The 112,399-nt window shown below is 66.2% G+C and carries 107 protein-coding genes, 2 tRNA genes and 3 pseudogenes (1 of these 112 cut by a window edge); 46 read left to right on the forward strand and 66 right to left on the reverse strand.

Annotated features, from left to right (window positions below):
- Positions 1 to 211: 211 nt before the first annotated feature.
- On the reverse strand, positions 212 to 2,107 hold the full coding sequence (cysN, locus tag L2D00_06705; protein ID WBQ14495.1) for a sulfate adenylyltransferase subunit CysN: 1,896 nt from the start codon (positions 2,105 to 2,107) through the stop codon (positions 212 to 214).
- Between the two features lie 11 nt (positions 2,108 to 2,118).
- Positions 2,119 to 2,970, reverse strand: a complete 852-nt coding sequence (gene cysD / locus L2D00_06710) for a sulfate adenylyltransferase subunit CysD (protein ID WBQ14496.1) — start codon at positions 2,968 to 2,970, stop codon at positions 2,119 to 2,121.
- Between the two features lie 529 nt (positions 2,971 to 3,499).
- Here cysD and L2D00_06715 point away from each other — a divergent pair.
- On the forward strand, positions 3,500 to 5,353 hold the full coding sequence (locus L2D00_06715; GenBank protein ID WBQ14363.1) for an O-antigen ligase family protein: 1,854 nt from the start codon (positions 3,500 to 3,502) through the stop codon (positions 5,351 to 5,353).
- A gap of 200 nt (positions 5,354 to 5,553) precedes the next feature.
- Here L2D00_06715 and L2D00_06720 read toward each other — a convergent pair whose 3' ends face one another.
- From L2D00_06720 to L2D00_06730, 3 genes are all read right to left on the reverse strand, one after another.
- Positions 5,554 to 6,033: an ImmA/IrrE family metallo-endopeptidase gene (locus L2D00_06720; GenBank protein ID WBQ14364.1), complete on the reverse strand. Its 480-nt coding sequence runs from the start codon at positions 6,031 to 6,033 to the stop codon at positions 5,554 to 5,556.
- Between the two features lie 82 nt (positions 6,034 to 6,115).
- Positions 6,116 to 7,090, reverse strand: a complete 975-nt coding sequence (locus tag L2D00_06725; protein ID WBQ14365.1) for an NAD-dependent epimerase/dehydratase family protein — start codon at positions 7,088 to 7,090, stop codon at positions 6,116 to 6,118.
- An 84-nt stretch (positions 7,091 to 7,174) separates the two neighbouring features.
- The gene (locus L2D00_06730) at positions 7,175 to 8,341 is read right to left on the reverse strand and encodes a nucleotide sugar dehydrogenase (protein WBQ14366.1); all 1,167 of its coding nucleotides are present in this window, start codon (positions 8,339 to 8,341) and stop codon (positions 7,175 to 7,177) included.
- Between the two features lie 411 nt (positions 8,342 to 8,752).
- On the opposite strand from L2D00_06730, the gene L2D00_06735 reads away from it, so the two are divergent.
- The 4 genes from L2D00_06735 (at position 8,753) to L2D00_06750 (ending at position 10,957) form a co-directional block, all read left to right on the forward strand.
- On the forward strand, positions 8,753 to 9,307 hold the full coding sequence (locus L2D00_06735) for a MarR family transcriptional regulator (protein ID WBQ14367.1): 555 nt from the start codon (positions 8,753 to 8,755) through the stop codon (positions 9,305 to 9,307).
- A complete protein-coding gene (locus L2D00_06740; protein WBQ14368.1) occupies positions 9,304 to 9,609 on the forward strand; it encodes a DUF6522 family protein in 306 nt (101 codons plus the stop codon). The genes L2D00_06735 and L2D00_06740 overlap by 4 nt, the downstream gene beginning before the upstream one ends.
- Before the next feature lie 21 nt (positions 9,610 to 9,630).
- Positions 9,631 to 10,299: a thiaminase II gene (tenA, locus tag L2D00_06745; protein ID WBQ14369.1), complete on the forward strand. Its 669-nt coding sequence runs from the start codon at positions 9,631 to 9,633 to the stop codon at positions 10,297 to 10,299.
- A 136-nt stretch (positions 10,300 to 10,435) separates the two neighbouring features.
- The gene (locus L2D00_06750) at positions 10,436 to 10,957 is read left to right on the forward strand and encodes a CIA30 family protein (GenBank protein ID WBQ14370.1); all 522 of its coding nucleotides are present in this window, start codon (positions 10,436 to 10,438) and stop codon (positions 10,955 to 10,957) included.
- A 166-nt stretch (positions 10,958 to 11,123) separates the two neighbouring features.
- Here the strand turns inward: L2D00_06750 and L2D00_06755 are convergent.
- Positions 11,124 to 11,366 (reverse strand): annotated as a pseudogene (locus L2D00_06755) (transposase).
- Between the two features lie 293 nt (positions 11,367 to 11,659).
- Between L2D00_06755 and L2D00_06760 the strand changes: the two are divergent.
- The 4 genes and pseudogenes from L2D00_06760 to L2D00_06775 all read left to right on the forward strand — a co-directional run bounded on the left by L2D00_06760 (position 11,660) and on the right by L2D00_06775 (position 16,056).
- A pseudogene (locus tag L2D00_06760) lies at positions 11,660 to 12,082 on the forward strand (GAF domain-containing protein).
- A 101-nt stretch (positions 12,083 to 12,183) separates the two neighbouring features.
- A complete protein-coding gene (locus tag L2D00_06765) occupies positions 12,184 to 12,363 on the forward strand; it encodes a hypothetical protein (GenBank protein WBQ14371.1) in 180 nt (59 codons plus the stop codon).
- Positions 12,364 to 12,572: 209 nt separating this feature from the next.
- On the forward strand, positions 12,573 to 14,864 hold the full coding sequence (locus L2D00_06770; protein ID WBQ14372.1) for an EAL domain-containing protein: 2,292 nt from the start codon (positions 12,573 to 12,575) through the stop codon (positions 14,862 to 14,864).
- Between the two features lie 404 nt (positions 14,865 to 15,268).
- Positions 15,269 to 16,056, forward strand: a protein-coding gene (locus tag L2D00_06775) for an IS5 family transposase (GenBank protein ID WBQ14373.1) whose coding sequence is annotated in 2 segments (ribosomal slippage) — positions 15,269 to 15,602 and positions 15,602 to 16,056 — 789 coding nt in all. Because the reading frame shifts where the segments join, the coding sequence is not laid out codon by codon here.
- Here L2D00_06775 and L2D00_06780 read toward each other — a convergent pair.
- Together L2D00_06780 and L2D00_06785 are read right to left on the reverse strand one after the other, a co-directional pair.
- Positions 16,043 to 16,411 carry a type II toxin-antitoxin system VapC family toxin gene (locus L2D00_06780; GenBank protein ID WBQ14374.1) on the reverse strand — a complete coding sequence of 123 codons (369 nt, stop codon included), beginning with the start codon at positions 16,409 to 16,411 and terminating at the stop codon, positions 16,043 to 16,045. The two genes, L2D00_06775 and L2D00_06780, sit on opposite strands and share 14 nt — an antisense overlap.
- The gene (locus L2D00_06785; protein ID WBQ14375.1) at positions 16,408 to 16,665 is read right to left on the reverse strand and encodes a type II toxin-antitoxin system prevent-host-death family antitoxin; all 258 of its coding nucleotides are present in this window, start codon (positions 16,663 to 16,665) and stop codon (positions 16,408 to 16,410) included. The genes L2D00_06780 and L2D00_06785 overlap by 4 nt, the downstream gene beginning before the upstream one ends.
- A 411-nt stretch (positions 16,666 to 17,076) precedes the next feature.
- Between L2D00_06785 and L2D00_06790 the strand changes: the two genes are divergently transcribed.
- Positions 17,077 to 17,226: a hypothetical protein gene (locus tag L2D00_06790; GenBank protein ID WBQ14376.1), complete on the forward strand. Its 150-nt coding sequence runs from the start codon at positions 17,077 to 17,079 to the stop codon at positions 17,224 to 17,226.
- 120 nt (positions 17,227 to 17,346) lie between these two features.
- On the opposite strand, the gene L2D00_06795 is transcribed toward L2D00_06790, so the two are convergent.
- Together L2D00_06795 and L2D00_06800 are read right to left on the reverse strand one after the other, a co-directional pair.
- The gene (locus tag L2D00_06795; GenBank protein ID WBQ14377.1) at positions 17,347 to 19,209 is read right to left on the reverse strand and encodes an ABC transporter ATP-binding protein/permease; all 1,863 of its coding nucleotides are present in this window, start codon (positions 19,207 to 19,209) and stop codon (positions 17,347 to 17,349) included.
- 50 nt (positions 19,210 to 19,259) lie between these two features.
- Entirely contained in the window at positions 19,260 to 20,231 is a 972-nt protein-coding gene (locus L2D00_06800; GenBank protein ID WBQ14378.1) for an Ig-like domain-containing protein, read from the reverse strand.
- 137 nt (positions 20,232 to 20,368) lie between these two features.
- Between L2D00_06800 and L2D00_06805 the strand changes: the two genes are divergently transcribed.
- Positions 20,369 to 20,902 (forward strand): TIGR00730 family Rossman fold protein, encoded by a 534-nt coding sequence (locus tag L2D00_06805; protein WBQ14379.1) that lies wholly within the window; start codon positions 20,369 to 20,371, stop codon positions 20,900 to 20,902.
- 99 nt (positions 20,903 to 21,001) lie between these two features.
- Here the strand turns inward: L2D00_06805 and L2D00_06810 are convergent, their stop codons facing one another.
- From L2D00_06810 to queF, 6 genes are all read right to left on the reverse strand, one after another.
- Complete coding sequence (locus tag L2D00_06810) at positions 21,002 to 21,493, reverse strand: hypothetical protein (GenBank protein ID WBQ14380.1); 492 nt, start codon at positions 21,491 to 21,493, stop codon at positions 21,002 to 21,004.
- Positions 21,494 to 21,605: 112 nt separating this feature from the next.
- Positions 21,606 to 22,118 (reverse strand): curlin-associated protein, encoded by a 513-nt coding sequence (locus L2D00_06815; protein ID WBQ14381.1) that lies wholly within the window; start codon positions 22,116 to 22,118, stop codon positions 21,606 to 21,608.
- A 144-nt stretch (positions 22,119 to 22,262) separates the two neighbouring features.
- Positions 22,263 to 22,457 (reverse strand): helix-turn-helix transcriptional regulator, encoded by a 195-nt coding sequence (locus L2D00_06820; protein WBQ14382.1) that lies wholly within the window; start codon positions 22,455 to 22,457, stop codon positions 22,263 to 22,265.
- On the reverse strand, positions 22,454 to 22,840 hold the full coding sequence (locus L2D00_06825) for a hypothetical protein (GenBank protein ID WBQ14383.1): 387 nt from the start codon (positions 22,838 to 22,840) through the stop codon (positions 22,454 to 22,456). Before L2D00_06825 ends, L2D00_06820 begins: the two co-directional genes overlap by 4 nt.
- Positions 22,837 to 22,980 (reverse strand): hypothetical protein, encoded by a 144-nt coding sequence (locus L2D00_06830; GenBank protein ID WBQ14384.1) that lies wholly within the window; start codon positions 22,978 to 22,980, stop codon positions 22,837 to 22,839. Before L2D00_06830 ends, L2D00_06825 begins: the two co-directional genes overlap by 4 nt.
- Before the next feature lie 114 nt (positions 22,981 to 23,094).
- A complete protein-coding gene (gene queF, locus L2D00_06835; protein WBQ14385.1) occupies positions 23,095 to 23,559 on the reverse strand; it encodes a preQ(1) synthase in 465 nt (154 codons plus the stop codon).
- Between the two features lie 111 nt (positions 23,560 to 23,670).
- On the opposite strand from queF, the gene L2D00_06840 reads away from it, so the two are divergent.
- A complete protein-coding gene (locus L2D00_06840; GenBank protein ID WBQ14386.1) occupies positions 23,671 to 25,380 on the forward strand; it encodes a cation:proton antiporter in 1,710 nt (569 codons plus the stop codon).
- On the opposite strand, the gene radC is transcribed toward L2D00_06840, so the two are convergent.
- The gene (gene radC / locus L2D00_06845; protein ID WBQ14387.1) at positions 25,358 to 26,101 is read right to left on the reverse strand and encodes a DNA repair protein RadC; all 744 of its coding nucleotides are present in this window, start codon (positions 26,099 to 26,101) and stop codon (positions 25,358 to 25,360) included. The genes L2D00_06840 and radC overlap by 23 nt on opposite strands.
- 146 nt (positions 26,102 to 26,247) lie before the next feature.
- Here radC and L2D00_06850 point away from each other — a divergent pair.
- From L2D00_06850 to purB, 4 genes are all read left to right on the forward strand, one after another.
- Positions 26,248 to 26,336 (forward strand) — tRNA-Leu (locus L2D00_06850).
- Between the two features lie 234 nt (positions 26,337 to 26,570).
- Positions 26,571 to 27,911 carry a hypothetical protein gene (locus tag L2D00_06855; GenBank protein WBQ14388.1) on the forward strand — a complete coding sequence of 447 codons (1,341 nt, stop codon included), beginning with the start codon at positions 26,571 to 26,573 and terminating at the stop codon, positions 27,909 to 27,911.
- A 100-nt stretch (positions 27,912 to 28,011) separates the two neighbouring features.
- A complete protein-coding gene (locus L2D00_06860) occupies positions 28,012 to 29,304 on the forward strand; it encodes an MFS transporter (protein ID WBQ14389.1) in 1,293 nt (430 codons plus the stop codon).
- 95 nt (positions 29,305 to 29,399) lie between these two features.
- On the forward strand, positions 29,400 to 30,701 hold the full coding sequence (gene purB, locus L2D00_06865; GenBank protein ID WBQ14390.1) for an adenylosuccinate lyase: 1,302 nt from the start codon (positions 29,400 to 29,402) through the stop codon (positions 30,699 to 30,701).
- On the opposite strand, the gene L2D00_06870 is transcribed toward purB, so the two are convergent.
- The 3 genes from L2D00_06870 to serS form a co-directional block, all read right to left on the reverse strand.
- On the reverse strand, positions 30,698 to 31,345 hold the full coding sequence (locus L2D00_06870) for a protein-L-isoaspartate(D-aspartate) O-methyltransferase (protein ID WBQ14391.1): 648 nt from the start codon (positions 31,343 to 31,345) through the stop codon (positions 30,698 to 30,700). The two genes, purB and L2D00_06870, sit on opposite strands and share 4 nt — an antisense overlap.
- Positions 31,342 to 32,118 (reverse strand): 5'/3'-nucleotidase SurE, encoded by a 777-nt coding sequence (surE, locus tag L2D00_06875; GenBank protein WBQ14392.1) that lies wholly within the window; start codon positions 32,116 to 32,118, stop codon positions 31,342 to 31,344. The genes L2D00_06870 and surE overlap by 4 nt, the downstream gene beginning before the upstream one ends.
- Positions 32,119 to 32,449: 331 nt before the next feature.
- The gene (serS, locus tag L2D00_06880; GenBank protein WBQ14393.1) at positions 32,450 to 33,724 is read right to left on the reverse strand and encodes a serine--tRNA ligase; all 1,275 of its coding nucleotides are present in this window, start codon (positions 33,722 to 33,724) and stop codon (positions 32,450 to 32,452) included.
- A gap of 142 nt (positions 33,725 to 33,866) precedes the next feature.
- Here serS and L2D00_06885 point away from each other — a divergent pair, with 142 nt between their 5' ends.
- Both L2D00_06885 and arfB read left to right on the forward strand, forming a co-directional pair.
- The gene (locus L2D00_06885) at positions 33,867 to 35,189 is read left to right on the forward strand and encodes an MFS transporter (GenBank protein WBQ14394.1); all 1,323 of its coding nucleotides are present in this window, start codon (positions 33,867 to 33,869) and stop codon (positions 35,187 to 35,189) included.
- 4 nt (positions 35,190 to 35,193) lie between these two features.
- A complete protein-coding gene (arfB, locus tag L2D00_06890) occupies positions 35,194 to 35,607 on the forward strand; it encodes an aminoacyl-tRNA hydrolase (GenBank protein ID WBQ14395.1) in 414 nt (137 codons plus the stop codon).
- 6 nt (positions 35,608 to 35,613) lie between these two features.
- On the opposite strand, the gene L2D00_06895 is transcribed toward arfB, so the two are convergent.
- A complete protein-coding gene (locus tag L2D00_06895) occupies positions 35,614 to 36,633 on the reverse strand; it encodes a 2'-deoxycytidine 5'-triphosphate deaminase (protein ID WBQ14396.1) in 1,020 nt (339 codons plus the stop codon).
- 153 nt (positions 36,634 to 36,786) lie between these two features.
- On the opposite strand from L2D00_06895, the gene apaG reads away from it, so the two are divergent.
- The 3 genes from apaG to L2D00_06910 are packed head-to-tail and all read left to right on the forward strand — an operon-like array spanning position 36,787 to position 39,124.
- A complete protein-coding gene (gene apaG, locus L2D00_06900) occupies positions 36,787 to 37,179 on the forward strand; it encodes a Co2+/Mg2+ efflux protein ApaG (protein WBQ14397.1) in 393 nt (130 codons plus the stop codon).
- 34 nt (positions 37,180 to 37,213) lie between these two features.
- Positions 37,214 to 38,671, forward strand: a complete 1,458-nt coding sequence (locus L2D00_06905) for a TrkH family potassium uptake protein (GenBank protein WBQ14398.1) — start codon at positions 37,214 to 37,216, stop codon at positions 38,669 to 38,671.
- Positions 38,672 to 38,725: 54 nt separating this feature from the next.
- A complete protein-coding gene (locus L2D00_06910; protein ID WBQ14399.1) occupies positions 38,726 to 39,124 on the forward strand; it encodes a TIGR02301 family protein in 399 nt (132 codons plus the stop codon).
- On the opposite strand, the gene L2D00_06915 is transcribed toward L2D00_06910, so the two are convergent.
- Both L2D00_06915 and L2D00_06920 read right to left on the reverse strand, forming a co-directional pair.
- A complete protein-coding gene (locus L2D00_06915) occupies positions 39,121 to 40,089 on the reverse strand; it encodes a glycosyltransferase family 9 protein (protein WBQ14400.1) in 969 nt (322 codons plus the stop codon). The genes L2D00_06910 and L2D00_06915 overlap by 4 nt on opposite strands.
- Before the next feature lie 49 nt (positions 40,090 to 40,138).
- Positions 40,139 to 40,870, reverse strand: coding sequence for a hypothetical protein (locus L2D00_06920; protein WBQ14401.1), 732 nt, complete (start codon positions 40,868 to 40,870; stop codon positions 40,139 to 40,141).
- 72 nt (positions 40,871 to 40,942) lie between these two features.
- Here L2D00_06920 and L2D00_06925 point away from each other — a divergent pair, with 72 nt between their 5' ends.
- Entirely contained in the window at positions 40,943 to 41,764 is an 822-nt protein-coding gene (locus tag L2D00_06925) for a hypothetical protein (protein WBQ14402.1), read from the forward strand.
- A gap of 13 nt (positions 41,765 to 41,777) precedes the next feature.
- Here L2D00_06925 and L2D00_06930 read toward each other — a convergent pair whose 3' ends face one another.
- Complete coding sequence (locus L2D00_06930; GenBank protein WBQ14403.1) at positions 41,778 to 43,775, reverse strand: PhoX family phosphatase; 1,998 nt, start codon at positions 43,773 to 43,775, stop codon at positions 41,778 to 41,780.
- A 159-nt stretch (positions 43,776 to 43,934) separates the two neighbouring features.
- Between L2D00_06930 and L2D00_06935 the strand changes: the two genes are divergently transcribed.
- A complete protein-coding gene (locus L2D00_06935) occupies positions 43,935 to 44,900 on the forward strand; it encodes a threonylcarbamoyl-AMP synthase (GenBank protein WBQ14404.1) in 966 nt (321 codons plus the stop codon).
- A 43-nt stretch (positions 44,901 to 44,943) separates the two neighbouring features.
- Complete coding sequence (locus L2D00_06940; protein ID WBQ14405.1) at positions 44,944 to 45,267, forward strand: hypothetical protein; 324 nt, start codon at positions 44,944 to 44,946, stop codon at positions 45,265 to 45,267.
- A 666-nt stretch (positions 45,268 to 45,933) separates the two neighbouring features.
- Here L2D00_06940 and L2D00_06945 read toward each other — a convergent pair.
- The 4 genes and pseudogenes from L2D00_06945 to L2D00_06960 form a co-directional block, all read right to left on the reverse strand.
- A pseudogene (locus L2D00_06945) lies at positions 45,934 to 46,641 on the reverse strand (Ppx/GppA family phosphatase).
- A gap of 152 nt (positions 46,642 to 46,793) precedes the next feature.
- Positions 46,794 to 49,004 carry an RNA degradosome polyphosphate kinase gene (locus L2D00_06950; GenBank protein ID WBQ14406.1) on the reverse strand — a complete coding sequence of 737 codons (2,211 nt, stop codon included), beginning with the start codon at positions 49,002 to 49,004 and terminating at the stop codon, positions 46,794 to 46,796.
- 43 nt (positions 49,005 to 49,047) lie between these two features.
- Entirely contained in the window at positions 49,048 to 49,719 is a 672-nt protein-coding gene (locus L2D00_06955) for a chromosomal replication initiator DnaA (protein WBQ14407.1), read from the reverse strand.
- Entirely contained in the window at positions 49,716 to 50,801 is a 1,086-nt protein-coding gene (locus L2D00_06960; GenBank protein ID WBQ14408.1) for a DUF2066 domain-containing protein, read from the reverse strand. The genes L2D00_06955 and L2D00_06960 overlap by 4 nt, the downstream gene beginning before the upstream one ends.
- 153 nt (positions 50,802 to 50,954) lie before the next feature.
- On the opposite strand from L2D00_06960, the gene purM reads away from it, so the two are divergent.
- Both purM and purN read left to right on the forward strand, forming a co-directional pair.
- Positions 50,955 to 51,986: a phosphoribosylformylglycinamidine cyclo-ligase gene (purM, locus tag L2D00_06965; protein ID WBQ14409.1), complete on the forward strand. Its 1,032-nt coding sequence runs from the start codon at positions 50,955 to 50,957 to the stop codon at positions 51,984 to 51,986.
- 4 nt (positions 51,987 to 51,990) lie between these two features.
- A complete protein-coding gene (gene purN / locus L2D00_06970) occupies positions 51,991 to 52,647 on the forward strand; it encodes a phosphoribosylglycinamide formyltransferase (protein WBQ14410.1) in 657 nt (218 codons plus the stop codon).
- A gap of 16 nt (positions 52,648 to 52,663) precedes the next feature.
- Here the strand turns inward: purN and L2D00_06975 are convergent, their stop codons facing one another.
- The 3 genes from L2D00_06975 to L2D00_06985 form a co-directional block, all read right to left on the reverse strand.
- A complete protein-coding gene (locus tag L2D00_06975; GenBank protein ID WBQ14411.1) occupies positions 52,664 to 54,583 on the reverse strand; it encodes a BCCT family transporter in 1,920 nt (639 codons plus the stop codon).
- On the reverse strand, positions 54,580 to 56,613 hold the full coding sequence (locus L2D00_06980) for a sulfotransferase (GenBank protein WBQ14412.1): 2,034 nt from the start codon (positions 56,611 to 56,613) through the stop codon (positions 54,580 to 54,582). Before L2D00_06980 ends, L2D00_06975 begins: the two co-directional genes overlap by 4 nt.
- 100 nt (positions 56,614 to 56,713) lie before the next feature.
- On the reverse strand, positions 56,714 to 59,326 hold the full coding sequence (locus L2D00_06985; protein ID WBQ14413.1) for a TonB-dependent receptor: 2,613 nt from the start codon (positions 59,324 to 59,326) through the stop codon (positions 56,714 to 56,716).
- Between the two features lie 307 nt (positions 59,327 to 59,633).
- Between L2D00_06985 and L2D00_06990 the strand changes: the two genes are divergently transcribed.
- Complete coding sequence (locus L2D00_06990; GenBank protein WBQ14414.1) at positions 59,634 to 60,125, forward strand: MarR family transcriptional regulator; 492 nt, start codon at positions 59,634 to 59,636, stop codon at positions 60,123 to 60,125.
- Between the two features lie 40 nt (positions 60,126 to 60,165).
- Here L2D00_06990 and L2D00_06995 read toward each other — a convergent pair whose 3' ends face one another.
- The 9 genes from L2D00_06995 to L2D00_07035 form a co-directional block, all read right to left on the reverse strand.
- The gene (locus L2D00_06995; protein WBQ14415.1) at positions 60,166 to 60,564 is read right to left on the reverse strand and encodes a hypothetical protein; all 399 of its coding nucleotides are present in this window, start codon (positions 60,562 to 60,564) and stop codon (positions 60,166 to 60,168) included.
- A 155-nt stretch (positions 60,565 to 60,719) separates the two neighbouring features.
- Positions 60,720 to 60,796: transfer RNA gene (locus tag L2D00_07000), tRNA-Met, on the reverse strand.
- Between the two features lie 128 nt (positions 60,797 to 60,924).
- Positions 60,925 to 62,964 (reverse strand): methyl-accepting chemotaxis protein, encoded by a 2,040-nt coding sequence (locus L2D00_07005; GenBank protein ID WBQ14416.1) that lies wholly within the window; start codon positions 62,962 to 62,964, stop codon positions 60,925 to 60,927.
- Between the two features lie 79 nt (positions 62,965 to 63,043).
- A complete protein-coding gene (locus L2D00_07010; GenBank protein ID WBQ14417.1) occupies positions 63,044 to 63,376 on the reverse strand; it encodes an energy transducer TonB in 333 nt (110 codons plus the stop codon).
- 220 nt (positions 63,377 to 63,596) lie between these two features.
- Positions 63,597 to 65,024: a dihydrolipoyl dehydrogenase gene (gene lpdA / locus L2D00_07015; protein ID WBQ14418.1), complete on the reverse strand. Its 1,428-nt coding sequence runs from the start codon at positions 65,022 to 65,024 to the stop codon at positions 63,597 to 63,599.
- An 81-nt stretch (positions 65,025 to 65,105) separates the two neighbouring features.
- Positions 65,106 to 65,369 carry a hypothetical protein gene (locus L2D00_07020; GenBank protein WBQ14419.1) on the reverse strand — a complete coding sequence of 88 codons (264 nt, stop codon included), beginning with the start codon at positions 65,367 to 65,369 and terminating at the stop codon, positions 65,106 to 65,108.
- Between the two features lie 277 nt (positions 65,370 to 65,646).
- A complete protein-coding gene (locus tag L2D00_07025; protein WBQ14420.1) occupies positions 65,647 to 66,957 on the reverse strand; it encodes a 2-oxo acid dehydrogenase subunit E2 in 1,311 nt (436 codons plus the stop codon).
- 4 nt (positions 66,958 to 66,961) lie between these two features.
- Positions 66,962 to 67,975, reverse strand: coding sequence for an alpha-ketoacid dehydrogenase subunit beta (locus L2D00_07030; protein ID WBQ14421.1), 1,014 nt, complete (start codon positions 67,973 to 67,975; stop codon positions 66,962 to 66,964).
- Between the two features lie 2 nt (positions 67,976 to 67,977).
- Entirely contained in the window at positions 67,978 to 69,207 is a 1,230-nt protein-coding gene (locus L2D00_07035) for a 3-methyl-2-oxobutanoate dehydrogenase (2-methylpropanoyl-transferring) subunit alpha (protein ID WBQ14422.1), read from the reverse strand.
- A gap of 372 nt (positions 69,208 to 69,579) precedes the next feature.
- On the opposite strand from L2D00_07035, the gene recR reads away from it, so the two are divergent.
- Together recR and L2D00_07045 are read left to right on the forward strand one after the other, a co-directional pair.
- Positions 69,580 to 70,179 (forward strand): recombination mediator RecR, encoded by a 600-nt coding sequence (gene recR, locus L2D00_07040; protein WBQ14423.1) that lies wholly within the window; start codon positions 69,580 to 69,582, stop codon positions 70,177 to 70,179.
- A 10-nt stretch (positions 70,180 to 70,189) separates the two neighbouring features.
- A complete protein-coding gene (locus L2D00_07045; GenBank protein ID WBQ14424.1) occupies positions 70,190 to 71,197 on the forward strand; it encodes a hypothetical protein in 1,008 nt (335 codons plus the stop codon).
- Here the strand turns inward: L2D00_07045 and L2D00_07050 are convergent.
- Together L2D00_07050 and L2D00_07055 are read right to left on the reverse strand one after the other, a co-directional pair.
- On the reverse strand, positions 71,186 to 72,448 hold the full coding sequence (locus L2D00_07050; GenBank protein ID WBQ14425.1) for a hypothetical protein: 1,263 nt from the start codon (positions 72,446 to 72,448) through the stop codon (positions 71,186 to 71,188). The two genes, L2D00_07045 and L2D00_07050, sit on opposite strands and share 12 nt — an antisense overlap.
- A 213-nt stretch (positions 72,449 to 72,661) precedes the next feature.
- Complete coding sequence (locus tag L2D00_07055; protein ID WBQ14426.1) at positions 72,662 to 73,456, reverse strand: hypothetical protein; 795 nt, start codon at positions 73,454 to 73,456, stop codon at positions 72,662 to 72,664.
- On the opposite strand from L2D00_07055, the gene L2D00_07060 reads away from it, so the two are divergent.
- Positions 73,445 to 73,933: a hypothetical protein gene (locus L2D00_07060; GenBank protein WBQ14427.1), complete on the forward strand. Its 489-nt coding sequence runs from the start codon at positions 73,445 to 73,447 to the stop codon at positions 73,931 to 73,933. The genes L2D00_07055 and L2D00_07060 overlap by 12 nt on opposite strands.
- A gap of 200 nt (positions 73,934 to 74,133) precedes the next feature.
- Positions 74,134 to 74,961, forward strand: coding sequence for a hypothetical protein (locus L2D00_07065; protein WBQ14428.1), 828 nt, complete (start codon positions 74,134 to 74,136; stop codon positions 74,959 to 74,961).
- 21 nt (positions 74,962 to 74,982) lie between these two features.
- On the opposite strand, the gene tyrS is transcribed toward L2D00_07065, so the two are convergent.
- The gene (gene tyrS / locus L2D00_07070) at positions 74,983 to 76,266 is read right to left on the reverse strand and encodes a tyrosine--tRNA ligase (protein WBQ14429.1); all 1,284 of its coding nucleotides are present in this window, start codon (positions 76,264 to 76,266) and stop codon (positions 74,983 to 74,985) included.
- Between the two features lie 147 nt (positions 76,267 to 76,413).
- Here tyrS and L2D00_07075 point away from each other — a divergent pair, with 147 nt between their 5' ends.
- Together L2D00_07075 and L2D00_07080 are read left to right on the forward strand one after the other, a co-directional pair.
- Complete coding sequence (locus L2D00_07075; GenBank protein WBQ14430.1) at positions 76,414 to 77,670, forward strand: hypothetical protein; 1,257 nt, start codon at positions 76,414 to 76,416, stop codon at positions 77,668 to 77,670.
- Between the two features lie 123 nt (positions 77,671 to 77,793).
- On the forward strand, positions 77,794 to 79,287 hold the full coding sequence (locus tag L2D00_07080; protein ID WBQ14431.1) for a peptidase S10: 1,494 nt from the start codon (positions 77,794 to 77,796) through the stop codon (positions 79,285 to 79,287).
- 84 nt (positions 79,288 to 79,371) lie between these two features.
- On the opposite strand, the gene L2D00_07085 is transcribed toward L2D00_07080, so the two are convergent.
- From L2D00_07085 to L2D00_07100, 4 genes are all read right to left on the reverse strand, one after another.
- Positions 79,372 to 80,463 carry an isoaspartyl peptidase/L-asparaginase gene (locus L2D00_07085; protein WBQ14432.1) on the reverse strand — a complete coding sequence of 364 codons (1,092 nt, stop codon included), beginning with the start codon at positions 80,461 to 80,463 and terminating at the stop codon, positions 79,372 to 79,374.
- Positions 80,464 to 80,549: 86 nt separating this feature from the next.
- Positions 80,550 to 81,122: an isochorismatase family protein gene (locus L2D00_07090; GenBank protein ID WBQ14433.1), complete on the reverse strand. Its 573-nt coding sequence runs from the start codon at positions 81,120 to 81,122 to the stop codon at positions 80,550 to 80,552.
- Position 81,123: 1 nt separating this feature from the next.
- Positions 81,124 to 81,792 (reverse strand): GNAT family N-acetyltransferase, encoded by a 669-nt coding sequence (locus tag L2D00_07095; GenBank protein ID WBQ14434.1) that lies wholly within the window; start codon positions 81,790 to 81,792, stop codon positions 81,124 to 81,126.
- Between the two features lies 1 nt (position 81,793).
- Positions 81,794 to 82,366 (reverse strand): hypothetical protein, encoded by a 573-nt coding sequence (locus L2D00_07100; protein WBQ14435.1) that lies wholly within the window; start codon positions 82,364 to 82,366, stop codon positions 81,794 to 81,796.
- Between the two features lie 118 nt (positions 82,367 to 82,484).
- On the opposite strand from L2D00_07100, the gene L2D00_07105 reads away from it, so the two are divergent.
- Complete coding sequence (locus L2D00_07105; protein ID WBQ14436.1) at positions 82,485 to 83,471, forward strand: LysR family transcriptional regulator; 987 nt, start codon at positions 82,485 to 82,487, stop codon at positions 83,469 to 83,471.
- A gap of 27 nt (positions 83,472 to 83,498) precedes the next feature.
- Here the strand turns inward: L2D00_07105 and L2D00_07110 are convergent, their stop codons facing one another.
- Positions 83,499 to 84,473, reverse strand: a complete 975-nt coding sequence (locus tag L2D00_07110; GenBank protein ID WBQ14437.1) for an NADPH:quinone oxidoreductase family protein — start codon at positions 84,471 to 84,473, stop codon at positions 83,499 to 83,501.
- A gap of 148 nt (positions 84,474 to 84,621) precedes the next feature.
- A complete protein-coding gene (locus L2D00_07115; GenBank protein ID WBQ14438.1) occupies positions 84,622 to 85,413 on the reverse strand; it encodes an outer membrane beta-barrel protein in 792 nt (263 codons plus the stop codon).
- 246 nt (positions 85,414 to 85,659) lie between these two features.
- On the opposite strand from L2D00_07115, the gene L2D00_07120 reads away from it, so the two are divergent.
- Genes L2D00_07120 through L2D00_07130 form a run of 3 tightly spaced genes read left to right on the forward strand, consistent with a single transcriptional unit; the run spans position 85,660 to position 87,960 of the window.
- Entirely contained in the window at positions 85,660 to 86,286 is a 627-nt protein-coding gene (locus L2D00_07120; protein ID WBQ14439.1) for a TetR/AcrR family transcriptional regulator, read from the forward strand.
- 9 nt (positions 86,287 to 86,295) lie between these two features.
- Positions 86,296 to 87,606 (forward strand): aminotransferase class I/II-fold pyridoxal phosphate-dependent enzyme, encoded by a 1,311-nt coding sequence (locus tag L2D00_07125; protein WBQ14440.1) that lies wholly within the window; start codon positions 86,296 to 86,298, stop codon positions 87,604 to 87,606.
- A gap of 27 nt (positions 87,607 to 87,633) precedes the next feature.
- Entirely contained in the window at positions 87,634 to 87,960 is a 327-nt protein-coding gene (locus tag L2D00_07130; protein ID WBQ14441.1) for a hypothetical protein, read from the forward strand.
- A 10-nt stretch (positions 87,961 to 87,970) separates the two neighbouring features.
- Here L2D00_07130 and L2D00_07135 read toward each other — a convergent pair whose 3' ends face one another.
- The 5 genes from L2D00_07135 to egtB form a co-directional block, all read right to left on the reverse strand.
- Entirely contained in the window at positions 87,971 to 91,099 is a 3,129-nt protein-coding gene (locus tag L2D00_07135) for an efflux RND transporter permease subunit (protein WBQ14442.1), read from the reverse strand.
- Positions 91,096 to 92,217 (reverse strand): efflux RND transporter periplasmic adaptor subunit, encoded by a 1,122-nt coding sequence (locus tag L2D00_07140; protein ID WBQ14443.1) that lies wholly within the window; start codon positions 92,215 to 92,217, stop codon positions 91,096 to 91,098. The genes L2D00_07135 and L2D00_07140 overlap by 4 nt, the downstream gene beginning before the upstream one ends.
- An 87-nt stretch (positions 92,218 to 92,304) precedes the next feature.
- Entirely contained in the window at positions 92,305 to 93,075 is a 771-nt protein-coding gene (locus L2D00_07145; protein WBQ14444.1) for a hypothetical protein, read from the reverse strand.
- Between the two features lie 80 nt (positions 93,076 to 93,155).
- Positions 93,156 to 93,920, reverse strand: coding sequence for a class II aldolase/adducin family protein (locus tag L2D00_07150; GenBank protein WBQ14445.1), 765 nt, complete (start codon positions 93,918 to 93,920; stop codon positions 93,156 to 93,158).
- Positions 93,921 to 94,004: 84 nt separating this feature from the next.
- Positions 94,005 to 95,285, reverse strand: coding sequence for an ergothioneine biosynthesis protein EgtB (gene egtB / locus L2D00_07155; GenBank protein WBQ14446.1), 1,281 nt, complete (start codon positions 95,283 to 95,285; stop codon positions 94,005 to 94,007).
- 84 nt (positions 95,286 to 95,369) lie between these two features.
- Here egtB and L2D00_07160 point away from each other — a divergent pair, with 84 nt between their 5' ends.
- From L2D00_07160 to L2D00_07175, 4 genes are all read left to right on the forward strand, one after another.
- Positions 95,370 to 96,419, forward strand: a complete 1,050-nt coding sequence (locus L2D00_07160) for a DUF2336 domain-containing protein (protein ID WBQ14447.1) — start codon at positions 95,370 to 95,372, stop codon at positions 96,417 to 96,419.
- Positions 96,420 to 96,453: 34 nt separating this feature from the next.
- Entirely contained in the window at positions 96,454 to 97,215 is a 762-nt protein-coding gene (locus L2D00_07165; GenBank protein WBQ14448.1) for an NAD kinase, read from the forward strand.
- An 88-nt stretch (positions 97,216 to 97,303) separates the two neighbouring features.
- On the forward strand, positions 97,304 to 97,819 hold the full coding sequence (locus L2D00_07170) for a response regulator (GenBank protein ID WBQ14449.1): 516 nt from the start codon (positions 97,304 to 97,306) through the stop codon (positions 97,817 to 97,819).
- Positions 97,820 to 97,847: 28 nt separating this feature from the next.
- Complete coding sequence (locus L2D00_07175; GenBank protein ID WBQ14450.1) at positions 97,848 to 98,342, forward strand: Hpt domain-containing protein; 495 nt, start codon at positions 97,848 to 97,850, stop codon at positions 98,340 to 98,342.
- Between the two features lie 65 nt (positions 98,343 to 98,407).
- Here L2D00_07175 and L2D00_07180 read toward each other — a convergent pair whose 3' ends face one another.
- Both L2D00_07180 and L2D00_07185 read right to left on the reverse strand, forming a co-directional pair.
- Complete coding sequence (locus L2D00_07180) at positions 98,408 to 98,953, reverse strand: hypothetical protein (protein WBQ14451.1); 546 nt, start codon at positions 98,951 to 98,953, stop codon at positions 98,408 to 98,410.
- A 31-nt stretch (positions 98,954 to 98,984) separates the two neighbouring features.
- Positions 98,985 to 100,223, reverse strand: coding sequence for a hypothetical protein (locus L2D00_07185; protein ID WBQ14452.1), 1,239 nt, complete (start codon positions 100,221 to 100,223; stop codon positions 98,985 to 98,987).
- Between the two features lie 316 nt (positions 100,224 to 100,539).
- Here L2D00_07185 and L2D00_07190 point away from each other — a divergent pair, with 316 nt between their 5' ends.
- The 3 genes from L2D00_07190 to L2D00_07200 are packed head-to-tail and all read left to right on the forward strand — an operon-like array spanning position 100,540 to position 101,559.
- The gene (locus tag L2D00_07190) at positions 100,540 to 101,058 is read left to right on the forward strand and encodes a hypothetical protein (GenBank protein ID WBQ14453.1); all 519 of its coding nucleotides are present in this window, start codon (positions 100,540 to 100,542) and stop codon (positions 101,056 to 101,058) included.
- 40 nt (positions 101,059 to 101,098) lie between these two features.
- Positions 101,099 to 101,293, forward strand: coding sequence for a hypothetical protein (locus tag L2D00_07195; GenBank protein ID WBQ14454.1), 195 nt, complete (start codon positions 101,099 to 101,101; stop codon positions 101,291 to 101,293).
- Positions 101,281 to 101,559: a hypothetical protein gene (locus L2D00_07200; protein WBQ14455.1), complete on the forward strand. Its 279-nt coding sequence runs from the start codon at positions 101,281 to 101,283 to the stop codon at positions 101,557 to 101,559. Before L2D00_07195 ends, L2D00_07200 begins: the two co-directional genes overlap by 13 nt.
- Positions 101,560 to 101,602: 43 nt before the next feature.
- Here the strand turns inward: L2D00_07200 and L2D00_07205 are convergent, their stop codons facing one another.
- The 7 genes from L2D00_07205 to L2D00_07235 form a co-directional block, all read right to left on the reverse strand.
- Positions 101,603 to 102,526, reverse strand: coding sequence for a cupin-like domain-containing protein (locus L2D00_07205; protein ID WBQ14456.1), 924 nt, complete (start codon positions 102,524 to 102,526; stop codon positions 101,603 to 101,605).
- Between the two features lie 77 nt (positions 102,527 to 102,603).
- Entirely contained in the window at positions 102,604 to 104,211 is a 1,608-nt protein-coding gene (locus L2D00_07210; GenBank protein WBQ14457.1) for a methylcrotonoyl-CoA carboxylase, read from the reverse strand.
- Positions 104,212 to 104,294: 83 nt separating this feature from the next.
- Positions 104,295 to 105,074 carry an SMC-Scp complex subunit ScpB gene (gene scpB, locus L2D00_07215; protein ID WBQ14458.1) on the reverse strand — a complete coding sequence of 260 codons (780 nt, stop codon included), beginning with the start codon at positions 105,072 to 105,074 and terminating at the stop codon, positions 104,295 to 104,297.
- Positions 105,071 to 105,901: a segregation/condensation protein A gene (locus tag L2D00_07220; protein WBQ14459.1), complete on the reverse strand. Its 831-nt coding sequence runs from the start codon at positions 105,899 to 105,901 to the stop codon at positions 105,071 to 105,073. The genes scpB and L2D00_07220 overlap by 4 nt, the downstream gene beginning before the upstream one ends.
- Positions 105,898 to 106,929: a beta-N-acetylhexosaminidase gene (nagZ, locus tag L2D00_07225; GenBank protein ID WBQ14460.1), complete on the reverse strand. Its 1,032-nt coding sequence runs from the start codon at positions 106,927 to 106,929 to the stop codon at positions 105,898 to 105,900. The genes L2D00_07220 and nagZ overlap by 4 nt, the downstream gene beginning before the upstream one ends.
- Positions 106,926 to 107,753 (reverse strand): SPOR domain-containing protein, encoded by an 828-nt coding sequence (locus L2D00_07230; GenBank protein ID WBQ14461.1) that lies wholly within the window; start codon positions 107,751 to 107,753, stop codon positions 106,926 to 106,928. Before L2D00_07230 ends, nagZ begins: the two co-directional genes overlap by 4 nt.
- Before the next feature lie 126 nt (positions 107,754 to 107,879).
- On the reverse strand, positions 107,880 to 108,197 hold the full coding sequence (locus L2D00_07235; GenBank protein ID WBQ14462.1) for a DUF1476 domain-containing protein: 318 nt from the start codon (positions 108,195 to 108,197) through the stop codon (positions 107,880 to 107,882).
- A gap of 246 nt (positions 108,198 to 108,443) precedes the next feature.
- Here L2D00_07235 and L2D00_07240 point away from each other — a divergent pair, with 246 nt between their 5' ends.
- On the forward strand, positions 108,444 to 109,199 hold the full coding sequence (locus L2D00_07240) for a phosphoribosylaminoimidazolesuccinocarboxamide synthase (protein WBQ14463.1): 756 nt from the start codon (positions 108,444 to 108,446) through the stop codon (positions 109,197 to 109,199).
- A complete protein-coding gene (purS, locus tag L2D00_07245; GenBank protein ID WBQ14464.1) occupies positions 109,196 to 109,438 on the forward strand; it encodes a phosphoribosylformylglycinamidine synthase subunit PurS in 243 nt (80 codons plus the stop codon). Before L2D00_07240 ends, purS begins: the two co-directional genes overlap by 4 nt.
- A gap of 26 nt (positions 109,439 to 109,464) precedes the next feature.
- Here the strand turns inward: purS and L2D00_07250 are convergent, their stop codons facing one another.
- The 3 genes from L2D00_07250 to L2D00_07260 all read right to left on the reverse strand — a co-directional run.
- Positions 109,465 to 110,622 (reverse strand): DUF2336 domain-containing protein, encoded by a 1,158-nt coding sequence (locus L2D00_07250; protein WBQ14465.1) that lies wholly within the window; start codon positions 110,620 to 110,622, stop codon positions 109,465 to 109,467.
- Between the two features lie 82 nt (positions 110,623 to 110,704).
- The gene (locus tag L2D00_07255) at positions 110,705 to 111,562 is read right to left on the reverse strand and encodes a hypothetical protein (GenBank protein ID WBQ14466.1); all 858 of its coding nucleotides are present in this window, start codon (positions 111,560 to 111,562) and stop codon (positions 110,705 to 110,707) included.
- 114 nt (positions 111,563 to 111,676) lie between these two features.
- A protein-coding gene (locus tag L2D00_07260) for an FAD-dependent oxidoreductase (GenBank protein ID WBQ14467.1) crosses the window boundary here: on the reverse strand, positions 111,677 to 112,399 show its 3' portion. It continues 438 nt past the right edge of the window; the window shows 723 of its 1,161 coding nt (coding positions 439-1,161); its start codon lies beyond the right edge, outside the window; the stop codon is at positions 111,677 to 111,679.

Consider the following 112,399-nt stretch of genomic DNA (forward strand, 5'->3'; position numbering starts at 1 on the left):
SNCCCCCCCACGCACGATAACGCCAGCTGCATGGCGCAAGGCCCGCCGCAGCAGCACACGGGCGGCGCACTGGTGGCGTGCCGGCTCCAAAATGAAGACATTGCGCGCGCGGCCGTCAGGCCACGCCCATGGCGGTGCCCCGGCGCTCCAACCCGGCGCGCCTCGACGCCGGCGCGCTCACGCCCGATAGGGCCAGGCGTGCCGCTGCCTCCTACCCGATCATACCGCGCTTGATCAGCTGCTCGATAACCTCTTCGGCGGCAGCTTCAGCGGACAGATCAGCCGTTTTCAGGTGCAGCTCGGGCGTTTCGGGCGACTCATACGGACTGTCGAAGCCGGTGAAATTCTTGATCTCGCCCGCTTGAGCCTTGCGATAGAGGCCCTTGGGGTCGCGCTGGATGCACAGCTCCAGAGGTGCGTCCACGAACACCTCGATAAACTCGCCCGGCTCCATCAGCTCTCGCACCATCATGCGCTCGGCGCGGAAGGGCGAGATGAAAGAGCAGGTCACGATCAGCCCGGCATCGACAAACAGACGGGCCACCTCGCCAATGCGGCGGATGTTTTCCACCCGGTCCACATCGGTGAAGCCCAGATCGCGATTGAGACCATGGCGGATATTATCGCCGTCCAGCGAATAGGTGTGCCGTCCGATCGCGGCGAGCTTGTGCTCGACCAGATTGGCGATGGTCGACTTGCCCGCGCCCGACAGGCCGGTGAACCACAACACCGCCGGCCTCTGGCCCTTCAGCTCGGACCGGCGCGCCTTGGTCACGTCCATGGCGTAAGCATGCACGTTGCTTGCCCGGCGCAGCGAGAAGGCGATCATGCCTGCGCCAACGGTTTGCTGGGTGAAGCGGTCGATCAGGATGAACGCACCGGTTTCGCGAAGCTCGGCATAAGGGTCGAACGCGATGGCGCGTGCGGTGGACAGATTGCACACTCCAATCTCGTTGAGCTGCAGGCTCACGCCCGGCTCGCGCGCGAAGGTATTGACGTTGAGCTTGTGCTTCAGCGTGGTTACGCAGACCGGGGTGACCTGGCCGCCCGCCTTGAGAAGATAGGTGCGGCCGGGGATCATCTCCTCCTCGGCCATCCACAGGATTTCTGCCGCGAACTGGTCAGACACGTCGGGCCGGTCCCGGGCATCGGCAAGCATGTCGCCGCGCGCAATGTCGATCTCGCGATCGAGCACCAGTGTCACCGCCTGACCGGCTTCAGCGCTGTCAAGATCGCCATCGGCCGTCACGATACGCGCAACTTTCGCGGTCTTGCCGCTCTGGGCCGCCACAATCTCATCGCCCGGCGCCACATGCCCGGCCGCAATGGAGCCGGTGAAGCCGCGAAAATCGAGATTGGGCCGGTTGACCCACTGCACCGGCATGCGGAACGGGTGATCGGCTGCCTCGGCCGCGTCCGTCTCGACGCTGTCGAGATGCTCCATCAGGGTCGGCCCGTCATGCCAGGCCATGTTGGCCGAACGCGAGAAGATATTGTCGCCATACCGCGCCGAAATCGGAATCGGGGTGATGGTATCGAAGCCCAGCGCTTCGGCCACCCGCAGATAGTCGGATACGATCTCGTGGAAGCGCGCGCGCGAATAGCCCGCCAGATCCATTTTGTTGATGGCAACCACGGCGTGGCGGATGCCCATCATGTCGGCGATATAGGTGTGCCGGCGGGTCTGGGTCAGCACGCCGCGGCGTGCATCCACCAGGATGATCGCCAAATCGGCCGTCGACGCACCGGTGGCCATATTGCGCGTGTATTGCTCGTGGCCAGGCGTGTCGGCGACGATGAATTTGCGCTTCTGGGTGCTGAAGAAGCGATAGGCGACATCAATGGTGATGCCCTGCTCACGCTCGGCTTCAAGCCCGTCCAGCAGGAGGGCGAAATCGATCTCGTTCTCGCCGGTTGTGCCGTGTTTCCTGGAGTCCTTTTCAAGCGTCGCGATCTGATCTTCGAACAGGAGCTTGGAATCGTACAGGAGCCGGCCGATGAGCGTGGACTTGCCATCATCCACGGAGCCGCAGGTGATGAAGCGCAAAACTCCGCGCTCGCCCGCACGGGTGAGCCGGTCCAGCAAGGCAGCGCGTTCAGGGTTCATGGCGGACATGGTCAGAAATACCCCTCGCGCTTTTTCTTCTCCATGGAGCCGGCCTCGTCATGGTCGATCAGCCTGCCCGAGCGCTCCGAGGTGCGCGCGGTCAGCATTTCCAGAACGATAGCCTCCACCGTATCGGCGCCGGACTCGATAGCGCCTGTAAGGGGATAACAGCCCAGGGTGCGGAAGCGGATCTGGCGCATCTGCGCGGTCTCGCCGGGCTTGAATGCGAAGCGGTCATCATCAACCATCAGGATCTGGCCATCGCGCTCGATCACCGGACGTTCAGCGGCCAGGTAGAGCGGCACGATCGGGATGTCGTCCTCGAGGATGTATTGCCAGATATCCAGCTCGGTCCAGTTGGACAGCGGGAAGACCCGGATCGACTCGCCCTGGCGGATGCGCGTGTTGAAGGTGCGCCAAAGCTCCGGGCGCTGATTGCGCGGATCCCACCCGTGATGGGCGTCGCGGAAGGAGAAGATGCGCTCCTTGGCGCGGCTTTTCTCCTCATCGCGGCGCGCCCCGCCGAAGGCCGCGTCATACCGGTGGCGCGTCATGGCGGCGCGCAGCGCCTCGGTTTTCATAACCTGGGTGTGCAGGTTCGATCCCGATGCGAACGGATTGATCCCGCGCTTCAAGCCCTCTTCATTGATCTCCACACGCAATTCCAGCCCCAGCGCCTCGGCCAGAGCGTCGCGATAGGTGATCATGTCGCGGAACTTCCACGTGGTGTCCACGTGCTGCAGCGGGAAGGGCGGGCGCGAGGGATAGAAGGCTTTGAGCGCCAGATGCAGCATCACGGCAGAATCCTTGCCGATGGAATACAGCATCACCGGACGTTCGAACTCGGCGGCCACCTCGCGCATGATGTGGATGGATTCCGCCTCCAGCGCCGCCAGATGCGGCGACAGGGGGCGTACGCGCGGCCTCGGGCTCTTGAAGCGCGCGGCATACTCGTTGATGCGGCTGACGATGTTGTTCATGTCCCCCCCCCGGGCAAGCCGTGAGTTTGGATTGTTAGTTTCGCAGGCGCAGCAAGGGAAGCCCTGTTGTTGTGTTTTTACTCAGCCAGCACACAGTTTCTGATGCCCGGTGGCATGCGTGCCGATCTCCCCGGACAATTGAGTGACCGCACTGAGCACCGTGCAGCGGACCTGCACGCTCGGTGCCATTCCGGGTCAGGTCTTTTTCGAACTCTCAGGCCCCGGACCGGGATCATCATCGCCACAGCACCGCCCGCCAGCAGGCGGGCTTCCGATACTGCCCCTTTCACGCCTGAGAGAGCCGGGCCGTAGGCAAAGCAAGCAGTCATGCACCGCCGAAGTACCAGGATTTCTGACCACCCTTCCCATAAAGCGCGGGCGGGGCTATGCGTGGATCCTCGGGGAGTTAGGCATGCTGAAAACAGTCGCGGCCTCGGCCGGCCTTTTGATTATCGCCATTGCGCTGATGCTGTTTGGCGCGGACTCTCCGGCCGCCGCGCTCATTTTGTCAGCAGCGCTTTGCATCATCGCCCTTGTCACGGCGCTGGACCGCAGCTCCGGCGCAACGCCCGGCAGCGTACTGTTTCTGGCCCTCATCGGGGCCTGGCTGCTTTTCGGGCTGTTTCAGCCCGGCTGGGTCAGCTCGGGCGCTCATGAGTACGCCGCACTCGCCGGTGCTGTTGCAATCTGGTCAACGGCGCGCTCAGCAAGCCAGTCCACCAAAGTGGCCGAGTGGCTCTGGCGCGCCACGCTTGGCCTGGGACTGGCTTTCGCGTCTGTGGCGTTCATCAGCTTTCTGACCGATCCGAGCCTGTTGCTCTGGTCCGAGCATCCCTATGGCAGGACTTCCCGGCTCAGTGCGCCGTTCTTGTCAGCTAACACAGCGGCGACCTTCTATGCGCTGATCGCGGTGATGGCGACCGCGGAAATCCTGCGTGCCCTGCGCAGCGCCAAGCCGAACGCCAGCCGTATCAAACAGATCGAGACGCGCGTCCAGGCCAGCGCCTTCGGGCTCATCACCGCCCTGGTCTCACTGACCTGCGTCTTCCTGACCGCGTCGCGCGCCGGCGCCACCGTGTGTGCGCTCGCGATCGCCGGTCTCATCATCTGGCATGGCCTGTCGCGCTGGCGCAGCGGCGAAGCGCGCAGCCTTGCGGGCTGGATCGCACCGATCGTGCTGATCAGCATGCTCGCGGCTGCGTTCCTGTTGTCCGGCGCGCTATACTCTGACCGCCTGGCCGCGACCGTGTTTGACGAAAATACAGACCGGGCGATCCTGCTGTCCGCGTATTGGCAAGCCCTCGAAATCGCGCCGTGGTTCGGGCACGGACCGGGCGGGTTTGAATACATCAACGCCCTGATCGCCGACGCGCGCAACGCCGGCATGATCATGAATCAGGGTGCCGCGCACAATGTTGTCCAGCAATGGCTCCTGCAGGCCGGGCTGGTGGGAACGATTGTCGGTGCTGGTGTCTTGGCCGCGCTGATACGGCTTGTCGTCATGGGCCTCTGGCGTCGCCAGCAGCAGACCCTCTACCTCAAAGCTGTCATCATGATCGGCGTTCTCGTGTTCGCCCACGCGATGGTCGACTACGCCCTCGAAATTCCAGCCTTCATGTGGATGTTCGCGTGGGTGCTGGGCCTGGGCGCAGGGATCGCCTCTGGCGGCTCCAGGCCCCAGCGCTTGATCGGGCGGACCCAGACCATGGTCAAGATTAGCGCGGCCTATGCGCTCGCGCTCGCCGCCGGGCTCAGCTTTTACGCTGCCGAGGACCGGCTCAAGGCCCAGTCGGTGCGGACCATGGACGAAGCGCGCTTTGTTCAGAGAATCGAGCGCGACACGTTCAAGCTTCCGTCAGGATCGGCCTGGCTGATGGAGGCTTATGCCGACCGGGCGTTCCGGCTGGATGCCCCGAGCGCGCCGATCGCGCGCGCAGCGCTTCAACGCGCCATCGCCAGAGAGCCGCGCAGCGGTACGCTGTGGATGAAGCTGGCCTATGCCGAATATCTGGCAAGCCCCGGCTGGACGGACAGCGGTATCGAGGCGATGCGCCAGTCCTATCTGCATCTTCCCTATGCGCGCATTACCCGCAGCGAGCGGCAGATGCGCGCCGATAATCTGCGTGACTGGCGCCTGGCCTTCGTGGCGGTGGACTGGGCCCGCCTGCCGGAGGACGTGCAGGCCGCCGCGCGGCGCGAAGCCCGCCTGCTGCCCACCCGCCAGCGCCGGGCCTGGTATGAGCAGATCGGCGAGAGCGAAGGCTGAAATTCACCCTGTCTTGAATGCAGCCTGGAGACTTTGCACGCTTTGCATCAGATGGCCGCGCTGAGAATGGCCTAGCCGGCCTCCTCTGCTCCGTCGATGCTCAGCAGGGTCAGAGCGTGCCCGCCCCCCTGAATGAGCGTCTGACCAAAAAGCTCGGCCGATGACAGCGATGACAGCCAGGCTTCCACATCGAGCTGAGCCTATTGGGTCGGGGCACCCAGAGGCCAGGACCTATCCAGCTCCGGCAGGCGCTCGCGGATCCTCGGGCGCAGGAACGGGAAGCCCTCCCCGCGAACATAGGCGGTCATGCGGCCGTGCTGGCTGAACACCACAGCGAGCCTGTCAGCATGCAGCTCGACATAGCGCCTTGCTGCCGCGGCTTTGCTGATGTCGAGGCGCTCGCCGGCTGAGATGATCTGCGACAGACCGGGCTCGCACATCACGAACGGCTTCATGAGGCGCATGGGCGCAAGGAGCTCGATGGCGAACCGGTTGGCTTCAGCTTCCTGACGCAAATGCTGACTATGTTGCTTGCCCTCGACCATGTCCTTGCGGCTGCACTGGAAGCCGGCATCGCCAACCGGCTTGTGCCAGAGGCTCAGAAAATGTCCCAGCTCATGGGCCAGGCTGAAATTTCGCCGGCGCGGCGAGCTGTTGGCGTTCAGGGCAATGACGGGCAAAGTCTCTGTGGCCCAGACACGCGGGCGAGCCCGGCAGTGAGCGGCGCGTGATCGTGCTAAGGAGACGCATCAGGGGGGCGCGTCACACGCCCTCCCAGCCCCGCCACCAGTGCGCAAATCGCACCAGCCCTTCGGCCAGCATCACTTTCGGCTTGTAACCGATCAGGGCGTTCAGCTTGGAGACGTCGGCATAGGTCGCCGGCACGTCGCCCGGCTGCATGGGGCGCATGATTTTCTGCGCTGTCAGGCCCAGCGCGGTTTCGAGGGTCGAGATCATGTCCATCAGCCCGACCGGGTGGCTGTCGCCGATATTATAGATCTCATGGCTACGGCGGGACGGCTGGTGGTCGAGCACGCCGGTCACCCCGTCCACGATGTCGTCGATATAGGTGAAATCGCGCGCCATGCGGCCCTCGCCATAGACCTCGATGGGTTCACCGCGCGCCATGGCCTGCGCAAACTTGAAATAGGCCATGTCCGGCCGGCCCCAGGGTCCGTAAACCGTGAAGAAGCGCAGGCCCGACTGCGGGAAGCCGTACAGGCTCGCATAGCTGGCGCTCAAGAGCTCGCACGACCGCTTGGTCGCGGCATAGAGCGAGACCGGCGAGACGGTGGGATCATCCTCACGGAACCCCTCACCGCCCAGCGGACGGTGGCCATAGACTGAGCTGGACGAGGCATAGACCAGATGCTCCACGCCGTTATGGCGCGCCGCTTCCAGAACGGACAGATGCCCGGCGAGATTGGAGCGCTCGTAGGCGAATGGGTTTTCCAGCGAGTAGCGCACCCCCGCCTGCGCGGCCAAATGCACGATCCGGCGCACACCATTCGCGCGCACCAGCTCCATCATGGCGTCCGGGTCGGCGATATCACTACGCACCATCGTAAAGCCGGCACGCGCCGCCAGCCGGGCCGCACGCGCCTCCTTCAGGCGTGGATCGTAATAGGCGTTGAAATCATCGATACCGATGACGTGCTCACCGCGATCAAGCAGGCGTTCGGCCACGTGCATGCCGATAAAGCCGGCCGCACCCGTCACCAGGATCGGGTCACTCATCGTATTTTAGCCCTCCAGCGTCGCGCCTGAAGCGCGCTGCCATACGTCTATCCAACCGGCACCCGGGTGCCATATCCGTCCTTATCAATCGGACCCGAACACGTCGCGGGTGAACACCTTGTGTTCCACATCGCGTATCTCATCGGTGACGCGGTTGGCGATGATGATATCGCTATCGCGCTTGAGCCGTTCGAGATCACGCACCACCTGCGATCCGAAGAATGTAGCCTCGTTCAACACCGGCTCATACACGATCACCGGGATGCCCTTGGCCTTCACGCGCTTCATGATCCCCTGAATGGACGAGTCGCGGAAATTGTCGCTGCCGGCCTTCATCACCAGGCGATAGACGCCAACGACCTTGGGGGCGCGCGCAATGATCTGGTCCGCCAGAAAGTCCTTGCGCGTGCTGTTGGCGTCGATGATGGCGCGGATCAGATTCTGGGGCACGTCGCTGTAATTGGCCAGCAGCTGGCGTGTGTCCTTGGGCAGGCAGTAGCCGCCATAGCCAAACGACGGATTATTGTAGTGCGCGCCCACCCTCGGATCGAGGCAGACCCCGTCAATGATCTGGCGCGTATCCATGCCGCCCGACATGGCGTAGCTGTCGAGCTCGTTGAAAAACGCCACGCGCATGGCCAGGAAGGTGTTGGCGAACAGCTTGATTGCCTCGGCTTCACGCGCGCCGGTGAACAGGACGGGGATGTCCTCTTTCACCGCCCCCTCCACCAGCATGTTGGCAAACTGGTGCGCGCGGTCGCAATCAGCGCCGATCACGATGCGCGAAGGATGCAGATTGTCATAGAGCGCCCTGCCCTCACGCAGGAACTCGGGCGAGAAAAAGATCCCGTGCGTGTTCCAAGTCTCGCGCACACGATCGACAAAGCCCACCGGGATGGTGGACTTCACCACGATGGTGGCGTGCGGGTTGACCCCCATCACGTCTGCGATGACAGCTTCGACCGAGGACGTATCGAAGAAATTGGTCTTGGGGTCATAATTGGTGGGTGTGGCCACGATGACGAAATCGGCGTCTCGATAGGCGCTCGCCGCGTCGCGTGTCGCCGTCAGCGACAGATCGCGCTCGCCCAGGAACGCTTCGAGCTCCGCATCAACGATGGGGCTACGGCGCGCGTTGAGCAGCGCCACGCGCTCATCACTGATGTCGACCGCGATCACATCGTGGTTCTGGGCCAGGAGAACGGCGTTGGCCAGTCCCACATAGCCAATGCCTGCAACTGCGATTTTCAATGAACCGCCCCCCAAAACCCCAGCCCTTCAACGCGGGCGCACCATAATCGGCTTGGTGCCAAACTGCCAAACCAGATCGCATGTCACCAGGCACATGCGACGACCTCACCCTGAGCCAGGCGGGGGTGAGGTCTCGCTCATCAAAGCGATCGTCCACTTGCCTGCTGCGCAGTGCGTACCGCCAGGCCGAGGGTCGGCAGAGGGGTTGAACCGCCGCGATCAGGCGCGCCCGCACCGACCGGTCGCCGCGATGGCACCAGGCCTTGATAAGGACCAGCCCCTCGTGCCGGTCCAACGGGGCGATCATCGCCTACTCGCGCCAAACGATCTATCCCGTTTAGTTCCGAAACCATCTGGTAGCGCCGCTGGCGGGACTTGGCACGATAGTTTAGTTACGATACTTTTTTGGTCATGAAGTCCTCATCCCAGATCGCCGAACAGGTTATCCATCTGTCGCGCGCTGCGGGCGCGGCCGAGGCGCTGACGGCGGCCCAATGGGCCGCGCTGCGCTTTGCCGCCAGCGCCAATCGGCTCTCGGCCACGCCGGGCGCGTTCGCACGCTTTCACGGAGTGACCAAAGGGGCCGCCTCGCAGATTCTGGCCGGACTGACCCGGCGCGGCCTTCTGCAGGTGCGCGCAGCGCAGACCGACGCACGCCGCCGCCTGATCAGCCTGACACCTGCCGGGCGCGCCGCCCTCGCGCGCGATCCGGCGGCCCGGCTGAGCGCTGCCATCGCCGCCCTGGTGCCGACCGAGCGCGACGCGCTGGCGGCCGGGCTGACAGCCCTGTCGCGCCAGCTGGCTGCCCCGCCCTGTCAAATCGCGATATTCGGCCTGTGCGAGGATTGCGCGCACCGCGGGCCGGGCGCGCCGCCCGCCTGCCTCGCCCATGATCTGGTCCATCCGGCCAGCGACCGGGACGGGTTCTGCGGTGATTTCATGCCTGCAGGCCTGGTAGCGACATGACACAGGTTCTGCCCAAGGGCACCGTGAGCGTTCACGCGGACGGGCTGGAGCTGGATGTGCCCAGGCTGGCGCCGCTGATCGGTCTCAGCCCCGAGGGCTGGCGTGTACAGATGGCGCAGGGCCGCCTGTTGGCGCGCGCCGAACAGGGTCAGGGCGAGGACGAAGGACGCTGGCGCATCACGCTGCGCCATGAACGCACCCGTGTTGAGATCGTGCTGCACCCAGATGGCCGCGCAATCGCCCGGCGCCTCACCGGCCTGTCACGCGCTGTCACGGCGCCCTTTCCACCTGATGCCAACTGACAGATCGAGAGCTGCTTCAACATGACCAAGACTTTCAGCGCACGGGCCTGGGCTGCCAACGAGCCGCTTTACGAAACGATACTGTCCATGCCGTTCAACGCCGCTCTGGCCGATGGCACGCTGGAGCCGGCCCGGTTCCGCCACTACATGCTTCAGGATGCCTTGTATCTGGAGGGGTTCGCGCGCGCCCTCGCCCTGATCTCTGCCCGGGCACCGGGACCTGATGAGGTTCTCCATTTCAGCGAGGCCGCCCAGACCGCGATCATCGTCGAGCGTGCGCTGCATGCCGACTACTTCCAGCGCTTTGGCATCAGCGCTCAAGACGCCGCTGCCACCAGACCCACACCCGTCTGCGATCATTATGTGAGCTATCTGCTGCGGGTGGCAGCGCTGGAGCCTTATGAAACAGCGCTGGGAGCTGTGCTGCCCTGCTTCTGGATCTATCGCGAAGTGGGCAAACACATCCATGCCCGCAGCACGCCAGACAATCCCTGGCAGGCCTGGATAGACACCTATGCCGGCGCAGATTTCGACGCCGCCGTTGACGCGGTCATCGGGCGCACCGATGCTGCGGCTGAGCAGGCTGGCGCGTCGGCCCTGACGGCCATGCATGGAGCCTTCACCCGCGCCGCGCAGCTGGAATGGATGTTCTGGGACAGCGCCTGGCATCAGGCAGACTGGCCGGTCTGAGCCATCCCCCCGGCGGACCATCGGGCTCCTTTGGCCCGTAGTGCTTATACAAATCCTCGATGGCGTGTGCTTTTCAATGGTCGCAATCAGGTGGTCACATCACCGCACGGCGCGATCGCCAACCTGGAGCATGAGCTTGACCTTTGTAGACGCCATCATCGACGACCTCAGCCAGCCATGGCCGATGGCGAGCAATGGCGCGTCATGGGCGCTGATCGCCGATCAGGTGATGGGCGGGCGCTCAACTGGCGCGATGCGCCGCGAGATGATTGAGGGTCGCCAGGCGATCACGATGCAGGGCGAGGTTAGCCTTGAGAACAATGGCGGGTTTCTCCAGATCGCACTTGACCTGAAACCCGACGCGAGCGCGATGGATGCAAGCGGTTGGGCGGGGATCGAGATCGACGTGTACGGCAATGGTGAGAGTTATAATCTGCACCTTCGCACGGCAGACTTGACGCGCCCCTGGCAATCTTATCGTCAGAGCTTTGCCACCAGCTCACGCTGGCACACTGCCCCACTGGCATTTGCAGACTTTGAGGCGCACCGCACCAACACACCATTCAATCCCGGCGCGCTGCGGCGCATTGGCATCATAGCGATAGGGCGTTCGTTTCGAGCGGATATCTCGATCGGTGGCCTTCGCTTTTATGCCTGAGGAGCCTGCTTGATGAAGTGCACCGAAGTCAGGGCGAGGTAGCAGGCCCGGCCGCTCTGCCGTAAGCTGAGCAATTGTGCGTTCGTCAACGTCGAGGGCCGCTTCACAGCGCTTTTGCGTCCGCAACAAGCGAACCTGTTATTGCGCCGCTCGCGGCCACGCCAGCCCGCTCGGCTTTCAGCCGCGCGACCTCCCGTTTCAGCCGTCGAACCTCATCGTCGGCCGACGCCAGCTGCCCTTTGCCGGGAAACGCCGTATCAGGGCGGTCACGATATTGCTGAACCCAACGGCGAAGCACCGTCTGGTGCACATCAAGATCTCTCGCCGCCTGGGCATAGCTCACGCCCCGATCGACGACCAAATGTACTGCCTCTCGCTTGAACTCGCGGCTGAACTGTCTTCGTGTCATTCCTGACCTCCGATTCCAAAAACACCCTAACTCGGTGTCCTCAAAATCCGCAGCAGCTCAGACCTCCCCCGGGGTCATACTGCACCGTGCGTGATCGCCCACCTGTATAACCTCGATTAAAACTATTGTGCTTCACTCTGGCGACAACAGGCCAGAAAGGGACGCTTTAGATGATCCGCGAGCGAGACAGACTGCAAGCGCTCAGGCGTTACCGGCTTCTCGATACCGAGGCCCATCCCGCGTTCGACCGCGTTACAAAAGCCACGGCGGCGGCGCTGAAGGCACCCATCGCGTTGATCAGCCTGGTCGATGACGAGCGTCAGTGGTTCAAGTCATTTATCGGGCTGTCCGTGCAGGAGACGCCGCGGTGCTATTCTTTTTGCAGCCACGCGATCGAGGGCAGCGATGTCTTTGTGGTCGAGGATGCCAGCCAAGACAGTCGCTTTGCATCCAATCCGCTGGTAACCGGCGAGCCATTCATACGCTTTTACGCCGGAGCCCCGCTGATCGATGACGAGGGGTTTGCGCTTGGCACCTTGTGCGTCATTGCGCCCGAGCGCCGAACGCTTTCGCATGACGAGCAGGTGATCCTCGAAAGCCTGGCCGCCTGCGCCATGACGGCCATCGCCCTGCATCAGCAGAGCTTGACCCTCGCCAGGGCTGAACGCCTCCTCAAGAACCATTCATTGAGCGGTGCAAAATCGCGCGTGCATTAGATTATTAGAATCTATTATTGTAATCATATTTTCATATTACAAGATTTATCTAAATGCAGCGCATATTTTTATTATTGCAAGAAAACTAGTTTCACTGGACCATGGCGCAGGTACTGCGCTGGCGCTCACCGCAGGCGGCTTTGAATGGTCGGGCTCAGGCCGCGCCCAAGCGCGCACGGCCGGAGGGCGTGATGGGGGAGCTTGTGCGCAACGGTGGCGGCTTGCCGAGCTGGGCCGCCCGCTTGGGCGCGCAGGCACTGAACATGGAAATGATCAAGTGAGACCCTGGCAGTGCCAGTGCGCAGTGGCGTCGGTGATGCTTGCGGGGCGACACCAGACCTGCCCGGGCCATGTCTTGGTTAATACAATATTGTTCAAGTGATTGAACCGATCTGACCAAAATGGAAATTATCGTACATTTAATGCATACAGTATACCAAGGCCCAGAGCGCTCGTCTCAGATGCTCCATAAGCTACAGCGGAATGGATCATGGACAAATTCGCGGCAGCAGACAGAGCCGGCAAGCCTTTTGGGTGTGCGGACGACATGCAGGCGGCCTACGAGCGGCTGACCGCGATGCAGGCACTCGTGGCCGAGATACTCGGCTCCTTTGTCCAGCGCAGCAATGACGAGGTTGATGCCGGGATCGACGATGCTATCGCCCGCCTGGGCGCGTTCTGCGGCGTCGACCGCACGTATGTATTCCAGGATCGGCCGAACGGACTGACCGACAATACCCACGAATGGTGTGCTCCAGGCATTGCGCCCGAAATCGATAATCTTCAGAACCTGCCTCACGACGCGATAGAGGGCTGGGTCGAGCCGCTCGCAGCGGGACATCCGATCCATATTCCTTGTGTTGGCGAGCTCCCCGAGGACCGGGCAGACGAGCGTGCTTTCCTGCAGAGCCAGGGCATCCAGTCTGTGCTGGTCGTGCCGATGCTCAACTCAGGCAAAAGGCTGGGCATTGTTGGCTTTGACGCTGTGCATTCGAGCCGGATCTATACCCACGGCGAGATCAGCCTGCTGCGCTCGGTGACCGATGTGATCGCCTCCTCCCTGGTGCGCCGCAACGCATCCCATCAGGTCGAGCTGGCGCAGGCGCGTCTTGCCGCGATCACGCGTCACAGCAAGGATCTGGTCGTGGTGATTGACGCGGACGGTATTGTGCAGTGGGCAAGCCACGCCGCCACCCAGGCGCTGGGATGCCAGGTAGTCGGGAGCCTTTACTGGCGCCATGTCGAAGCCAAGACACGCGACAAGGTCTTGCGGGTCGTAAATGCTCTCGAGACCGACCAGGAGACTCCGGCCTGCACCGCAGACAGATCTCCTGAGGCAGCAGCCCTGCCCGATCATGTGCTGATGACCTGCCACGGTCCGCGCTGGGTCAGCGCACGCATCACCGATTTACGGCGTGATGACGCGGTGGGCGGGCTTGTGATCACCGCGCACGACATCACCGAGCGGCGCACCTCTCAGGACGCGCTTGCCCATCGCGCGACGCACGACATCCTGACAGGGCTCCCCAACCGCGCCTTGCTGATCGACCGCATCCGTCAGTCGGGCAGGCGGGCGCTGCGCAGCCGGCGCAGTGTCGGCATCGTGTTCCTCGATATTGATCATTTCAAACTGGTCAATGACGGCCATAGTCACAGTATCGGCGATCAGCTTCTCATTGCTGTCGCCAAACGCCTGCAGGAGGCTATCCGGCCCCAGGACACCGTGGCGCGATTTGGTGGAGACGAGTTCGTGGTCGTGGTCGACCAGGTTGAGAACGTCGCCATGCTGGAGACCCTCGCCGGCCAGCTGCTTGAGTGTCTGTATGCACCCATTATGATCGAGGGCCGCGAGTTCCAGATCAGCGCCAGCGTCGGGATCACCATTCACCAGGGTCAAGGCGTCGATCCGGAGGCGCTGATCCAGCAGGCCGATATGGCCATGTACACCGCAAAGGCTGCTGGGCGCGCACGCATCATTGCTTTCGACACGCGCATCCGCGAGGAAGTCGAGCGCCGCACGCTCATCGCACACCAGCTTTACCGGGCGGTGGAACAAGGACATGTTCAGCCGGCCTTCCAGCCGATTATTGATCTTCGCACCCGGCGCCTGAAAGGCTACGAGGCGCTTGCACGCTGGACCGACGACGTGCTCGGCCCGGTGTCGCCTGTTGAGTTCATACCTGTCGCCGAGGAATTGGGCATCATTCGCAGGCTTGGCGAGTGCATTCTTGAACGCGCGCTCGCCCATGTCAGCCAGCTTGGAGGCGATTGGCGTGTATCGGTAAACCTGTCACCCCTCCAATTTGAAGAACCCGATCTGATCAACAAGATCGACGCCGCGCTTGCAAACTCTGGCCTGGCACCAAACCGTCTGTGTCTCGAGATCACAGAGTCGGCCATCATCAAGCAGCCAGACAAGGCCATCCAGGTTATGGAAGAGCTGGGCGCGCTCGGCATCCGGCTCGCAATTGATGACTTTGGCACCGGCTATTCATCGCTGAGCATGCTTCGCAAATTGCCGGTCCATGTGCTCAAGATCGACCGGTCATTCATCAGCGAAATCACCCGCTCGCAAGCAGACCTCCAGCTCGTGCGAGCCATCATCGGTCTGGCAAATGATTTCGGTCTGGACGTGACCGCCGAGGGCATTGAAAGCGAAGAGCAGGCCGAGCTTCTGACCTCGCTTGGATGCACCAATGGCCAGGGCTACCTGTTTGGCCGCCCCGAATGCGCGCCCGATGCCTGGCAGGCTGCTGGCAGCCCGCGTTGGGCTGTCCGCTAGAGCGCAATCGGACAAGTGGGTGCGCGCTCGCAGCACTTAGGTCACGGGTCAGAGGGCATCGGGGCCGCGCCGAGTTTTTCGGGGCCGGCGCGAGGCACGTCCAGCACGACTAATAAACCCGTTAGCGCGCTGAAGGCCGCTAAGGCATCACTCCGTTTGAGGCGCTGGCCAAGCCCTGCGGTCTTTGAGAGCCCTTTTTCGGCCGGCTTCAGGTGAACGGTTAAGCGATGCGCAAGTGACATCGGCGCAGCTAAGAAGGCGCTCAAGCGGGGGCGCTGGCCGATGGCCTCCAGCGCCAATCCGCAAGGGCTGTTACAATGCAGAATGCAGATCCGTCCTAGGACCTGTTGACGAAGTGGATTCCCAACCCGCCCGAAGCGTGATTCAAGACTGGCTTTTGGGAGGTGGTCTTGGTTCGCGGTTTGATGACGGACGAGGAGTGGGCGTTCTTTGCGCCTTTCGTGGTGGCGACCGGAGGCAAGCGGGGCCGCCCGCCTTCTGATCATCGCCGCGTGCTGGACGGCGTGTTCTGGATCGCGCGCACCGGCGCGCCCTGGCGTGATCTTCACGACTATTTCGGTCCGTGGACGCGGGTCTACCGCCAGTTCCGCCGCTGGACGCTGTCAGGCGTGTGGGAGGTGATGTTGGAAGCGCTGGGCGAGAGCGGGGCCGTACCCGACAGTCTTCAAATGGTCGATTCCACTATCGTTCGCGCGCACCATCAGGCTGCGGGCGCTAAAGGGGGACTCAAAAACAGGGTTTTGGGCGCTCAAAAGGTGGCTTCACGACCAAAATACACCTTCGCACCAACGCTGAAGGGCTGCCCATAGCCGCTGAGATCACCGGCGGTGAAGTCTCCGACTACAAAGGTTATGAGGCGGTGATGGCCGCGCATGGCCCAGTCCCGCGCGTCCTGCTGGCCGACAAAGGCTATGACAGCGACAATATCCGAACATCGCTGGAAGCCGCCGGCGCCGTGCCGATGATCCCGGCGCGCCGAAACCGCAAGAACCCCGTCCAGATCGACGACTTCGTCTATGGGCTGAGAAACCGCATCGAGCGGTGCTTCAACAAGCTGCGCTGCTCACGCCGCCTCGCCACACGCTACGACAAGACCGCCGACAGCTATCTCGGCTTCATCCATCTCGCTTCAATCCGCCTGTGGTTCCGGTACTTTGTCAACAGCACCTAGGGAAATCGTCACCGACATAAAGCAAGGGCGAACCGCTGCCCTTTGCTGTGACATACGAAAAACAATCGCCAAAATTCAAGCCAGCGGGATGAACGCCTTTGCCCCATTGGGAGTAAGCCTTGGCAACAGCAAGCGCTCCTGTCGCACTAACGGTCTCAACTTCGACGGCAATGCCTTCAAGTAGTTGCGACATCTCCTGAGATAGCCCCCGTCGCCAAGCTACGATCAGCGCTTCGGCCAGTGTCCCTGCAGAGATCTTGAAACTCTCTTCGCTTTTCAACAGCACCGCAATTTCATTTGCCTCTGGTTCTCCCAAAAGCAGGGCCATCAGTGCGGATGTATCGAGAACAATCACCGCGGCAAACCTTCGTCGTCATAAAGAAAATCCTGGCTCTTTGCCGCACTCGGTCCAGCGGTAAGCTTCGCTGCAGCTTGGGCGCGAACAGCATCAATCAGCTTGGCCCGGTCTTTTGGAGAAACCTTGGCGTGGATGGCGACCAGGCGCACGACCGCATGCCCATGCCTGGTCAACACCACGTCTTCACCGGCCTCCGCCCGGCGGACAAGATCAGTCAAACGCGCCTTGGCGTCGGTGATAGCAAGCTGCATAGCTGTCTCCTTCGTTCAAATATGGACCACTCAATGGTCCAATTCAAGCGCCATGCAGTGCAGTGTGACGCGGGATCGAAATATGACCCTCACCGGCCCGGGTCAGAGGTTTCAATACACGAGGCTGCGGTGACCGGAATTGGCGCAAGCAGGGGACTCCGGGTCAACGACGCCATGGGGTGATGGCCTGCGAACAGGGAGGCGTCTTTCCCAGCAACTCGATTTGACGCTCCCTGTTTGATGGAAAAATTTCCCTGTTCCGCCTCACAGGGAATTCAATGCTAATCGATTGTATCTTCATACCTTTGGGAGCCCCACATCGGGCGATTTTCCTGAATTTATCGAATTTTGCCTGTTAAATCAGGCAAAACAGGGAATTTCGCGGCAGAGCACGCCTGCCGATCGCTCGCGGTGGCGATGCGCCTGGCCTTCGTGGCGGTGGACTGGGGCCGCCTGCCGGAGGACGTGCAGGCCGCCGCGCGGCGCGAAGCCCGCCTGCTCCCCACCCGCCCGCGCCGGGCCTGGTATGAGCAAATCGGCGAGAGCGAGAGCGAAAGCTGACACGCCACGGACCAGCTTCAGGCACAGGCTCGCCGGTCACCCCGGCCTCGGTCCGGGCAGCCATGTCTTTTTGCGGAAATGATGTGAGCGATCACCGGGGTGCTATGGCAGCCCCCGCCTTCAGCGCGCCGGCAAGACCGCCAGATCCGGAACCGCCTCGCCCGCCTCGATCTGAGCGGCCCACATGCTGGCGTAAAGCCCGCCCCGGGCCAGCAGCTCGGCATGGGTTCCCGTTTCAGCGACGCGTCCGGCGTCCAGGATGAATAACCGGTCGGCGCGCGCAATGGTGGACAGCCGGTGGGCAACGGCCAGTGTGGTGCGCCCGCGCGCGGCCTCGGCGATGGCGGCCTGCACCTCGCCTTCGGTGCGCGAATCCAGCGCTGACGTCGCTTCGTCGAGGATCAGGATCGGCGGGTCTTTCAGGATGGCGCGCGCCACGCCCACGCGCTGTTTTTCGCCGCCGGACAGTTTCAGCCCGCGCTCGCCGACCCGGGTGTCGAGACCCAGCGGAAGCGCGTCGATGAAATCCTTCAGCCGCGCGCGCGCCACGGCGTCCTGCAGGGCGGTGTCGCCGGCGTCAGGGCGGCCATAGAGAATGTTCTGGCGCAAGGTGGTGTTGAACAGCACCACGTCCTGCGGGACCAGGCCCAGCTGCGCGCGCAAGGAAGACTGGGTGACGCCTGAAATGTCCTGACCGTCAATCTCGATACGGCCCGAGGCCGGATCATAGAAACGGAACAATAGGCGCAGCAGAGTCGACTTGCCCGCGCCTGACGGGCCGGCGAAGCCGACAAAGGCACCGGCAGGAATCTCGAGATCGATATTGTCCACCGACCGGTCGCGGCCATCATGAGCGAAGCTGACGTTGGAAAAGCGCACCGCGCCGCCGGTCACCTTAAGCGCCGCTGCGCCGGGCTGGTCGGCCACTTCGGGCTTCAGGCGCAGCACCTGGAACAGGCGTTCGAGATCAACGCTGGCCTGCTTGATCTCGCGATAGGCCCAGCCCAGAATGTTGAGCGGCTGATAGACCTGCATCAGCATCAGCGTCAGCGCGGCGATATCGCCCACCTGCAGCTGGCCCTGCAGCGCCTTCCAGGCGCCCAGCAGCGCGACTGCCAGCAGACCGCCATTCATGATCGCGGCCTGCGCGGCGTTCAGCGCGGCCAGGCTTTGCTCGGACTTCACAGCCGCGCCGGCATAGCGCTGTTTGGCCTCGTCAAACCGATCGGCTTCGCGCGCCTCGGCAGCGAAGGCCTTGACCGTTTCGAAATTGGTCAGCGTGTCTACCGCCCGGGCGTTCACCTCGGTGTCGGCCTCATTCATCTGACGGCGGATTTTCACGCGCCACTGGGTCATCACAAACGTGACCAGAGCGTAGCCGAGCACGGCCGCCACGATGATCACCGAGAATTCCCAGCCATAGAGAACGGCGGCGAGCCCGGCGGCGAGCGCCAACTCCACCATGGCAGGCAGGATGTTGAACACCAGGAAGCGCAAAAGGAAATCGACCGCGTTGGCGCCGCGATCAATCACCCGGTTAACCGCGCCGGTGCGCTTGGTCTGGTGATAGGTCAGCGACAGCGCCTGGACATGAGCAAAGCCCTGCACCGCCGTCAGGCGCTGGGCGTCATGGGAGACCGGCGAGAACAGCGCATCGCGCAGCTGCGGCGCACCGGTCGCCGCGAACCGCAACGCGCCATAGGCGATCATCAGCCCGGCCGCCGCAGCGAAGGCCCCGACACCCGGCCCGCCGTCTTCGCCCACAGCATTGGTGAGCGTATTGATGCTCTCCCCGAACGCCACGGGCGCAAGGACAGACAAGAATTTGGCCGCCAGCGTGATCAGGAAGGCCAGTCCCATGCGCCAGCGCCAGCGCGCCATCTGGGGCCCGGCGAGAATGGCAAACAGGCGTGCGACCGCCTCGGAAAGGCGGCCTTCGGGCGCAGGTCCATCAAGAGGATCGGTCTGGGCGGGCGGTGACATCGGGTCCTAGTTAGGGCGCAATGGGTCCCGGCGCCAGCCGGGAGCGGCGGCTATCTGCCGTCAGCGCCGTCGGTATCAGGCGCGCGGAACACCTGTCCGGGATAAATCAGGTCCGGGTCACGGATTTGTTCGCGGTTGGCCTGATAGATCACCGTGTACTGCACGCCGTCTCCATACAGCCGGCGCGCGATGCGCCAGAGCGAGTTGCCCGGCTGGACGACTACGCGCCCGGCATCGCGAGCGGCCAGCGCATCCTCCGCGCTCGCCCGTTCGAACGGCAGGGCGATCACGGCGGTCACCCGCCCGTCCGCATCGAGCTGGTCGACCTGAAGATTATAGACGCCTGGGGCAAAATCCCGTCCGGCCTGAACGCTCCAGCGGCCATTGGGTCCGGCCGTGGTCTGACCCACCACCTGGCCATCGGCGATGACCCGCACGGACGAACCCGGCTCGGCACGGCCGGAAAAAATCACAGATCCGCTTTCGTCATAATCGACGGTTTCCAGGCTGAGCGGTCCCATGGACACGCCGTCGAACGGACTTTGCAGCACCCGGCTCGCCTCGCCCGGCCGGCCCAGCACCACCAGCGGCGTGCGGTCGCGGCTTTCCGGCACCGAGACGACAACGACCTGATCGGACCTGATTTCCTGCCCGTCTGGCGTGACCATCATCAAGGACAGCTCGACCGATCCGGCCGGCAGCGGGCGGTCCACGATCATCACCCATTCGCCGGCCGCATCGATTTCCACCGAGGCGATTTCCTGATCACCGGACATCAGGGCCACGCGTGATCCCGGGGCACCGCGTCCGGCCAGGACGGCTGTGCCGCGCGGATCAACCCGCACAATGTCGAAGGTCGGGGCGGTCAGCGCCACCGGCGCAGGCTGCAATGCGGAAGGTGCCGGATCTGTAGCCGGCGGCGCGGGGACCGGTGCCGGGCGCATCACGATAAAAGCGGCCGCCGCGGCGATCGCAGCAATGAAGAGGACCGTACAGATCACGAATGTGCGCGTGGCGGCCATGGGGCGACTCCTGCCGGGACGAAGGACGCTGACGACAAGCAAGGCTCGCGCCAGCCAGATCCTGTTGCTAATGCTGGACCGTTGCCGCGCGGGTTTCAACGCGCGTTTCATGACAGTGTTCAGGGGATAAGGCGAAAATGCGGAGCATCTGCCTGTTCTGCGGTTCAGGCGCAGGTCACGACCCGGCCTTCGCTGCAATGGCGCGCGAGACGGGACGGGCAGTCGCCCGCGCGGGACTGCGCCTGGTCTATGGCGGCGCGCAGACAGGGCTGATGGGCGAGGCGGCGCGCGCGGCGCTGGCTGAAGGCGGGCCGGTCCTGGGCGTGATCCCGGAATTCCTGATCCCGGTGGAGGGGGCGCAGGACGGCGTGGAGCTGCGCATCACGGCCACCCTCGCCTCACGCAAGGCGATGATGACGGCCGAGGCGGACGCGTTTTTGATCCTGCCTGGCGGCGCAGGCACTTTGGAGGAAGTGTTCGACATGATCGTGCAGCGCCAGCACGGCCTGCACGTGAAACCGGCTGCCTTTGTGGGAACCGAATTCTGGGCACCGTTGGAAGTGCTGCTAGGCCAGGTCGCCACAAGCGGATTCGCTGACGCGGGCTTGTTGGAGGCGCTGAGCTTCCATGCGGACCCGGCGGCGGCGCTGGCCTTGCTGAACCCGGAATAGTGCTGGCGGCGCTCATGGCGAGCACCGCCAGCCCCTGTCCTCGGGCACTTAGGTCCGGTCACTGTGACCTCCTGGCGGCGTTTGCGCGAGCGGTCAGGCCTACAGCCAGTGCTCGGTCCGGCGGCAGATCAGACGCCCATTGCGGTCATACACGCGCAGGTCCGCACGGAACCCGTAAGATTCGACGGGCAACGCGCCCGGTGCCGCGCGGCGATCGCCAGAGCTGGCGATGATGGTCGTGCCCGGCTGGGCGGCCCACGCATTGCGCCAGAAACCGGCCTGGTGCGGACGCAAGCCACTGGCACCAACAACCACGCGCGACAGATTGGTCGGCCAGTAATTGTGGGGCGAGAAGCTGCCGGCCTGGTCCACCAGCAGATCGCCATTGCCACCGTCCTGGCGCACGACCAGCTCGAACGAGCCGGCCAGGCGCGGCGCGGCATAGGCCTGCAGCACGCCGTGGGATCGGCCGCTGCCGACTTCCAGCCAGCACGGATCGGCGGACTGGGCGCTGGCACCGCCCGCCAGGGCAAGCACCGATGCGGCACCTGCGGCGAGCATCAGGGCAGATTTGAACTTGGATGCGGTCATGATCGATCTCCTTTTGGATCGAGAACCGGCGGGGCCGGGACGGGCGCGTTGTGCGCCCGTCCCTTACCGCGGGCGGGGAACCAGAACCCGTTGCGGGTCTTGAACGTCCCCGTTAGTGGCTGCCCTGGATCACCAGAGCGACGTTACCGTTGCCCGACTGGCGCACATTGGCGCGCTGGCCGGAGCCGACCTGGATCACGCCGAGCGAGTTGTTCGCGCCGGTCTGATTGGTCGAGGCGCTGTGGCCATGTCCGATCTGGGCGACGCCAACGGTGTTGTTGCGGCCCGTCTGAATCGCACCGGCGCTGTTGTAATTGCCCTCCTGGCCAAGCACCGCCGTATTGTTTCGGCCCAGCTGGTCGGCGTAGGCGCTGTTGGCGTGACCGGCCTGGCCCACGGTGACCCCGTTGCGCGATCCGTCCTGAATGGTCTGGACGTAGTTGTAGGAGCCGCGCTGGTTGATATAGAGCCGGTGCTGCGGACCCACCTGGCGCGCCGAGAGCTCGTTGGCGTAGCCGGCCTGGTTGATGTTGACGCGGTTGCGCTGCTGCGCTTCCGCCGCAGACACGGTGCCAGCCAGCATGGTCAGGCTCAGGCCCGTGGCCAGAATGAATTTCTTGAACATGGTGCAGTCTCCTCTGGTTTCTTCCCGGCGGCAGTGTCGCCCGCCAGTGATGAGGAGACTGAAGGAACGCAGGTGAACGCACACAGAGCGGCGCGTTCACCCGCCGTTGGGGCAGATGAACGCGCCGTTCAGTGGAAGACAGGCTCAGCCCTTGGGGTCGAACACGTCTTCGATGTTGAGCTCAAACACCTCCGCGATCTTGAACGCCAGGCTCAGCGAGGGATCGTGCTTGCCTGTTTCCACCGCGTTGATCGCCTGGCGCGACACGCCGACCCGCTCGCCCAGCTCGGCCTGGCTCCAGCGCCGCTCGGCGCGCAGCACATGGATGCGGTTCTTCATTTGAAGCGCCTCGACACGAAGGGCAGGACCACGCCCCAGACCAGAGCCATCGCCGGAAGGACGTTGATCACCGAAATGGCCGGCGCGCCCGCCCAGCTCTCCAGAAAGCCCCAGGTGAACGTGGCGAAGCTCACCACCCCTGCGGCGATCAGGAGCGATTCGGAATGAATGCGCGCCTGCACTTCGTCCATCTCACGCAGGAAGATCACAAACTCGCGCAAGGCCAGGAGCGCGGGGATAACGGGGATGATGGCGAGAATCACCTTCACCGGCCCGGACGGATCGAACATCCTCAATCCCATGGTGGCGCCGACCACGGCGAGACCATAGACGACCATCAGGGTCACAAAGCGCACCGAGTAGCGTTTGGCCGCCGGGGTCATGAGCGCGCCTCCAGCAGCCAGGCCGCCGCCAGGTTCGCTACATCGGTCATCCAGGGGACCAGATCCCCCGCCGCAGCCACAGCTGCCAGCGCCAGGGCCCCAAACCATAATCCGTCTACCGCCCGGGATCGTCTCGTCATTGTCGCCTCCATCAGGTTAGCTTGACCAACAGTCATGCAAACCTGACACATACCTGCATGTCATGTCAACCTGACTTTTTATCAGGTCTGCCTTTCACATGCCGGAGAGAAGGTTCAGCCGCGTCCGCGATAGGGCGCGACGCCCTGATCGGGGATCCACAGGCCCTTGGGCACCTCGCCCCACTGAGCGAACACGTCGATGGGAATGCCGCCACGCGGATACCAGTAGCCGCCGATGCGCAGCCATTTGGGGCTCAGTTCGTCGACCAGACGCTTGCCGATCATGGTGGTGCAGGCTTCGTGGAAGGCGCCGTGATTGCGGAAGCTCTGGAAGAACAGCTTGAGCGACTTGGATTCCACGATCCATTGCGCGGGCGCATAGTCGATCACGATATGGGCAAAATCAGGCTGACCGGTCACCGGACAGATCGAGGTGAATTCCGGGCAGACAAAGCGGATCAGGTAGTCACTGTCCTGCGCCGGGTTCTCCACCCGCTCCAGCACGGCGTCCTCGGGGCGCTGCGGTGCGGCACCCGTCGAACCCAGCTGTTCAAGTTTTTCGTATCGCGTATCGGTCATACGGCGGCCATGTAGCGCTGCACGCGCGGATGGGCAATGGCACACGCGCCGCTGTGCACCTATGTTTGCACCGCCCGATCCTGTGTCGTCTCCTGTTTTGGCCCGCGCACCATGTCCGACGCCCTCGCCATCTTGCCGGCTGTAACGCTTCTGGCGGTGGGGTTGGCATGCATCCTGATTGCCCGCGCCCTGAAGCTGTCGCCCATCGTGGCCTTCATCGCCGCGGGCGTGCTGATCGGCCCGAACGCTCTGGGTATCGCGCCGCTGAACGCCACCACGGCCCTGCTGGCCCAGCTGGGTGTGGTGTTCCTGCTGTTCGAGATCGGGCTGGGGTTCTCCTCACGCACCGTGCGTGAAAGCGGGCGGGATCTGGCGATTCTGGGGCCGCTGCAGATGCTGATCTGCGGTGCCGGTTTCACGCTGGCGGCGCGCCTGTTCGGGCTGGACTGGCCCATGGCGCTGGTGGTCGGACTGGGCGCGGGCATCTCGGCCACCGCCGTGGTCACGGCAACACTGGCCGAGCGTGGCATCGCCACCTGCCCGCTGGGCCGCTCCTCCACAGCGCTTCTGGTGTTTCAGGATGTCGCGGGCATTTTCCTTCTGGTGTTCGCGGTGTCGCTGGACGGGTCCGGCCCGCTGGGATGGGCGCTGGCCGAAGCCGGTGCGAAAGCGTTCGCAGCCGCCCTCGCCGCCGTGCTGATCGGCCGGTTCGCAGCGCGCCCCGCTTTATCGCTGCTGGCGCGCGCCAACATGGCCGAAGTGTTCACCGCTGCGGCCCTGCTGCTGGTGCTGGCCACCGCTGCGGCCACCGGCGCGCTGGGCCTGTCGCTCACTCTGGGCGCGTTTCTGGCGGGCGTCATCGTCGCCGAGACGCCCTACCGTACCGTGGTGAAGACCGAGGCGCGTCCGTTCGGCGCGCTGCTGCTGGGCTTTTTCTTCATCACCGTCGGCATGGGGCTCGACTGGCGCGAAATGGCCGCCCAGGCGCCCTGGATTGCACTGGCCATCGCCGGGCTGATGCTGGGCAAGACCATGCTCACCTTCATTGCCGCGCTGGCGTCGGGCTGGAGCCGTCCGGGCGCGGCCCAGCTCGCCTTCGTGACCGCGCAAGGGTCGGAGTTCGGCCTGGTCCTGCTGGCGTTGCCCTCCATCGCCAGCGCGCTGGGGTCGCAGGCGGCGGGCGTCCTCGTGGCGGCCAGCGCGATTTCGCTGGCCCTGACGCCGGCCTGGACGGCGGTGGGTATGAAGCTGGCGCGCAAGCTGGCGCAGGCCAAAGCGGCCCCGTCCACACCGTCCGCTGATCCCTACGCCCGGCCCCCGATCCTGGTTTTCGCCGCCACACCGGCCGGGCGCATGGCCATGGATGCGCTCACCCGCTTCAACATCCCCTTCGTGGCGGTGGAGTTCGACGCCGAGCGCTTCCTGGCCGCCACCGCAGACGGTTATGACATGACCTTCGGCGATCCCAGTGATGTGCGCCTGATGACCGCCGTGGGCGTGACGCGCGCCCGCGCCCTTGTGCTGGGCCAGTCGCGCTATGAGATTTCCAGGGAGATCACGCCCTTCATCAACGCCACCTATCCGGACCTCCAGCGCATCGTGGCGGTGCGCACACCTGAGGAAAAAGCCGCTCACGAAGCGCTGGGCATGATCGCCATCATCACCCGCGGCCAGCCCGAAGGCGTGGACTTCGCCGTCGCGGTCTTGCGCTTTGCCGGGGTGGAGGAGGCAGGCATCGCGCGCTGGCTCGCCGATGTACACGAGGCCCACTCTGCCGCACGCCCGGCCCCCATGCTGGCTACAGCAGACCCAGCGCCTTGAAGCTGGCTGTGCGTTCGCGCCCGACCACGATATGGTCATGGACCACAATGTCGAACGGCTTGCCCGCCTCGCAGATGCGCTTGGTCATCTCGATATCGGCGCGCGAGGGCGTGGGATCGCCGCTAGGATGGTTGTGGACCAGGATAATGGCGCTGGAATCCAGCGACAGGGCGCGCTTGACGATTTCACGGGGATACACCGGGGCATGGTCCACCGTGCCGCGCGCCTGAAACTCGTCGGCCACCAGCCGGTTTTTCTTGTCCAGGAACAGCACCCGGAACTCCTCGGTCGTGGCATGGGCCAGTGCCGCACGCAGATAGTCCAGCAGCGCCGACCACGAGGAAATCACCGGGCGGCCCGTCACCTGCTCACGCGCCATGCGCACCGCGAGCACCTGGATGAGTTTCAGGTCCAGCGCCGTCTTCTCCGACACGCCGCGCACCTCGGTCAGCTGCTCGACGCGCGCCGCGCACACCCGCGCCGTATCGCCAAAGCGCGTCAGCAAGGCCTTGGCCAGCGGCTTCACATCGCGGCGCGGGATGGATCGGAACAGGGCCAGCTCCAACAGCTCGTAATCGGCCAGCCCCTCCCCGCCCGTCTCGGCGAAGCGCGCGCGCAGCCGGTCGCGATGGCCGTGATAATGCGGCTGCGTTGGCGACGCCGACTCGGCCACGGACAGGGGCTCAGGCCGCTGCTCGGACTGGGGATCAGATGCACTCATGAAGCCGCACGCGCTCGCTGCTGCCGGTTCGCCTGACACGATGCTAACGCCACCCCGCCTCGCCCGCCAGACGAATCGCGCGCACGCGCCATAACCGCCCGCCCCTCTTGGCTTGGCCCCCCGGGGCGGCTATCGAATGGGACAAGGCGGGCGTGGCGGAACTGGTAGACGCACCGGACTTAAAATCCGTTGGAGGGCAACCTCCGTGCCGGTTCGATTCCGGCCGCCCGCACCAGATTTCCTGTGCTCACGCCCTCCGGGCGCTCGCTCCTCGCTAAAGCTGCGGGCGCGCAGGTGCGCTCTCGCCTCTGCGAAACCGGGGCTCAGCTCCGGCGTAGCCGGGTGCGAACCCTGACGGGTTCGGGGTGCTCTCCGCTCGCATGGTCACCCGCTAAACCGCCCCCGGCGATAGCCTGCTTGTGCGCATCGCCCTAGAGTGCGTGCTCCCGCCTCGCCGGAGCCTTGCTGCATGAGTGAGTTTTGCATCCTGCCCCCGCATCTGGACGCCGACGCCAATGCGGTCCGGTTCGTATTTGACTGTCCGCGTTTCGGGCGGTTTGAAGAGATAGTGCGCTTTGCGCCCCATGCCCGCGTCGACGCTATTGAGGAGCCAGTGCGCAGCGGCCTTCTCACCCTGGCGGCGATCCTGATCGGGACGAGCTATTACAAGGCGGCGCCGGCGGGCCGTATAAGCGTTGAGGCGCCCCTGACCCGCGCCGCGCGCCGTCTCGCCGAGCTGGCCTACGGGCCGGGGCTGGGCGAGTTTTATGTGCGCAATCACCTGCCCTACCCGCCGGCACTGGAGATCACCGGACCGGACATCGCCGATGCGCGCGCGCCTGACCGTGCGCCGCCCCCCCGCCCTCGCGCGGCCTGCGCCTTTGGTGGCGGCAAGGACAGCCATGTAGCGCGCGCCATTCTCGAGGCGGCCGGCGCACAAAGCGAACTGGTCAGCGTGATCCTGTCGCCGCGCGTCGGCGCGCGCCTGCAATCCATGACCGATGCCCCACTGACCCTAATGACCAGGGTCATTGATCCGCGCCTCATCACGCTGTCGCGCTCGGGCGAAGCGCTAAACGGCCATATCCCGATCACGGGCATCAATTCATGCCTGCTGGCGCTGCATGCGGCGGCCTGCGGTCAGGACTGGGTGGTGTTCGCCAATGAGCGCGCCGCCAGCGAACCGACGATGACTAGCGATGGCCATCCGGTGAACCATCAATTCTCCAAATCGCTCGAATTCGAGGATGCCCTGCGCGACGCCTTCGCCGCGGCCGGGGCCGGGATCGATTACTTCTCCGTCCTGCGCCCGGTGAGCGAACTATGGACTGCGCATTATCTGGCCTGCCGTGCGCCGGAGGCGCTGGATGTGTTCGCCAGCTGCAACCGCAATTTCGTGTTTGCGGGTGAGGCGGTGCTGGCCGAGGGCCAGCGCTGGTGCGGGCGCTGCTCCAAATGCGTCTATACCGGCGTGCTGATGGCCTGCTGGCTGACGCCGGAGCGCCATGAGGACGTGTTCCAGAGCCGCCCGCTCCATGATCCGGCCAATCTCGATCACGTTTTCGACATCGCCGGGCTCACCGGCGCCAAGCCGTGGGAGTGCGTGGGCGAGGCGCGCGAAGTGGCCGCCGCCCTGCATCATCTCTCCAGCGATCCCGTCTGGGCCGAAGCGCCGGTCATCGCCGGGGTGAAAGACAAGCTCGGCCAGCGCTGGGACCTCGCAGAGCTCGCCGCAACATTCGCCGGCGCGCTTGACGCGCGCAGCGTGCACCGCATGCCACCTGCTGTCGCTGCGCACCTCGAAGCTTAAAGTTTCGTCATGTTGCGCGCCTTGCCACGGCACCCGGCGCAGTCAACCTTCGACCAGAGTTTTGATCTTGCCCGCCCCTGGCGGTCCGGAGCCTGGTAACATGACTGAGACCGCCGCCGACCCTGACGCGGACGCGCCGGCCGGGCGCGCATGGACGGCGCTGATCGTGCTGGGCGTGGTGTATCTGATCAATTTCATGGATCGCCAGCTGTTCGCGGTGTTGCAGGAAGATATCCGCGCCGATCTGGCCCTGAACGACACCCAGCTCGCGCTGCTGGGCGGCACCATGTTCGCGGTGTTCTACGCCACGCTGGGCCTGCCCTTGGCATGGCTCGCCGACCGCACCAACCGGGTGCGCCTTATTGCGGCGTGCTGCGTGGTGTGGAGCGCCTTCACCGCCCTGTCCGGCATGGCCGCCGGCTTCTGGCAGATGGCGCTGGCGCGCATCGGCGTCGCGTCTGGCGAGGCTGGCGGCGTGGCGCCGTCCTACGCGGTCATCTCCGATTATTTCCCGGCCGGCCGCAGGGGCCTGGCCATAGGACTGTTCTCCATCGGCGCGCCGCTGGGCATCGCGGCCGGATCAGCGCTGGGCGCCCTGATCGCAGCGGCTCTGGGCTGGCGCTGGGCTTTCGTCCTTCTGGCCCTGCCCGGCCTTATTGCCGCGCTGGCCCTGGTGATTCTGGTGCGCGAGCCGAAGCGGGGGCGTCTCGACGCCATCGTCGAGCCGGTTACGGTCCCGCGCCCGTTCGACGCCGCGCGCGCCATACTCGCCTCTCCGACCCTGGTCTTGCTCACCCTGGGCGCGGCAGCCACCTCGTTTGCCGGCTACGGCATGTATCAATGGCTGCCCTCCTTCCTGATGCGCAGCCAGGGTCTGGTGATGGCTGAAATCGGCCAGTTCCTGGCCCCCCTTTTCCTGCTGGGCGTACTGGGCGCTGTTGGCGGCGGCTGGCTGGCCGACCGGGTCGGCCGCACGCATCCGGCTGCCTACGCCCTGATCCCCGCGTTCACCGTGCTGGCCATGGCGCCGTTCTTTCTGGCCGCATTGATGGTGGACAGCGGCTATGCCTCTCTCATTCTCCTCGCCGTGCCGATCAGTCTGGCCTATGCCTGGCTCGGCCCGGGACTGGCGGCGGTGCAGACATTGTCGCGGCCCGAACACCGCGCCACAACGGCGGCGGTCATCGCCTTCTTCAACAATCTCATCGGCATCGGCCTGGGCCCGCTGGCCATCGGTGCCCTGTCTGATTGGCTCAGCAATCACATGAGCGAGGGCGACGCCCTGCGCTACGCGCTGATGGCGGGCGTGGCGATGTTCCTCGTGGCCTCCGGCCTGTTCTTCGCGGCTGCCGCCACCATGCGCCGCGAAGTCCCGGCCTTCGCGAAGGCCTGACCACCGCCCTCACACCAGCCCCTGCCCTTGCCCCTGACCGCGTGCTGGCCTATGCCCGCGCCCATGTTGTCAGCCCGCCAGCGCGTCGAGGCGTCATGATCCCCCGCTATACCCGTCCCGAAATGGCCGCCATCTGGTCGAGCGAAACCCGCTACCGCATCTGGTTCGAGATCGAGGCCCACGCCACTGACAAGCTGGCAGAGCTGGGCGTTGTCCCGGCCTCTGCTGCCAAGGCCGTGTGGAAAGCCAGGGATATGAGCTTTGACATCGCGCGCATCGACGAGATCGAGCGCGAGGTGAAGCATGATGTCATTGCCTTCCTGACCCATCTGGCTGAGCTCGTCGGCGAGGAAGCGCGATTCGTCCATCAGGGCCTGACCAGTTCGGACGTGCTCGACACCTGTCTGGCGGTCCAGCTGACGCGCAGCGCTGACCTGCTGCTGGAGGGCATGGACCGGGTGCTGGCTGCGCTGAAGGCGCGGGCGCTTGAACACAAGATGACGATCTGTATCGGACGCAGCCACGGCATCCATGCCGAGCCCACCACGATGGGGCTGAAATTCGCGCGCTTTCATGCCGAGTTCGCCCGCAACCGCGCCCGCCTCGAAACCGCCCGGCGCGAGATCGCGACCTGCGCCATTTCCGGCGCGGTGGGCACGTTCGCCAATGTGGACCCGGCGGTGGAAGCTCATGTGGCTGAAGCGCTCGGCCTCGAGATCGAGCCCATCTCCACCCAGGTCATTCCGCGCGACCGCCATGCCGCCTTCTTTGCCGCGCTGGGCCTGATCGCCTCGGCGATTGAAAACCTGTCGGTGGAGGTGCGCCACCTTCAGCGCTCGGAAGTGCGCGAGGCGCAGGAGTATTTCTCGCCGGGCCAGAAGGGCTCGTCGGCCATGCCCCACAAGCGCAATCCGATCCTGACAGAAAACCTCACCGGCCTTGCACGTCTGGTGCGTTCAGCGGTGACGCCCGCCATGGAGAATGTCGCCCTGTGGCATGAGCGCGACATCTCCCATTCCAGCGTGGAGCGCGGCATCGGGCCGGATGCGTGCGTGCATCTCGATTTCGCCCTGCACCGCACCGCCTCCATGATCGAAGGCCTGATCGTGCACGCCGACCGCTGCAAAGAGAATCTCGACGCCTTTGGCGGCATCCACAATTCCCAGCGCGTGCTGCTGGCGCTGACCCAGGCCGGAGCCGCGCGCGAGGACGCCTATCGCCTGGTCCAGCGCAATGGCCTGAAGACCTGGGATGAGGGCGGCCGCCTGATCGACCATCTCAAGGCCGATGCCGACGTGATGGCGCTATTGGGCGCGGACGGCATTCAAGCCTGCTTCGATGATGCCTGGCACACACGCCATGTGGATGTGATTTTCGCGCGGGTGTTCGGTGCCTAGAGCGCCTTGGCCTCGCCCGGCACCAGCGGCACGAAACGCACGTCGAACAGAGCGTCTTCGCTAACCGCGCCGTCGTCGCCGCGCCGGTAACGCATCAGGGTCTGGACCGCGCCGTTCTGCACCGGCGCCACACAGATTCCGCCGGATTTCAGCTGGTCGAGCAGGCCGTCCGGCCGCGCCGCCGCTCCGGCGGTGACCATGATCCGGTCAAACGGTGCCTGTTCTGGCCAGCCTTTGGTCCCGTCACCCGTGCGCTGGACAATGGTGGTCAGGCGCAGGGCCGCAAACCGCTCGCCCGCCTCGCGCGCCAGCGTGCGGTAGCGCTCGATGGTGTAGACCCGGCGCGCCAGGCGCGCCAGCACGGCGGCCTGGTAGCCAGAGCCTGTGCCGATCTCCAGCACCTTGCAGCGGTCATCCACCTGCAGCGCCTCGGTCATCGCCGCCACCACAAAGGGCTGGGAGATGGTCTGGCCGCAATCAATGGGCAGGGCCCGGTTCTCATAGGCCTGATCAGAGAAGCCCTCGGGCACGAACAGGGCGCGCGGCGTGCGTTCGATGGCAGCCAGCACCCGCTTGTCGGAAATCCCGGCCGAGCGCAGCGCCATCACCAGCTGGATCAGGCGGGTGTCCGGCCCGGCGCTCATGCCAGCGCTTTCGCCAGCCGGGCGCGGGTGTCGTGGTGGGTGAGATCGAGATGCAGCGGCGTGATGGAAATGCGCCCCTCATACACCGCGCGCAGATCCGTCCCCACCGCCGGATCGGATTTCTTGCCCGTAAAGCCCATCCAGAAATATTCCCGGCCGCGCAGATCCATCCGCTTTTCGGCGTGAACAACATTGTGGTCGCGCATGCCCTGCACCGTCACCTCCACGCCCGCCACGTCGTCGGGGGCGCGGTCGGGGAAGTTGACATTCATCAGCACGTTCTGGCTCCAGGGGGCGTTCAGCAGCTTCTGCAGAATGCCCGGGCCGTGCTGGCGTGCGGTCTCCCACTGGATCGCGGCCTTGCCGGAAAACCCGTAGGCCTGTGAGAAAGCGATGGAGGTGATGCCGAACTGGATGCCCTGCATGGCACCGGCCACCGTGCCGGAAAACGTCACGTCCTCGGCGATGTTCTGACCTGAATTGACGCCCGACAGCAAAAGGTCCGGCGTCTTGCCCGCCATGATGTTCTGCACCGCCATGTGCACGCAGTCGGTGGGCGTGCCGCTCACCGCAAAGCGCCGCTCGCCCAGCTGCTGGATGCGCAGCGGCGCGGTCAGGGTCAGCGCCCGGCTCATGCCCGACTGCTCGCCCTCGGGCGCGACGATCCAGACATCGTCCGACAGGGTGCGCGCGATGTCTTCCAGCACTGCCAGGCCCGGCGCATGCACGCCGTCATCATTGACCAGCAGAATGCGCGGATTGTCCGGGATCATGACGTTCTCTCAGGGCTATGGCGCAAGCGGGGCCGCCCCCTCTCCCCCATGACTATGGGGGAGAGAGTACGGATGATCGTATTTGGAGCGGGTTTGTCGGATTGGGGTGAAACGGACCTGTCAGCCCTCCCTCCCCCACCGGGGGAGGGCCGGGGTGGGGGGCATGCCGGCTCAGCGATCGTCACGTCACCCGCCATCGCCTCACACCCCACCCCAACCCTCCCCTCAAGGGGAGGGAGGAAGGGCCCATTGCTCAAATGCGATAGCCCTGCCTCAAGGAGGGAAGAGGAGGCTTTGACGCCGCGCTTTATCGGGGCGGGTGAAGTGCCGTTCACGGCGCGATCACCTCGATACCGCCCATATACGGGCGCAGGGCCGCCGGGATGGTCACCGAGCCGTCGGCGTTCTGGTGGTTCTCCAGGATCGCCACCAGCGCCCGGCCGACCGCCACGCCCGAGCCATTGAGGGTGTGAAGAAACTCCGGCTTCTTCTCGCCCTCGCGGCGCAGGCGCGCATTCATGCGCCGGGCCTGGAAGTCACCGCAGTTCGAGCACGAGCTGATCTCGCGATAGGTGTTCTGGGTCGGCAGCCAGACTTCCAGATCATAGGTGCGGCGCGCCGCGAACCCCATATCGCCCGCGCACAGCGCCATCACCCGGTAGGGCAACTCCAGCGCGCGCAGCACGGCCTCCGCGCACCCTGTCATGCGCTCCAGCTCCTCCTCCGACTGGTCGGGCGCCACCACCGAGACCAGCTCCACCTTGAGGAACTGGTGCATGCGGATGAGCCCGCGCGTATCACGCCCCGCCGACCCGGCCTCGGACCGGAAGCAGGGGGTGAGCGCGGTGAGGCGCAGCGGGAACGCGCTCTCGGGATGAATGGCGTCGCGCACGAGATTGGTCAGCGGCACCTCGGCGGTGGGGATGAGCCAGAAATCGTTTGTCGTGCGGAACAGGTCTTCGGCGAATTTGGGCAATTGCCCGGTGCCAAACACCGCCTCATCGCGCACCAGATAGGGCACGCTGGTCTCACGATAGCCGTTCTCGGTCGTGTGCATGTCCAGCATGAACTGGCCCAACGCCCGCTCGAGGCGCGCCAGAGGACCCTGCAGCACGGCAAAGCGCGCGCCCGACATGGCGGCGGCACGTTCAAAATCGAGGCCCAGCCGTTCGCCAATCGTCACATGATCGGCCGGTTCAAAATCAAACTCACGCGGTTCGCCCCAGCCGCGCACTTCCTCATTGGCATGCTCGTCCTCGCCGTCGGGCACGTCTTCAGCGGGCGCGTTCGGCAGGGCGGCGAGGGCCTGGTTGAGCACTTCCTCGGCCTTGGCGGCGTCGGCATTGCAGCGCTCCATCTCGCCTTTGAGCGCCTCCACCTCGGCGCGCAGCGCTTCGAAGCGGTCGTTTTCGCCGCGGCCCTTGGCGATGCCGATCTCCTTGGACGCCGCATTGCGCCGGGTCTCCAGCTCCTGCAGGCGCGTGGTGGCCTCGCGCCGGCGCGCATCGAGATCGATCAGGCGCTCGGCCTGGGGCGTCAGGCCCCGGCGGGCCATGGCGGCGTCAAACGCGCCCGGATTGTCACGGATGAGGCGGATGTCATGCATGGCGGACCGACTTTGGAAAAAGAGGCGTGGCGGGTGAAGCGGGCGTGTCTGCGGTGATACAGAAGCTGCGTGAGTGCGTCCACCATGGCGCCCGCGCGCAGGTGTGCTTGAATGGACGAAATCCGCCATACGGGATTCGCCCATGACCAGCCGGCAAGCGCCCGCCGACCAGCTCGCCGAAACCGTTTACAACGCGCTCTATGACGACGCCGAGGCGCGGGTCTGCAAGGACATTCCCGAAAGCGCCTGCGCCCACCTGCCGCGCAATTTCGTGTTCTCCGCCATCGCGCTGGCCCTGACCAAGAGCGGCGACCGGCTGGTAGACCCCAAGCTGACGCTGGCCTGGCTCATTTCGGCGCTGGGCGCGCCGGGCTTCCTGATCGGCCTGATCGCGCCGGTGCGTGAGGCGGGCTCGCTCCTGCCCCAGCTCTTCATCGCCCGCTGGATCCGTGAACGTGAGCGGCGCAAATTCGTCTGGGCGGGCGGCGCTGTGGGTCAGGCGCTGGCCCTGTTCGCCATGGCCGTCGCCGCTTTGGTGCTCGACGGCGAGGCGGCGGGCTGGGTGCTGATCGGCCTTCTGGCCCTGTTCGCTCTGGCGCGCGCCTTCTGCTCGGTCAGTCACAAGGATGTGCTGGGCAAGACCGTGTCCAAGACACGGCGCGGCGCGGTGTCGGGCTATGCCTCTTCGCTTTCGGGCCTTGCCGCTTTGGGCTTTGGCGTGCTGCTGATCCTGGCGCCGGAGACCGAACCGTCGGTCATCGCGCTGATCCTGGCAGCGGGCGGCGTGCTCTGGGTCCTCGCGGCGCTGGCCTATCTCCAGCTCGCCGAGGCGCCCGGTGCCACTGAGGGCGGTGCCAACGCCTTCACCGAGTCCATTGGCCAGCTGACGCTGCTGAAGACCGATCCCGATTTCGCCCGCTTCGTACTGGCGCGCGCCTTCTTCATGGCCACCTCGCTCCTGCCGCCTTTTTTCGTGGCGTATGCCCAGTCCCTGACAGGCACCGATCTGGCAGGTCTGGGCGCTTTCCTGATCGCGTCCAGCGCGGCGGGATTCGCCAGCGGCTGGGCCTGGGGACGCTCGGCCGACACATCCGCACGCTGGGTACTGGCCGCGGCGGGTCTGGTGGCAGCGCTGGCATGCGCTCTGGTGGCGGGCGCAGGGCTCGCCGGTCTCAGCTGGGGCGGGAATGTCTGGTTCCATGCCTTCGCGCTGTTCCTGCTGGCCTTCGCCCATCAGGGCGTACGGCTGGGCCGCGCCACCTATGTGGTGGATCTTGCCACGCAGGAGACGCGCGCAGCCTACACCGCCGTGTCCAACACGGTGATCGGCGTTCTGTTGCTGGTGATCGGCGCGCTGGCCGGCGCAGCGTTCGGCGCCTTCGGACCGGCAGCCATCGCGGGCCTTGGCGTCATTTGCCTGATTGCGTCAGGACTGGCGCTGAGCCTGAAGCCTGTGTCAGGCTGAGCCCATGCGCATCAATGACGCCATCACGATTGACGAGCGCCTGATCGAGGAGCGTTTTGTGCGCGCGTCCGGTCCGGGCGGGCAGCACGTGAACACCACATCCAGCGCCGTACAGCTGCGCTTCAACCTGGCCGCCAGCGATCTGCCCGAACCGGTGAAGGAGCGGCTCGCCCGGCTGGCCGGTTCACGCCTGAGCGCGGACGGCGTGCTGGTGCTGCATGCCAGCGCCCATCGCTCCCAGATGCGCAATCGCGAAGAGGCGCGGGTGCGGCTGCGCATGCTGATCCTGCAGGCCAGCCGCAAGCCCAAGGCGCGCAAGCCCACACGGCCCACCCTCGCCTCCATCAAACGCCAGAAAACCGCCAAGGCCAAACGCAGCACGGTCAAGGCGCTGCGCGGCAAGCCTGCCGAGGACTGAACGCCCTCAGCTCGAGAAATGTTTGGACAGCTTCAGGCCCTGCGCCTGGTAATTGGACCCGGCCGCGCCATAGGGCCGGCGCACCGCGCCTGCCATGGGCTCATACACCAGCCGGGCCACGGCCTGTCCGTGATCCAGAATGAAGGGCACGTCGCGCCCGCGCACTTCCAGCACAGCGCGCGATCCCGCGCCGCCGGCTTCCGCCACGCCAAAGCCCGGATCGAAGAAGCCGGCATAATGGGCGCGGAACTCGCCGATCTCCGGCGCGATCGGCGCCATCTCGGCGGCCTCGTCCACCGGGACGCTCACCGCCTCGCGGCTGGCCAGAATATAGAACTCGCCCGGATCAAGCACGATACGCCCGCGCTCGGCATGGACAGGCTCCCAGAAGCGTTTGGCGTCATGGGCACCGACGCCGGCCAGGTCCACCAGCGGGCTGTGCCGCCGCGCGCGCCAGCCCACCGGCCCGCCGCCATTCTCAACATCCACTGTCAGCGTGATCGCGCGCAGCGGGACATGGTCGCCCCGGCGCAGGCGCACCTGCGCCAGCCGGTCGCCGGGCCGCGCCAGCACCGAAAACGTGCGGGGCGAAATCTCTATATACAACGGGCCGTTATAGCCCTCGGGCACCTGATCAAACGCGATAGACCCGTCCCCGATCACCCGCGTGAACACATCAAGACGCCCGGTGGAGCTTTTCGGATTGGCCGCCGCCGACACGCCGGGCGGCAGGGCGAGGCGCTCCTCCAGCTCGGCCAGATACACGCACCCGGTCTCCAGCACCGCCCCGCCCTCAAGGTCGAGGGCGTGCATGACGATATCGTCGTCCAGCCTCGCCGCCACTGTGCGCCCCGGTCCCGGCAGGAAGCTGGCGCGCAGGCGCCAGACCTTGCGGCCGAGGCGCAAATCCAGGCTGGCGGGCTGAATCTGCCCGGCCTCCAGCGGACGCGCCGCGCGAATCCAGCCCGCCTCAAAGGCACCCTCGAGCGCGGCGTCAGGCAGAATTCCGCTGGTCCGGGCGGTCATGTCAGTCTCGATCAGCCAGAATCGGTCACGGGCGGGATCGTACTGTCCCCGGGCGCTGCGCGCCTGTCCAGTTCACCGCGCTGCGCCAAGAGCGCTTGATTCGCCGGGCGCGCGGGTGTGAACTCATGATCTGGCGCTCTGTCGGAGGCAGGCATGTATACCCAAGAGACCGGCGGCGTGGTGATCCGCGTGGAGCCGTCCTTTCTGGAGTCGGAATCCGATCCCGAAGCCGGGCGCTTCGTATGGACCTACACGGTCGTGATTGAAAACACCGGCGGCGGCGCGATCCAGCTGATGGAGCGCGAGTGGCGCATCACCGATTCGGCCAACCGTACCGAGATCGTGCGCGGCGAAGGCGTGGTGGGCGAGCAGCCTGTGATTCGCCCCGGCTCGGCTTTCCGCTACACCTCCGGCGCGCCGCTGCGCACGCCATCGGGCTTCATGCGCGGGGCCTATGTGTTCCGCTGCGAGAACGGCCAGCAATTCAGCGCCGACATCCCCGCCTTCGCGCTGGACAGCCCGCTCAGCCGCTCCACCCGCCATTGACCGGGGGCGCGCGCCTGTCTAACCCCGCGCGATCATGACCCAGAGCGCCCGCACCGTCCTGTTCGCGCTTGGCGCCCTGCTCAGCGCCCTGTCCCTGGCGATGCTGGCGCCGGCGCTGGTTGATCTCGGCTATCAGGGGCGGTCGGCGCCCGCCTTCTTCGGTTCGGCCCTGCTGGGACTGGCCGTGGGCGGGATCATGACCCTGCTCGGCCGGTCGCCCGAGCACCGGCTGACCGCGCGCGGCGCGATCCTGCTGACCTCGGGCGCCTGGGCTGTGCTGGCCTTCGCCGCCGCCCTGCCGCTGCAACTGTCCGGCCTCGATATCAGCTGGACCGATGCGATCTTTGAAACCACGTCTGGCCTGACCACCACCGGCGCCACGGTCATCACCGGGCTGGACGATCTGCCGCGCGGGCTGCTCTTGTGGCGCTCCATCCTGCAGTGGATCGGCGGCATCGGCATCATCGTCACCGCCATGGCGATCTGGCCCATGCTGGGCATTGGCGGCATGCAGCTCTTCCGCCTGGAAAGCTCGGAAAAGACAGAGAAAGTCCTGCCGCGCGCCGGCCAGATCGCGCTGGCCATCGTGATCATCTATTTGTCGCTCACCTTCGCCTGTTTCCTGGCCTATGTGGCGACCGGCATGGGCGGGTTCGACGCGGTCAATCACGCCATGACCACCATCGCCACGGGCGGCTTCTCCACCCGCGACGCCTCGCTGGCCGCCTTCACAGATGGCGGCGCTGATCTGGTCGCCGCTGTCTTCATGACACTCGCCGGCCTTCCTTTCGTGCTTTATGTGCGCGCCGCTCAGGGACGCCCGGACCAGCTGCTCATCGATTCCCAGGCGCGCACCTTTCTGGGCGTGATCGCGGTGGCGGCGGTGCTGCTCACGGTCATGATCACCCTGACCCCGCCGCCCGATCAGGGCGGCCTGCCCGCCTGGCGCCTGGCCCTGGTCAACACGATCTCCATCCTCACAGGAACCGGCTACGCCTCGTCCGATTTCTGGAGTTGGGGCAGCGGCGCAGCGGCGCTGTTCCTGGTGCTGATGTTTATCGGCGGGTGCGCGGGATCCACCAGCTGCTCGATCAAGGTATTCCGCTACCAGATCGCCGCATCGGCCATGCGCTCCTACATCGAGCAGCTGACCCGGCCGAGCACTGTGTCGCCGCCCCGCTATCGCGGCACCGCCCTGCCACCCGAAACCGTGCGCTCGGTGTTCGTGTTCATCTTCCTGTTCTTTGCCACCTTCGTGATCTCGGCAGTGCTGCTATCCTTCACCGGACTGGACACCATCACGGCCATATCCGGGGCCGCCACGACGCTCGCCAATGTCGGGCCGGGGCTGGGCGAGGTGATCGGGCCGGCAGGGTCCTTTGCCCCCCTTCCCGACACCGCCAAATGGATCATGACCGCCACCATGCTGATCGGCCGGCTCGAGGTTCTGGTGGTGCTGGTGATGTTCACGCCGGGTTTCTGGAGACGCTGACGCCATCGCGGCGCCACGATCACGCGCCAAGACGACCCGAACGAGGAGTTTGACGTGCCCTACGCGCTTCGGTTTGTCACCATATTGCGGGGATTGCTGGTCAGTTTTTGTCTGATAGCGATCGCCGCTTCGCCCGCGTCAGCGGTGCAGGAAAGCGACCCCTACCCGGTCGAGAGCCTCGCCCGGATCCTGGGCGAGCTGCACGGCCTGACCTTCGCCTGCCAGGGCCGTCAGGCGCAGACCTGGCGCACCGCCATGGCCGAGCTGCTGGACCATGAGGCACCCACCGCGGGGACCTATCGCGCGCGGCTGATCGACCGGTTCAATGAAGGCTTCCGCCATCAGGAGCGGCTGCGCCTGCGCTGCGGCGCGGAAAGCGAGTATGCGCGCCAGCAACTGGCCGAGCAGGGCCGCGCCTTCTCCAACCAGCTGCGCCGCACCTATCTGGACTAGGCGCTTTCTGACGGTCCGGTTTGCGCTATCAGCGCCTCGGCGGCGGCCTGGACCTGCTCCAGCCCCAGCCCGCCCATGAGCGAGGTTTCGGCGTGGCGCAGCCGGCCCCGGTCGGCCTCATGGGCCGGTCCGCCAGCGCGCACGCTGCGCGCGTTCGAACCCCAGGGGCCATAGACACGCTCATCGGTGGGCCCGAACAGGCCCAGCACCGGCGCGCCGGCGGCGGCGGCCATATGCATCAGCCCGGAATCATTGCCCACGAACAGGCGCGCGCGCTGCAGGCAGGCCGCAGCGGTCACCAGGTCCAGCTGGCCGGTGAGATCGGTGACCGGCGCGTGCGTGATGCCCGCGCTCACCGCGCTGGATGTCGCAGAATCACCCGGCCCGCCGAACAGCGCCACGCGCGCGCCTTCCATGGCCCCGCCGGGCCCGGTCAGCCCATTGGCCAGCGCTGCGAAGCGATCGGCGGGCCATTCCTTGAACGGCGCAGCGGCGGCGGGCGCCAGCGCCAGTATGGGCGCACCGGGCGGCAAGACACGCTGCGCGTGGCCGCGCGCCGCCTCGTCGATCCAGATTTCCGGCGCTGGCGGCGGATCGAGCCTCAGCACCGCGCCCGCTTCAGTCACACGATGACGGTGCTCAGCGCCCGGCGCGCGCCGGTTCACCCGGCGCGATCCGGCGCGCAGGAACCAGCTGGTCACCGAGCCGCGCATGTCCACCACCAGATCCCAGCGCCGTCCGGCGGTGCGCCGCCACAGGTCCAGCCAGTGCCGGCCACCGGGGCGCTTGGCCATGACGATGACGTCCGTCACGAACGGCGCCGCCCGGAATAGTGGCGCGGCCAGCGGGCCGCACGCGACCGTGATGTGCGCACCCGGATGCGTGCGCGCCAGATGCGCCAGCGGGCCGGAGAACAAGATCGCGTCGCCGATGCGCGTGGCGGTGATGAACAGGATGCGCGTCATGGCCGAGCGAATTAGCCCGTTCGCGCGCCCCGCGCCAGTGGCGCCCGCGTCAAGCCTCGATCAGATCGATCCGGATTTGATTGAGCGTCGCCACGCAGCTGTAGAGCTCGTTGATGATCGCGGCGAATTCGCTGAATTGCGGATCCTCGCGCCCGATATGGGCGGGCAGGCTTTCTTCGAGAAGCCGACGCATGCGGCGCAGCTGCTGGTCAAAAATCCGGTAGAAGTCATAAATCACTTCGCGCAGCGCATGGGGCAGCGCCGACAGCGAATCCCGGGCCTCGGCATAGGCATCGCCCGACAGCACCATCTCGTTGTCGCGCAGGATGGCGTGGGTGCTGCCGGCGAACGTCGCCATGTTGGCGAACAGCCTGAACGCCCCGGCGCGCGCGCCCTCTTCATCGTCATTGCGCCCGGCCTGTTCGATCTCATCCAGATTGGCGCGCACCGCGGTGCTGAAGGCGATCAGATTACCGACCAGCTCTCCGATCAAGGTCAGCTTGCCGCCCAGATCGAGGCGCAGGCTGGAAGAACACCGCTCCACCTTGCCCAGCAAATTATTCTGCCGGCTGACATCCACATGGACGCGCATGCGCTCGATGGCGGTCAGAACCACTGTGACGCTGGCCACCGCAACGGTCGTCGCATCGAAATACCGCTGGGGCTCCAGTCGCGCGAAGTCGCCAGCGGGCACATAGCTTGAGAACCGGCTCGCCTCGGCGGGCGGCACAGCGTATGACGTGCGCCCGAGCATCACGGTTCTGAGTTTGCGAATCTGCATGTTTCCCCCCCATGCAACCCAACGCTCATCCTCACGTTACACATGCCAAATCCAGATGCCAGGTCTGTGACGATGTCCACACAAAGCGATGATTTCCTCACCGCCCTGCCCGGCCGCGCCGTGATCGCCATCACCGGCGACGATGCGCGCAGCTTTCTCCAGCGCGTTATCACGCGCGGCCCTGAAGGGCTCGAGCCCGGCGGTGCCCTGTTCAGCGCGCTTTTGACGCCGCAGGGCAAGGTGCTGGCTGACTTCATCATTTTTGACGACGGCGATGGCGGATTGCTGATCGACGCGCCGGCCAGCGAAGCGGAGGGGCTGGTGAAGCGCTTCTCGCTCTACCGCCTGCGGGCGAAGGCCGACATTGCGCTGCGCGATGATCTCGGCGTGGCCGCGGCGCGCGGCAAGGGCGAGGCGGAGCTGCGCACCGTGGCGCTCGCCGCCGCGCCCGATCCGCGCAATGCCTTGTTGGGCCTGCGCGCCATCGTTCCGGCAGGCGGGCCTGAGGATGAGGCGGGCTATGACGCCGCGCGCATCCACGCCTTCACCCCGGAGTTCGGGCGCGACTACGGCCCGGCAGAGGCCTTCTCCACCGACGTCAATCACGATCTGATGTCGGGGATTGATTATAAGAAAGGCTGCTTTGTCGGTCAGGAAGTCGCCAGCCGCATGCACCGCAAGGGCGGGGTGCGCAAGCGCACAGTGCGCCTCGATCTTGACGGACCCGCGCCTGAGCCCGGAACCGCCGTCTCCGCCGGCGCGGCGCCGCTGGGCACGATCACCTCGGCTGCCGGCCAGCACGCGCTGGCGCTGATCCGGGTGGACCGGCTGGAAGCGGCGGCAAGTGAGCCGGTCCTGGCGGGTGACGCGCCTGCGCGCATCACCCTGCCCTGAGCCGTCCTTTTTCTTAGGCGCCGATCACGCCCCGGTCGGTGCGCCGGATCATCACCGTGGCCGAGCGCGGGATCGACTCGCCGCCATCCGGCCAGTGGCTGGTGAAGCGCCCGGCCGCGAAGTCATCGCGCGATGTGGTCGCGCCGGGATGCTGGACATTGATGAACATCGTGCGGTGATCAGGCGTGGTCACCACGCCGGTGATCTCCTGCCCCACCGGACCGGTCAGGAAGCGGCGGATCTCGCCGGTCTCGGGATTGGCTGCGAGCATCATGTTATTGCCAAAGGCCTCAAACGGCCCGCGATTCATGACGCTTTCGGAGATATCGGTCTGTATCCACAGCCGCCGGTTGGCGTCCATCCACAGCCCGTCCGGGCTGGAGAACCGGCTGTCGGCGCCCAGCGCCTCGCCGTGCATGTCCGCGCTGTCGCCTTCAGGCCCGGCAATGACGAACAAATCCCACTGGAAGGTCCGGCCGTGCTGCGCGCCATCCTCATGCCAGCGGATGATATGGCCAAACAGGTTCGGCCCGCGCGGATTGGCGGCGTCGGTGTCGTCGGCGGCGCGATTGCCGTGATTGGTCAGGGTGAAATAGACAGCGCCCGTCTGGAAATCGACTGTGCCCCATTCGGGCCGGTCCATGGGCGTAGCCCCCACCAGGTCAGCGGCGGTGCGCGTGTTGACCAGAACATCGGCCTGTGACGTAAAGCCGTTGCTTTCGTCCAGCCCGTTCTCGCCATAGGTCAGCGCCAGCCAATCACCCGTGCCGTCCTCATGGAATCTGGCGGCATAAAGCACGCCTTCATCGAGAATCTCGCCGCGGGTTTCGCCAGGCACGTAGGCACCGGCGGAGACGAATTTGTAGATATACTCGCCGCGCGCATCATCGCCGGAATAGCACACGACGGGCTGACCGGCCTGAGCCGGCGCGAACACAACGCCTTCATGAGCAAAACGACCAAGCGTGGTGCGCTTGACCGGCATGCTGGCCGGATCGAACGGATCGATCTCCACCATCCAGCCATAGGTGTTGGGTTCATTGCGGTAATCGTCCTCGGCGCTCTCCGCCGTCGGCGTGGCGTCAAAGCGCACATATGCGTCAGCGCCATCGGCCGAGCGGTGCCAGTTATAGCGCGACACATCGGTGCGCACGCCGTAGCGCGCGTGCTCGCGCGGCAGATCGCCGCCCGTATTGACGAAATAGCCCGACCAGTTCTCCTCGGCAGCCATGTAGGTGTTCCACGGCGTCACGCCGTGGGCGCAATTGGCGAAGGTGCCGCGCGTACGCTCGCCTGCGGGAGAGAATTTCGTTTTCACCAGATCGCTGCCGCGCACCGGACCGGCGATTTCCATCTCGGTCAGGGGCGTGATGCGCCGGTTGCGCGGGTCAGGCACGATGCGCCATTCGCCATCATCATCCTCGCGGATGCGCGCGATGGACACGCCCTGGGCGTTCATTTCCTTAAGCACCAGATCGGGATCGCGCGGTCCGGCATGATCCAGCGTGGCCGAGCCGGACAGGGCCTGGCCCTGAGCCGCCGCAGCGTGCAGGAAGCGCGGCTCGATATATTCGTGATTGACCACCAGCAGGCCGTCGGTGGAGCTGCCTTGCCACGGATTTTCGCCCTCGATGGGGAAGAAGTGCATGCCGTCATGGTGCATGCCTGCCTGCTCGCCCTGCTCGGCGCCGGTATTGTCCGGGCTGAAGGCCGGCATGGCGCCGGTAATGGGATCGCCCCAGCGATAGATCGCCTTGGCCTCATACCCTTCAGGAACCACCAGCGTGTCCTGAGTGCTGACCGGGACGGGCGTGAAGCTCAAAGACGGGCCGGCCCCGGCCTGCAGCGCATGGGCCACGCCGGTGGAGGCGAACAGCCCGCCCACCGCGGCACCCAGCGAGCCTTGAAGGAACCCGCGCCGCCCGATGCGGGCGCTGAACACCTGCGCGAATGGCGTATTGCCCGAGCGGTTGCACTCCGGTTCGTAGTCGGGATCGAGCCTGTCGCGCATGGGGTGGTCGCCTTTTCTTGAAAACTGATACGGGTCTGTGTCGCAGGAATGTCATGGCAGTATGACACCGGCATGATCCCTGGTGTCACTAACGTGAATGTGACCGGCCGCAGCACCGGCCGGTTTGCGCCGCGCGCGGCTTGTATTAGATGGCCCGTCATGACCGATACTCTGGCCGCCCGGGAACCCGATGCGCTTGATGAAGCCGCGCGCGTACTGGCGCGCGGCGGTGTGGTGGCGGTGCCGACCGAGACCGTCTACGGCCTGGCCGCCGACGCCACGAACGGCGAAGCGGTGGCGCGCATCTACCAGGCCAAGGGCCGCCCGCGCTTCAATCCGCTGATCGTCCATGTGGACAGTCTGGAGATGGCCGAGCGCGTGGTCGATCTGGGCGAGACCGGACGCGCGCTGGCGCAGGCTTTCTGGCCCGGCCCGCTGACGCTGGTGGCCCCGATGCGCGAGGATGCCGGCGTGGCGAGCCTGGTGACAGCCGGTCTGGAGACATTGGCGGTACGCTGGCCGGACTCGCCCGCCCTCACCGGCTTGATCTCCCGCCTTGGCCATCCCCTTGCCGCGCCCAGCGCCAACCGGTCCGGGGCGGTCAGCCCCACCACCGCCGCCCATGTGCGCGACGGGCTCGGCGGGCGCATCGACCTCATTCTGGATGGCGGTGCCTGCCGTATTGGCGTGGAGAGCACGATTGTCAGCGTTACCGGCGGCGCGCCTTCCATCCTGCGCCCCGGCGGCGTGCCCCGCAGCGCCATCGAGGCCGTAACCGGCCCCTTGGGTGCGGCCCATACCGAATCGGACCGGCCCAGCGCACCCGGTCAGCTCGCCAGCCACTACGCGCCAAGGGCGCCGGTGCGCCTCAATGCAATCGCTCCCCGTGCAGGGGAGTCCTATCTGGCGTTCGGTGCACGCCCAAAAGTTGTTGGTTATGATGTGATTAACCTTTCCGAACAATCAGACCTAGCCGAGGCGGCTGCAAACCTGTTTGCTGCTTTGCGCAGTCTGGATGAGCTTGGACGGCCCATCGCCGTGGCGCCGATCCCGGATGCCGGACTGGGTGAAGCGATCAATGATCGCCTTCGCCGCGCTGCAGCGGATAGAAGCACTACACCCTGAAGATGTAGTTTGGTATACTCACGACCAGACAGAAAGTACGCCCATGCAATCCGGCCTCTACGTCACCCGCTTCCGCACTCCGCTCGATGATGCCGGCGGGGTGATCTATATCGACGGTGCCCGCGTCTATGGCGGCGACACGGGCATGTATTATGTCGGCGAGATCGTCACAGAGGGCGATGAAATCCGCGTGCGCCTGCGGGTGCGTCAGCACGATATGAATCGCCAGTCAGTGTTCGGTGATCATTCTGATTTCACCCTGACGCTCACGGGCCGCAAGAAAGGCGCGGATTACGTGTTCGAGGGCCGCGCCGACAAGGCTCCGTCCCTGCGCTTTGAAGCCTCGCTGAAGCTCGCGCCGCTCTGACTGCGGTCAGATGACCTGCGGCTGAAGCCCCATCGCGCCGGCCAGCGCTTCGAAGCGCGCGTGGGCGCGGTCTATCACCAGTGCCTCTGATCCGGGATCCACCCGCAGCACCAGCTGCTGGCCCGACCGATCCAGCCGGAACGCATCCAGCACCGGCGCCGACCGCCCCGAGAGCGCCGCGCCCAGGCGCAGCGCCAGCCCCAGCTTCAACGCCCCCTGTTCCTGCGCGTCATCGAGCAGGCGGCGCGACGGGCAGGATTCCGGCCGCGAGCGGCGGCCCGCATAGCGGTGATGCAGCGTCAAGGCCAGGAACGCCCGCTCGGCATGGGATGCGCCGCCAAACGGCGCATACAGGGTCTGCGTGCTTGCCAGTTCGGCCCGGTGATCAGGATGCATCCGTCCGCCCAGATCCGCCAGACGCCCGCAGGCGGCGCGCAGCACCACATCACGCTGGGCGGTGAACAGAACCGGCTCGCCTGCAAAGGCCGGCTCAATCCAGTTTGCCAGGGTGGGCCCGAAATCAGGTTCGGGCGAGGCCTGGCTGGCCAGCGCCTCGGCCCCCGCGATCAAGGGATCGCCCTCAGTGATCAGACGCATATCGTCAGCGCACACCACGCCTTCGCGCAGGCCGTAGGCGGAGAACACGACCTTGTCGAACCGGCCCTTCTTGAGGATTCGCCGCATCAGCATCGCCGCATAGGGCAGGAGCGCAGCGCGCTTGGACGACACGCCGGGTACGTTGGACAACGACGACTCGCTCTGGCTCACCGCAAAATCCGCCGCGCGCGCGACCTGGCCCGGGCTCAGCGCATACTGATGCAAGAGACGCAGCGGGTAATCATCCAGCGCCATGGCCAGGTGCGCAAAGGCGCGCCAGGCACCGCCCACGGCATAGAAAACCGGCCCGGACATGTCCAGCTGCGGCGCGGCCTGAGCCAGCACGGCGTCCACCCTGTCTCTCACCGCAGCGTCCGTCCCGGACCCGTCCAGCATGGTCAGCGGCCCGAGGGGCAAGGTCACGGCCGGACCGGCGCGCCGGCCTTCCAGTGGAGTCAGCTCCAGGCTTGAGCCCCCCAGATCGCCCGCAAGGCCATGGGCTTCGCCAATCCCCGCCAGCACACCCAGTGCGGACCGTCGCCCCTCCTCCTCGCCGGTCAGCACTTCGATCTCGAGACCGGTCTCGGCTCGGACGAGGGCGATGAAATCCGGCCCGTCGGAACAATCACGCACAGCGGCAGTGGCCACGACATGGCGCTGCTCCACGCCCTTGGCGTCCAGCAAATGGGCAAAGCGTCTAAGCGCCCGCAGCGCCGCCTCGGTCCCATCCGGGTTGAGCCGGCCGCTGGCCTTCGCGCCGCGGCCCAGCCCCGCCATGACCTTCTCGTTGAAGACCGGCCACAGCGCCCGCCCCTCCAGCCGGAACAGCACCAGGCGCACCGAGTTGGAGCCGACATCGATCACGGCGATGTCCCGGCGCGCGCCGGCCTCGAGCGCCGGGTCGGGCCGGCGCGGCATGAAGCGCCGCATCACCGGCGAGGACCGACAAAGGGAAAGGCCGGCGGCTGGTCGGTTTTGAGCGCCTGACCGCGGCCCGACAGGCTGGGATTGGTCATGAAATAGGCATGTGCGCTGAACGGGTCGGCCACGCCGTCCGTATCCACCCGCACATAGCGGCCATCGGGCTGCATGTACCAGCTCTGGGTCTCGTCATTGAGATTGGCCACCATGATCTGATCAAGTACCTGGCGGTGGACAGTGGGGTTGAGGATCGGGCACAGCGTCTCGACGCGCCGGTCCAGATTGCGCGGCATCCAGTCGGCGCTGGAGATATATACCTCGGCCTGGGGCGAGGGCATGGGCGCACCATTGGCAAAACAGGCGATGCGCGAATGCTCCAGGAAGCGCCCGATGATGGATTTCACCCGGATGTTTTCCGACAGGCCCGGCACGCCGGGACGCAAGCAGCAAATCCCGCGAATGATCAGCTCGCAGCGCACGCCGGCGGCGCTGGCCTCGTAGAGCTTGTCGATCACGGCCGGGTGGACCAGCGAATTCATCTTCGCCCAGACAGCCGCAGGCCTGCCGTCGCGGGCGTTGGCGATCTCCCGGTCGATCTTGCCCAGAATGAATTCCAGCATACCCATGGGCGAGATCACCAGATGCTCCAGCCCGGACGGGCGCGCATAGCCGGTCACATAGTTGAACACTCTGCCTGCATCGCGCCCGAAGGCCGGATCGGCGGTGAACAGGGACAGATCGGTGTAGATACGCGCTGTGATCGGGTGGTAATTGCCGGTGCCGAAATGCGCATAGGTGCGCAACTCCGCGCCTTCCCGGCGCACCACCAGCGAGATCTTGGCGTGGGTCTTGTACTCCATGAAGCCGTAGACGACCTGGACGCCCGCCCGCTCCAGATCACGCGCCCATTTCAGATTGGCTTCTTCATCGAACCGGGCCTTGAGTTCGACCAGCGCGGTAACATTCTTGCCGTTCTCTGCCGCCTCGATGAGGGCCGCCACAATGGGGGAGTTCTTGGAGGTGCGGTACAGCGTCTGCTTGATCGCCACCACATCCGGGTCACCCGCAGCCTGGCGCAGGAACTGCACCACCACGTCAAAGCTCTCATAGGGGTGGTGGACGATCAGGTCCTTGGCGCGGATCGCCGCGAAGCAATCGCCGCCGAAATCGCGGATACGCTCGGGGAAGCGCGGTTCATAGGGCTCGAATTTCAGCTCATTGCGGTCATCCGGGATCATCTGGGACAGCTGGGACAGGCCCAGAAGCCCGTCCACCAGCTGCACATCCTGACGCTCGGCATGCAGGTGCTGGACGATGAAGCGGCGCATGTCCTCGGGCATGGATGCGTCCATCTTCAAACGCACCAGTACGCCCCGGCGGCGCTGCTTGAGCAATTGCTCGAATTCGCGCACCAGATCCTCGGCTTCGTCCTCGATCTCGATATCGCTGTCGCGGATGATGCGGAACACGCCTTTGGCCAGCAGGTCATAGCCGGGGAAGAGGGCGTCCACGAACAGGATCAGGACTGATTCCAGCGCGATAAAGCGCTTGCCCGGACGCCCCTGCGCGTCGCGCGCCTCGCATGGAATCTCGATGAAACGCTTCACGCCCGCAGGCAGCGGCACCAGCGCATTCATCACTTTGGAATCGCTCTGGCGGCGCAGTTTGAGCGCCACGGCAAAGCCGAGATTGGGGATGAACGGGAACGGGTGCGCCGGATCGATCGCCAGCGGCGTGATCACGGGCAGTGTGTGGGCGAGGAAATCATCGCGCAGCCAGGCGCGTTCGGCCCGCGTCAGCCCGTCCAGCTCCACCAGTTCGATGCCGTCCGCCGCCAGCGCCGCGCGCACCGCACGCCAGCCCGATTGCTGCGCGTCCATCAACGCGTTGGCCTCGACATCGATGCGTTCAAGCTGTTCGGACGGCGTCAGCCCGTCCTGGCCGGGCCGGTCGAGACCATTGCGGATCTGGGCGCGCAGACCGGCGACGCGCACCATGTAGAACTCATCCAGATTGCTCGCTGATATCGACAGAAAGCGCAGGCGCTCCAGAGACGGATGGCGCTCATTGCCCGCCTCCTCCAGCACACGCCAGTTGAACTGCAGCCAGGACAGCTCCCGGTTCAAAAACCGGTCGCGCGGACTGTCCGGCACCGCCCGGGCCGCGTCCGGCGCGTCCGCCTGGTCCAGCGCAGAGGATGTGCGCGGCGCTTCGGTCATCATGCCGCTCCTTTGCCCAGACGATCCGGTATCGCGATTCCGCTCATGGCGTGACCAGTGTTTCCAGCGCTTCGCGCGCCAGTGTGCGCGTGACCGGCCCCTTGCGCGCCAGCGCCTCACGGTCCAGCCACGCCACCAGGCGGCGCGCAAACTCCACCGACCGCTCCATGCGCGGCAACAGGTAATCCAGTACGCCCGGCGACAGAGGCGTGCGCCGGTCGCGCACCAGCTTCTCCATCACCTGACGCAGCAGCGCATCATCGGGCTCGTGCAGCACGGCGGTCTCTGCGGCCTTGAGGCGCGACGCCAGATCAGCGAGCGTCACCGGCCAGTCTGCGGGCGGGCGTGCGGCGGTCATCAGCACCGTCACCCCGGCATCGCCCGCCGCCCGGTTGAGCAGATGAAACAGGCCCGGCTCGTCGACCCCCAGATGGCAGTCTTCCACCAGCACCGCGCCGCCCCGCCGGACCTGCCTCAGCCCGGCCGTCAGCATCGCGGGATCCAGGCGCAGCGCATCGGCGCGCGCTGCCCAGACCGTGGACAAGTGCGTCTTGCCCGCACCGGCCGGGCCGAGCAGCAGGAGATGGCCGTGACGCCAGCGCGGCCATCGGTTGACCAGGGCCAGCGCCGAGGCATTGGCCTCGCTCACCGCATAGCTTTCAGCCCGGTAGTCCGGTGCCAGGGCCAGGTCGAGGGCGAGCTGGGTGCGGGTCATCGACGGCTGCGGACAGTCCATCCAAGGTCGGGATCACGCTCCAGCCGGGCACCGCGGGCATCGAGCTCCGAGGCCAACTGCTCGCGCGCGCCGCGATGGCTCAGCACCATGGCTGCGCCGGTGCGCGACAGCGCGTCCAGACGTGCCGATTGCACCAGCGAGGCACCCGCCACCGCGCCCTGGAGGCTGCGCCATTCGGTCAGGCTGGAGAATAATACGGTGATCTCAAGCTCGGCTTCCTCGCCGCCGCGCACAACAGAGCGGCGCTTCCAGTCCTCTTCGCGGCGCTCGACAATCCGGCGCGCGGCTTCACGGAAATCGCCCGCGCCCGCCACGCTGGCCAGGTCTTCGCGCGTCGCGCCACCCGGTCCGAAGCTCAGCACCGCGCCGACGGTGCGCACCTGCCCGCCACCGGCGCGCGCCAGCACCACGGCGACGCTATTCACGCCATAAATATCGGCCAGGGCGCGCAATGCCGTCTCGTCAATGCGGCGCGCTTCATCCGTGCTGATCAGGCCAAGCCCCAGCGGCTCGCCGCCCGCGCCCTGACGCGAACCCAGGCCAATGAAGGGCGTCAGCGCATTTTCAAAACCGCCCGTACGCCAGGCGTCGTTCCAGCCGCCGCTCCAGAGCGAATCGCCACCGTCGCCCTCGAGCACAGGCACCACCAGGACCGGCGATGCCTGGCTTTCCACAAACGGAACACTGCGCTGCGCGAAATAGTCACGCACAGCGCGCGGATCGAACTGCAAGGTCAGGTCACCACGATAGCGCGTCGCCGAACGCTGCTCGTTGGACATGCGCAGGCCCGCGATCAGCCCCGCCGCCTCTTCAGCGCTGATCGTTCCAAGGCCCGCCGCATTGCGGTCCTCGGCCAGCGTCATGCGGGCGATCAGGCGCTGCGCACCGCGCACCTGACCGTCGGACATGGCGCGGCGCTGTGCTTCAAAGGCATTGTCGGCAGTGGCGTCAATCTCGATTCCCGCCACGGTGTAGGGTGTACGCGCCTGCGCCGGCGCGGCCCAAACACCCGCTGCCAGCACCAGCACGCTCGCGATTGCCTGCATCAGCCTGAGTGTCATGGCCTCGCCTTTCCAGCCTGTACGCCTGTCGCCGCCGACTATACGCCGCACCGCGCCGGGGTGAAGCCCCGCGCGGCGCCCGCCCCTCGCCAAGGCGCGCGTTCGCAGGTATGCACCCGGTTCATGTCCACCGCATGAAGGAGGCCCGCCTTGGTGCCCCGAAATCCACCCGAGCCGGGTCTGACCTATGCCGATGCCGGCGTCGATATCGATGCGGGCGACGCGCTGGTCGATGCCATCAAGCCGCTGGCCAGATCCACCGCGCGCCCCGGTGCCGATGTGATGCTGGGTGGATTTGGCGGTGCATTCGATCTCAAGGCCGCCGGGTTCACCGATCCGGTCCTCATCTCCGGCACGGACGGGGTCGGCACCAAACTCAAGCTCGCCATCGATACCGGGCGCCTCGACACGGTGGGCATCGACCTGGTGGCCATGTGCGTCAACGACGTGCTGGCCCAGGGGGCCGAGCCACTCTTCTTCCTGGACTATTTCGCCACGGGCCGGCTTGACCCCGCGCGCGGCGCGGCCATCGTGTCCGGCGTCGCTGAAGGCTGCCGGCGCGCCGGTTGCGCGCTGATCGGCGGCGAGACGGCGGAAATGCCGGGTCTCTACACAGGTGACGATTTCGATCTCGCAGGCTTTGTGGTCGGTGCCGCCGAGCGTGGCGCGCTGCTGCCCCGCCACGAAGACCTGCGGGCGGGCGATGTCCTCGTCGGTCTGGCCTCTTCCGGTCCGCATTCGAACGGCTATTCTCTGATCCGCAAGATCGCCGCACGCGCCGGCCTCGGCTGGGACGCGCCCGCTCCCTTCGCGCCGGGACGCCATCTGGGCGAGGCGCTGCTGGAGCCGACACGCATCTATGTCAAAGCCCTGCTGCCGCTGATCCGCTCGGGGCAGATCAAGGGCCTGGCCCACATCACCGGGGGCGGGATCACCGAGAACACGCCGCGCATGCTGCCTGATCATCTGGGTTTCGAGGTGGATTACGCCAGCTTCGCCCGTCCGGCGGTCTTCGCCTGGCTGCAGGAAGCCGGCGGCGTGGCCGAGGCCGAGATGCGCCGCACGTTCAATTGCGGGATCGGCATGATTGCCGCCGTCGCGCCCGCTGACGCCGACGCGGTCTGCGCCGCGCTGAACGCCGCCGGAGAAGACGCGCGCGTCATCGGCGCGCTCAAATCGGTCTAGGGCCATGGCGCGCGTGCGCACGGGCGTGCTGATCTCCGGACGCGGCTCGAACCTGCAGGCCCTGCTGGACGCCGCCGCCAGTCCGGACTTTCCAGCTGAGATCGTCTGCGTGATCTCCAACCGCCCCGGCGCGGGCGGTCTGGCGCGCGCTGAAGCCGCGGGCGTTACCGCCCTGACCGTCGATCACAAGGCGTTTGCGACCCGCGAGGCGTTCGAAGACGCGCTGCACGCCGCGCTGACCGATCAGGGCGTGGAGCTGGTGTGTCTGGCCGGGTTCATGCGCCTGCTCACCCCTGGCTTTGTCCATCGCTGGACCGGGCGGATGATCAATATCCACCCGTCGCTTCTGCCGTCCTTCAAAGGCGTGGACACCCATCAGCGGGCGCTGGACGCGGGCGTGAAGCTCACAGGGGCGAGCGTACATTTCGTCAGCGCGGAGATGGATGCCGGCCCGATCATTGGCCAGGCCGCCATCCCCGTCCTGCCCGGCGACAACGCCGAGGCGCTGGCCGAACGCGTCCTGGCCGCCGAGCATCAGCTCTATCCCGAATGCCTGCGCCAGGTCGCCAGCGGTGAAGCGCGCCTTGAGGATGGGCGCGTCAGGCTCGGTCACGGCGCAGCGCCGGACGCCCGCCTGATCAACCCGCCGTGGCGCGCATGATGGCGAACTGTCAGCCCTAGCGGTTCAGATGGTGCATCCACTGGCGGTGGCGCTCATAGTGGCGCAGCACGTCACGGATCAGCTGGATCTGCGTATAGCCGAACACGTCATAATGACGCCCGCCATCGCTAAGGAAGACTTCCGCCCGCGCCGGTTCGGTTTCGGGGTGCGTGCCCGGATAGGTTTTGAGCACCACGCCATACACGAAGTCTGGCCCCGTCTCATGGCCGACGGTCAGGCGGGCTTCATCGTCCTGCGTATCCACCCGGCTGGTCAGGCCCAGACTCTCCATCTCTGTGCCGACATCGGCGAAGGCGCTTTGCGCGGTCGCCTTGATCCAGTCGCGGACTTCGCGGGCGTCAGGCCGCGCAAACATGAGCTTCAGGCGCACCCGCCACGGCACCGCCACGCCCTCGACGGGCAGCTGAACCGCGGTCTTCACACCGGCCCGGCGCGCGGTCTCCATCGACCAGGCGCGCACCAGCCCGATAAAGGCCAGGAAGATCACCAGGGTGAAGGGCAGTGCCGCGGCGATGGTGGCGGACTGCAGCGCAGCCAGACCGCCGGCCAGCAGCAGCACCGCCGCCACCAGACCCTCCAGCACCGCCCAGAACAGGCGCTGCCACAGCGGCGAGGTGAGAGACCCGCCCGACGCCAGCGTCGCCTTCACCAGCGAGCCGGAATCCGATGACGTGACGAAGAAGGTCGTCACCAGAAGGATCGCCATCACAGACGTGATCGACGCAAACGGCAGTGTGTCGAGGAAGGCGAACAGGGCCAGCGGCGTGTCGCCGCCGCGCACCACGTCCACCAGCGGCGCGGCCGCGTCGGCCAGGGCGATCTGCAGCGCCGAGTTGCCGTAAACCGTCATCCACAAAAAGGTGAACAGGGTGGGCCCCAGCAGCGTGCCCAGAATGAATTCGCGGATCGTGCGCCCGCGCGAGATACGCGCGATGAACATGCCCACAAAGGGCGACCAGGAAATCCACCAGCCCCAGTAGAACAGCGTCCAGTCATTGATCCATACGCCGTCACCATAGGCGTCGACATTGAAGGTGAGCGTGGCCAGGCTGGAAATGTATTCGCCGATATTCTGCACATAGGCGCTGATCAGAAACAGGGTCGGTCCGGCGATCAGGACGAAGACCAGAAGCGCCACCGCCAGCCCCAGATTGAAGACCGACAACCGCCGTATGCCGGCATCCAGCCCGGCCAGCACTGAGGTGGTGGCGATCAGCGTGATCACCGCGATCAGCGCTACCTGGATCTCCGCCGACACGCCGATCCCGAACAGTGCGTCCAGCCCGGCATTGATCTGGGTCACGCCATAACCCAGCGAGGTTGCCACCCCGAACAGCGTGCCCAGAATCGCCAGCACGTCCACCGTGTGACCGATGGGCCCGTAAATCCGGTCGCCGATCAGCGGATACAGCGCCGAGCGTATGGTCAGCGGCAGGCCATGCCGGAAGGCGAAATAGGCAAGGCTGAGCCCCACAATGGCGTAGACCGCCCAGGCGTGGACGCCCCAGTGGAAGAAGGTCAGCACCATGGCCTGCTGCGCGGCCTCGCGCGTTTCCGGCTCGGCATAGGGTGCCGTGAGATAGTGCGTCATCGGCTCAGCAACGGCGAAGAACATCAGCCCGATGCCCATCCCGGCCGAGAACAGCATCGCGAACCAGGACACGAATTTGTATTCCGGCTCGCTGTCCTCCGGGCCAAGCCGGATGCGGCCCCAGTCGGACAGCGCCACCACGAAGGCACCGACCAGAAACACGCCCACGCCGACCGAATACACCCAGCCGAGATTGTGTGTGATCCAGTCACGCACGGCAGAGAAAGCACTCTCGGCCTGATCCCCGGCCAGCACCGCAAAAGCGACCCCGGCAATGGCCAGCGCGGCGGCGGGGAAGAACACCGCCGGTTCGATCTGTTTCATGGGGTATCCTCGGGGCCAGAGTGCTGGGTGCCATCGCGGCGCCAATCCGTCAGTGCGGGTCCGAGCGCATCTTTCAGCGGGCCGAGCCAGGGCTCGAACGCGCGCCATTGCTCCAGGCCCTTGGTATTGATCGGCTGGCGCACCTGCTCGGAACTGGCGGTGCGCACTTCGCGCTTCGTCTCATGGAAGGCCACGCAGGCCGGTTCGAACGCCAGCCCGCAGAAATCGAGGATACGGCGCACCTGGGCTTCCAGATCCTCGACCACATCCTCGTAGATGACACGCAAGACCTGACCGGGCAGAACGCGGTCCCAGTGATCCATCAGGTCCACATAGCCACGATAATAGCGCCCGATTTCCTCCAGCCCGTAGGTGAACTCCTGGCCTTCGGCGAAGAGCTGCTTGAAGCCGGAGAAGCAACACGCCATCGGCGAGCGGCGGGCGTCAATGATCCGGGCGTTGGGCAGGATCAGTTTGATGAGTGCGATGTGTCTGAAATTATTCGGCATCTTGTCCGTAAAAAAGGGTGCACCCTTGCGGTGGATGGCCGTCTCCTCGATATAGCGCCGCCCCATGGCGTCCAGCGCCTCTGCGTCCAGATCATGCAGGATGCGTGGATAGCGGGTGCGGTCGCTGACCCGCTGGCGCCCGCGCAGGCCGTGAGACAGGGCGAGGATGTTGGGCAGCTCCAGCGTGCCGTCCACCTGGCTGTGACTGGCGAGGATCTGCTCCAGCAAGGTCGAGCCGGCCCGTGGCAGGCCGACGATGAAGATGGGATCGGGCGCGTCATGCCCCTTCCCGCCCCGGGCGTGGAACAGGTCCGGCGTGCAGATCGCGGCCTGGGCGGCCAGCTCCTCGTCCATGCCGTCGGCGGTATAACGCGTCTGCACCCGCTTGAGCGTGTTGCCGCGCTCATAATAGGCGAAGGCGCGCTCGGTCTCGCCATCGTCCTCATGCGCCTTGCCCAGGGCAAAGCACAGATGGATGCGGCTGGCATAGGAGATCTGGTCTGACGCCTCCAGCGCGATCATGCGCGCGCGCTCGTCACCGGTAAACGCATAGGTCTTCAGATTGGCCAGTGCGTACCAGGAATCGCCCTGATCGGGCCGAGCCTCGATCGCGGCGCGGTAGGAGGCGATGGCTTCATCGGTCCGCCCGCACGTCTTCAGCGCATGTCCGCGCGAGGTCAGCGTCGCCGGGTCGCCAGGAACCCGCTTGAGCACCGCATCAAAAGCTTTGAGTGCAGTGTCGTGATCGCCGGTCTGCAGGCTTTCAATGGCGAAATGCGACAGGAAGAGCGGATTGTCCGGATCGCGCGCCTTGAGCTGTCGCGCCTGATCGAGGGCAGCGGCGAATTTCTGGCGCTTGCGCAGCACGCCAATATAATCGAGCTGCACCTGGATATTGTCCGGTTCGAACGCCAGCGCGCTTTCCAGCAGGAACTCGGCGTCGTCGAGCACGTTGAAGCGCACCCCGATGGCGGCGAGCAGGCGCATGGCCTCCACATCGCGTGGATGCTGCTTGACGTAGGCGCGGCACAGATCCTCCGCCCGCGCCAGGCGCCCTTCATAAAGATGGTGGGTCACCGCCTGCAGCGCCTGCGGCAGGGCCTCGACACGATCCGCCTGGGCGCGCGCCTGGGCGGCTTCAGGTGCCCGGTCCATCGCATCCAGGATATCCCCCTGAGCGCGCCAGCTGGCGGTGAGCGCCGGATTGCATTGCGTTGCGCGCTGGAACGCAGCCAGCGCCGCGGCCCTGTCCCCGCCAGCCCGGCGCAGATGGCCCTGCTCCTGATAGGCGCGGCCGAAATCGGGACTGGCTGCGATCAGGCGCTGCTGGAAGCCGTGCGCCTCGCGGCTGAGGCCGGCATAGCGCGCCGAGACGGCCGCGATGTAGAGCGCTTCCAGATCGGACGGATCACGCGCCAGCACGCCCTGCGCCATGCGCAAGGCAGCATCAAAACGCCCGGCCCGGACCAGCGACTGGGCCTGGCGAACGGTGTCTGGCGACGCATCCTCAGTCGTTGTCAAACAACACCCCCTGCATAGAAAAATGGAGACGCCCCGATTTTCAGAGCGCCTCCATTATTGGCAGGCGGCGGCGTAATACAACGCCGCCGCCGCTTTAGGCTCAGTACTGAACCCCGACACGCAGCCCGATGGTGCGCGGGCGTGCAACCGATACACGCTCCCGGTCGAACACAAAGTTATTGCTCAACTGGGCGCGCTCATTGGTGATGTTGTCGGCGAACAGCTCCACGCTCCACTGGCTGGCCGTGACGCCGGCCGACATGGACAGAAGGGTGTAGCTGCTCAGGTCCGCCGCGTTGATGTCGATGACATCGCTGCGCGAGCCGTCCGAGTAGATAAGCTGAGGCTGCACGTGGGCCATCCAGCCGTTCTCCATCGGCCATTCATACCGGGCGCGCAAATTGCCCTGGAGGCTCGGCGCGAACGCCAGATCAGCGCCCGCCGTCACATCATCCGTCGGCGTGATCACGCGGGTGATCTCGGTGTCGAGCACCGAGAACGCGCCGGCAATGGTCAGGCCTTCGATCTGCGCCGGTGCCCAGGTGATGTCGCCCTCGACGCCGCGAATCTCGGCGTCCGCCGCATTGTCGGAGAAGAACAGATTCACGATGCTCGGATCGAAAATCGTGGTCTGCAGCCGGTCGATCTCCACGAAGAAGGCGCTGCCGTTGAAGCGCAGCTGGCGATCAAACAGCTCGGTCTTCCAGCCGAACTCGTAGTTGCGCACGTCATCGGTATCGAGCGCGAACGGCACGGTATAGGTGCCCGGCCCTTGCGCGCCGCCCGGACGGTTCAGCAGGCCGGGGCGGAAGCCTTCCGAATAGGTGGCGTAGAACAAGAGCGCGTCGGTCGGCGTCCACGTGCCGGTCACCTTGGTGATCACACCATCGGTCTGGGCCGATGAGGGTGCGCGCACCGAGTTGAAGATCTGCTCGGCCTGGGCCGGGCTGTAGCCCTGGGCGATAATGCTGGCGACGGAGTCCGCCTCGGTGAAGGTCTGGCGCAGGGCCGGATTGCACGAGCCGATGAAGGTGAACGATCCCGATCCGTCATAGAGATCGGAGATATTCGTGCCGAACGCGTTCTGGTCAGCGGCAGCGCCGGCATTGCAGAAGGACGAGTTGGCCGTGCCTTCCAGAGTCACATCGATATCGTACCAGCGTGCGCCCAGCGTGATGGCGAACGTGTCGGTCAGATCGAACGTCACCTCGCCGAAGACGCCGCGCTGTTCGTCGGTGCGCCGCACATCATTGCGGAAGATCACGCCCGCCGGGAAGGGCCCGGCATCGGACTGATAGGCGCCCGGGAAGGGGAAGTTGGGCGCGAACCCGCCGAACGGTGCCGCCGCGATCGAGCCGGAATATTCAAAATCATTGCGCTCGCTCAGCGTCAGGTCGCTGTAGAAGGCGCCGAACGTGGCGCGGATGCGCCGGTCCTGCGGCGTGGTGGCGCGCGCCTCATGGGTCCAGACATCGGTCTGGGAGGCGGAGTTCACCGCCAGATTGGGCGGCTGGCAGACGCCCGAAGGAGCGGCCGCGCCGGGATAGGACACGGACCCGTCGCAGATGTAATACGGCAGGTACTGACCCACAAAGAGATAGTCGGAATAGTCCACCCGCTGGTCCGTCGTGCGGTCGGTGAACGCGCCGGTATAGACCACGTCCAGCGCGCCCATCCGGCCTTCCACCGTCCAGTTGACGTTGCGGAACTCGTCTTCAATCCGGTCTTCCTCAAAGCGTTCGATCTGCAGGTCATCGAGCTCGGGATCGACAAAGAACACGCCGTCCGACTCCACGCGCTGCTGGGCATAGCCCGCGGTCACACGCCAGTCGGGACCGAACTCATAGCGCCCCGACAGACGGAAGCCGGCATATTGGGCCGAGTTGAAATTGTCTCGCGCAATGCCCGAATTGTCCGCGTCCAGGAAGGTGACACCGGACAGGTCTGCGGTGGACTGAAAGCCTGCGCGCTGGGCCGAGACCGGGACGCCATTGGCGCGCACGGTTCCGGCCGGCCGGAAGCGCGCCGATTCCGATGCGTTGCGGGTGCCCGCCACATTGTCGATATAGCCGCCCTGGCTGTCGACATAGGCCACCATACGCACGGCGAAGTTATCGCCGAAGGGCAGGTTGACCACGCCCTCGGCCTTGTTGCTCATGGCACCGTCCTGGGTGAAGGACACGCCGAAATTGGTGTAGGCCTCGAACGCGCCCAGCACCGGCTTGTTGGTGATCAGGCGCACTGTGCCGGCCTGGGAGCTGGCGCCGAACAGTGTGCCCTGCGGTCCGGGCAGCACTTCGATGCGCTCCATGTCGACCGCGTACACATCCAGATTGCGCCCCGGCTGGGCCAGGGGCTGTTCATCAAGGTAGAAGGCCACGTTCGGCGACAGGCCCGCCACACCCGCAACCGTCAGGTTCGGCGTGGTGGACGCGAGGCCGCGGATATAGAGCGTGTTCTGACCCGGCCCGGACCCGCCCGCCGTGATGCCGGGCAGCTGGACCAGATAGTCGGTGAAATTGTCCACTCGCAGCTCATCCAGGTCGCCGGCGCTCAGGGCACTGACGGCAACGGGAATGGTCTGGGCGTCCGATTCCACCTTGGTGGCGGTCACCGTCACCACATCGACCTGCGCATTGGCGGCCGCTGTAAGCGTCATCGCCGCGGCGGTCAGGATCGTGGTCGACAAGGCGCGTTGTCTAAGAGTTTGCATGCTGCATGCCCCCTTTTTTGCTGCAAGATACTTCGGGGGCTTGTTATATGGATCGCGCGACGCTTGACCACCGGACACACCGACATTGGCTCAGAAGCGGCACCCGGACGGGCATATTATCGTGATTTTGCGCCAGAATATGCCACATAGCCAAAAGGCGTTAGCGCCAAATGTGGCAATTTTGCAACGATCCGGAGCAAGGTGGAGTTGCGCCGGACCGGTCAGCGTCTCCAGCAAATTTGTTTCACCACGAATCATTGGCGCAATTTCTGTTTCCCCGCCGCAGCGGGCGCGCTAAGGCGATGTGATGAACGAGCATGACGACATCCTTGTCGCGCTGAGGCGCATTATCCGCGCGGTGGACATCCGCTCGCGCCAGCTGGAGCGCGAGACCGGGCTGACCGCGCCCCAGCTGGTCATCCTGCAGGCGCTGGCGCGTGGCGGCACCATGACCCTCAAGGCCCTGTCCAACACCGTGTCGCTGAGCCCGCCCACCCTCACCGCCATCCTCGACCGGGTGGAGCGCGCAGGTCTGGTCACCCGCCGGCGCTGCCCGGTGGATCGCCGCGCCGTTCTGGCCGAGCTGACGCCGGCGGGCCGCGCCGCCGTGGATCAGGCACCCGAGCTGCTGCAGTCCGGCTTCCTGAGATCGTTCCGCCGCGCGCCCCAATGGGAGCAGCACATGATCATCGCCGCGCTCCAGCGCGTCGCCGAGATGATGGACTGCCAGGACGTCGACGCCGCCCCGATCCTGGAGCGCGCCGAAAACATGACGCATGAGGCGCAGCGGGAGGGGTGAGCGGAGGTACCGGTGCCAACGCAGGCACTGTTCGGCACCGTCAGATCTGGCGGCGCGGCCTGGCCAGCATCACACCCGCAGCGCCCAGCAGCGCCACCAGCGTCCACGGGTAGGGTGCCGGGGTCGTCCACAGAACGCTGTCGCCAAACACCGCCAGGCTGACACCCAAAGCTGCGAAGCCGGCGCTCATGGCCGATGCAATGCCTGCCAGCAAGGTGGCGGCCGGATGCCAGATCGCCGCCACGAACATCGCCGCCATGGCCAGCACCGCAATCGTGCCCACATGCCAGGAAAAATGGTGCAGCCAGATCACCTCGGGCGGAAGCCCGGACCTGGCCAGCGGCTCCAGCACCAGAGGTGCCCCGGCCAGTTCATGCGCCGCAGCGCCCAGAAGGCTCAATGCGGCCGCCGCCCCATAGCACAGCTTTGACAATGGCATCCCACGCCCCCCTCTCAGTCGCGAACCGGCGGCGATCATGTCGGTCTTTGGGCCGCGTGTCGCGTGCGCAACCCTCACCGTGGCCGCAGGCCGCCCGGCAGGCGCACGGGCCCGGCTGGCCCCGCCGGGTCTGCGATCACAGCCTTGATGATGAGTGGTAGCGGGGGAGGGACTCGAACCCTCGACCTCAGGATTATGAGTCCTGCGCTCTAACCAGCTGAGCTACCCCGCCAGGGGTCATGCGGGCCCGGTGGGCCGGAGGCAGGCGTATACCTGTGCGCGCCTTGGCGTGCAAGCGCCGGGCGCGCCCGTCAGCTGCCGCTGGCAGGTCCGCCGCGCGCCGGCGCGCGCAGCGCCGGTTCAGGCCGCGCGCACGCCGGCGAGGAATTGCGAGACTGCGCTCCTGAGCGTGCCCGATTCCTGGTTGAGCATCTGGGATGCGGCGCTGACCTGGGCGGCGCATTGTCCGGTTTCGCTGGCCGCACTGTCCACCCGCGAGATCGACTGGGACACGTCGCGCGCGCCCGCGGCCGCTTCCTGCGCCGCGCGGGTGATTTCCGTGGCGGCCGCGCGCTGCTCTTCCATGGCTGCGGCGATGGCGGCGGAAATGGCGTTCATTTCGTCGATCACCGCAGCGATATTGCCCATGGCCTCCACCGTCTTGCCGGTGGCGGACTGGATGCCGGTGATCTGGTCGGAAATGGAGGCGGTCGCCTTCCCGGTCTGTTCAGCCAGGGATTTCACCTCGCTGGCCACCACCGCAAAGCCCTTGCCCGCCTCGCCCGCGCGCGCCGCCTCGATGGTGGCGTTCAGCGCCAGAAGATTGGTCTGTTCGGCGATGTCATTGATCAGGCGCACGATATCGCCAATGCGCGTCGAGGCCTCATTCAGAACGGCCACATCGGCATTGGTCTGCGTCACCCGCGCCGCCGCAGTCTGGGCGATCTGGGTGGAGCGGCTGATCTGCTGGGCGATCTCGGAAATCGAGCCGGTCATCTGTTCGGCGGCTGCCGCCACCGTGTCGACATTCTCGGCGGCCCGCGCACCCGACTGATTGACCTGGGCGGTGGTCTGACCCGCGCTCTGCGAGGATTCCGACAGGGCGTGGGCCGCGATATCCATATCCTCCGCCGCCTGGCTGACCGCGGTCAGGGCGCGCTGGGAGACGGTTTCGAACTCGGCGACCAGCGCCTCGATGGCCTGGGTGCGCGCGGCGCGCGCCGCCTCATCGGCTTCGCGCTCGCTGGTCAGGCGCATGCGCTCGATCGCGTTCTGGCGGAACACCGCCACGGCGCGGGCCATGGCGGCGATCTCGTCGCGCCCGTCATCGCTCATCTCCTCGCCGATCTCGCCGCCGGCCAGCCCGGTCATCGCGGCATTGATCCGCTTCAGGCGGCGCAGCAGATTGCGGCTGACATAAAACCAGATGACGCCCAGCCCGATCGCGGTGCCCAGCAGACCGAAGGCCACCATCATCACCGAACCGGCCGTGATCGCGGCCCGGCCGGCCTCGCCCGCCCGGGCCTGCCCGGCCAGCGCTGCCTCGCGGGTCGACTCGACCAGCCCGGCCAGTTCGGCGTCGGCAATCCGCGCCTCTTCCACCAGGTCCTCGGCGGCAATGCCCGCTTCGATCTCCGCGCGGCGCAGGGCGAACAGCCCGTCCGCGCCGTCAGCGCGGGCGAGCAGGGTGCTGGCCGGCGCAGTAATGGCCTCGTCAGCGATATCGCCCAATATGGCCAGATTGATCACGATCTCGTCTGCCGCAAGCTCGAACGCATCGCGCACCGCATTGACCTCGGCCAGGCTGGCCGCTGCGCCCAGCTCGGCATAACGGGTCGCGGCCAGATTCACCGCCATGGCGGTTCGCAGCAGGGTTTCGATGGTGCCTGCCTGCGATGTGGAATCCAGCACCGCCTCAAGCGCGTCCGCCGCCTCAGCCCGGTCACGCAGGGCCGCCGTCAACGTGCGCTCGCGTGCGGCACGGGCATCCAGCCGCTGGCCCACCGGATCGGACGCGGCGTTGACCGCCGCGCGCACATCCGCCAGCGCCTGGGTCAGCGCCGCCGCGTCCCCGGCATCCAGTCCCGCCGAGCGCAATTGCTCAACAGCCATGCCGGCGTCTTCAAGCAAGGCGTCCAGACGCGAAGCCGACACCGTGCGGTCAATCGAATCGCGCGATCGGGAGAACGCGGCAAATTCTCCGGTCAGGGCGGCAGACGCAGCCTGCAGCCTCTGGGCCGCAGCGGCGCGCGGTGCCGTTCGCTCGACCACCTCATCCAGAGCGCCGCCTGCGGTATGGAAGGCGATCATGCCGGCGGCGACTACCGCCAGGGTCAGCGCGATTACGCCGCCAAATGCTGCAATCAGGCGCGACTGAACCGACTGGAGAGGAAAGGTCATGGGAAAGGTCCTGTTAGGGTTAACCGTCGATCACAAGAAAAAGCGGCGCGGCCAAAGCCGCGCCGCCTACCATCATCGTCTAGTCTGCAAAGGCGAAGTCGAACCGCCGCTCCAGCGTGTCCGCGCTCTCGGCGGCCGCATAGCGCCAGGCCTCAAGCGCACGCAGCACGGCCCGCTCGAACACGCCGGCCGGGGTGGCCTCGACCACTTCGACATCGGTCACCGCGCCTTCTTCCGTCACCACATAGCGCACCGTGACATACCCTTCGAGATTGCGCCGGTGCGCCGCGCGCGGAAACTCCGGTGCCTCATAGCTCAACAGCTCACGCTCATCATTCGCAGCCATCGCCGGAGCCACGCCCAGGCTTGCGGCCAGTACCAGCGCCGCAGCGGCGGCAGAAAACTTGTTCATCATCACACCCACCTGTTTTTTTGTGGACCCCGCGCCAGCGCAGGCCCTGTTCAGCCCATATCCGGCCAGACAGGCGTCATTTGCCCCCGCCGGGACCGGACAGGAGGCACTTTAGGGTGAAGCTATTGCTGTTCACTTAACGCAGTCGCCGAAACTGCAACATAGGCGCGCACGCCCGGCTGGACGTGATCATCAGGCGCATGGCCGGTTGTACAAAAGCTCAGGCTGAAATGTGGATCGGGTGGCCCAGGGCGGCCAGCGCACTTTCGGCGAAGGCCTCCGTCAGCGTCGGGTGGACATGGATCGTGCCCGCGATGTCCTCCAGACGCGCGCCCATCTCCAGCGCCAGGGCGAACTCGCCCGACAGCTCCGACACGTGCTTGCCCACAGCGTGAATGCCCAGGATGACATGATCGCTCTTGCGCGCGGTGACTCGCACGAAGCCGCCATCGGCGCCGCCGTCCATGGTCAGCGCCCGGCCCGACGCCGCCAGCGGGAATTTGCCCGTGATCACCTCTTCGCCCCTGGCCTTGGCCTCGTCCGGGGTCAGGCCGGCACCCACCAGCTCGGGCTCGGTAAAGCACACGGCGGCGATCGCTGCGGGATCAAAGCGGCGCTTGTGGCCGGCGATGATCTCGGCGACAGCCTCGCCTTGCGCGGTGGCCTTGTGGGCCAGCAGCGGCTCGCCGGTCAGATCGCCGATGGCGTAGACGCCGCGCATGGCGGTGCGGCACTGGTCGTCGATTTTCACAAACGGCCCGTCCATGTCGACGCCCATGGTCTCCAGCCCCCAGCCGTCGGTGACGGGCTTGCGCCCCACGGACACCAGGATTTTGTCCGCTTCGATGCGCTGGATCTCGCCGTTCTCGGTCTCGAACTCCAGGACCGTCTTGCCGCCCTCCTCCACCACGCCCTTGGCCTTGGATTTGAGGTGGAGATCGACCTTGTTCTTCTTCAGCCACATCGTGACCGGGCGCGTCAGCTCGGCATCATACAGCGGCACGATGCGGTCGAGCGCTTCGACCACCGTCACCGCGCTGCCCAGCTTGCGGAACGCGATGCCCAGCTCCAGCCCGATATAGCCGCCGCCCACCACCACCAGTTTCTCCGGCAGCTCGGTCAGCTCCAGCGCCTGAGTCGAGCCGATCACCGCCCCGCCAAACGGCATGAAGGGCAGCTCGGTTTCCTTCGACCCCGTGGCCAGAATCACATGCTCGGCCGTGATCTCCAGCTCTCCGCCATCAGCCAACGTCACGACGCAGGTCTTGGCGTTCTTGAACACCGCCCAGCCATTGACCGCCTCGACCTTGGCGGCTTTGAGAAGCTGGCCCACGCCCTTGGTGAGCTTGCTGACGATGGAATCCTTCCACGCGGTCAAGCCGGCCATGTCGAGCTGCGGCGCGGCGCTGAGCGACAGGCCCATATCGGCCTTGTCCGCCAGATGGCGCATCTCTTCAAATTTCGACGCGGCGTGAATAAAGGCCTTGGACGGGATGCATCCACGATTGAGGCAGGTGCCGCCCAGCCCCGCCTTGTCCACGATCACCGTGTCCAGCCCCAGCTGACCCGCCCGGATCGCGGCCGGGTATCCGCCCGGCCCGCCGCCCACGACAAGAACCTGACAGGTGCGGGTTTTGCGCTCAGACATGGCGGCGTCCTTTTGGTTCAAAGGGATATCGCGCCCGATCTAGCCGTTTAGCGCCCAAAGGGGAACCCGGCAGCCCCAGCCCTAGCGCCGTGCTGACCCGGCCGAGCCGCCAAAGAACACCATCACGCCGATCAGAAAGCCCAGATCATAGGGCCAGCCATTATTGGGCGAGGCGTAGACCGCCACCTCGATGAAAAATCCGGCGATGAAGGTGAAGGGCAGAAGGAAGCCATGGGCCAGCCCGTACAAAAACCCCGGCGCCCCCGCCTGCACCCCGCCCGCCACAGGCTCGGCGCAACCGGTCAGGGCCAGCAGGATCACGATAACGGCGAGCGCGATACGCATGGGGTGTCTCCGGGTTCGGCTTGACGCTGCCTGATCATGAAGGCTGGCGGGCGAAAGGGGAAGCGGGGGAACAATGATCGCCCGCACCCCCTCACCTTACCTCTCCCCCATGGTCATGGGGGAGAGGGGGCCTCCACGCCGCGATCTTTACGGTGGGGCCAGGCGCTTGCTTTTTTTGTCAGAAAACCGGCGTCAAAGCCTCCTCTCCCCTCTTCAGAGGGGAGAGGTAAGGTGAGGGGTGCGGCACTGCCCATTGCAGAACGAAGGGCGATCCCCCCTACTCCATAAACAGCGTCGCGGGGTGCTCCAGATAGGCTTTCACCGCCTGGATCAGGCGGGCGGCCTCATAGCCGTCGACGATGCGGTGATCGAAGCTGGAGGAGAGGTTCATGATCTTGCGCGGCGTGATCTGGCCCTCTGCGTTATAGCGCGGCAGGACCTGCATCTTGTTGACGCCGATGATCGCCGTCTCGGGATGGTTGATCACCGGGGTGGTGACGATGCCGCCCATGGCGCCCAGCGAGGTGATGGTGATGGTGGAGCCGGTCAGCTCCTCCTTCGTCGCCTTGCCGGTGCGCGCCGCTTCAGCCAGGCGTTTCACCTCGGCGGCGATCTGCCAGATGTCCATCGCCTCGGCATGGCGGATCACCGGTACCATCAGCCCCTTGGGCGTAGCCGCCGCGATGCCGCAATGCACGCCCTCATACTGGGTCAGCACCGCGTTCTCGGTGTCGTAATGGGCGTTGGCCTGGGGCACGTCCACGACCGCTTTGGTCAGCGCCGTGACCAGGAAGGGGATGAGGGTCAGCTTCTCGCGGCCCTCTTTGCGCGACGCGTTGAGATGGGCGCGCAAATCTTCCAGCGCCGTCAGGTCGATCTCCTCCACATAGGCGATGTGGGGGATGGTGCGCTTGGCCAGCGCCATGTTCTCGGCGATCTTGCGGCGCAGGCCGATCACCTTGATGGTCTCCACGCCGGTGCGCGGCGCACGGCCCCCGCTGGCCGCGCCGGAGCGCGATGCAAGCCGCCCGCCCGAGGCGATGAAATCATCGAGATCATCATGGGTGATCCGTCCCGCCGGACCGGAGCCCGGCACGGCGGACAGATCAATGTCGGCCTCCAGCGCACGCTGGCGCACGGCGGGGCTGGCCAGCGCCCGCTCGCCGGAGGAACGTGAGGGGGCAGCGGGCATAGCGGCAGGCTTGGGTGCCGCCGGAGCCGGTGCAGGCTCGGCTGTGCGCTCCACTGGCGCCGGCGCGGCGGCGGGTTCGGCTTTCGCCTCATCCTTGACCGGCTTCGCGTCATCCTTCGCCGGGGCCGGCGTGTCCTCTTGCGTCGGCGCTGTCCCGTCGATCTCGATCACCAGGATCACCGTGCCCACGGCCAGCACCTCGCCGGGCTCGCCAACGATCTTTTTGACCACGCCATTGACCGCGCAGGGGATTTCAACCGTCGCCTTGTCTGTCATCACATCCAGGATGTGCTGGTCCTCAACGACCTTGTCACCTTCCTTGATGTGCCATTCGACGATCTCGGCCTCGACCACGCCCTCGCCGACATCGGGCAGCTTGTAGGTGTATTCGGCCATGGCTTCAGGCCTCCGTGACGGTTTTCAGCGCGCGGATCATGCGGTCGCGCGTCGGGAAATAGGCCCATTCATGGGCGTGGGGATAGGGCGTGTCCCACCCCGTCAGGCGGAAGATCGGCGCTTCCAGCGCGTAGAAGCATTCTTCCTGGATCTGGGCGGCGAGCTCGGCCGCGAAGCCGGATGTGCGCGGCGCTTCCTGGGCGACCACGACGCGGCCTGTCTTGTTCACCGAGGCGGCGATGGTCTCGATATCGTAAGGGACCAGCGATTTGAGATCGATGATCTCCACATCAAGGCCCGAATGCTCGGCCGCGGCCTCGGCCACATGCACCAGCGTGCCATAGGTGATCAGGGTGCAGGCCGACCCCTCGCGCACCACTTCGGCCTTGCCCAGCTCCACCGTGTAGCGCCCTTCGGGCACCTCGCCCTTGGGATGGCGCGCCCAGGAGGCGAGCGGCTTGTCGGGCACGCCGTCATACGGGCCGTTATAGATGCGCTTGGGTTCAAAGAAGATCACCGGATCGCCGCTCTCCACCGCCGCGATCAGCAGGCCCTTGGCGTCATAGGGATTGGACGGCACCACCACCTGCAGGCCGGGCACATGGGTGAAGAAGGCTTCCGGGCTCATGGAATGGGTCTGGCCGCCGCGAATGCCGCCACCCCAGGGGCTGCGCATCACGCATCCGGCAGTGAACTGCCCCGCCGAGCGATAGCGGATGCGGCTCATCTCCGACACGATCTGGTCAATGGCGGGAAAGATATAATCAGCGAACTGGATCTCCGCGATGGGTTTCAGCCCCCGCGCCGCCATGCCGATGGCCATGGCCGCAATCGCCGCCTCGTTGATCGGCGCATCAAACACGCGGTCCAGGCCGTATTTCGCCTGCAGTCCGTCGGTCGCCTTGAACACGCCGCCGAAATAGCCCGCATCCTCGCCGAAGATGATGACGTCCGGATCGGTGTCCAGCAGCACGTCCATCGCCGAGTTCAGCGCCTGAATAATGTTCATCGCTGGCATGACTAGACCCCCAGATCCTGGCGCTGGCGGCGCAGGCGCCAGTCGGGGCGCGCGTACACGTCCTCGAAAATGCTTTCAGTGGGCGAAAGCGGGCCATCATGCAGCGTGCCGTGGCTTTCGGCCTCTTTGTAGGATTTGACCACCAGCGTGGTCATCGCCTCCACCAGCGTGTCGTGGCGGGTCTCGTCCCACTCGCCCTTGCCGATCAGGTGCTGCTTGAGCCGCTCGACGGGATCGCCCAGCGGCCAGACGCCGGCTTCGGTCTTGGGCCGGTATTTGGAAGGATCATCCGACGTGGAGTGGGCGTCGGCGCGGTAGGTGAACATCTCGATCAGCGTCGCCCCGCCGCCCTTGCGCGCGCGCTCGGCAGCCCATTGCGTGGCCGCATACACCGCCAGGAAGTCATTGCCGTCCACGCGCAGCGAGGCGATCCCATAGCCCAGCCCCTTGGACGCGAAAGTCGGCGCGTCGCCCAGCGCGATATTCTGGTGGCTGGAAATGGCCCACTGATTATTGACCACATTCAGGATCACCGGCGCGCGATAGGTGGACGCCAGCGTCAGCGCGCCGTGGAAATCGCCCTCGGCCGTGGTGCCATCACCGATCCAGCTCGCCGCAACCCGGTCCTCGCCCTTGTAGGCGCAGGCCATGGCATAGCCGACGGCCTGTGGAAACTGCGTGCCCAGATTGCCCGAGATCGTGAAGAAATTGCCTTCGGCCCAGGCATAGTGAACCGGCAGCTGGCGGCCCTTGAGATTGTCGCGGCTGTTGGAGATGCAGTGGCACATCATGTCGACGATATTGCGCCCGCGCGCGAACAAGATGCCCTGCTGGCGATAGCTGGGGAACACCATGTCATTGGGGCGCAGGGCCATGGCGGCGGCCACGGCGACGGCCTCCTCGCCGGTGGACTTCATGTAGAAGCTCATCTTGCCCTGGCGCTGCAGCTTGAGCATGCGCTCGTCATAGATGCGCGTCAGCACCATGTGCGACAGACCTTCGCGCAGGAGCTCCGGGCTCAGCCTGGGGTCCCACTCGCCCACCGCCTGGTGGTTATGGTCCAGCACACCTACCAGACCTGTCGCGAGATCGCTGGTCTCGCGCCAGGACGCCAGCGCCTCGGGGCGCTTGGCCGTCCCCGCCTTGGGCAGGTTCAGATAGCTGAAATCGGGCGCATCCCCGGGACGAAAGGGCGGCGTGGGCACATGAAAGCGCGACTGTCCGTTCGACATGGATTGTCCGTACGTTTCTTCTTGCCCCGCAAGGCGTTTGCGCGGGCGAGGTAGCCCTACGGGGCGGATTTGGCAACCGCGCGGGCCGGTGCGAAGCGCATGCTGCGCGTGCGAAGGGGGGAAAGCAGAGGGGGCCCTTGTCACACCAACCTGCCTTCCCGGGCGACCCCGGACTTGATCCGGGGGAGACCCGGGACCCATCCCGCGCCATCTCAGCCTGCGCGCCCGTAGAAGATGTCGGTGGATGGGTCCCGGCTTGCCCTTCAGGCAGCCGGGAAAACAAAAAGGCGGGCGCCGCCAGTGCGGCGCCCACGCCCGCCCCGCGCTACAGTGCCATCAACCGAATCATCCTCCCTGCGGAGAGCAAGCCCCATGGCGGCGGCCGGACCTGAAATCGAACGCCTGATCCAGCTGCTCGCCAAGCTGCCGGGGCTCGGCCCGCGCTCTGCGCGGCGCGCGGCGCTGCAAATGCTGCAAAAGCGCGACACGGTCATGCTGCCGCTGGCGGAGGCGCTGGCCGAAACCGCCGCGAAGGTGAAGCCGTGCTCCATCTGCGGCAATCTCGATGTGGCCGATCCGTGCACGGTGTGCCGCGATCCGCGCCGCGAGCCGGGCGTGATCTGCGTGGTGGAGACGGTGAGCGATCTGTGGGCGCTGGAGCGCGCCAGCGCCTTCAAGGGCCGCTATCACGTGCTGGGCGGCGTCCTGTCAGCGATTGACGGCATCGGGCCGGACGAGCTCAACATCGCCCGCCTGATCGAGCGCGCGCGCTCGGGCGAGATCCATGAAATCATCCTCGCCCTCAACGCCACGGTGGACGGCCAGACCACCGCCCATTTCCTCGCCGACAAGCTGGCCGGTACTGGCGTCGCCCTCACCTCGCTGGCGCGCGGCGTGCCGGTGGGGGGAGAGCTTGATTATCTGGACGATGGCACGCTGGCCGCTGCCTTTCGCAGCCGCCGTCCCGCCTGAAGGAGGCCTCATGACCGCCCGCCACAATCACCCCGCCGGAACCCTCACCCGCATCCATCTGGACAGCGCGCTGCTGAAAGACAATTTCCTCGGCGATCCCACGTCGCGCGCCATCGATGTCTATACACCCCACGGGTCTGACGGGGCGGGCCTGCCGCTTCTGGTGGACCTGACCGGCTATACCGGCAGCGGGTTGTCGCACACGGCGTGGAAGAATTTCGGCGAAAACGTCCCTGAACGCCTCGACCGGCTGATCGGCTCGGGCGTCATGGCCCCGGCGGTGGTGGCATTCCCCGACTGCTTCACGCGCCTGGGCGGCAATCAGTACATCAACTCCTCGGTCATGGGGCCGTGGGAGGATATTCTGATCACCGAATTCACCCCGGCCGTGGAGGCGCGTTTTAATTGCGGCGGCGCCGGGCGCCGGGCCGTGTTCGGCAAGAGCTCGGGCGGCTATGGTGCCATCGTCCACGCCCTGCTGCATGCCGATTTCTGGGCGGCCGCGGCCTGTCATTCAGGCGATATGGCGTTCGAGCTGTGCTATGGGCGCGAGTTTCCGTCCGTGCTGCGGGCGCTGGCCAAAAAGGGCGGGGTGCAAGGCTTCATGGAGGCGTTCGAGGCCAGCGTGAAACCCGCCGGGTCCGACATCCACGTCCTGATGACGCTGGCCATGGCCGCCACCTACGACCCCGACCCGTCACAGCCTTTCGGCGTGCGCCTGCCCGTCACCCACGACACGTGCGAGCGTATCGAGGAGCTCTGGGCCAACTGGCTCGCCTGGGACCCGCTCACCCTGGTGGAGCGCCATCACAGCGCCCTCAAACAACTCAAGGGCCTGTTCATCGATTGCGGCGATGTGGACCAGTACGACCTGGTCTACGGCGCCCGCCGCCTCCACCGCCGCCTCGACGCGCTGGGCGTGCCCCACGAGTACCAGGAATTCCCCGACGACCATTCGGGCATCGACTACCGCATGGATATCAGCCTGCCGTATCTGGTGGGGGCGCTAAACGGCTGACCGCCTCTTGAACACCGCCGCCACTTCCACATGGCCGGTCCAGGCGAACTGGTCGACGGGGGTGACGGGGCCCATCAGATAGCCGCCTTCGATCAGGATGGCGGCGTCGCGGGCGAAGGTGGCCGGGTTGCAGGAGATGGAGACGATGACCGGAACCGCGCTGTCGGACAGGGCCTCGCACTGGGTCCGGGCGCCCGCGCGCGGCGGGTCCAGGACGACGAGATCGGCGCCGGCCAGCTCATTGACGCTCAGCGGCTCCAGCGCCAGGTCGCGCACCTTGGCGTCGACGGGTTTCAGCCCCGGCGTGCGCCGGGCGGCATGGTTCAGGGCATTGAGCGGCCCGGCCTCACCCTCCACCGCCAGCACCGGCGCATGCGCGGCGAGGCGCAGGGCGAAGGCACCCGACCCGGCATAGAGGTCGATGACGCGCGTGGTGCCCTGCGCCGCCGCCATCACGATCCCCGCCAGCACCGCCTCGCCCGCCGCCGTCGCCTGCAGGAACCCGCCAGGCGGCGGTGACAACTCCACAGAGCCGGTTTTGAACACCGGATCGGCGATTTTGAACACCGGATCGGCGTTGATTGTCACCCGCGCCCAGCCATTTATCCCCGCGCTATCCGCCGCGCTTTCCCGCATGGTGAGATCGAGCTTGTCCGCCCCCGTCAGCGCCACATCGAGGCCGCTATCACTGGCCGCCACGGCGATCTCCAGCTTTCGCTTGGGGTGAGCGGCGGCCTTCGCAAGCTTGCGCAGGGCGGGGATGGCGGCGCGGATAGCGGCGTGGGAGACCGGGCAGTCATGAAGGTCGACGATCTGGTCGCCCGCCCGCTCCATGAAGCCGAACACCAACCGCCCGCCTGAATTCATGGCGTGAAAGGTCGCCCGCCGGCGCCCCTCGCCATGGGCGTCGATCAGCTCTCCGACCTCGGCCCTGACACCGGCGCGCTGCAGCGCCTCCGCCACCAGGCCCCGCTTCCACGCGCGATAGGCGCCAAGCTCCATGTGCTGCACAGAGCAGCCGCCGCAGCGTTCGGCCACCGGGCACGCGGGCGTCACGCGGTCCGGGGAGTCGCTCAGCCGGCGCAGCACGCGCCCGCGCTCGCCGCGCACCTCCAGCTCGGCGCTTTCGCCGGGCAGAAGGCCGGGGGCGTAGACAGGCCCGGGCAAAACGGCGTCGCCGCGCGCGCCCAGGCTCTCGGCGGTCAGGGTCAGGCGCCGGGGCGCGGGGGCGGGTTTGCGTCTGCGGGTCATGGCGCGGTGTCTGACGCTGGCGGGCGCGCCGGTCAAGCCATGGAACACGTCACATGACTGTCGCGTTCATGTTCGGGTCAGGTCGCGATCCTTAACGTGTGTTAATCAGCCGGAGCCTGTCCCGGCGCCTGAACAGAAAGGCCCTGCGCGATGATGACCAAGCTCTTCGCAGCAACGGCGCTGGCGGCGATCCTTGCTACTGCGCCCGATCTTCTAGCGGTTCCTTCCGTCCACATCTCCGCCCAGGCCGCCAGCGCGGCTCAGGAGCGTGATCGCGGCGAGCGCCGCGGGGCCCGTCAGGAGCATCGCCGCGAGCAGAGCGGTGACCGTCGGGGTGCGCGCCAGGAACACCGCGGTGACGCGGCCCGCCGCCCGGAGCGCCGCGCTGACCGGCCCGCACCACCGCCGCGCCAGCAGCTGCAGGGTGCGCACCGTCCCGACCGCGGGGCGCATCGCCCCGACCGCGGCAGCCGCGATCCCCAGATGCGCAATCAGCCGCCGGGTGCCCAGCGCCCGCAGGCCTATCAGGGCCGCGACCGGGGCCAGTGGCAGGGCCGCGACCGCGGCCAATGGCAGGGCCACGACCGCGGCCAATGGCAGGGCCAGCGTGGTGGCCCGCAACAGGCCGTCGTCAATCAGCCCCCGCGCGGCCCGCAGGGGCGGGCACCCGATCACCGCGACCGCCGCGGCGTTCAGGGCGACCATGACCGCCGGCAGCACGCCCGCGGCGGGCAAGGCCGCGATCAGTGGGACAATCGCCGCAATCCGCAGGTCCATCAGGGCCGCGGACCGGATCGCTCCAACCCGTATCGCGGGGACCGCCGTCCCCACCATGCGGGACAGCAGCATCGCGGCGGCCACTACAGCGCGCGTGCGCCGCAGCGCCACTATCAGCAGCAGCGCCACCCCCAGCGCCACTATGCGCCGCCGCGCCATCCGCAATACCAGGCGCCGCGCCACCGCACGGTGCACCATCACGCGCCGCGCACACGGGTCGTGTACCGGCACATCCACCACTATCCGGTGCGCAATAACTGGCGCTACCACACGCGCTACCAGACCCATTACTCCAGCCGCACCTTCAACTATGTGGACAGCTTCTGCCGTCCCAGCGGCGATGCCGTGCTCGCGGGGGCACTGATCGGTGCCCTGTTCGGCGCGGTGGTCAGCGATGGCGACGCCTATGGCTATCTGGGCGGCGGCCTTCTGGGTGCGGGCATTGGTGCCACGCTGAATGATTGCGACCGGGGCCACTATACCTATGGCGTCCACCAGTCGTTCAGCTCGGGCAATCCCTTCTACTGGCACAATCCGCATTCGGGTGTGCGCGGTGTGGTTTACGCCCGTGACTACCACACCTGGAATTCGCGCCAGTGCCGCTGGGGCGACGCGGAGATTTTCATGCCCAACGGCCAGGTCGCCTATGACCGGGTGCGCATGTGCCGCGACGGCTACGGCCGGTGGCAGGTCGCCCGCCTGCAATAAGCGCTCGGGCAGTCCGGGGGGACATGTCCGGGGACGGGAGAGCGGGTCCGGCTGATCGCCGGGCCCGCTTTTGTCTGGCCGGACCGCATGAACAAGAGGTCCATGCGCCGTTCATCTCAAGCTCATCGCCAACCGCTTAGGGTTTGGGTAAGATTTCGGATGGAGGCCCCGCTTCCGCCCGGTCAGCCAAGGAGACCGACATGAAATACGCTCTCGTATCCCTCGCCGCCGTGTCCGCGGCCGCCTTTGCGGCGCCCCACGCCTCGGCCCAGTACTACGCGGCCCAGTCCCACGGTTATCAGACCTCCTCGATGACCTACGAGCAGTGCGTACGCCAACAGCAAAACCGCTCGGTGACCGGCGCTGTGGTGGGCGGCCTGCTGGGTGCCGTGGCGGGTGCGCAAATCCATAACGCCACCAAGCCGCGCAACACCGCGCCGGCTCCGCGCTACGGCCATCGTGGATACCGGGGCGGACACCGGGGCGGATATCGCGGCGGCTACCAGCAGCCCCAGCGCTCCAACCAGTCGAATTCCGGGGCGGTGATCGCCGGCGGTGCCATCGGCGCTCTGGCCGGCGCCGCCATCACTGGCAATACCGACTGCAATCAGTTCCCGCGTCAACGCGGCGGTTACGGCCACGCCGGCGGACACTATCAGACCGGCTACGGGCAGCAGGCTTACCAGCAACCCTATAATCAGGGCGGCTACCAGCAGCAGTCCTATGGCCAGCAGCAAGGCTACAGCCAGCAGAGCTACGGCTATGACGGCTATGACGGCTATGCGGGAGATGATTACGGCTACGGCTATGACGCCTATGCCGGTTCGTCCGGCGGCCTTCTGGGCGGCGAGGACTATGGCTATCAGCCCCAGCCTCAGCACCAGTCCCAGGCGCGCATCACCACCGCCGGCAGCAGCGGCTATTCCGCCCCGCGGCCCGGTGCCGCGTGCCGCCACATGGGCGCTGGAAATGGCGCGCAAGTCCTGATGTGCCAGGGCGCGGACGGTGTCTGGCGCCCAGCCTACTAGAGCCTGCAGGCCCCTATCGGCCTATTGACTATCGAACCGGACGAGGAAGCGTTTGGCCTTGCCCACCGAGAGCACCACGGCGCCCGCGCCAGCCCGGTGATCACGCAGGTCAGCGCCTTCCTCGTTCAGTTTCACGCCATTGGCTGACACCGCATTCTGCCCGATCAGCCGGCGCGCCTCGCCCTTTGAGGCTGCAGCGCCCAGGGCCACCATCGCATCGATCAGCAGGCAGGGTCCCTCGTCTGCTTCGAGGGTCGGCACGGCGCGCGCGATCATGGCGATCAGCTCCCCGCTTAAACTGTCCGACTTGCCAGAGAAGATCACCGCGCTCGCCTCTTCGGCCAGGGCCGCTGCGCGCGCGCCATGCACACGCGCGGTCAGCAGTTCGGCCAGCGCCTTTTGCGGGCGGCGCTCATGGGCCGGGGCGTTCTTGAGCTCTTCCAGGCAATCGAGATCAATATCGGTCAGCCACGCCAGGAATTTGGGCGTGTCGGCGTCGGCGGAGTTGAGCCAGAACTGGTAGAACTCGTACGGGCTGGTCAGCTCGGGATCGAGCCAGACCGCGCCCTTTTCGCTCTTGCCGTATTTCTTGCCTTCCGAATTGGTCAGCAGGGAATAGGTGATCGCATGACCCTGCACGCCGTCCATGCGGCGCAGGAGATCGACTCCGCCGACAATATTGCCCCACTGGTCTGATCCGCCCATCTGGATGCGGCAGCCATACGTGCGGTGCAGGTGGACAAAGTCATACCCCTGCAAAAGCTGGTAGGTGAATTCGGTGAAGCTGATGCCCTGCTCACGGTTCTCGATGCGGTTCTTCACCGAGTCCTTTTGCAGCATGGCATTGACCGAGAAATGCTTGCCCACCTCGCGCAGGAAGGCGATCACGTCCATGCCCCGATACCAGTCGGCATTGTTCACGAAGATCGGCGCCGGCCCGTCAGTAGCCGCGAACAGCGCTTCGAACTGCTTGCGCTGGCTGTCGATATTGGCCAGCACCGCCTCTTCAGCCTGCAGATTGCGCTCGGCGTCCTTGCCTGACGGATCGCCGATCATGCCGGTGGCACCGCCCAGCAGCACGATCACCTGCCCGCCCCGGCGGCGATACCGGTCCATGCCCAGAAGCGGGATCAGATTGCCCGCATGCAGGCTCGGCGCGCTCGGATCAAACCCGACATAGAGCGGCAGCCGCTCCGACGCGATCAGCGCGTCGGTGAGTTCCGGCGTCTTCGCGCTCAGCAGCCCGCGCGCCTCAAGATCGGCGAGAAAGGGCGTCTTTGCAGGGTCGGCGAGGATCAGGGTCATGGCGCTTCGGACATTGGCTGGGTGAATGCAGGGCTGCGTTTCCGGCTTAGCCGCGCCACCTTTCGTTTGCAACGCGCCAGCGCTTGCCTGCATCATCTTATTGTGTGGTGCATCGAGGGGGCACCGATGGCGCATGAGGGGGGGACGATGAAGATTATCCTGAAAGTGCTGGGCGCGATTGCCCTGCTCATTGTGCTGATCATCACGGGCGTTATCGCGCTGCCATTCTGGCCGGTCCTGCAGGACCGGTTTGGCGGCGGCGATCATCGCGCCTGGCTGAACGCGCACCGCACCGGGATTGACCTGACCGCCGAGGTGCCCGGTTTCCGGTTTGATGACAGCGTCCACCAGGCCCGCTTCGTCATACTCGGCGAGATGCATGGCTTCCGCGCAGTTCAGGCTATCGATCTGGCGCTGGTGGCGTATTTCGCCAGCGAAGGCCCGGCGCGCACCTATCTGGCCGAGCTCGGTCCCGATCAGGCCATGGCGTTCAATCACTATCTCGAAACCGGCGATGAAACAGCGGCGCGCGGCGTGTTCGACGGCTGGGCCCAGATCGACGCCCAATGGGCCAATCAGGAATTTTTCGCCAAGCTCCAGCGGCTGCGCGAGCTGAACGCCGCCCTGCCCGAGGCGCGCCGGATCTGGTTTGTCGGCATTGACCGTCTGGGCGATGCTGACCGCCTCGCCGCCCTCAGCGCCGAGCGCCCCGAGGGTGCGGAGCCGGGCTTTGGCAGCTTCGGCGCGGTTCAGGCGCTCAATGCGCAGCTGGGCGCCCGGGCGCTGGAATTCGAGGCAGGGGCCTCGCGCTACACCCACATGGTCAATCACGCCCTGACCGTCGCGGCACTGGACCCGGAGCGTCATTTCTACGGCCTCTGGGGCCTCGGACATTCCAGCAAGACAAGCGTGAACGATGCGCCAACCCTGGCCATGTATCTCAACGGCGAGGGCGGGGCTTTCGAAGGCTCGGTCGCCGCGCTCAACACACTGTGCATCAATGAGTGCGTCAATATGCTGCCGGCACAGGCCCTGCCGGAGCCCCTCCAGGGCGGTAGCGGTGCCAGTTATGTCGGCCTGCCAATCAATTATGACGTCCCGCTGCTCTATCGCATGCGTGGCATCAATGATCTCAAAGCGTCGATGGGCGAGGCGCGGGTGGCGGCCTTCCGCATATCGGGCGAAGGCAGCCCCTATGTAAGCGGCCCGCGGCTGAGCGCGGTCAGCGGCTATCTCACGCCCATTCTGCCCTTCTTCTATGGTGGGCCGGCAGCCGAAATCACCGACTACTTCATCGGTATCGCGGGCTCGGCACCGCTGACGCCCTGGTCGGGCGAGGTCCATGACCTGACCGGTCTGGCGGCGCAGGGCGGCGTGCCCGGCGTGGCAGAGCGCCTGAACTAGCGCCGCCGGCCTGTTGATGGCGGTCCGCCCTCACGCCAGCGTGACCGGCTGGCGCTTGACCGGACCGGCCATCGCGTCTCCATTGCGCCACGGAATACTTGATAGCTCCTGGGGAGGAAGACCATGATCCGTTTCGCCATTTTGGCGCTGGGTGCCGTGCTGCTTGCCGCCGCGCCCGCTATCGCTGCAGACGATGCGGGCACGCCGCAGCAAAGCGAGCCGCGCAGCTGGGAGAGCCAGGGGCAGGTTACCGCCAATGGCCAGCGCATCCGCTACCGCGCCATCGCGGGCGAGATGTTCCTGCGTGACGCCGACAATACGCCGACCGCCGCGATCTTCCACACCACCTATCTGCGCGAGGGCGTCACCGATCCGCGCACGCGCCCTGTCGCCTTCATCTTCAATGGCGGGCCGGGCTCGGCATCGCTCTGGCTGCACATGGGCGTGTTCGGGCCGCAGCGCGTGGTTCTGCCCTCGGACGCGGAAGATGACGGTGCCGCGCCCTATGATGTGCGCGAGAACCCCGAAACCCTGCTGGATCGCGCCGATCTGGTATTCATCGATCCGGTCGGCACCGGCTGGAGCCGCACGCTGGGCGATACCGAAGGCTCGCAGTTCTGGGGCGTCAATGAAGACGCCGAAGCCATCAGTCAGTTCATCCGCCGCTGGCTGGCCGAGCACCGCCGCTGGAATTCGCCCAAATACCTGATTGGCGAGAGCTATGGCACCACGAGGATCGGCGCGCTGATGCGCCAGATGGAGTTGGGCTGGAATGACGTGTCCATCAATGGCGTGGTGCTCGTCTCAACCATCCTGGACTTCTCGTTGAACCGGACCAATGCCGGCAATGAAATCGCCTTCGCCGCGGCGATTCCGGGCTTCGCAGCCACCGCCTGGTATCATGACCGCGTCGACCAGGCCGCCTGGGGCGGTGACCGGGAACGCTTCCTTGACGAGGCGCGCACGTTCGCCGGTGATGAATACCTGCCCGCCATCCTGCGCGGCCAGTCCTTGCCGCAAGCCCGCCAGCGCGAGATCGCTGCGCGCTATGCGGCCTTCACCGGCTTGTCGGCGGACTATGTGACCCGGGCCAATTTGCGCGTGAATCTCAACCGCTTCCGCACCGAGCTCCTGCGCGATCAGGGCCTGTCGGTGGGACGGTTCGATTCCCGCTTTACCGGCATCGAGCCCGACGCCGTGCGTGAAGGCCCGGAAGGCGATCCGTCGGGCTACGGCATTGATGGCGCCTACACCGCCGCGATGCTGGACCACTTCACCCGTAATCTGGGGGTCGAGATCACCACGCCTTACGTGACGCTGGGCGGCATTCCCAGCTGGAACTGGGATGCGGGCGAGGCGGGCGGAAGCAATTCCTACGTCAATGTCGCACCGTGGCTGGAACGCGCCATGCGCCAGAACCGGGATCTGCGCGTCCTGGCCGCCAACGGGCTGTATGATCAGGCCACGCCTTTCTATCCTGTGGAGCTGGTGTTCAACCGTCCCGGCTTTGACCGGGAGCGGGTGACGCTGACCTACTACGAGGCCGGGCACATGATGTATCTGCACCAGCCCTCCATCGAGGCGCTGGCGCGTGATGTGCGCGCCTTCGTGCAATAGGGCTGAGACGCGCCAGCGGGCGCGCAGACACGGCTTCCCCGCTGCGCTGATGCGCGGCGGGGAAGCCCCGGAGCCCGCCCTGGCCTAGCCCTCGTCCTCGAAGATCGCGACCACCGGTTCGCCGCCGGCGATCTGCGCGGCGCGGTACATGCCGGAGGTGTTGAAGCTCCACAGCGGCGCGCCGGCATGGAGCATCACCACCCCGCCATCACCGCCCATGGCGGTAAGTTCATCCTGGATGACTGTGTCTGCGGCGCTCTGCCCGTCTTCGCCGGCCAGTTCGATACGCGCGCAGATACGGGCTGCGACCGACAGGCGGATGAAATACTCGCCCGTGCCCGTCGCCGAGACCCCGCAATCGCTGCCGGCATAGGTGCCTGCGCCAATGACCGGCGAATCGCCGACCCGGCCCCAGCGCTTGGCCGTTGTGCCGCCGGTAGACGTGCCCGCCACCATCTCGCCGGAGCGGTCCAGCGCAACCACGCCCACCGTGCCGAAGCGGTGCTCACGATCCATCTGCTCCAGCAATCCCTCGCGCACCGGCTCGGGGTCGGGTGCCCCGTCAGGGCGCGGCGGCACGGGCAGGCCCAGAGCCTGGACCTGACGCTCCAGGGCACGCCAGCGCCGCTCGGTAAAGAAATAGCTCTCGTCGATACGCTCCAACCCTTGCGCGTCAGCGAAGGCTTCGGCACCAGGCCCCTGCAGCATCACGTGAGGGCTGTCCTCCATCACGGCGCGCGCCAGCGAGATCGGATGGCGCACGCCCTGCACGCCCGCTATGGCACCAGCCTGCATGTCCGAGGCGCGCATCACCGAGGCGTCGTGCTCGATGCGTCCCTCCGAGGTGAAGACTGCCCCGCGCCCGGCATTGAACAGAGGATCATCCTCCAGCACCTGGATCATGGCCTCCACCACGTCCATTGCCGGCGCACCGGCTTCCAGCATGGAGGCGCCCAGCGCCAGCACATCGCCAAGCGCGCTGCGATAGGCCGCTTCAGTCTCGGCGTCCATGGCACCGCGCTCGATGACACCGGCACCGCCATGCAGCACCAGAGCCCAGGCGGGACGGGATGCGGCGGCCTCTTCTGCGTCCTGTGCGCAAGCGGCACCCGCCCCCGCAAGGCTGGCGGCGGTGATGGCTGAGGTAAGTGCAATGGTCAGATGGCGGCGGATCATGACTGTCTCCCGAGTTGTCTGTCCCGGTCAGACGACCACTCCGCGCGCGTCAAGGCAAGCCGCGCCTGCCTTGCGGCGGGACAATCTCAGGCGATGCGGCACCCGCCCGGCGCCGTTACGGCCGGCATGTCCAGCCCCTTCACATCGCTCAGCCGCACCGCGCGGTGCATCTTGCGGGCGGTGTCCAGGCACAGGGCGCGTGTGTGTTCGGCTCCCCATTCGCCCACATCGGCCGCCCCTATGGCTTCCTCGATCAGGCTGAGGGCATGGACGCGGTCAGCGGCGTCAAACAGGGTCGCGGTCATGGACATGGGTGCCGAGAAGCCGATCACGAAAGCCGACACCGGGTCACCGCCCTCCAGAATGCCATCGAGATCCGGGTGCGCGTAGGCCGACACACCCGCGCGGCGCAGCAGCACCTCGCCCGGGCGCGGCTCACATCCGGGAATGGGCTGGGTGAGGCCGTGGCCGGCGATCATCGGCGCGCCCTGGTGAAGCTGGGCATGCACCAGCGACCAGCCTGCCGTACGGGCCGCCTCGATGATGCGCGCGCAAGTGAGCGCGATCTCGGTGCCGTCCGGGTCTGACCACGGCCGTCCTGGCGTCACAAATTCCTGTTGCAGATCGAGGCACAGCAAAACCGGGGTCCCTGGCATCATGTCAGTCAGCCTTTTCTTGCGCGTTCTGCGTGATTGCCGTGTCACCCGCGCTCTGCGCAGCCGGCGCGGGCCGCCGGTTGAACTGGTCAGGTGCCACGCCGCGCTGCACCGATTTGTCCAACGGTCCGGGACGGTCCCACGCCCCTTCAGGACGATCCAGAACCAGCGGGTTGCTGTCAATATTCAGCGCATTGGCCAGCGGCTCGTAGCGCCCTTCCATTTCGGCATAGGCCCTGTCTGAGAATACGAACACACCGCGCTCGGCCCGGTGAATGAAGCCATAGCGCTTCCAGTATGGGATGAGGTGCTGTTGCACGTGACCGACAAAGCGCCGGTAACCTTTCCGGCGGATGAGCTGGATGGCGTCAGTCATCAGCGTGCGTGCCACCCGGCCCTGACGGTGGCCCGGACGCACGCACACCCGCTCCACCTTCGCAAAATCGGCAAACCAGCGCAGGCGCAGGCAGCCCAGCGGCTCGGTCCCGGCTTCAGCGATCAGGTGGGTCGCGCCGGACAGATCATTCCCGTCGAACTCTTCCTCATACGGGCAGGCCTGCTCGGACATGTAGACCAGCGCACGCACCACAGCGACGCGCTGGATATCATCCATGGTGCGCGCAACGCGTACGATCACGGGCGGTTCGAACTCGGAGAGCGGCGTACCGTCCATCTCAGCTCCCCTTTCCCGGTTTATAGTTGGCCGGCACCCAGCCCAGCCAGGCGGCACCGGCGGACGGCGCGTCCAGCGCCGCTGTCATCATGCGTCCTTCCCGGCTGACCGGGCGGGCGAACAGCGCAATGTCAGGGAAGGCCTCGCGGCGCGCCTCGGTAACGGCGCGCACCACAGCGCGCTTGTCGTCCGCCTCCCGGCCCGCCAGGCACCAGACATAGATCGCCTGGGCGCGTTCGTGAGGTGCCGCCAGATGGCCCATATCAGGCTCGTCAGGCCGGAACCGGCCATACATCAGCGCCTGATAACCGGCATCATTGAGGTAGAGCAGGGCGATGAAACCGTCGGCGGCACCCGCCTCCCCATGGCGGATGAAAAAGCAGCGCCGAGTGCGCGCCTCGCAGGCCGCGACGGTTTCGGCTGTGACCAGCTCCCCGCCCAGGGCGCTCGCACCCAGTTCTAGCGCGGCGCGAATATCGTCCAGACACTGCGATGGCGTGAAGGCATGCTCTGCCAGCACGGCAAGCAGCCGTCTTGTCCGCAGGGCATCTGGCCCTTCGGCGCTGGAGAGCATACACTCATCTCGCATAACATCCCCGGTCCTAGTTAAGCCTTTGTTTACCAATGCGGCGCGGATTGCGCCTCTGCGATTGCGGAATGCCCCCCATGCAAAAAACGCTTAGGTTGATCTGATGACTGGCAAAGCGCCTGTATTCGACTGGGATGATTTGCGCATTTTCCATGCGCTGGTGGCGGCCGGATCCATGAGCGGGGCGGCGCGCAAGATGGGCATCGGCCAGCCGACCGTCAGCCGGCGTCTCGACCAGCTGGAAACGCGCATTGGTGCCAAGCTGGTCACCCGCCTCGCCGAAGGCATCGAGCTCACCGATGTGGGCGAACGCATCTGGACACAGGTCCAGATCATGCAGAGCACGGCCGGGGACATTGAACGCATCGCCCACCAGGCAGACCGCGCAGACGCCGGCCGGGTGCGCCTGACCGCCCCGGAAGGCGTGGCAGGCTATTGGCTGGCGCGTCATCTCACCAGCTTTGTTGAAGCCAATCCGAACATTTCACTTGAAATCAGCACACGCACGGAGGGCGAATCCTCTATCGACCAGTCCGACATCGTTCTTCAGATGTCCGAATCGAAACGGATGAGCCATGTGGCCACAGAATTGGCCACTTTGCACTACGTTCCGTTTGCGTCCCGGCACTATCTTGATACTTACGGCCCGCCCAAAGGACTGGCGGATGTGCTCAATCACCGCACAGCCGATATTGTCAGCTACCGCGAGCAACAGACGCACTGGCCGCGCGAAGCGGCCGCCATCAAGCAGATGATGAACCCGTCCCTGACCACCGACAGTGCCATCGTGCTGATCGAGGCGGTCAAGTCCGGCGGCGTGATTTCACTCCTGCCGACCTACGCTGCGCGTGTGGAGCCCACCCTGATCCACCTGGATCTGGAGCTGCAAGTGCCGATCACGCTGTGGATGGTCTATCACCCCGACCAACGCCGGGTGACGCGCACGCGCAAGGTCATCGACTGGCTGCGCGAGATTTTCGACTCCGCCCAATATCCCTGGTTCCGCCGCGACTACGTCCCGCCATCGGAGTTCTCCGATGTTGAGACGGTTCATATCCGCGGTGAACGCCCCCGCCCCCGGCTGCTCTAGATTGCTGGCAAAGCGGGGGGGAGCGCCTCAGGGGTTCAGCACGACCTTGCCCCGCACCCGGCGCTCCAGCAGGTCCTCGAATGCCTTTGCGTAATCGGCCAGCTGATAGCCCGCCGACACCGGCGGGCGGACCTTGCCGGCTTCGAACATGTCGAAGATTTCCTTGATATTGCCCGCGTTTTCGCGCGGGAAGCGCCCGGCCCAGGCCCCCCAGAACACGCCCAGGATATTGCGGCTGTTCAGAAGAGCCAGATTGAGCGGGATTTTCGGGATCGGCCCGGATGCAAAACCGATGACCAGATAGCGCGCATCCCAGCCAGACGCACGCAGTGCCGCCTCGGCCAGATCGCCGCCGACGGGATCATAGACCACGTCCACGCCCTTGCCGCCCGTCAACTCCTTGACCCGCGCCTTGAGGTCCTCGGTTGAGTAGTTGATCGTCTCGTCGGCACCGTTTTCGCGGCAGAAAGCCAGCTTCTCATCCGAACTGGCTGCCGCGATCACCCGTGCGCCCGCCGCCTTGGCCAGCTGCACCGTGGCGATCCCCACCCCGCCTGCCGCGCCCAGCACCAGCACGCTTTCACCGGCTTTCAGCTTCGCGCGGTCCTTCAGCGCGTGCCAGCTCGTGCCATAGATGGTGGTCAGTGCCGCACCCTCGTCAAAGCTCATGGAGGCGGGCATGGGCACGACCTGGCTGGCATGCACCGGCACTTTCTCGGCAAACGCGCCCAGCATGGTCGCGGCGATCACCCGGTCGCCGGTCTTGATACCGGTGACGCCTTCGCCCACGGCGCTGACGACGCCCGCCGCCTCCATGCCGGGGATGAAGGGCAGTTCGGGCTTCATCTGATACTTGCCCTCGACCAGAAGGATGTCGGGGAAGTTCACCCCCGCCGCCTTCACGTCCAGCATGACGAAGCCTGCCGGCAGAGCAGGCTCGGCCACATCCTCCACGGTCAGCTGCTGATAGGGTGCGAAGTCCTTGCAGACCAGGGCGCGCATGGGCGGTCTCCTCATATTGCGAGCATTGTTTGCGTTGCGGCGCACGATAGGCGCGCTTGGCCTGCAAGCACAAGAAAACGCCCTGCAGATGGGGCACATCTGCAGGGCGCTCTCTGGGCCGGTTGTCCGGTTCACAGGGGACAGGGGGCTAGAAGGTGAACCGCACCCCGGCTTCGAGGATGTGGCTGCGTGCCTCGACGTTCAGATTGGCCGGGATCAACGAGGACTGCACATCCGCCTCGTTGTGACGGCGGTAGCGGTAGCCTGCGAACAGCGCGGTATTGCGCGCGATGTCGAACGACCCGCCCGCCATCACCTGCCAGAACGCCACCATTTTGGTGTCATCAATGATGCCGACATCCGACGGGCGGTAGTCTACCTGCAGCTCGGACAGGCCCAGACCGATGCCAGCATAAAGGGCAAAGTCCGTATCCGGGATCGGGAAATCGTAATAGCCGTTGATCGCATAGCCCAGCGAGCGCACATCGCCGCGGCCGTCTGCGACCAGATCGGCAACAGTCACACCCAGCGGCGCAGACCCGGTGATCAGCACTGCGGCGTCAGCCGCGCCCAGCGCATTGCCACCCGCCTGCACGTCACGGTGGGTGTCCACGTCCGCGCTGAGCCAGGAAATCTCGGCCTCAAGGCGCAGGTTCTCGCTGAACCGGAAACCTGCTGCACCCGCCACGAACAGGCCGGTATCAAACTCTGTGGTCCAGCCTGCCTCTGTGCCCGATGGCAAGGTGACGCCGGGCGGTACGGCCACGCCATCGCCGGTGACGAAATCGCGCGTGAACGCGCCGGAATTCGAGCTGTCGCTCTGAAGATTGAAGCCGGCCGAGCCGGACACATAGGCCTGGGCAAGCGCCGGGGCGGCGCTGACGCCGGCGACACCGGCGCTCAAGGCGAGCGCGCTGGCCAGTCGGGTGACGATGCTCATCGGGATCCTCCCTCATTGAAGCCCGCATGCGGGCGAGTGCGCCACGCTATCGTGGCTCGTGTATTGTATATGCAATAGTGTTTGCTCATGACAAGGCAGATGCATGCGGATTTTGCGCCGGGCGGCCCGAACCGTCCCTCAAAGGTGACCTCTTGTCCCGTGCGGCCTAGAGTAACCGATCAGACCCGCGCTGATTCCGCCTCCGGGGCGGCGGGCGGCGCGCACACGATACATCAGGGGGCCGTCATGGCAGCAACTGCAGCGCGGGCCGACCGCGGCGTCAGCGATCGCAAGACCGAACTGCTCCACATCCTCGCACGCACCGCCGTGGCCGACCGGTCTGCGCCGGTAAGCCTGCGCCAGTTCGCCATCCGGGCCGGCGTGTCCGAGCCGACCTTGCGCCACTATTTCAATGACCGTCAGGGCGTGGTGATCGCCATTATCGCGCTGTTCGCTGACGGCGCGCGCGACTGGCTTGAGCGCTGCGCGCAGCCGCAGAAGAGCCTGGAAGCGGCCGTCAGCGGCTATGGCGACATGGCGCTGGAAGGCGCGGACACCGACCAGTTCGCCCAGGCGCACGCCTTCGCGCTGGTGGAATCCATCCATGATCCGTTGGTGGCCCGCGCCTATCTCGACACCATTATCGAGCCTTCGCTCAGAGCCATCGAGTCGCGCCTGGCACCCAGCCTCGATCCCGAAGGCACGCGCGGCGATGCGGTACGCCACGCCGCACTGGCGCTCTATGCGCCGGTGCTCATCGCTGTCCTGCACCAGCGGCTCCTCAAAGGTGACGCGGCGCGCCCGCTCGATATGGGTGTGTTCTTTTCCGATCTCACCCAACTCTTCGCCCATGGCCTGAAGCAGCCGGACTGATCCCTACCCATGCCTGACCCGATCTCCGCGGCCCCCGGACTTGAGACGGTTTCGCCGAGTGTCCAGCTCAATCTCAACGTCCGCGGGCTTGGCCTGTCGGCCACGCTGGCTATCAATGAGCGCTCTGCCGCACTGCAGGCGCAAGGCCGCCAGATCTCCCGCCTGGGTCTGGGCCAGTCGCCCTTCCCGGTGCCCGATGTGATGCAGCGCCGCCTGCGTGCCCACGCGCACGAGAAAGATTACCTGCCCGTTCAAGGACTGCCGTCCCTGCGCACGGCGATCTGCAGCTATCTCAAGCGCACCCAGGGGCTGGATTTCGACGCGGAAGACATTCTCATCGGGCCGGGCACCAAGGAACTCATGTTCCTGTTGCAGATGGTCTATTACGGCGATTTGCTGATCCCCACGCCCAGCTGGGTCAGCTACGCGCCCCAGGCGCGCATTCTGGGCCGGCCGATCACCTGGCTGCCCACCGATCCCGAAACCGGGCTCGGCGTCACCGCCAAATCCCTGCGCGCCATCTGCGCCCCGGACCCGGAGCGTCCGCGCCTGTTGATCCTCAACTCGCCCGGCAATCCCACCGGCACCGCCTATACCCGCGAGGCGCTGCGTGACATCGCCGCCGCCGCCCATGATCACCGGCTCCTGCTGTTGTCGGACGAAATCTATGGCGGGGTTCAGTTCGATGGCCAGCACCATTCCATGGCGCGCGAGTATCGCGGTGGCACCATCATCTCCGACGGCCTGTCCAAATGGGCCGGAGCGGGCGGCTGGCGCCTCGGCTTCTTCGCCTTCCCCAAGGCGCTGGCCTGGCTGCGCAAGGGCATGTCGGCGGCGGCGAGTGAAACCTACACCTCGGTCTCGGCACCCATCCAGCACGCCGCCATCGCCGGGTTCGAGGGCGGGCCCGAGATCGAGCTCTATCTGGAGCGCTGCCGAGCGATCCTGGCAGCACTGGCCAGCTACGTGTCCGAGCGCCTGACCCGCGCGGGCGCAGCCGTGAACCCGATCCGCGGCGGCTTCTACGCCTTCCCCAATTTCGAGGCGCTGCGCGCGCGGCTGGCCGCGCGCGGGATCACCACCAGCGAGGCCCTGTGCGAGCGCCTGCTGGAGGAGACCGGGACCGCCACCCTGCCCGGCTCCGCCTTTGGCCGTCCTGAAGGCGAGTTGTCACTGCGCCTCGCATTCGTGGATTTCGATGGCGAAGCAGCGCTCAATGCGCTGGCCGCCGGCGAGAGCCTCGACGCGGACTTCGTGACGCGCCATGCTCCGCGCGTGGTGGCGGGGATCGAGGCGATGTTGCGCTGGGCCGAGGGCTGACGCGTCTCGCCGCAAAAAGGACGCGCGATGGACCTCTGGGGCATCGAAGTTGACTGGAATGAGTTCACGCAAGCGGGTGCCTATCGCACCTGGCTGATCATCTGCGCCGGGATCGCCATCGCGGCGCTGGTCTGGATCGCCATCCTGCTGACGCGCGGCGGCTTTGATGATCTCGACGAGATCGTGCGCTCGCCCTATGCGACACCGGCCGAGCGCCTTAAGGCCAACGCGATGCGCCTGCCGCGCAGCCTGCTAATGCTGTTCGCGGCCGCCGCAGGCGCGCTGGGTCTTGCCATCCCGCTCCTGTTCCAGGGCGTGGTGGTGATCTTCCTGTGGCGTCAGGCGTTCGGTTAGGGCGCTGCCCCTATTCGGCGGGGGCCGCGCTGCCCGGGGCCAGCGCCTTGTCCTGTTCCTTCGCCAGCTGGCGCGACACCCAGTTGGGGGTCTTGGTGAAGCGGCCCACCGAAGCATAGACCGCCGGCACCACGAACAGGGTGAACAGGGTTGCCACCATCACGCCGGTGAAGATCACCACCCCGATGGTCACCCGGTTCTCCGATCCCGGCCCGCTGGCCAGCATCAGCGGCAGGGCACCGATAGCGGTCGAGATGCCGGTCATCAGGATCGGGCGGAAGCGTGTTCCGGCCGACTCCAGCGTCGCGTCCAGCACACTTTTGCCCTCGTCGCGCACCTGATTGGCAAACTCCACGATCAGAATGCCGTTCTTGGCCGCCAGACCGATCAGGATGATCAATCCGATCTGCGAATAGATGTTCAGCGATGACCCGGCCATGTACAGGCCGAACAATCCGCCCGCCACGGCCAGCGGCACGGTGAGCATGATCACCGCTGGCTGGATGAAGCTTTCAAACTGGGCGGCCAGCACCAGGAACACGATCAGGAGCGCCATGGCGAAGGCGAACAGGATCGCGTTGTTGGAATCCAGGAAATCGCGCGCCGAGCCGGTGTATTGCGTGCTCATGTCATTGGGCAGATTGTCGTTGGCGTAGCCGTCCAGCCAGGCCACGGCCTCACCCAGCGTGTAGCCTTCGGCCAGCGTGGCCGAAACAGACACCGCGCGCTGGCGGTTCAGCCGGTTGCGGGTGGAGGATTCACCGGTTTCACGCAAGGACACCAGATTGGACAGCGCGATCAGCTCGCCACCGCGCGCGCGAACATAGAGCGATTCCAGATCCCCGCCGCCGGAGCGGTCGGCTGAGCGGTTCTCCATGATCACGTTATAGGCTTCACCCCGGTCGATGAACTGGCCGACCCGGCGCGCACCCAGATGGGTCTGCAGTGTTCGGCCCACTTCGGCCACCGACACGCCCAGCGCGCCGGCGCGCTCGCGATCAATCTCCACCACGAGGCGCGGCGAATTGGGCTCAAAGTTCTTGCGCGGGCGCTGCAGGTTCGGATTGCCGGCCTGGATCGCCTCGATCATTGCCTCGGCCTCGGCGTTGAGCTGGTCGTATTCCGGGCCCAGGATCACGATGGACACGTCATCGCCGCCACCGCCGCCGCCCAGGCCGCCGCGCATGGTCACAAACGCGCGCACACCCGTCAGCTCACCCAGGCGCCCGTTGATCTCGTTGACGATTTCCTGGCCTGCGCGGCGCTCGCCCTGCGGAACCATGGACCCCACCACGATGCCGCTGGAGAAATCACCGCCGCCGCCACCAAATCCGGGCACAGCCACCAGAAGCCGGCGCAGCTCGCCGCCTTCGACATAGTCCATGATCGTATCTTCCACGATCAGGGCCTGCTCGGACGTAAACTCGAAGCTGGCGCCTTCCTGGGCCGAGAACCGGCCGAAGAAGCTGCCGCGATCCTCGTCCGGCGTCAGCTCGCCGGGCAGCTGGGCGAACATGAAGATCGAACCGCCCACCGACAGAAGGACAAGCGGGATCACCAGCCAGGGTGCCTTCACCACGACTTTCAGAGAGGAGATATAATTCGCCCGCGCCTTGTTGGTCAGGTTGTCCACCCAGCGCGCCGGGCCGCGCAGATTGACACTGGGACGCGCCAGCTTTGACGCCATCATCGGCGACAGGGTCAGCGCCACGAAGCTCGACAGGATCACCGCGCCGGCAATGGCGACCGCCAGCTCTGTGAACAACCGCCCGATCAGACCCGGCAGGAAAACCAGCGGCGTGAACACCGCCACAAGCGTGGCTGTCGTGGCGACAACGGCAAAGAACACCTGACGCCCGCCATTGAGCGCCGCGGTGATGCGCGGTTCGCCCAGATCCACCCGCCTCTGGATGTTCTCGATGACCACGATGGAATCGTCCACCACCAGTCCGATGGCAAGAACCAGCGCCAACAAGGTCAGGATGTTGAGTGAAAAACCGAACATGGACAGCACGGCGAAGGTGCCGATCAGGCACACCGGCACCACGGCGGCGGGCACAATGGCCGAGCGGAAACTGCCCAGGAACAGGTAGATCACCAGCACGACCAGCGTCGCCGCCACGGCCAGCGTCATCCACACCTCGCGGATGGATTCGCGGATGAACACGGTCTCGTCATTGGCCACGATCAGGTCCATGTCATCCGGCAACTGGGCACGGATCAGGTCCATCTCGGCATGGATGGCCGAGGCGACCTCCACGGCATTCGACTGGCTCTGCCGGATAAACCCCAGGCCGATCATGCTTTGCTGATTGCCGCGGAACATGGCGCGCGGCTCTTCAGCCGAGAGCTCCACATCGGCGACCTCGGCCAGCCGGATCACCTGGCCATCGGGCAGGGTGCGCACCGGCAGGCGCGCAAAGCTTTCCGGACTGGTGAACAGGCGCTCCACGCGCACGGCGATCTGGGAGCCGCTGGTCTCCAGCGAGCCGCCAGGCACTTCGATATTCTCGGTGCGAATGGCGTTTTCAATGTCCGACGCGGTCACCTGGCGCGCCGCCATGGCGGCGGGATTGAGCCAGATGCGCATGGCGTAGCGGCGATTGCCGCCGATATTCACATTGGTGACGCCGTCAATAATGGTCAGCCGGTCGAGGAGAAAACGGTTGGCATAGTCGGTCAGCTCTTCGGCCGTCATCGTCTCGGACATGAGGTTGTACCACATGAACGGACGCGCATCGGAATCCTGCTTGTTGACCCGCACCTCCTCCACGTCCTGGGGCAATTGGCGGCGCGCCTGGCTGACCGCGTCGCGCACATCATTGGCGGCGGCTTCCAGATCGCGCGACAGGCCGAACGTCACGGTGATGCGCGAGTCGCCGTCTTCGGTGCGCGAGGAAATCTCCTCGATCCCGTCAATGCCCGACAGCTGGGCTTCCAGCGGTTCGGTGACCCGGTTCTCCACGATCTCGGCATTGGCACCGGGGAAGTCGGCATTGATCGACACCACCGGACGGTCCACGTCGGGCAGTTCGCGCAAGGGCAGGTCGCGCAGACCGAGAATGCCGAACACAATGATCAACGCGCTCGCCACGAAGGCGGCCATGGGACGGCGGACAGCGATATCGGACAGGGTCATGACGCAGTGCTCTGTGCGGCGGCAGCGACGCGCGGGGCTGAAGGTTCGGCGCGGGCCTGGATGCGCACCGGCATGCCGTCGCGCAGGCGGTGCACGCCGTGCATCACGATGCGCTCGCCCGGCTCAAGCCCCTCAAGAACTTCAAAATATCCGGCCTGGCGCTGGCCCAGCTCGACACGCCGCTGCTCGACCGTGACCGCCTCGTCCGCCTCGCGCAAGACAAACACCGTGACCCGGTCGCCCGACCGGGTGATGGCCGTCTCCGGCGCAGCCAGGCGCTCGCGCACATCGCGGCGCAGCTGCACCGTCATCAGCATGCCGGGCAGCAGGCGGCGGTCTTCATTGTCGATCTCGGCGCGTACGGTGACGGTACGGGTCACCGGGTCGATGCGGCTGCTGATGTTGACGATTTCGCCGGTAAACTCGGTTTCGGGAAAGGCGGCCGCGCGCGCCTGGATGATCATCCCCGGGGACAGCACGGACAAGAAGCGTTCAGGCAGGGTGAAATCCAGCTTGATAATGCTCACATCATCCAGCTGCGCGACCACATCACCCGGCCGCACCAACTCGCCCAGGCTGACATTGCGCAGGCCCACCACGCCATCAAACGGCGCACGGATAATGCGTTCGGCGACCCGTGCCTCAAGCCCGGCGACGCGGGCCCGGGCACGTTCCATGCCGGAGGTGATTTCATCAAGTCGGGCGCGCGAGGCGATGCCGCGCTCGGCCAGCTCGCGGGTGCGTTCCAGCTCGCGCTGGGCTTCGCGCAGCGCCGCACGTGATTCGGTCAGGCCTGCCGCCGCCTCGGTATCGGTCAGCTCGACCAGAATATCGCCCGCATTGACCTGATCGCCGGAATCAAAGCCGACGCGGGATATCCGGTCGGCCACCGTCGCGGTGATAACAACGGACTCATTCGCGTTCGCCGTGCCCAGTGCCTCGACGAGTTCGGAAAACTCGCGTGCTGCCACCGCTATCACGGCGACGGGCATGGCGCGTCCGCCGCGCATCTCTGCGCCTGCGCCCGCATCCGCTGACATCAGCGCACGAAGGCCAACCGCACCTGCCATCAAAGCAAACACGACGGCCACAACGATCAAAAAGGCGATGCGCTTCATTCCGGTCTCCTGCAGGATCGGGAGGGGATATGCGCCGGATCGGCGTAAAATCAAAGCGCTGGGCGGTCACAAATTAGTTAGCGCGCCCTAGAAGGTCCGCCAGACCGCCACAAACGCACTGCGCTCGACACCGGTATTGCGCCTGGCTGCGGTGTGCATCACACCCGCCTGCAGGTGTGCCCGGCGGGTCAGCGGCCAGACGACGGAGCCTTGCAGGCGATGGCTGGCATAACCGTCGAAGCCTTCGGGCCCTCCTGTTGACCATACTGAAAAACTTTGCCCCATCACGCGCACGCCGCGCCAGACATGGGTCCCCGCCGTCATGTCCAGACGCAGCTCGTCGGCGTGATCGCCGGCGCGGCGCCGCCAGCCGCCCTGCACATCAACGAAGGTGCTGCGCCCGAATACGCGCCCGGCCATCAGACGCAGGTCCAAATCGCCGCCGCCCTCACCCAGAGCAGCATGATTGCGATTTTCCCCGGCCGTTTGCGCGCTGATGGTCGCCTGGGCGGCTCCAGCCCAGGGGCCGCCGCGATACAGGCGAAGCCGCGCGCCAGCCTCGACGCCGCCTACACCGCGCCAGGGGTCAATCTTGCTGCGGTCAATCGATTGCAGCCCCGCGCGGCCCACCAGCGTGACATGATCTGTCCACCCGTACTCGGCGTAGATCGAGGTCTCTTGCTTGGACTGGTGTATCCCGCCTGGCGCTCGATCGAAATAATGCACGCTCTGCGTGGTGATCACCAGCGCAGCGGCACGCGGCTTGGTCCACGCCCCGGCATGTGCCGGCACGCTCCACACGACCCACAAAATCAAGGCCACAACGCATCCGGCTATCCAGCCCGTCCGCCACGCCATGCCCGCCTCCCCTGTTCGGGAAGGCGCATTACACACACGTCACAGGCGCAGAGTCGAGTCCAAAATCTCCCTATGGGCGATCAGACATCATAGCCCGCGCACTGGCGATCGACCCGCGCGCGCAGCGCGGCCCAGGCGATTTCCTTGAAAAACTCGTTGGTGAAGGCCTGCTCGCCCTGGGTGTAGACCCGGTCCTGCATGGCCGCGTCCCACTCCACCAGCTCGGCACCCTGGGCCATCACCTGCATCTTGCAGGCGCGCTCGAGCATATACATGCGCACGTAGCACGAGAACGGATGGTCGCCGGTCGTCAGCGTGCCGTGATTGTTCAGGATCATCAGATTGTGCTGACCCAGATCGGCCACCAGGCGCGTCTTCTCGTCAGCGTCCAGCGCGATGCCTTCATAGCCGTGATAGACCACATCCTTCATCACGGTCATGGCGCTCTGGGAGATCGGCAGAAGCCCGCGCTTCTGCGCCGACACCGCCACGCCCTGATCGGTGTGCAGATGCATGATCACCTTCACGTCCGGGCGCGCGTGGTGAATGGCGGAGTGAATGGTGAAGCCTGCCGGGTTGATGCCGTACTGGCTGGGCGGCAGGACATTGCCTTCGATATCCACCTTGACCAGGTTGGACGCGGTCACGTCCTCGAACAGAAGCCCGAACGGATTGAGCAGGAAATGCTCCTCCGGCCCCGGCACGCGCATGGAGATGTGGGTGAAGAACAGATCATCCCAGCCATGCATGAAGATGAGCCGGTACAGCGCGGCGAGATCGCAACGCGCCTTCCATTCCTCGGCCGAAACCTGTTCCTTGACGCTGACGCGGGCCTGATCGTCCATAATCGCCTCCCTGACGCGGCGCGCGGGTCGGGCCGCGCGCCTTTTCCTGTATGATCGCGCGCACCGGCTCAGGCGTCAAACCGGTCAGATGTCGCGGGCGAGCCGCAGCCCCGTCATCTGCCACCGGGCCGAAGGCGGGAAGAAATTGCGGTAGCTGGCGCGCATATGGCTGGGTGCCGTCAGGGCCGAGCCGCCCTTGAGCACATACTGGCCGCACATGAATTTGGCGTTGTACTCGCCAATGGCACCTTCGTCGGCACGGTAGCCGGGATAGGGCGCATAGGCCGAGCGCGTCCACTCCCACACCTCGCCAAACATCCCCGCCAGCCCCTGCGGCGCGCTCACCGGCGCGGTATGCAACCAGCCATCCGGGTCCGCCCAGCGGCCCTGCTCGGGATCAGACTGTCGCGCGGCATGCTCCCATTCGCGCTCTTCGGGCAGACGCGCGCCGGTCCAGGCGGCATAGGCGGACGCCTCGAAGTAATCGACATGGCTGACCGGGGCGCTCAGATCGAGCGCCTGGTCGCCATGCAGGGTGAATTCGCGCCAGCCCGCCGTATCCCGGCTCCAGTACATCGGCGCGGCGCGCCCTTCCGCCTGGATCAGCGCCCAGCCGTCCGACAGCCAGTGGCGGGGCTCGCGATAGCCGCCATCCTCGATGAAGGCGAGAAACTCGCCATTGGTCACCGGGCGCGAGGCCAGCGCAAAGGGGGTCAGCACCGCGTCATGGGCCGGGCTTTCATTGTCGAAGGCAAAGCCGGCCCCCTTATGGCCGAAGCGTTGGACACCGCCCTCGAATGCAATCCAGGTTAGCGGCGGCGCAGCCTCGCCGCTGAGGGGCCGCGCGGGCGCTACGAACCCCGCTTCTCGATAGGCGGCGCGGGAGAGAAGATATTTGATGTCGGTCAGGAACAATTCCTGGTGCTGCTCTTCATGGGCGAGCCCGGTCTCGATCACCGCCTGCGCCGCGCCCAGTGCTTCCCGGTCTGCGCTGTCGAACCAGCGCCCCACCGCCGCGTCCACATGCTGACGGTAGGCGATCACAGCCTCCAGAGCCGGGCGGGTGATCAGCCCGCGCTCGGACCGCACCTGCCGCGCTCCGATGGCTTCATAATAGGAGTTGAACAGATAGTTGAACCGGGGGTCGAGCGGCTTGTGGCCGCTGTCGAACGCCTTGAGGAGAAATGTTTCCCAGAACCAGGTCGTGTGACCCAGATGCCATTTGCCGGGCGAGGCGTCGTCCATCGCCTGCGCGCCCAGATCCTCCGCCGAGAACGGCGCGGCGAGCGCCAGCGTGCGCGCACGCACCGCCTCAAATCGCGCCCGCAGGCGCGCGCTGACGGTCTCTTCCATGTCCCTGGCCATGCGCGCGCTCCCGGCTAGACTAACGCATTCCTAACCATAGCGCAGTCAACGTGTTCCGCCAGAGGGACAGTACGGACGCCAGTCATGCCGCACGCCAGCCATCCGCCAGACCCAGACGGCCGCCACCAGGCGGCCGGGCGCAAGGCGATCCAGCTCAGCGATCTGTGCGCCATCCGCCCCTTGCCCGATCCCATCATCGCCGAGATCGATCCGGTGCTCACCGATCTGTTGCGCATCGCCGAAGCCAGCGCACGCGCCCACGCCGCCGTGCGTCTGGCGCGCTGCGACTGGGCTCCGCGCGACGCGGTGCGCCTTCTGGCGTTCGAGCCGCTCGACATCGCCCGGCCCATTGTAGAGCGCTCACTGGCCCTGGACGAGCGCGATCTTGTCGCGCTGGCCGATCTGGGCCATGACCACCGCATGGCGCTGACCGGGCGCATTCATTTGAGCGCGCCGGTGACCGCCGCCATGGCCCGCCACCGCGAACGCGACTGTCTGATGGCGCTGGCCGCCCATGAAGGCGCCATCCTGGCCGAGACCTCGGCTGGGGACTTCGTGGCGGTGGCGCGCAGCCATGAAGTCCTGCAGGACGCCCTGGCCGGGCGCAGCGATCTGAGTGACGGCTTTGTACGGGCATTGCACGCCATTGCGGCCCGGCGCGTGCGCACATTGCTCGCCGAGCGCTACCCCGATCTGGCTGACATCGCCGCGCCTGAGCCGCAGGGGGCGGACCCCGTCGTAGACGGTGATGCGGACCGGGACGCCGACGAAGTCACGCGCAAGCTGTTGGCGGAGCGCGCGCTCACCGCCGCCGACGTCCTGCGCGCGGCGCGCAACGGGCGCGCAGAGATCGCCGACCACGCCATTGCACGCCTGACCGGCATGGAGGCGGCCGATTGGCGCCAGGCCATGCGCCGCTCGCCCCTGCGCGCCTGCTTGCTGGGCGCCCGGGCCATGGCCATGACACCGGGCGAGGCGGCTGATCTGATAAATGCCATGGCCGAATCCGGACGCGCCCACGCCATGGCACCCGATGCCCTGGCCCGCGCGCGCGCCGACATCTATGGCGCCTTCACCCGAGATGATGCGCGCCGGGCCTTGCACCGGATGGGCGCGGGCGGTTCAATCCACTAGCCTGCCCTGCCTCCTGCCATGACGGAATGCTTCCATGCGTCTCGCCTATCATGCCGCCGACCGCGCCGACGCCCGCGCCGCGTGCGAGCGGCTCGCCAAGCGCTATGGCGAAGTGGCGCTGGACGAGGCTGACTGCCTGATCGCGCTGGGCGGAGACGGCGTGATGCTGGACGCGCTGCACGCCGTGATGGGGCGGTCCGTCCCGGTCTACGGCATGAATTTCGGATCGGTGGGCTTCCTGATGAACGAGCCGCGCGAGGACGGCCTGCCAGAACGGCTGGCTGTGGCCGAGCGCGCGCTGATCCATCCCCTGCGCGCAGTGGGGCGCCATGTGGACGGACGCACATTCGAGGCGCTGGCGATCAACGAGGTGTCGTTGCTGCGCGAAACGCGCCAGACCGCCAAGATCCGGATCAGCGTGGATGGGCGCATGCGGCTGGAGGAGCTGGCCGCTGACGGGGTGCTGGTGGCCACGCCCGCCGGATCAACCGCGTATAATCTGTCGGCTCACGGCCCCATCCTGCCGCTGGACGCCCAGCTCCTGGCCCTCACCCCGATCAGCGCCTTCCGCCCGCGGCGCTGGCGCGGCGCGCTTCTGCGCCATGGCAGCCGGGTGCGCTTTGATGTGCTGGAGCCGGAAAAGCGCCCCGTCTCTGTCGTCGCCGACAATCAGGAATTCCGCGATGCCGCAACCGTCACCGTCAACGAGGCGCGCTCCATCTCGCTCACCTTGCTGTTTGATGAGGGCAAGGCGCTGGGTGAACGCATCCTGATGGAACAATTCGCCGCCGACTGATCCGTCTCGCGCCCGCTTTAGCGGCACATTAAACATATCCGGCTAAGGTTCTGGTGAAAGCTTGCGTGGCGTACAAGGGGTCCGCGACATGACGGCAACCGCATCACCCGCTCAGGGGCTGGGCACACTGCGCATCGCCGTGGTCGATGACAACGCAGCCATGCGCGGCATCGTGCGCTCGGCCCTGGGCGCCTTCGGGGTGATTCATGTGTATGAAGCCGCCGATGTTGAATCGGCCCTGAACATCCTGCGCGCCGAGCGCATTGACGTGCTGATTTGCGACTGGAAAATGAAGCCGGTGGACGGGCTGTCCCTGGTGCGTACCCTGCGTGATCCTGAACAGAGCCCCTGCCCGCTTCTGCCCATCATCATGCTGACCGCCTATGCCGAGCCGTCCAGGATGAAAGAAGCCGGTGACGCGGGCGTGACTGAATTTCTGGTCAAGCCTTTCGCCGCCGAGGCCCTGTACAGCCGCCTGCAGATGATCGTAAATCGGCCCCGCCCCTTCGTGCGTACCCGGGAGTTCTTCGGACCTGACCGGCGCCGGATGGCCAGCGGATCTCAAGGACCGGTACGCCGCGGTGACGCGGCGGTCCGGTCCTGAACCACTCAAGAGCGGAGAAGCCTTACCCATGACCCAGCGCGAACGCCAGATCGAGATGATCACCCCTCCCAACATGCTCAAGGCGAAGGTGGGCGGCCCGTTGCCGGCGGCCAATGAAGCCATGATGGCCCGCGCTGAAGCCGCTGTCGGTGATCTGCGCAAGAACTTCACCGCCTGGCTGGAAGAGGAAGTCGTCAAGCTGGAAGCGCTGATGCGCACCGCGCGCACCCAGGGCATGGAGGGCGAGACCGGCGAGGCGCTGTTCACCTGCGCTCACGATTTGCGGGGTCTGGGCAGCACGTACGACTTTCCCATCATCACCCGCATCGCCGCCTCCCTGTCCAAGCTGATCGAGACGGCCGAGCAGCGCGCCGCCGCACCGGTGGCGCTGGTGGACGCCCATGTCGGTGCCATCCGCGCCGCCATATTGCAAAACGTCCGCAATGACGCCGATCCCATTGGCAAGGCGCTGGCCGAAGAACTTGAAGCCCGCGTCATCAAGCTGGTGGGCGAACGTATCTGAGGGCGCTGCGTGTGTGACGCAGTGCCTTTTTCTCCGCCCGTTGATGGGGCGGGACAAGCCGGTTCCTAGAAAATCCCCAGAAATTTTTTGCGCTTGGCCGCACGCCCGGATTGGCCGGCAAGATCGGCCGGGCCGGGTTCGCCGGCCGGTGCGATGGCGTCGGGACCCTCAGCGGTACCGGGGCCTTCCGCTTCCATGGAGACGTCGGCCTGCACCTCGGCCGGGGCCGGGGCTGGTTCGGCAAAGCGGGCCGGCGCGAGCGTTTCGCTGTCTGCGCCTTTGATTTCCGCCGGGACAGGCGCGGGCACAGGCGGGCGTACCGGCGCGCACACATCGGAATCACAAAGCGGCGTGCTCATGGCGTGGGCGGCCAGGCGCGAAGGCGCTGTGGCGGGGCCGTGATAGCTGCCGAGCCCCAGAGACTGGCGCACTGTGTCGCGAAACGCGCTCGCGCGCGCGTCGATGGTGGCGGTGCGCGCCTCCATCTCCTGCAGGCGCGACAGATCGGCCGGGCGCGGGGCGCGCACGGCGGCCGGGGTGATATCATGGCGCGCGCGGGCCAGGGCGGCGCGGGCATTGTCGAGATCGAGCGGTTTGGGCGCGTCACTCATATCAGCCTCCTCATTGGCGCTGCTGTACGGATCATGATTTGCGAGCATACCATTCCAGCCCGCCCGTGCGCGAGACCATGACCACGTCCACGTCGCCGCCCACCCCGGTCTGGGACATGTGCAGCTGGCTTTTCAGGATATTGAGCTCCACCAGCGATTTGGCGGTCTGGGCCAGCTGACGCTTGCCCGAGGCCGACACCACCTGGATGAAGGGATTGATGAATTCCTGCTGGGAAATGTCCTGCACGGCGTGGGCAAATTCCATGGTCAGATTCGGCAGGGCCCCGCCGCGCAGCGCATCCATGGCCTCATTGCCAGCAGCGTCATCGACACCGGCCTGCTTGAGGGCCGCCTCGGCGGCGGACTCATTGGTGATCCAGTTGAGCGACATCATCACATCAAACATGAGCGGATGAATGCCGCGCAGGAAGGTGTGGGTCATGTCCGCCTGGGCGAAGGTGCGCAGGAAGGCGTTGGGCCCGTCATCTACCCCCACGCGCATGGTCTCGTCGGCGGCGCGCTTCATCACCCCGTCAATCAGGATCGACGCGTAGTAATGGGTGTAGACCGGGAACACATCGCCTTCGCCAAACCCGGCAAAGACCAGCCCGGCATAAGGCTCCAGGAAGGCCGGGCGCGTGGCAATCTTGTAGGCGAAGTCGAACAGCTTGTCGCGCACATCGGCCTGCATGCCGAACTCGCCCAGCGCCTCCTGGATCAGGGCGTCAAGCATGGCGGCGTAGCGCTCGTGGAAGCGGGCGCTGTCCAGCCCGGCCAGCGCCTCGACGGCATCGCGCGGTTCGCCCGCCTCGTCATGATCGAGGTGCTGGCGGTACAGATCCAGCGCCGCCTCGAACGCCGCCGCGTCGCTGTCATACCCGCCGCCGGGATAGCGGCGCATCGCCTTGGCGTGGCTGAGCACGGTGATGAAGGCGGCGCGCATCAGATGCGCAAACTCCTCCATCTCCTCGGCTTCCGGGAACAGGCTGCGGTTATTGTCCAGAAACCGGAAGAAGGCACGCGCGCAATCATCCACCGAGGCGAAGTCCGTCTCGCCATGGCGCCGGGTAAAGGCGTGGGCGATCTGTGACCAGGACCGGCCCAGCACATCGCCGCGCGAATAGACCATGACGGCCATGCTCGGCCCCAGGCGCAGAATTTTCTCCGCCTCCAGCGTCACCACCGGATCGGGGCCGCCGCCATAGGTGACCGCGCTGTCGGCCGCCAGCACCACTGCCTGGCGGTTCATGATCATGACTTCAGATGTCATTGCGCGCGCGTCTCCCCCCGCCTCGCCACACCGCCCCCTCGGCGATCCGGCGGCTTTGCCACAAGTCTTGACGAAACGTTAGCGCGTGCGCGCTCCGCTGTTAAGCCGGATGATGGCGATTAAAGGCGCAGGCGCGGCAGGAATGCCACGCTGTGGGTGGGCAGATGCGGTCAAAGTACGGCCCACGCCCCGCCCGGCCTCAAGATGGCAAGGCATTTGAACCCCTGTTGCGCGATTTGTTGTCGCTCTGGACGTGCCGCTCTGGTATGGCGTTGATCAGATTCAGGAGCTGGAGATTGCCTGCCCAGAGACTGCCATGAACGACGTCACCTATTTCTCCCCGTTCCATGGCTTCCTTTCGCCTTCGGCGAAAACCGTCTGGGCGTTCGAGATCAATGAAAATGTCAAACGTAGAATTCTGTCCCTGACCTCGAACGTCGCGATCGTTCTGTATGCCATGTTTGCTGCCTCGGCCCTGCTGTGGGCATTGCAGGATATCGTGAGCCCGCAAAATGCCGTCGGCGCGACCTTTGCCATTAACACAATCATGCTCGCAACGACCCTCTATGTGGCGATTTTATTGATTCCCCAGAATAGAAAGGTCGATATCATAAAGTTCAGCACGCATTTGACAGATGGTAGAATAGCAAGAAACTACTACATTATATTTGCAATTTGTTTTTTTATTATCGCTTTGAACAATACAATGTTGGCACGTCATACGCAGAACGAGTTTGCGGTGCTTGCGGTTGCTATTTCCCTGTTCATGATTTTATTTGGCACCATAAGCGCGGCGGCGTACCTGTTTCGCGGCCTCTCGCAACCGCGCCGTTGAAGCCGGGTAGCGTGACTTCAAGGGCAGAAGGCAGACCGCTTTGAACACCTATCGCCATCCGATCGCCGTGCCTCTGACGTTTCTGGCAGGCGGCCTCGCCGTGAGTGCGGCCAGCCTGGCACAACTCCTCAATGGCGGTGACCGCCTGACGGTGGCGGGTCTGGCCGCTGGTCTGGGCCTGATCGGGATCGCCATCTGGGATCTGGCGGCGCGGTCAATGACATGCGCGCAGTGATCGACGAGCTGTCTTCGGTGTCGTCGGCCATCTCTGCGGCGGTGACCCAGCAGAATGACGCGGCCAACGAGATCGCCCACTCGGCGCAAAACGCGGCCGGCCAGACCCACCGCGTGGCTGGCAGCATCGAATCGGTCAGCCAGTCCGCCGATGAAACCCTCGGCCAGGCAGACTCGGTGAGCAAGACGTCCGACCGGCTGCGTCAGGAAGCTGATGGGCTGGCGTCATGGGTGCGCGAGTTCCTGTCTGCCGTGCGCGCAGCCTGACGCCCGGCCATCGGCGGCGATCAGCCGCCGGTGCCGCCGCGTCTCAGGCGCAGCCTCCGGCTTCGCCCGCGGCGGGTACAGCCGGATCGGTGCCGGCCTCTGCCGCCACGGCCGGCATCGCGCCCTTGGGCAGCAGCTTCAGCTTGCGTACGGCCAGGCCCAGACCGGCGCGGGCGGCCAGGCCGAAGCCGCGGCTGTCCTCAATGGACGGGCTCAGGCCCATCCGGCGCCGGATAAGGCCATTGAACATCATGGCGTGATTGCGCAGGCGCACGTCGTTGCAGGTGTACTCAGTGGCCATGGAGACGTTGAGCCCCTCCAGATTGACCACGCGGTGGGGCGTATGCACCGGCCAGCACAGCACATCGCCGGGCTCCAGATCGAACACCTGCGCGCGCGCATCGAAAGACGCCTTGTAGGGCAGGTCGTCATTGAACGGGTGCATCAGCACCGCTTCCACATCGGCTTCGTTGAGCACCGGCGCGCTGCGCGGATAGACGAAGACGCGTTTGCGCCCGCGTACATGCCACAGCATGGTGTCGGTGCGGTCGATATGAAACGGCACGCGCGCACCGGGCGCGGAGATGAGCAGCCCGCCCTTGATCACGTCGGGCCGGAAGCGCGGGTGCAGCTCGCGCAGTTCGGCGAAGACCGCGCCCAGCAGGGCCCGGTATTCCGGCTGTCTGTTGAAGACCTGGCGCAAATTCATCCACACCCGGCCCTCGCGCACACCGGCCAGCAGCTCGCCGCCCTTGCGCTCGCCCGGCGACAGGTCGGTCCAGGACCGCGACCAGCCGTCCTCGTCCATCATCGCAATGTCCAGAAGCTCGCGCGGATGGGTCTCGATCAGCTCTTCCAGCGCGGGGTCGCAGAACAGTCCGCTATCGGCCAGGCGATGGCGCGCGCGCACGATGCCTGCGCGAAACCGCCCGCGATCTTCCTGCGTCCAGCGCTCGATCCACCCCATCGCTCACCCTCCCGGCCGTCCCGCCCCGGCACAAGCCGGGGCTGTTTGGGGAGATCAGGGCAAGGATTGGGCCGGAGCTACATCCTGAACACGCCAAACCGCGTCGGCTCAATCGGCGCATTGAGCGCCGCTGACAGCGCCAGCGCCAGCACACGGCGGCTGTCGGCGGGGGCGATGACGCCGTCATCCCAGAGGCGGGCGGTGGAGTAATAGGGCGAGCCTTCGGCTTCGTATGTCTCGCGGATCGGGGCCTTGAAGGCTTCCTCGTCTTCGGCCGACCAGCTCTGGCCGCGCGCTTCCATCCCGTCGCGCTTGACGGTGGCGAGCACGCTGGCAGCCTGGGTGCCGCCCATGACCGAGATGCGCGCATTGGGCCACATGAACAGGAAACGCGGGCCGAAGGCGCGTCCGCACATGCCGTAATTGCCCGCCCCGTAGGAGCCGCCAATCACCAGGGTGATCTTGGGCACGCGTGCGCAGGACACGGCGGTGACCAGCTTGGCACCGTCCTTGGCGATGCCGCCGGCCTCGTATTTGGAGCCGACCATGAAGCCGGTGATATTCTGCAGGAACAGCAAGGGAATGCCGCGCTGGCAGCACAGCTCGATGAAATGGGCGCCTTTCAGCGCGCTTTCGCTGAACAGCACGCCATTATTGGCGATAATCCCCACCGGCATGCCGTGCAGGCGGGCAAAACCCGTGACCAGCGTCTCGCCATAAAGCTTCTTGAACTCGTCAAACTCCGAGCCGTCCACCAGGCGCGCGATCACCTCGCGCACATCATAGGGCGTACGCACATCCGCCGGGATCACGCCCTCCAGCGTCGCCGGATCGAGCAGAGGCGGGCGCGGCTCGGTGATGTCCAGCGCGGGGCGCTTGGTGGTGTTGAGCCCCGCAACGATGCGCCGGGCGATCTGCAGGGCGTGGTCATCATCGGCGGCGTAATGGTCCACCACGCCGGACTGGCGCGCATGCACATCCGCGCCGCCCAGGTCTTCGGCCGAGATCACCTCGCCGGTAGCCGCCTTCACCAGCGGCGGGCCGCCCAGGAAGATGGTGCCCTGATTGCGCACAATGATGGACTCGTCGCTCATCGCCGGCACATAGGCACCCCCGGCGGTGCACGATCCCATCACCACGGCGATCTGTGGAATACCTTCAGCCGACAGATTGGCCTGATTATAGAAAATGCGCCCGAAATGGTCGCGATCGGGGAAAACTTCGGCCTGGTGGGGCAGGTTGGCTCCACCGGAATCCACCAGATACACGCACGGCAAACGGTTCTCGCGCGCGATCTCCTGAGCGCGCAAATGCTTCTTCACCGTCATGGGATAATAGGTGCCGCCCTTCACCGTGGCGTCATTGCACACGATCATCACCTCGCGGCCCGACACCCGGCCAATGCCGGTGATCATGCCCGCCCCGTGCACATCGCCCTCATACAGGCCATTGGCCGCCAGCGGCGACAGCTCCAGAAACGCCGAGCCGGGATCCAGCAGGCGCTGCACCCTGTCGCGCGAGAGCAGCTTGCCGCGTTTGAGGTGCTTCTCACGCGCGGCCTCAGACCCGCCCAGCGCGGCCTGCGCCATCTTGTCTTTCAGCTGCGCGACCAGTGCGCCCATCGCTGCGGCATTGGCCTCGAAAACCGGGGCGTCGGGATCAAGCTGTGTGGGCAGAACAGGCATGGCGGCTCCAGAGCATCTGGCCGTTAAGGGCGTGCGGTCTGATTAGCCCGCGCGCAGGACACGGCGCAATGGCGCGGCGCCCCCTAATCCTCATCCTCCACGTCGAGGAAATCGACGTGGAAGCTCGCCGCTTCATCTTCGGAGAAGAGATCCTCGTCCTCGCCGGGCAGGATGCGGCCGGGTTCCGGGATCATGAAATCCGGCGGCAGGCGGCTGGAGAGGAGGCCCGCGGCTTTCAGATCGCTGACGCCGGGCAGATCACCCAAAGAGGCCAGGCCGAAATAATCCAGGAAGGCGTCCGTGACGCCATAGGTCACCGGCCGGCCCGGGCTGCGCCGGCGGCCGCGCAGGCGGATCCATTTCATTTCCAGAAGCTGGTCCAGCGTGCCGCGCGATACCGCGACGCCGCGGATATCCTCGATCTCGGCGCGGGTGACCGGCTGGTGATAGGCGATGATGGACAGGGTCTCGAGCGCAGCTTGAGAGAGCTTGCGCGGCTCCTCGCGCTCGGTGCGCAAAAGGAAGGCGAGATCGGGTGCCGTCTGGAAGCGCCAGCGCCCGGCCACTTCCACAAGCTGAATGCCGGCATTGGCGTACTTGGCTGTCAACGCCGCGATCACAGCGCGCACATCGGCGCCGGCGGGCAGGCGCGCGGCCAGCGTCTCGGCGTCCAGAGGCTCTACGGCGGCGAACAGCAGGGCCTCGGCCATGCGCATCAGCTCTGCGTCATTATCCACCGCCAGGCGCACGCCCGGCGGGCCGGCATCGCCGCCGCGACGGGTTTGCGCTTCGCTGCGCAGCGCCTTGATCGCGTCGGTAACCGGATCGCGCGGCGGGCGCGCGCCGGGGGTGTCATCGCTCATGCGCTGTCCTCTCGGGTGGCGTCATTGCGGTCCTCGCGGTGAGCCGGACGCATCCAGAGCGGCGCGTATACGCCGTTCTGGCGCAGGTCCGCCTCACCGTCCTTGGTGATCTCCAGCGCGGCGAGCAGGCTGGAGGCGGTGATGCTGGCACCCGATGGCGCGTCCTCATCCAGACCGGCGGGCAGCAGCGCGTCAAACCGCTCCCAGCCCGTCAGGCGGCGCAGCACGCCGGTCAGCCGCTTGCGCGCCTGTTCCAGCGAGTACACGCGCGGCGCTTCAGGCTGATAGGTGGCGAACGCGCCGCGCTCCCGGCGCAGGGCGTAGGCTTTGAGCAGATCGTAGAGCTCGGCCTCGTACAGGGGCGTGCGGATGGAGCGCACCCCCGCGGGCTGGCCACACACAAAGACATCGCGGCGCAAAAGCGCCCGGGCGTACAGAGCAGCAGATGCGGCGCGCATCGCTTCCAGCCGGGCCAGGCGGAACGCCAGCGCCGCAGCGAGCTCTTCAGGCTCCGGCCCGTCTTCCTCCGGGCGCGGCTTGGGCAGCAGCAGGCGGGATTTGAGATAAGCCAGCCACGACGCCATCACCAGATACTCGGCCGCCAGGTCCAGCCGGCGCAGGCGCGCGGCGTTGACGAAGGCGAGATACTGGTCGGCCAGCTCCAGAATGGAGATGGCGTTGAGGTCGATTTTGTTCTTGCGCGCCAGCGCCAGCAGCACGTGCAGCGGGCCTTCCCAGCCGCCGATATCGAGCACCAGCGCCTCGCCCTCGTCGGCCTCGCGCGCGGCCTCGAACGCGTCTTCGGTCTCGTCAAACAATCCGGTCATGGGGCGTCCAGCCCGGCCTGAGCGAACAGGCGGCCCAGCGCCTCCAGCCCGGCCTGCGGGTCAAAGCCCTCCGGCGCGCGGCGCGCGGCCAGCGCCGCGTTGGCGCGCCTGAGCGCGGCGTGATCGAGGCGCGGCGTGGCGTTGGCGATCTCGATCATCTCGGCCATGTCGCCGTTGCAGTGGATGACCATGTCGCACCCTGCGCCCAGCGCGCGCTGCGTGCGTGTGCGCAGCGCGCCGGCCAGCGCCTTCATGGACAGATCATCGCTCATCAAAAGGCCGTCAAACCCGATATCGCCGCGAATGATGCGCCCGATCACTTCGGACGAACACGTGGCGCAGTCATCGGCGTCGATGGCGCGATAGACGACATGGGCCGTCATCGCCATCAGCGCGCCCTTGATGGCGCGGAAGGCGGCAAAGTCGGTGGCCGCCAGCGTCTCCTCGTCCGCGTCCACGATGGGCAGTTCGAAATGGCTGTCGACGCTGGCCCGGCCATGGCCGGGCAGATGCTTGATCACGCCCAGCACGCCCTGATCGAGCAGGCCTTCCAGCGCCGCACCGGCCATGGCCGCCACGGCGTGCGGTTCAGCGTGAAACGCCCGGTCGCCGATCACGTCATGGGCGCCCTTGACCCGGATATCGGCGCAGGGCGCGTAATCGGCGTCGATGCCCACGGCATGGAGCTCATGGGCCAGAAGCTGGTGATTGATCCGGACCGCCTCCAGCGCCAGTTCGCGCTCCCGGTTCCACAACTCGCCAAAGCGCTCCGCCGGTGGCGCATTGCGCCAGGTCGGCGCGCGCAGGCGCTGCACCCGGCCGCCTTCCTGATCCACAAAGACGGGCACGTCCCGGCCCATCGCGTCGCGCAAGCTGTCAGTCAGCGCGCGCACCTGGCGCGGCTGATCCACATTGCGCGCAAACAGGATGAAGCCCCAGGGATCGCAATCGCGAAAGAAGGCCTTCTCGTCCTTGCCCAGCTTTTCGCCCGCCAGGGCGAAGGCCACGGCTGCGCCCGCGCCGCTCACCGCCGGGCCACCAGGCAGGACTGGCCGCGCGCATCCAGCTGCGAGCAATAGGCCGCCGCATCCTCACGGGTCTCGAACCCGGCCACGCGCAGGCGGTGAAACACGCCGCGCTCGCCCAGATCCGCGCGCTGGATGTCCGGCGCATGGCCGGATGTCAGATCGCTGTAGCGCGAGGCGAAGGCCAGCCAGCCGGCCTCGGCTTCTTCCAGCGCGCGATAGGCACCGATCTGCACCACGAAGGCACCGGACGCCGTAGCGGGTGCCGGACCGGCCGCGCGCGGTGCCTCAAGCGGCTCGGCGCGTGCCGGCGTTTGCGGTTCAGGGCCGGGTGCCGGCTGCGTCGCCGGCTCTGATGCGGGCGCGGGCTCGGGCTCAGCCGGCACCGGCTCATCCATCGCGTCGGTGTCGGCGGTTTCCACCTGCAGCGCCGGCAGGCGCTCGGGCCGGGCCACCGGCTCCTCGGCGGCGGGGCGGGGCGCGGCGGGCTGCGCATCGGGATCTCCGGCACCGTCTTCGCGGTCGCCGGCGCGGGCGCGCAGCTCGAAAGCCGTCAGGTCCTGGTGCGGCGTCTCGAACCCGCCCGGCTCGTCGGGTGCCACGCGATAGGGCTGGGTGTCGGCCATGATCAGCGGACTGCCGTCACGCTCGCGCATGCCCAGCTGGAAGGCGTTCCAGACCACGGCCATGAACAGCGCGAACACAACCGCCGCTGCCAGCAGCACCAGCCAGCCGCGCCGGTCCTGTTCGGCCTCGCGCGCGTCAAACGTCTCGAAATCATCCGGCGGGGGCGCATACGGCCCGTGGCCGGGGCTTTGTGGGCTCATGGGCGTCCCCGGGGCTTTGCCTTGGCGATGGCGGCGGTGTGATTCGCACGCGCCAGCCTATCACCCACCATACCAAGACCAGACGGGGCGCGCGCCCCCCTGACGCCGCGCGCCTGCGTCCAGGTCTCAGCTGCGCAGCTGGGCGCGTGCCTCGTCCATCAGCTGGTCCATCCGGGTGCGGATCGCGTGTTCGGAATGGCCCACGCCCTTGGCCTCGAAGTCGGCGAGCAGCTTGCGCATCACATCCGCATCACCAGGCTCTTCCAGATCAGCTTTCACCACCTCGGCTGCATAAGCGTCTGCGTCATCACCGCTCAGCCCCATCTCGCCCGCTGCCCACAGGCCCAGCAGCTTGTTGCGCCGAGCCTGGGCCCGGAACTCGGCCGTCTGGTCATTGGCGAACTTGTTTTCAAAGCCTTTTTCGCGGTCATCAAAGCTGGACATCAAAAACTCTCTTCCGGTCTGGGGAGGGGCGGATCATGCAGGTTCAATGGGTATCGCGCACCCGGCGCGGAATCAATCGCGCCGGCGTCCTGAGCGGGCGATGTTGCAGCGCTGCAGCGAACTGGCGTATCATGCTCACTTGATGGCGGCCCGTGCATGACGGGCCGTTTCTCGTTTGCCGCAGGCCGGCCTGGCGATTGTGCCGTGTCCCGGCTCGCGACCTCCAGCGGAGTTGCGCCCTCACCCATGTCCCGCCGCAAGAAACTTTACGAAGGCAAGGCCAAAATCCTCTATGAGGGGCCTGAACCCGGCACGCTGGTCCAGCACTTCAAGGACGACGCCACCGCGTTCAACAACAAGAAAAAAGCCGTGCTGGAGGGCAAGGGCGTCCTCAACAACCGGATCTCCGAACACATCATGGAGAATCTCAACCGGATCGGCGTGCCCACCCATTTCATCCGCCGGCTCAATATGCGCGAACAATTGGTGCGCGAGGTCGAGATCATTCCGCTGGAAGTCGTGGTGCGCAATGTCGCCGCCGGCTCGATCTCCCAGCGCTTCGGCCTGCCCGAGGGCGAGGCCCTGCCGCGCACGATTGTCGAGTTCTACTTCAAGGACGATGCGCTCAATGACCCGCTGGTCAGCGAGGAGCATATCACCGCGTTCAACTGGGCCAGCCCCCAGGACATTGACGACATGATCGCGCTGGCCCTGCGGGTGAATGACTATCTGTCCGGCCTGTTCACCGGCGCCAGCATCCGCCTGGTGGATTTCAAGCTGGAGTTCGGGCGCATCTATGACCAGAACGACATGCCCCGCATCATCCTGGCTGACGAGATCAGCCCCGACAGCTGCCGCCTGTGGGACATGACCACCGGCGAGAAAATGGACAAGGACCGGTTCCGCCGCGACATGGGCAATGTCACCGAGGCCTATGCCGAGGTGGCGCGCAGGCTGGGAATCATGAAGGAAAGCGCAAGCGGCGACGAGGCGAACTCATGAAAGCGCGTGTACATGTCTATCTCAAGCCCGGCGTCCTGGACCCGCAAGGTCAGGCCGTGGCGACATCGCTGAAGCATCTCGGCTTTGACGAGGTGGCCGCCGCCCGCCAGGGCAAGCTGATCGAGATCGATCTCAACACCGCCGACGCCGAGGAAGCCCAAAAGCGCGTCGCCGAGATGTGCGACAAGCTGCTCGCCAACCCGGTCATCGAAACCTACGACATTGAACTGAGCGCGTAAGGGGAGCGGGGGCGTGCGCCCCGCCCCTACCCCGCCATCTGCGAGTACCCGGTCTCCGCCGCTGCGGCGATGTCGGCGTCGAGGCGGTCCAGGCAATAGTCCAGCTCGGCGATGGGCGCGCCCTGGAACTGGGTGAAGACGCGTTCGACGAGGTGTTTGCGGAAGCGGATCATGTCGCGCGCCCCGCCCGGCCCCATCTCCAGCGCGTGCCAGACCTGCAGCGTGGCGCGCACGGCGGGCAGGATGCGGTCGGGCAGGCCGGCCTTGCGGAATATGGCTTCCAGACCCAGCGGCCCGGCATCGTGGATCAGCACCCAGGCCTTGGCGTGCTCGACGCCGGCCAGTTCGGCCACGCAATGCTCGAAGAAACTCATATGCCCGCGGAACAAAGCGCGCAGCATCAGGGACGGGGTCAGGCGGGCGTTGAGCTGAAGCTGCTGGGCGAAGCGGCGCGGATCGGGCGACAGGCCCGCCTGATCCACCAGATCCACCGTGGCGCGTTCGCGCGCACCCTCGGCCAGCTCCACCGCCAGCTGGGGCGGCAGAGCGTGGCGTGACACCAGGCGCTGCAAGGCCTCATCTGAAATGCGCGCCACCAGTTTTTCGGTGACTTCCAGCGGCAGGGCGTCGCGCTCGATGAAGCGTTCGAGCACGTGCGGCGTCTGGGCAAACCGGCGGAACACGCTGGCAAAGGCGCCGGCGTTGAACGCCGCGCCATTATTGCCCGCCAGCACCGCCACCGCCTCGGTCACGCCATGCTCGGCGATCTGGCCGGTCACCGCTTCGGAGAGATGTTCACGGGTGGCCACCGCCACCTGGCGCCGGGCCGCGCCGGAGCGCACAATGTCGATCAGGTCATCATCGGTCAGCACCGGCGAGCCGGCGATCACCGGGATGGCGATGGAATCCACGTCGGCGGCCAGCTGGCGCGCCACGTCAGGCGGCAAATGGGGTGAACGCTGCAGCGTCACTGACAAAGCGCGGCGCACCAGCTCGGCGGCATCGCGGGCCAGCACGCGGACAATCTCCGCGCCCAGCATGCGCTCTTCCGCGCTCAGGCCCGGCGCGGCATAGCGCGCACACACCTTTCGGGCGGCCAGGGCACGCGCCTCGTCATCGCCGGGATTGGTGAGCCGGGCGAGATCATCCGGGGTCAGGCGGGCTCTCAGGGTATGCACGCTCATGGCTAGGCCTCCTGGTAAGGGACGCTCCCAGCCTGCGCGCCAAATCTTAACACCTGCTTGTCAGACACGGTGAACAGGTAACTTACCCTTTACGTCTGGCCGGGGCCGGGGCGTCCAGTGAGGCGAGAAGCTCGACCAGCGCCGGCGTCAGCACGCTGCCCGTGCGGCCCATGGCCGCCAGACCGCCCATGCCGCCGCGAGACCCCGTCTCGCCCACGCCCAGCGCCGAGGCGGCGCGCGCCACCGCGCTGTGGGGCTCTGCCGGTGCAGGAGAGGGTCTTTCCGCCCGCGCCGACGCCCGCCAGGCCGGGGGCGCTTCCACCGATCCGCTGGTCTCACCGGTCAGCCGGGCCAGGACTTCGCTGACGCTGCGCGGGCGGCCCTGATCAAAGAAGATCGGCCGGTTGGCGGCCGCCGCGGCCGGGAAAAGCTGATCGGCGCGCTGGGCCGGATTGTCGGCCGTATGGGCGATCAGGCGGGCTGCGCCTTGCGCGCCCAGAAAATGCGCGGCGTACAGCTCGCCCTCGGTGGGTTCGCGGCCCGTGGCCGAGCGCAGGATGGAGGCGTTCTCCGCCGCCAGCTCGCCGGCCATCACGCTGGCCGCGCGCGCATCAAAGCGCAGGTTTAAAATCGCATCGCGCTGTGCCGGATCGCTGACCTGGAACCGGCCTTGCGCATCGCGCGTCACCGCCCCGGCCAGTTCGCCATAGCCATGCTTGGCGCCATGGCGCGACACCATGCCCAGCCAGGTCTGCTCGATGAACTGGAACAGGCCCGCCGCGCTGGAGGTGCGGGCGCGCGCCTGCGGGTCGAAATTGCTCTCACGCTGCGCCGTGCGCACCAGAAAGTCGAAGCTGGCGCCCGTCTCGCGCGCCGCATCGGCGATCAGGCGCCGGGGCGATGGCAGGGCGTCGCCCAGGACGGACAGGGGGTCGGACATGGCCACTCCGGATGCGGCGCCAAGGCGTGCGAGCGGGCGATTCGCCCGTTTCACCCTTCAGCCTGCGCGCGCAGCCTATAAGCCTTCGTTAACCGTACGCGCAAATTGCCGCGCTCATTCGCCCCGCAGCCCCGCCCGGTCCGGGGTGAAGGCGCGCGCCCATTCAGGCAGCGATCCGGTGCGCACCAGCGTCTCGACCGCCTGCGCGATCGCCGGTGCCAGCAGCACGCCATTGCGGTAACCGCCGCCCGCCAGCACCAGGCCGGGTGCCGCCTCGCCGATCACCGGCATGCCGTCGCGCGCCCGCGGGCGCAGCCCGGCCCAGCCCTCGTCCGGTGCCAATCCCGCCAGCGCCGGGACCAATCGTCCCGCGCGTTCGCTCAGCCCCGCCAGCGCATCCGCATCGGTCTCCAGCCCCGCCTGTCCCGGCTCGCTGGTGGCACCTGCGATCACCCGCCCGTCCGGTTTGGCGGCCAGATACAGCGAGACATGACGCACCACATGGGTCAGCCGCACCGGCACCGGCGGGCCCCAGGCGATCATCTGGCCCTTCACCGGCGCGGCCTGGGCCAGGGCCGGTGCGCCGTGGATCTGCGCCGTGCCCGCCGCCAGCACGATCAGGTCCGCCTCAAGGGACCGGCCATCGCCAAGCGCCAGCGCGCAGGCGCGGCCCTCGACCGTCTCCACCGCCCGCACCGGCGCATCGCCCAGCACCTCACCTCCCGCCGCACGAAACGCCGCAAGCCAAGCCGGGCCCAGCGCGCGATTATCGATCTGGCCATCGCCTGGAAAACGCAGGCCCCCATGCGTGGGCCCCAGCGCCGGTTCGGCGGCGCA

It is taken from the genome of Hyphomonadaceae bacterium BL14, from assembly GCA_027627705.1.
Classification (GTDB): domain Bacteria; phylum Pseudomonadota; class Alphaproteobacteria; order Caulobacterales; family Maricaulaceae; genus Oceanicaulis.

Excerpts from the sequence above, each read along its gene's own strand:
- serS (WBQ14393.1), bottom strand. The coding sequence starts at position 33,724 with ATGCATGACATCCGCCTCATCCGTGACAATCCGGGCGCGTTTGACGCC.
- L2D00_07090 (WBQ14433.1), bottom strand. The coding sequence starts at position 81,122 with ATGATGCCAGGGACCCCGGTTTTGCTGTGCCTCGATCTGCAACAGGAA.
- L2D00_06870 (WBQ14391.1), bottom strand. The coding sequence starts at position 31,345 with ATGAGCGCCGGGCCGGACACCCGCCTGATCCAGCTGGTGATGGCGCTG.
- L2D00_07175 (WBQ14450.1), top strand. The coding sequence starts at position 97,848 with ATGACCCAGCGCGAACGCCAGATCGAGATGATCACCCCTCCCAACATG.
- L2D00_07105 (WBQ14436.1), top strand. The coding sequence starts at position 82,485 with ATGACTGGCAAAGCGCCTGTATTCGACTGGGATGATTTGCGCATTTTC.
- L2D00_07230 (WBQ14461.1), bottom strand. The coding sequence starts at position 107,753 with ATGAGCCCACAAAGCCCCGGCCACGGGCCGTATGCGCCCCCGCCGGAT.
- L2D00_06940 (WBQ14405.1), top strand. The coding sequence starts at position 44,944 with ATGCAATCCGGCCTCTACGTCACCCGCTTCCGCACTCCGCTCGATGAT.
- purB (WBQ14390.1), top strand. The coding sequence starts at position 29,400 with ATGATCCCCCGCTATACCCGTCCCGAAATGGCCGCCATCTGGTCGAGC.
- L2D00_07150 (WBQ14445.1), bottom strand. The coding sequence starts at position 93,920 with ATGGACGATCAGGCCCGCGTCAGCGTCAAGGAACAGGTTTCGGCCGAG.
- L2D00_06995 (WBQ14415.1), bottom strand. The coding sequence starts at position 60,564 with ATGCCATTGTCAAAGCTGTGCTATGGGGCGGCGGCCGCATTGAGCCTT.
- L2D00_06795 (WBQ14377.1), bottom strand. The coding sequence starts at position 19,209 with ATGTCACCGCCCGCCCAGACCGATCCTCTTGATGGACCTGCGCCCGAA.
- L2D00_06960 (WBQ14408.1), bottom strand. The coding sequence starts at position 50,801 with ATGACACTCAGGCTGATGCAGGCAATCGCGAGCGTGCTGGTGCTGGCA.
- L2D00_07235 (WBQ14462.1), bottom strand. The coding sequence starts at position 108,197 with ATGTCCAGCTTTGATGACCGCGAAAAAGGCTTTGAAAACAAGTTCGCC.
- tenA (WBQ14369.1), top strand. The coding sequence starts at position 9,631 with ATGACCAAGACTTTCAGCGCACGGGCCTGGGCTGCCAACGAGCCGCTT.
- lpdA (WBQ14418.1), bottom strand. The coding sequence starts at position 65,024 with ATGTCTGAGCGCAAAACCCGCACCTGTCAGGTTCTTGTCGTGGGCGGC.
- L2D00_06725 (WBQ14365.1), bottom strand. The coding sequence starts at position 7,090 with ATGAGTGACCCGATCCTGGTGACGGGTGCGGCCGGCTTTATCGGCATG.
- L2D00_07005 (WBQ14416.1), bottom strand. The coding sequence starts at position 62,964 with ATGACCTTTCCTCTCCAGTCGGTTCAGTCGCGCCTGATTGCAGCATTT.
- L2D00_07010 (WBQ14417.1), bottom strand. The coding sequence starts at position 63,376 with ATGAACAAGTTTTCTGCCGCCGCTGCGGCGCTGGTACTGGCCGCAAGC.
- L2D00_06915 (WBQ14400.1), bottom strand. The coding sequence starts at position 40,089 with ATGACGCGCATCCTGTTCATCACCGCCACGCGCATCGGCGACGCGATC.
- L2D00_06975 (WBQ14411.1), bottom strand. The coding sequence starts at position 54,583 with ATGAAACAGATCGAACCGGCGGTGTTCTTCCCCGCCGCCGCGCTGGCC.
- L2D00_07045 (WBQ14424.1), top strand. The coding sequence starts at position 70,190 with ATGACCGCCCGCCACAATCACCCCGCCGGAACCCTCACCCGCATCCAT.
- L2D00_07075 (WBQ14430.1), top strand. The coding sequence starts at position 76,414 with ATGAAGATTATCCTGAAAGTGCTGGGCGCGATTGCCCTGCTCATTGTG.
- L2D00_07190 (WBQ14453.1), top strand. The coding sequence starts at position 100,540 with ATGAACGACGTCACCTATTTCTCCCCGTTCCATGGCTTCCTTTCGCCT.
- L2D00_07145 (WBQ14444.1), bottom strand. The coding sequence starts at position 93,075 with ATGGCGTGGCGGACGGGCTGGATAGCCGGATGCGTTGTGGCCTTGATT.
- L2D00_07110 (WBQ14437.1), bottom strand. The coding sequence starts at position 84,473 with ATGCGCGCCCTGGTCTGCAAGGACTTCGCACCCTATCAGCAGCTGACC.
- radC (WBQ14387.1), bottom strand. The coding sequence starts at position 26,101 with ATGAGTGCATCTGATCCCCAGTCCGAGCAGCGGCCTGAGCCCCTGTCC.
- L2D00_06840 (WBQ14386.1), top strand. The coding sequence starts at position 23,671 with ATGTCCGACGCCCTCGCCATCTTGCCGGCTGTAACGCTTCTGGCGGTG.
- purS (WBQ14464.1), top strand. The coding sequence starts at position 109,196 with ATGAAAGCGCGTGTACATGTCTATCTCAAGCCCGGCGTCCTGGACCCG.
- L2D00_06785 (WBQ14375.1), bottom strand. The coding sequence starts at position 16,665 with ATGCAGCTTGCTATCACCGACGCCAAGGCGCGTTTGACTGATCTTGTC.
- L2D00_06860 (WBQ14389.1), top strand. The coding sequence starts at position 28,012 with ATGACTGAGACCGCCGCCGACCCTGACGCGGACGCGCCGGCCGGGCGC.
- scpB (WBQ14458.1), bottom strand. The coding sequence starts at position 105,074 with ATGAGCGATGACACCCCCGGCGCGCGCCCGCCGCGCGATCCGGTTACC.
- L2D00_06985 (WBQ14413.1), bottom strand. The coding sequence starts at position 59,326 with ATGCAAACTCTTAGACAACGCGCCTTGTCGACCACGATCCTGACCGCC.
- L2D00_07035 (WBQ14422.1), bottom strand. The coding sequence starts at position 69,207 with ATGTCGAACGGACAGTCGCGCTTTCATGTGCCCACGCCGCCCTTTCGT.
- L2D00_07200 (WBQ14455.1), top strand. The coding sequence starts at position 101,281 with ATGCGCGCAGTGATCGACGAGCTGTCTTCGGTGTCGTCGGCCATCTCT.
- tyrS (WBQ14429.1), bottom strand. The coding sequence starts at position 76,266 with ATGACCCTGATCCTCGCCGACCCTGCAAAGACGCCCTTTCTCGCCGAT.
- L2D00_07180 (WBQ14451.1), bottom strand. The coding sequence starts at position 98,953 with ATGAGTGACGCGCCCAAACCGCTCGATCTCGACAATGCCCGCGCCGCC.
- L2D00_06825 (WBQ14383.1), bottom strand. The coding sequence starts at position 22,840 with ATGACCCCGGCGGCCAAACGCTACTCGGTGCGCTTTGTGACCCTGATG.
- L2D00_06920 (WBQ14401.1), bottom strand. The coding sequence starts at position 40,870 with ATGCAGATTCGCAAACTCAGAACCGTGATGCTCGGGCGCACGTCATAC.
- L2D00_07170 (WBQ14449.1), top strand. The coding sequence starts at position 97,304 with ATGACGGCAACCGCATCACCCGCTCAGGGGCTGGGCACACTGCGCATC.
- L2D00_06800 (WBQ14378.1), bottom strand. The coding sequence starts at position 20,231 with ATGGCCGCCACGCGCACATTCGTGATCTGTACGGTCCTCTTCATTGCT.
- L2D00_07085 (WBQ14432.1), bottom strand. The coding sequence starts at position 80,463 with ATGATCCGCCGCCATCTGACCATTGCACTTACCTCAGCCATCACCGCC.
- L2D00_06830 (WBQ14384.1), bottom strand. The coding sequence starts at position 22,980 with ATGACGAGACGATCCCGGGCGGTAGACGGATTATGGTTTGGGGCCCTG.
- L2D00_07165 (WBQ14448.1), top strand. The coding sequence starts at position 96,454 with ATGCGTCTCGCCTATCATGCCGCCGACCGCGCCGACGCCCGCGCCGCG.
- L2D00_07140 (WBQ14443.1), bottom strand. The coding sequence starts at position 92,217 with ATGAAGCGCATCGCCTTTTTGATCGTTGTGGCCGTCGTGTTTGCTTTG.
- L2D00_07255 (WBQ14466.1), bottom strand. The coding sequence starts at position 111,562 with ATGTCCGACCCCCTGTCCGTCCTGGGCGACGCCCTGCCATCGCCCCGG.
- L2D00_07100 (WBQ14435.1), bottom strand. The coding sequence starts at position 82,366 with ATGCTCTCCAGCGCCGAAGGGCCAGATGCCCTGCGGACAAGACGGCTG.
- L2D00_06905 (WBQ14398.1), top strand. The coding sequence starts at position 37,214 with ATGACCCAGAGCGCCCGCACCGTCCTGTTCGCGCTTGGCGCCCTGCTC.
- L2D00_07160 (WBQ14447.1), top strand. The coding sequence starts at position 95,370 with ATGCCGCACGCCAGCCATCCGCCAGACCCAGACGGCCGCCACCAGGCG.
- L2D00_06925 (WBQ14402.1), top strand. The coding sequence starts at position 40,943 with ATGTCCACACAAAGCGATGATTTCCTCACCGCCCTGCCCGGCCGCGCC.
- L2D00_07220 (WBQ14459.1), bottom strand. The coding sequence starts at position 105,901 with ATGACCGGATTGTTTGACGAGACCGAAGACGCGTTCGAGGCCGCGCGC.
- cysN (WBQ14495.1), bottom strand. The coding sequence starts at position 2,107 with ATGAACCCTGAACGCGCTGCCTTGCTGGACCGGCTCACCCGTGCGGGC.
- L2D00_07020 (WBQ14419.1), bottom strand. The coding sequence starts at position 65,369 with ATGCGTATCGCGCTCGCCGTTATCGTGATCCTGCTGGCCCTGACCGGT.
- L2D00_07210 (WBQ14457.1), bottom strand. The coding sequence starts at position 104,211 with ATGCCTGTTCTGCCCACACAGCTTGATCCCGACGCCCCGGTTTTCGAG.
- L2D00_07125 (WBQ14440.1), top strand. The coding sequence starts at position 86,296 with ATGCCTGACCCGATCTCCGCGGCCCCCGGACTTGAGACGGTTTCGCCG.
- L2D00_06895 (WBQ14396.1), bottom strand. The coding sequence starts at position 36,633 with ATGACCGCCCGGACCAGCGGAATTCTGCCTGACGCCGCGCTCGAGGGT.
- L2D00_07205 (WBQ14456.1), bottom strand. The coding sequence starts at position 102,526 with ATGGGGTGGATCGAGCGCTGGACGCAGGAAGATCGCGGGCGGTTTCGC.
- L2D00_06735 (WBQ14367.1), top strand. The coding sequence starts at position 8,753 with ATGAAGTCCTCATCCCAGATCGCCGAACAGGTTATCCATCTGTCGCGC.
- L2D00_07025 (WBQ14420.1), bottom strand. The coding sequence starts at position 66,957 with ATGGCCGAATACACCTACAAGCTGCCCGATGTCGGCGAGGGCGTGGTC.
- L2D00_07115 (WBQ14438.1), bottom strand. The coding sequence starts at position 85,413 with ATGAGCATCGTCACCCGACTGGCCAGCGCGCTCGCCTTGAGCGCCGGT.
- L2D00_06955 (WBQ14407.1), bottom strand. The coding sequence starts at position 49,719 with ATGACCCGCACCCAGCTCGCCCTCGACCTGGCCCTGGCACCGGACTAC.
- egtB (WBQ14446.1), bottom strand. The coding sequence starts at position 95,285 with ATGGCCAGGGACATGGAAGAGACCGTCAGCGCGCGCCTGCGGGCGCGA.
- L2D00_07240 (WBQ14463.1), top strand. The coding sequence starts at position 108,444 with ATGTCCCGCCGCAAGAAACTTTACGAAGGCAAGGCCAAAATCCTCTAT.
- L2D00_06935 (WBQ14404.1), top strand. The coding sequence starts at position 43,935 with ATGACCGATACTCTGGCCGCCCGGGAACCCGATGCGCTTGATGAAGCC.
- L2D00_07135 (WBQ14442.1), bottom strand. The coding sequence starts at position 91,099 with ATGACCCTGTCCGATATCGCTGTCCGCCGTCCCATGGCCGCCTTCGTG.
- apaG (WBQ14397.1), top strand. The coding sequence starts at position 36,787 with ATGTATACCCAAGAGACCGGCGGCGTGGTGATCCGCGTGGAGCCGTCC.
- L2D00_06805 (WBQ14379.1), top strand. The coding sequence starts at position 20,369 with ATGCGGAGCATCTGCCTGTTCTGCGGTTCAGGCGCAGGTCACGACCCG.
- recR (WBQ14423.1), top strand. The coding sequence starts at position 69,580 with ATGGCGGCGGCCGGACCTGAAATCGAACGCCTGATCCAGCTGCTCGCC.
- arfB (WBQ14395.1), top strand. The coding sequence starts at position 35,194 with ATGCGCATCAATGACGCCATCACGATTGACGAGCGCCTGATCGAGGAG.
- queF (WBQ14385.1), bottom strand. The coding sequence starts at position 23,559 with ATGACCGATACGCGATACGAAAAACTTGAACAGCTGGGTTCGACGGGT.
- L2D00_06765 (WBQ14371.1), top strand. The coding sequence starts at position 12,184 with ATGGCGCAGGTACTGCGCTGGCGCTCACCGCAGGCGGCTTTGAATGGT.
- surE (WBQ14392.1), bottom strand. The coding sequence starts at position 32,118 with ATGATCCCGGACAATCCGCGCATTCTGCTGGTCAATGATGACGGCGTG.
- purN (WBQ14410.1), top strand. The coding sequence starts at position 51,991 with ATGGCGCGCGTGCGCACGGGCGTGCTGATCTCCGGACGCGGCTCGAAC.
- L2D00_07065 (WBQ14428.1), top strand. The coding sequence starts at position 74,134 with ATGAAATACGCTCTCGTATCCCTCGCCGCCGTGTCCGCGGCCGCCTTT.
- L2D00_06740 (WBQ14368.1), top strand. The coding sequence starts at position 9,304 with ATGACACAGGTTCTGCCCAAGGGCACCGTGAGCGTTCACGCGGACGGG.
- L2D00_07095 (WBQ14434.1), bottom strand. The coding sequence starts at position 81,792 with ATGGACGGTACGCCGCTCTCCGAGTTCGAACCGCCCGTGATCGTACGC.
- L2D00_06930 (WBQ14403.1), bottom strand. The coding sequence starts at position 43,775 with ATGCGCGACAGGCTCGATCCCGACTACGAACCGGAGTGCAACCGCTCG.
- L2D00_07030 (WBQ14421.1), bottom strand. The coding sequence starts at position 67,975 with ATGCCAGCGATGAACATTATTCAGGCGCTGAACTCGGCGATGGACGTG.
- L2D00_07250 (WBQ14465.1), bottom strand. The coding sequence starts at position 110,622 with ATGAGCGTGCATACCCTGAGAGCCCGCCTGACCCCGGATGATCTCGCC.
- L2D00_06950 (WBQ14406.1), bottom strand. The coding sequence starts at position 49,004 with ATGACCGAAGCGCCGCGCACATCCTCTGCGCTGGACCAGGCGGACGCG.
- L2D00_06820 (WBQ14382.1), bottom strand. The coding sequence starts at position 22,457 with ATGAAGAACCGCATCCATGTGCTGCGCGCCGAGCGGCGCTGGAGCCAG.
- L2D00_07130 (WBQ14441.1), top strand. The coding sequence starts at position 87,634 with ATGGACCTCTGGGGCATCGAAGTTGACTGGAATGAGTTCACGCAAGCG.
- L2D00_06990 (WBQ14414.1), top strand. The coding sequence starts at position 59,634 with ATGAACGAGCATGACGACATCCTTGTCGCGCTGAGGCGCATTATCCGC.
- L2D00_07120 (WBQ14439.1), top strand. The coding sequence starts at position 85,660 with ATGGCAGCAACTGCAGCGCGGGCCGACCGCGGCGTCAGCGATCGCAAG.
- cysD (WBQ14496.1), bottom strand. The coding sequence starts at position 2,970 with ATGCGCGAGGTGGCCGCCGAGTTCGAACGTCCGGTGATGCTGTATTCC.
- L2D00_06810 (WBQ14380.1), bottom strand. The coding sequence starts at position 21,493 with ATGACCGCATCCAAGTTCAAATCTGCCCTGATGCTCGCCGCAGGTGCC.
- L2D00_06770 (WBQ14372.1), top strand. The coding sequence starts at position 12,573 with ATGGACAAATTCGCGGCAGCAGACAGAGCCGGCAAGCCTTTTGGGTGT.
- L2D00_06715 (WBQ14363.1), top strand. The coding sequence starts at position 3,500 with ATGCTGAAAACAGTCGCGGCCTCGGCCGGCCTTTTGATTATCGCCATT.
- L2D00_06855 (WBQ14388.1), top strand. The coding sequence starts at position 26,571 with ATGAGTGAGTTTTGCATCCTGCCCCCGCATCTGGACGCCGACGCCAAT.
- L2D00_07080 (WBQ14431.1), top strand. The coding sequence starts at position 77,794 with ATGATCCGTTTCGCCATTTTGGCGCTGGGTGCCGTGCTGCTTGCCGCC.
- L2D00_07050 (WBQ14425.1), bottom strand. The coding sequence starts at position 72,448 with ATGACCCGCAGACGCAAACCCGCCCCCGCGCCCCGGCGCCTGACCCTG.
- L2D00_07185 (WBQ14452.1), bottom strand. The coding sequence starts at position 100,223 with ATGACATCTGAAGTCATGATCATGAACCGCCAGGCAGTGGTGCTGGCG.
- L2D00_06815 (WBQ14381.1), bottom strand. The coding sequence starts at position 22,118 with ATGTTCAAGAAATTCATTCTGGCCACGGGCCTGAGCCTGACCATGCTG.
- L2D00_06885 (WBQ14394.1), top strand. The coding sequence starts at position 33,867 with ATGACCAGCCGGCAAGCGCCCGCCGACCAGCTCGCCGAAACCGTTTAC.